The sequence below is a fragment of the Pseudofrankia coriaricola genome (assembly GCF_032027725.1).
Classification (GTDB): domain Bacteria; phylum Actinomycetota; class Actinomycetes; order Frankiales; family Frankiaceae; genus Pseudofrankia.
Window position 1 is genome coordinate 114433 of sequence record NZ_JASNFO010000027.1, and the last position, 85323, is coordinate 199755.

Consider the following 85323-nt stretch of genomic DNA (forward strand, 5'->3'; position numbering starts at 1 on the left):
GCGATGCGGGCCACATGTTTAGGTGGAATGCCAACGGCTTCCGTGAAGAGATTGCGCAGGTGTCGCTCGCTGACGTTTAGGCTCCGGGCTGTCGTCCGAACCCGCGATCCAGGGCTGGTCAGGGAGGTCAGGGCGATGGTCGCGCTGCGCACGAGTTCAGCACGAGCCAGGTCGTGGGGCGACCGAGTCCGCACCTGGTCTATCAGCGTGGCCGCGAGTAGTCCGACGACTTCGGTGGGATCTGACCCGACCTTGGACAGGTCATCGGCGAGCCGATCACCCGCCACACCCCACAGGTCGCTCAGCGGGACGACCCGGTCGACGAGTCCGCGCAGGGGAACGCCTAGCAACGACTGAGCCCGGCCGGCTGCATTCGCATCTTGACGCAGAACGGCACCCGGCTCACCTCGAAATATTCGGCGTGAGTACGAGGCCCCATGACCACGAGTTCAGTGCGATCGCTGGTCGTACGTACGACCAGCGCCGTCGCGGCGTCCGGAGCCTCGGCGCGGACGGGGTGCGCAGGTGCGCCGCTGGACGCGGCGGCACTCAGCTGCGAGATCCATGGCCGCAGCACGACAGGCAGCGGGGTGACGCGTTCGGAGTCGTCATTCACCACCGGCCCCACGATAGAAGCCTGTCCGTGGTGAGCGACCGCGGTGCCCGTGCCGACAGGGCGTGCCGAAACGTCCTATCCGCCGCGGTATGCCACTGGCACCGTTGCCCACATGATCCTTGTCACCGGTGCCACCGGCACCGTCGGTCGCGCGGTCGTCCGGCTTCTGGTCACCCGTGGCGCGGCGGTCCGCGTGATGACGCGCAACCCCGCGAGCGTTCCCGCCTCGCTGGGTGTGGACATCGCACAGGCCGACTTCGACAACACCGCGTCGCTTCGCGCGGCGGTCGCCGGCGTCGAAAGCGTGTTCCTGCTGACCGTGCCAGCATCACCCTCGCCCCACCACGACGTGGCCCTGCTCGAAGCCGCCGTCGCGGCCGGCGTAAGCAGAGTGGTGAAACTCTCAGCCATCGGGACCGGCGAGATTGACGACCACAACAGGACAGTGGGCGCCTGGCACCAGCAGGCGGAGCGGGCTGTGCACACCAGTGGCGCCGCCTGGACAGTGCTGCGGCCGTCCGCTTTCGCGTCGAACACCCTGTACTGGGCCCCAGCGATCAGATCTGGAAGCCCGGTGCGTAACCTGACGGAAAACGGCAGGCAGGGCGTCATCGACCCACGCGACGTGGCCGCGGTCGCCGTCGAAGCCCTGATCTCCTCCGCGCATGAGGGCCAGACCTACACCCTGACAGGCCCGGACCTGCTGGCCGTGCCCGACCAGGCCGCCCAGCTCGAAAGGCTGCTCGGCAGCCCAGTCACCACCATCGACGTGCCGCTCGACGCGGCACGCAACGAGATGATCGCCTCCGGACTGGACAGCTCCGTCGTCGACGTCATCGTCACCGGTTCCGGGTGGACGCGGGCGGGACACAACGCAGTCCTCACCGAGGACGTGCCCCGGCTCCTCGGACGCCCCGCCACCAGCTTCGAGGCCTGGGCACTCGACCACCTCGGCACCTTTACGCAAAGACGATCAAAATGATCCGGAAAATCGGAGTCATACCCGCGCGGTCGACCTTCACTGGGCGGCCATCAGACTGGCGGCGGCGATGGCCCCGAGTTCCCAACAGGCCTCGCGGGCCGCGGTGTCCGGGGTGCCGATCACGGTGACCGGGTCGCGCAGGCGCTTCCAACGAAGACCGGTCGCGATCGACTCGACCGAACGCACCGCGCCCGTCGTGTCGCTGCCACCATGGACGTACAGCGCGTACGGCCGCCCGACCGTCGCTTCCAAGATCGGGTAGTACACAGTGTCGAAGAAGTGCTTGAGCGCGCCGCTCATGTAGCCGATGTTGGCGGGAGTACCGAGCAGGTAGCCGTCGGCCGCGAGCACATCGACGACGGTCGCGGACAACGCCGGCTTGACGACGACGTCCACGCCCTCAATTGCATCGTCACCCGCGCCCGACAGCACTGCCTCCAGCATCGCCTGCATCGTCGGCGACGGCGTGTGATGGACGATCAGGAGGGTCGGCACCGCGACCATGCTATGACCCGGCCAGACGGCGCATTGGTCGCGCCCCTGGCGGGTCGGCGTCGGGGCTGCCGTCGCTCGCTAACGGTCAAGGACGCAGACAAAGGCGTAGGACGCCTTCGCGGAAGGCGGCGCCGGCCCGCGCAGAGGTCATTCTGCCCGCGACGACCTCCCCCGCGGCGGCGTGGCCGAGACTCAGGATGGCCGCGAGCAGCCAGGGTGTCGAGACGTCGGGATGCAGCCGGTTCTCGCGGCGGCCACGGTCCAGCAGCCCGCGCAGCGCCACGACGACAGGGCCATGTGCCTCGACGTCCGCGCCCGAGGTCTGGGTGAACAGGGCGGGGTTGAGCAGCGCCGGGTAACGGTCCAGCAGCACCCAGGCCGTGTCCACCCAGTTCGCGAGCGCGTCTCGAACGTCGCCCTCGGCGCTGGCCGAGGTCAGCGCCTCGGCCACACGCCCGGTCAGGGACGTTCGGACCGCCTGGTAGAGCATCTCGCGGCTGGCGAAGTGTGCGTAGAGAGTCTGGCGGCTGACATCCGCGACGTCGGCGATCTCCGCCATGGACGGGTCACCGGCTCGCCCGAGCAGGTCCACGGCGGCTTCCAGGATGCGCGAGGCGTTGACCTCCGCGTCGCCGCGGCGGCGACGCGGAGCCGGCTGCCCGTTCCTGGACACGGTTGTCAAGGGTAGCCGAAAGGCGTTATCCTTTTCCTTGACATGACTGTCAAGGAAAAGGAGGCGATCGAACGATGAGCGGCACCACCTTGCCCGGCGAAGACCTGCGGGCCTACCTGACGCGTTATCCCGAGGAGCTGACCTTCGGCGACGAGCCTCCCGGAGAGGTGTTCGACCGCTACCACACCCCGGACTTCGTCATGGTCAGCGACGGCGTCGCGCTGGACCGCCAGCGCCTCATAGACCACGTGACCCCCGCGCGCCGACGGGCCGTCGCCGTCGCCGTGGAGGTGGCCGACGCGCTGGTAGCGGGCGACCGGGTTGCCGCCCGCTACACGCTGTCCGCGACCATGCGCAAGGGCGCCCCGATCGTCACTGAGATCGTCATGCTCGGCCGCCTCGCCCCCGACGGCCGCCTCACCGACGCACATCAGCTCACCCGCACCCCCGCCACCGAGGACTGACCGCTCTCGGCCGAAGTACCCCGGCCCTGCCGGACCAGCCACGCTGGCCCGGCAGATGTGACACACGATCAGCCTCCTGTCTACTCACCGATTCCACAGCAGACAGAGACCAATCGATGCTCGCAATCTTCGTATACCGAAGATCTCGGCCACCCTGCTCGCGCTACTTCTGGTCGAAGAAATGCCGCGAACCCTGGTCACGGAATCCTCACTCGCCGTAACCGATCGTCCGACGAGCTACGGCATCAGATTCGCGGCCGTCGTCGCACCCAGCTCCCAGCACGCCGCTAGGTCTTTTGTGTCGAGCGTGCCTGTCACCGTTACCCTCTGTCGCCCAGCGAAGCCCATCCGAGACTAGTGACCTTTACTCAGCTACCCGCGGAAACATGTCTGTCGGGCGTCTGGAGCCTACCTTCGCTATTCTGGCAAAATGTCTTCAGGAGCCGGTTGTGGGCAGTGTTCCGACGCCGATCCGGCCGTCGCACGGGAACGGTCTGGCAGTCTCGGGTTCGTCGCGCGAATCGCCGATGAGTCCCACTTCTTCGTTACGCTGCGTCGATGTCGTTCATGCGGTCAGGACTACGCATCGATATTCTGCGAGACCATCGACTGGCAGGACAGCGATGATCCACAGTACACGCTGCTGATCCCCTTGACCGCGACTGAGGTGCGGTCGCTCTCCGAGGCGGGTGAGGATGGCGTCGAGGCGGCGCTTGAGAATCTTTCGCCCCGACGAAATCTCTTCAACGCACGGGGCAAAGGTGACAAAGACTGGTCGCGGTACTGGGCAAGAGGCCCGATCAGCGTGCCGCGTCATGACTGAGTTCCGCGCGCTCATCCCTCCCGGAAACCCGGAGGCCCGACGCGTGCCAGTCAGCTACGGCATCAGGCCTGCCGCGGCAGTCGCCCCCAGCTCCCAGCACGCCTCTCGGTCCTTCGCGTCGAGCGTGCCAGTTACCGTCACGGGGTCCTGCAGGCGCTTCCACTTCAGACCGGTGGCGATCGTCTCGACGCTGCGGACCGCACCCGTGGTGTCAGAGCCGCCGTGTACGTACAGGGCGTACGGCCGACCGATGGTTGCTTCCAGGCAGGGGTAATAGGCCTGGTCGCAGAACAATGCGAAACTCACGTGCGCAGACCGGTCACGTTACGTGTCCATCAGGCTTGCCGCCACCGTGGCCAGGCCACCGACGACCGTCAGCGGCTCTCGCAGGCGCTCCCAACGGAGGTCGGTCGTGATCGTCTCGACCGAGCGCACCCCGAAAGCCCAAGCCGGGTCCGGGAGCGCCAGCCGCCGCGACGTCCCGCGCCCGCCCCGCCCGGGCCGGCCTGGGAGCCACGCCGGCTGGGCGAGCCGATGACCGGCCACGCAACACGGTGTACTGCGTGGCGTTCTCGCCGGACGGCAGCCTGCTGGCCAGCGCCAGCGCCGACGACTCGATGCGGCTGGGACGTGACCGACCCCGCCGCGCCCCGCGTGGTCGGCCGCAGGCTGGAGTGGCACCTGGGCGCGGTCTGGTCCGTCGCCTTCTCGCCGGTGGAGAGGATCCTCGCCAGCGCCGGCTTCGACGGGAAGATCCAGCTCTGGAGATGAGCCGGGGATCGGGCCCGGCGTTGCGACGCCGTCAACGGATGCCGGGGAAGGGCGGCGCGCTGGTCGGGCGGCCGCGGCGGCCCAGCAGCGATGCCTCGACCTCGCTGACCAGCCGGCCTCTGGCCGCGTCGTCGGTGAGGCCGACGAGGTCGATGTACTTGATCCCACGCAGCAGGCCCTCGGGCTCGATCTCCTCGACCCGCACCGGGATGAGCGACCGGCGCAGGCCCTGCGGATCCGCCTCCCAGGTCGCCTGCCACTGGGCCTGCACCCGGGCTGCGCCCAGGTAGCTGGCCGACAGCACGACCACGGTGCGCACCGAGCGCTTGATCGCCTCGCTGAGCAGCTCCACCGAGTGCGATCCCGCCATAGCGTCCCACGCCTCGACGTGGACCCGGTAGCCCGCCGCCTCCAGCGTCCAGGCGATCCAGATGGCCCAGTCCTCGTCGGCCGCCGAGTAGGAGACGTGAAAGTCCCAGCCGCGCGCACCGGTCGCCGCGGTGTCGTCGCCGCCCTCATGCGCGCGGGCCGGCTCGTCCGCGCCGTGCACGACAGGCCGGTCCAGCGCCTGGCCGGTCTCCTGGCCGCCGCCGGTGACCGCGGTGGCGCCTTCGCGGTCGGACGGCAGGAACGACGCAGGCTCATCCACGGCGGAGCCGCCGATCTGGGGCGGACGCCCGATACCCGGCAGCGCGAGCCAGCCGACGAGTGTGCCCGGGGCGGCGGCGCCGACCGCCAGCGGCATCGTCACCTGCGCGAACAGCCGCGGGTCAAGCCCGGTCAGCCCCTCCTGGATGGTCGCCCGGAACAGCTCGTCCGCGATGATCAAGCCCAGGTTTGCGCGCAGGTCGCGTTCGAGGGCAGCCCGCAGGGGAGGCGCGTCGATCAGCCGGGTGGCCGCGGTGACCGGGCTGCCGGTCACGCCGCCGCCGTCGAGGAGCACCTCGCCGCGGTGCACCGCCATCCGCACCCGGATCTGTGCCGACTCGGCCCGGTAGCGGTTGCGTTTGCGGATCGCGCGCTCGAAGGCTCCGACCAAGTCGTCGACGACGAGCGTCGCGGGAAAAGCCCCGGCGATGGCCAGCACGAACCCGTCGCCGCGGTCTTGCAGGCTAAGAACATCCGCCGGGCTGATGGGCGCCGAGCCGAGCGCCTCATCCAGGATGGCGCGAAACGCGTCCCGCACTTCTAGCTGGACCATTGTTCCGAGCCGGCCGAACCCGACAGTGTCGCCGGCCACCAGCGTCACCAGGGTCGGTTCCGGCAGGGTTTCGCGCTTGGTAGGTGCCGGCGGCCGCACCGGCGAGGGCTCGCCAGTAGAGAAGCCCAGGGATTTCGTCCCCGATGCCTCGCCGGCCGGGCCGGTGAAAGACGAGGCCTGCGGCGCCTCGAGGCGCCGTAGCCACGGCGAGGATTCCTCCTCGGCCTCGTTCTCGGCGGCGGCGCGGCGGAACACGGGATTGGCCGGATAGTCGCTGGCCGCGACGCTCATCAGGGCCGCGCGCCCGTTCGCGATGACGCCGCTGGCCAGCAGGGCGCTCACGTCGTACCAGAACTGGCTGGAGGTCGAGGCCGACCAGCTCGGCTGCCGCGACGGCGAAAGGCCGGCACGAGACAGGGCCTGCCCAGCGGAGAGCGGGGTGTGGTACAGGCGGGCCAGCATGTCGATCTCGTCGACCGATAGTCCGCCGCCGCCCGCCATCATGATCCCCCTCCCGGCTCCGCACCGATCCTAGTTGCCGCGGCCTGCACCGAACCGCGTTGCGCCGCCGTCCGCAGCGCCCGCTAGGGACCCGATGCCGGGATCGACGGCGGCCCGTCGTCCCCAAGCCGCCCGCGCGCCCAGCCGAGCTCGGCAGCCGCAGCGAGAAGCTCGTGCAGCCGGATGGAGTCGACGGCGGCTACCTTGCGGCCGGCCGCCGAGATCGGCGTATCACCCTCTTCGCTCCGTAGTACCTGAGCTATCACGTCGACCGCGTCGCTTGCCACCGGGACCTCGGCGGCCAGCTGCGCCTCCGCCTGTTCCGCCCGGGCCTCGATCGCCGCCTCGACTGGTCCCGCCGTGACGGAGACCTTCGTCGACCGGCTGAGCAGTTTCCCGAGAGCACCGAGGAGGCCAGCGATCGGCCCGCGGAACCAGAGGAGCGCGAAGACCAGAATGAGGGGCCACGTCAGCGTTCTGACATAGTCGAGTACCAGGTCGGCGACGTCCACCGCGTCAGTGTTGTCCAGACGCGGAAACGCGGCGCGAGCGGGTCCTGGAAATGCCGGCCGGGCCGGATGACGAGTCGCGCACGGGGGTGGCAGCGCAGATGCAGGCGGACTGGCTCCAAGCGCCACCATGGCTGGTCAGGATCCTCGGTCCGGACGGTGCCGTCGGCGGTGGGGTCTACGTCGGCGACGGTTTCGTGCTCACGGCCGCGCACGTTTACCGCGACGCCGGCGACGAGGTGCACCAACTAAAGGTGGCCTTGTATTCGGGCCAAGGAGGCAGCCCACCAGGCGATTGGCCGACGATACAGGTGCGTTTCGAGCACGCACAGGACAACGAGGCGAAGCCGGCCGAGCTGCGATATGTCAGCTGGCCGGGCCGGGTAGCGACGGAGTCGGCCGACTGCGCGGTGCTGCACGTGACCGACGTTCCCCCGGCGGCTGTGCCCGCGCCGCTGCGGCGGCCCGAGTCGTTCGACGGGCACACGTTCCGCATCTTCGGCTATCCGGCCGACACCCAGGGGGTCTGGTCATTCGGTCAGCGGATAGGCGGTAGCCGGGGTCGGCTCGTCCAGCTGCAGAGCGGCGACAGCACGGGCGAGGCCGTGACCCAGGGCTTCTCGGGCTGCCCGGTCTGGGACGAGACGGCCTCCGCCGTCGTCGGCACCGCGGTCACCGAGTACGACGCGGCCAAGAAGGTCGCGTCGATGACACCCATGAAGGAATGGGCCCAGGTCTGGCCGGAACTCGAGTCCCGCTTCCGCTGGCGGCTGGACATGGCCGAGGACTTCGAGGACTGGCTGCGGCTGGCCCGCGGCCCGGGCGTCGGCTCGGCGGCCGGCCTGGCACAGAGCGCGCCCTTCACCGGCCGCGCCCGCGTCCTGGGGGCGCTCGCCGACTGGCTCACAGCGCCGCCCGGTCCGGACCGGCAGTTGGTGCGCATCGTCACCGGGCGGCCCGGCGCTGGGAAGTCCGCCGTGCTCGCGCGCCTGGTGTGGCTGGCCGACCCGGTCGTCGGCCCGTCGTCAGGCCGCGTCCACGACCCCGTGCCGGCGCCGGACGAGCTCGCACTGGCCGGCAGGCTGCGCGGGCTCATCGACGTGGCGGTCCGCGCGGACGGGAAGAGCACCGGCGACCTCATCGAGGCGATGGCCGCCGCGCTCGAGCTCACCACGACGTCGAAGACGCGGCTCATCCGGGCGCTGGAGCAGCGGACCCAGCCGTTCACGGTCGTCGTGGATGACCTCGAGCACGCGCAGGACGTCAACGGGATCGCGCGCCTGCTGCGCGAGTTGGCCCAGCTCCCGCAGGGCGGCGGGGTCCGGGTCATCACCGCCATCCGGACGGACGCGCAGGATGTCGCGGGAGCGCTGCCGCTCGCGGGACCCGCCCGCGATCCGCAGGCCCCGGGTGCGCCCGCGGACGCGGCCGACGCCGCGCCGAAGCCCGGCCTGCTGGGCGAGGTGATCTCCTACCGGCTGGACGATAGGTACCTTGACCGGGCCGACCTGGAGAACTATGCCGCCGCCCGGCTGCGGACGGCGCTCGACCAGGCGGGCGAGGCGTATCTCGGCGACGACGGGTACACGGCCGTGGTGGCGGCCGCGATCGCGGATAAGGCGGACGGGCTGTTCCTGCTCGCGCAGCTGACCTGCGACCGGCTGCGGATCGACGACCCGGTCGACGTCAGCGCGCCCGGGTGGCGCGCCAGGCTTCCCGGCACCCTGCAAGGGGCGGTCGAGGACTACCTGTACTCCTATGCGCAGCGGTGGGGCGAGGCCAAGGGTGCCGCCCTGCGCGACGTGCTCACGACGTTCGCCTACGGCCGAGGGGACGGCTTCGCCGCGGACGAGCTGTGTGCCGCGGTCGCGAGCACCCTCGGCAGCCGAAGCTATGACCTTCCCACGGTCAAGGAGGCGGCACGGGCGGCGGCGGCGTATCTCGTCGGCCGCCGGTCCGGCGACGCTGGCCAGATCCACTACCGGCTGTTTCACCGCCTCGTCGTCGGCTACCTGCGCGACGCCAGCGGCAGCGAGACCGAGCGAGTCATCGTCAAGACCATGGCGGACCGGGTGCCGGCGACCGACGCCGGCCCGGACTGGCTGCGTGCCGACGACTACACCCGGCGTCATCTCGCGGGCCACGCCGAGGACGCGGGCCTGCTGGGCAACTACCTGACCGACCCGCGGTTCCTCGCCGCCGCGGACCCGGAGGGCTTGGTCACCCGGGTGTTCCGGCGGGAGCGACTCGAACCGCTCGAGCAGATCTACCTGTCGGCCGTCCACCGGTCGCGCGACCTGCCCGACCCGGACAAGGCGTCGGCGTCCCGGCGCCCGGGCCGCATCCACCGGTGGCTGCGCGGCGCATCCGGGAGCGACCGGGCCGGCTATCTGGCCCTGCACGCGCTCGCCTACGACAGACGCGCCGAGGCGGCCGCGTTCGACGCCCTCCAGGCCACGCCGGCCTTCGTGACGCGTTGGGCCGGCCTGCAGCTGCAGTCACCGCACCTCGTGCTGGCCGAGCACAGCGCCAGCATCACCACGGCTGCGACTCTCTCGATCGCCGACCGGCCCGCCGTCGCGACCGCGTCGCAGGACGCCACGGCCAGGATCTGGGACCTGGCCACCGGTGACCTGCACGCCACCATGGCCGGTCCGGACACCGGTATGACCGCCCTTGCCACGGCCCCCTCCGGGGCGCACGGCGGACCGCGGCTCATCACGGGATCCGCCGACGGAACGATCCAGATCTGGGATCCGGAAGCCGGCCGGCTGATGGCCACGTTCGCCGGCCACTTGGACTCCGTCGGCAAGACCCCCGTCGCGGTGGATCAGATTGCCGTCACGGCCAGCGAAACCGGCCCCCTCGCGGTGTCCGTCGCGCGCTATGACGCCCTTATCCGCGTGTGGGATCTCGCCACGGGCAAGCCTCGAACCAGTCTCGACAATGACGCCCGATCGGCGTCCCGGGTCACGACCGCGCTGATCGGCGGTGTGCCCCTCGCCATCAGCACAGGTGACGACGACGGCGCCCTGCACGTCTGGGACCTGGTGGCCGGCACGCATCTGCAGGCGCTTACCGGCCACGACGGACCGGTGGGCGCGGTCGAGATCACGACGTGGCCCGGCGGCGCCGGTGCCCGCGCGGGACAACCGGTGGCCGTGTCGGCCGGGCTGGACGGCACGGTTCGGGTTTGGACGGTGCCGGACGGTAGCGCCGACGGAGCGCAGATCCGGATGCTGTCCGGCGGCGCCGACACCGGGGGATGGGCAGAGTACGGCGTCGCGCTCACGGTCGGTGCCGTCGACGGCGCGACATGGGCGGTCGCCGGCGGTTACGGCGGCCGGATCCTCGGCTGGGACCTCGCCTCCGGCGAGCCGGTCCCCGTCCCCGTTGCCTTCGGCTCCCACGGCGTCTGGGCACTTTCCCTCGTAGAGCCACGCGCGGACGCGGGCAGCCCGCAGACGGACGTCATCCCGGACCAGCCCTTGCTCCTCGTCGCGGGTCAGGACCCTGCGGTACGGATGTGGTCGCTCGGGCCGCTGGACGCCACGCCCCGCCCGGCGCTGACCCAGCACGGCGGGGACGTGTTCGTGGCCAGGGTCGCAGACGTCGACGGGCGCCGAGTCGCCGTGACCGCGGGTGAGGACAGCCAAGTGCGCCTCTGGCATCTTGCGACCGTGCCCACGATGGCCGAGCGGGCCGGCCCCGGCGAGACGCGGGCGCTGGCCGTGGCCGTAAGCGCGGACGAGTCGCTCACACCCTCGGTCGTGGTGACCGGTGGCCGGGATGGGCACGTGCGCGCGTGGAACCTGGACGACGGGTCCGTGCTGCACGATCTTGGTTCGCACACCGGTCCCGTGCACGGCGTCACCATCGCTCGACACCACGACCGGCGGTGGGTCCTGTCGGCGGCCGCCGCGTACTCCATGCCTGTCTGGGATGCGGACTCCGGCGCCCAGGTGGGCACGCTCGACACCCCAACCGAGGACGGATGGCCGACGAGCCTGCTCGTGTGCCAGCAAGGCGCGGCCCTGGTAGCGGTCGTGACGGGCAGCTCTGGGATCACTCGGGTATGGGACATCGCCACCACCACGTCCGTGGGCACGTTCACCGCCGGCGGCGCGCAGGCGACCCGAGTGTTCCCCGTGGCCGACGTTCCTGACCACCGCGTCGTCCTGGCCGACGCCGACGGCGCGGTGTGGCTGTGGGACCTGGACGCTGTCGGCGCGGCCGGCGGATGCGGAGCCGGGAGGAGGCTGCTCGACCACCAAGGCAAGGCCACAGTCCTTACGTCGCTCGCGGCGACGTCCACGGGTGACGGGGTGACCGTCCTCGCCGGCTACGAGGACGGCACCGTCGGGCTGTTCCTGCCGGCGGCCCCACCGGCCCAGCGTGCGCTGCGGCTGCGCAGGCACGCGGTCAGCGTGCGGGCGACCGCGATCGTTCCCGGCCAGGCACTCGCCGTGACGGCTGACGACGACGGTCGCGTCATCTTCTGGAACCTCGACCAGGCACAGCCGGTCGCTGATTTCCCGCCGCGGGGCGCGGCCGTCCGCGCCGTCGTCACGACGACCGTCGGCGCGCGGCCACGGGTGGTCACAGCCGACGACGACGGCGTCGTGCGCGCCTGGGATCTCCTCCCCCCGCGCCAGGTGGCCGCGGCTGTGCTGACGGAGGCGGTGACCTGCCTGGTCGCGGTCGACAACGGCGTCGTCGCCGGGACGAGATCCGGCCACGCCCGGTTGGACCTGCGCCTCTGAGCCGGCAGGTCCGGAGGTCAGGAGCGGGTGGGTGGCTGCGGTCCGGCCGCGTCTATGATCACCGCCAGGCCGTCGAGCACCCGGGCGAGGCCGCCGGGGTAATCCACACCATCGAAGAAATGCACCAAACCCTGGTCGCGGCTATTTCACCCACCGTGACCAACGGTCCAGCTACGGCATCAGGCTCGCCGCCATCGTCGCGCCCAACTCCCAGCAGGCCTCTCGGTCCTTCGCATCGGGCGTACCCGTCACCGTGACGGGGTTTTGGAGGCGCTTCCACTTCATGCCGGTAGCGATCGTCTCGACGCTGCGGACCGCGCCAGTGTTGTCGGAGCCGCCGTGGACGTACAGGGCATACGACCGCCCGATCGTCGCTTCCAAGCAGGGATAATGGACGCAATCGCAGAAATGTGCCGAACCCTGGCCACCGCCGTATCACGTTCCGCGACGATTCGGGAAACGGCGCACGGCCACCACGCGACCCGCCTCTACAACATCAGGCTCGCGGCGGTAGCGGCACCCAGTTCCCAGCAGGCTTCACGGTCCTTCACGGTCCTTCGCGTCCGGCGTGCCGATTACTGTCACGGGCTCATACGGCCCTACCTGGGCGGCCACGGTCACCGCGTCCTGGCGATGGTCGGGCCGACATCGTGGCCCGGGAGCTGGGACGGACGCTGCCGCAAGAGCTCCAACAGGCTTGCGAAGCTCTCGTCGCCGTGGCCCCGCGCGACACCACGCTCAAGCAGGGCTCGGAGCGGACCGAGTACCTCGGCGTCGATGCCGAGATGCTCGCTGACGCGGGTCAGGCTCTCGACCGCGACCTGGTTCATGCCGACCGGCGACACGCCGGCCGAGTAGTCTCCGGACTCGATTTCGCGTGCCAGCTCGGACATGTACTCGGTCATCCCGTGCAGCCACTGGGCGACCAGGGGCACGAAACGAGACGGCGGAACGCCCTCGGTGTCGAGCAGAGCGAGGCTGTGGAGGAAGCCGGTGAGGGCGGCGTACCCGCTACCGAGCAGGGCGAAGTCCCACAGTTCCGCCGCCGCGGGATCGTTGCCGAGATAGTGGCTGGTCGCCAGGGCGTCCAGTGTGTGCCGGTGACGGTCGAACGCATCCGGGGAGCCGCTGTAGAGAAAGAATGCGCTGGGGGTGGCAACGGACTGAGGGACGGCCATCATCGCCCCGTCAAGGTAGGCCGCGCCGCGTCCGGCAACCCGGGTGGCCATGGCCCGGGCGTCCTGCGGTGTGCCGGTAGTGAGGTTGACCAGGGTACGTTCCCGAAGCGCGGCACGTCCCGCGTCCAGCACCTCCTGAACCCCGTCGTAGTCCGCGACACAGATGATGGTCATCGGGCTCGCCGCGATCGCGGCGCCGGGGGTTTCCGCACGTTCCGCGCCCAGCCCCACCAGGCCGCCGGCCTTCGACGGAGTCCGGCTCCACACCGTAGTCCGGTAGCGAGCGGTGAGAAGCGCCCTGCTCAGCGCGGTGCCCATCCGGCCCAGACCGAGAATGGTCACGCGGGGCTGATCGTCGTGGGCCGAGTTCCGAGTTGTCATAATGATCAATGTAAACTCTGACATCGATGTGAGAGTCAAGGAAGGGTGGTGCGGGACACATGCGGATTGGAGAACTCGCCCGGCGAACCGGTGCCAGCGAGCGGATGCTTCGCTACTACGAGGAGCAGGATCTTCTTCGACCGGCGCGACGGCCGAGCGGATATCGCGAGTACCAGGAGACCGACGTTCGTACGGTCCGCGGGATCCGGACACTGCTCGCCACCGGTCTCAACACCGTCACGATCGCCGAAGTGCTCCCCTGCATGATCGAGGACGGGGAGATGCTGATGCCCGTCTGCGGGGAACTGGCACCAGTCCTCGTCGAAGACCGCGACCGCATCAGCGCCGCCATCGATGACCTGCTGGCCGCTCGGCACGCACTCGATGCCATGATCTCCGCCGCGCGCCGAACGGGCGAACAGGGCGACAACTGCGAAGCCGTCGCGACCGAAACGGCGGGCAGGAGGACTCACGACCCGGCGCGTAGCGCACCCACTTGACCGCGGCGATCTCGTCATTCGCCAGAGCGCACGGCCGCCTGGTACGGGTGCGGACTCCCGGATGAGCGTGGGGGGCACGGTCCGCGGCCGGTCTACGGCATGAGGCTCGCGGCCACGGTCGCGCCAAGATCCCAGCAGGCCTCACGCGCGGCGGAGTCCAGTTCGCCGAGCACGGTGAGCGGGTCACGCAGGCGCTTCCACTTCAGACCAGTGGTGATCGTCTCAACGCCGCGGATCGCGCCAGTGGTGTCGGAGTTGCCGTGGACGTACAGGGCGTACGGCCGACCGATGGTTGCTCCCAAACAGGGGTAATAGGCTTGATCAAAAAAATGTTTCAAAGCCCCTGACATGTAGCCGATGTTGGCCGGCGTCCCGAGCAAGTAGCCATCGGCGGCAAGCACATCAACCGCAGTCGCCGCCAGAGCCGGGCGGACGACGACCTCCACCCCCTCGATCGCCTCATCCCTGGCACCTGCGAGCACCGCCTCCAACATCGCCTGCATGGACGGCGACGGGGTGTGGTGGACGATCAGCAACATCGGCATCGGGCAACGTTATTACCCTCGGTCTGGTGCCGAGGCGCTCTCGGCCCGCCGGGACGGGAACCGCGACCACGGCCTTCGGCACGAAGAGCGCCGAGTCGCACGTCGCCTGCCGTGTTCACAGCATCCGCGCACTCCAGTGCGCTTGACTTCCCAGGACGCAGACTCTTTCCCGGGTTGCCTCCACGGACAGCCGACTTACCGACGTCCGGGCGGACGGACCCTCGCAGCGTAGGAACCCAAGGCGGTCAGGCCGACCAACCACCCGCGGCAGCAGTCGCATTGGCGAATTCGACGAAGGTCCGAGGCGGGCGGCCAAGGGCACGCCGCACGCCGTCGGATACATACTCGTCCTTACCGTCCCTGAGTGGTTCGATGACATCCGCGAAGGTTTCGGCGTCCGCGGGCGGAAATCCCCGCCGAACGAGTTCCGCGACGTAGTCCTCGACCGAGAGCGGCACGTAGCGGATTTCCCGGCCGGCGGCCTCGGAGATCGTGGCGACTGCCTCGGTCAGGGTCACCGCCCGGGGTCCGGACAACTCGTAGATCTGGCCCGCGTGCCCGTCCTCCGTGAGCGCGGCGACCACCACCGCGGCGATGTCCTCGGCATCGACGAAACTGGCAGCCCCATCGCCAGCGGGCAGCCGCAACTCACCGGCGCGGACGGCATCGGCGAAAAAGCCCTCGCTGAAGTTCTGCGCGAACCAGCCCGGCCTGCTGATCGTCCACTCCAGACCGCTCTCCCGCACAGCGGCCTCGCTGTCGATGGCACCCTCCAATGTCCCGCTGCTGTCCTTCGCGTAGTCCGGATCGTCGATTCCGCGCCCCGATGCCAGCACAACCCGTCGCACCCCATGCCGCACCGCCCGCTCGATGAACGGGCGAACGTGCTTCGCGCCGTCCAGCGGGACGATGTAGAGGGACCGCGCGCCCTCCAGAGCAGCGTCCCAGGTGCCGCCGTCGGTCCAGTCGAAGACGTGCTCGCCGTTGCGGGCCGCCGCGCGAACCCGCAGCCCCTGTGCCCGTAGTTGGCTGACGACGCGCCGGCCGGACTTACCGGTCGCCCCGGTGACCAGGATTGGATGTTCAGACATGACGCCAGTCAACCGGCCGGCGCTGAGACGATCCATGGCCACGAAGCTCCACTTGATGCCTAGGCGTCTACGATGGGGACGTGGACGCCGTGTCGGAGTCGTTGGCCGAGGTACGGGCGCGCACCGCCATCTTCCGCCAGACAATCATGCGACCCCCTTGGGCCCTGCGGATGGCCAGCGGTGCCCCGCTAACGCTGGCCACAATGCTGCGCGGCCATGCCTGGATCGTTTCCGACCAGCAAGCACCGGTGCTCATCGAGGCCGGCGACATCGCCGTCATCCGTGGCGACGTGCCCTACACGGTGGCCGATGACCCCGCGACCACACCCTCACTGGTGGTGACAAGCGCCGACTACTGCTCGGCGACCGAGGGCGTCGAGCGCGCCTCCAGGCCCGCCCGGACCTGCGGAACACCCGTCGGCGAAGCCGCCGTGCTGCTGAGCGGGGCCTTCGAGCGCCGGGGAGAGCTCAGCGAACGGCTGCTGCGGGCACTGCCCGCCGTGCTGGTGGTGCCGGCCGGGGACAGCCCCGCTCTGTCGATGGAGATGGTGGCCGAGGAGATCGCCAGAGACCGGCCGGGACAGCAGATGGTGCTGGACCGGCTGCTGGACCTGATGCTGGTCTCCGCGCTGCGCAGCTGGTTCGCCGACCCGGACGCCGATGCCCCGGCCTGGTGCCGCGCGCTGGACGACCCGGTCGTCGGTGCCGCGTTGCGGCTGCTGCACGATGCACCCGCCTACCCGTGGACGGTGGCCGACCTGGCGGCCAAGGTCGGGGTATCGCGGGCGGCGCTCGCCCGTCGGTTCACCGCACTGGTCGGCGAACCGCCGATGGCCTACCTGGCGAGCTGGCGGATCACCCTGGCCGCGGACCTGCTGCAGGAAACCGACCATATGGTTGGCACGATCGCGAGGAAGGTTGGCTACGCCAACGCCTTCGCGCTGAGTGCGGCGTTCAAACGGCTACGCGGCACACGGCCCAGTGATCATCGGAATCCGGTACCAGGGCGGCGGGCCGGATGAGGCAGGCGACGTCACGTCGCGGCATCCGATCCTCCCGCCCGGTAATGATCAGCCGGGCATAAGGCTCGCGGCGGTGGTCCCGCCGAGCTCCCAACACGCCTCAAGAGCGGCGGCATCCACCTCACCCACGACCGTGAGCGGGTCGCGCAGCCGCTTCCACCTCAGGTCGCTAGTGATCGTCTCGACGCCACGGACAGCGCCGGTCGTGTCACTGTTGCTGTGGACGTAGAGCGCGTGAGGTCGACCGACGCTCGCCGCCAGCACCGAGTAGTAGATCCGGTCGAAGAAGTGCTTCAACGCGCCTGACATGTAGCCGATGTTGGCCGGCGTCCCGAGCAGGTAGCCGTCGGCGGCCAGCACATCCACCGCGGTGGCCGCCAGGGCCGGACGGACGACCAGCTCCACGCCCTCGATCGCCTCGTCCCGGGCGCCGGCGAGCACCGCCGCCAGCATCGCCTGCATCGAGGGCGACGGGGTGTGGTAGACGATCAGCAGGGTCGGCATCGCAGGCCATGCTATGACCTCGGTCCGACCCGGAGCCGAGGCCCGGCCCACGATCGCCGCTGGGTCGTGCTGCACGGCTCGCCGATGCCCGGCGGCGACCCGTCGACGATCGCCGTCATCATCGAGGGCGCCCGCCCGATCGTCGTCAGCGAGGTGATCGCCGGCGCCTACGGCCTCACGCCGCGCGAACGCGAGGTCATCGGGCTCGCCGCCCAGGGCAGGTCCACCCGGCAGATGGCCACCGCGCTGGGCATCTCCCCCTTCACCGCGCAGGATCGCCTCAAGGCGGTGTTCGCCAAGACCGGCGTGCGCACCCGTGCCGAACTGGTCGCCACGCTCTACGTCCAGCAGTACGAGCCCCGCCGCGCCAGCGCTAGCCAGCCCAGCCCCTACGGCTGGTGCCTCGACGACCAGATCCCCGCCTGAACCAAGCCGACCGACGTGGGCTGGCGGAGTCGGGCTCTGGCCGCCGCGTGCCCAGCCCTCGCGCGGCGCCAAGCCTCAAACAGGCAGCGACTCAGGCCGGCGCATTCACCCCTTCACGCTGTGGCTCGGTGGCGCTAACTTCGCTGCCAGGGCTACTGCGCCCAGAGGCGCGGTTCAAGACGGGGGCAGAGTGAACGAGCCGCTGACGCACGAAGAGATCGACGAGCTCGCGGACCTCCGCCACCAAGAGGAGCCCGCGAAGCAGTTGCTCGGCCGCGCCGGATTCGGTCGCAGGATTCAGCCTGTCTGGGGCGGCAGCTCCATGGTCTTCTGGCGGTCGGTCAGCGCGCTGGCGGAAGACGGCGCGGTAAAGGACGGCCGCCGGCGCATCATCGCCGAGGCCGCCGCGCTCTTCCCGGCGAATCCTGTGTTCGCGTGGGCCGCGCTGCCCGAACCCCCTGATGGCACCACCGGCGAGGGACAGGCAGCGGTGTGGAACCGACTGCCGGTCCGCGAGCTCGTCGACCGATTCGCGGCGGAGCATCCGGACGACATCGCGAGCAATATCCGTGCTGCGCGGCTGGAACGAGCGGTCGCGTTGCTAGCGCACAAGGATGTCGAGTCCGCTAAGGCGGCCGCCGTGCTCGACGCGGTCATCAGCGAGGAGCTGGAGGAGCCCGCATCAGGCGGCGCGGCTGAGTCCTGGGTCGCGACCGTCATCGCGCGGATGGACCCGAACGTGGCGGGCAAAATCGTCGAGGCCGCCCCGTCCGAACTGGGCGACTTCCTCCAGCAGGCACTGACGGCCACCGCCGCGATCAAGAAGCTTCGGCTGCGCAGGCAAGCGCCCACAACGCCCTGGCTGACCGCCCTTCGCCCGCGACGGCACCCCGGGTGGGTGTTCTTCCGGAACTACCCGGACGGCGTGGTCTTCTGGAGCGAGGCCGCGGGCAACATGCCGGTGGACGGCGAGATCGGCCAGGTGTGGGTGAACAACGGCGGCCTCGAGGGCGGTCTGCGGCTCCCGACCAGCCCGGAGCTCGATGCGGCCGGGTCGTCGGGAACTCCCGAAGGCGGTCACTACCAGCGGTTCGAGTGGTGGCAAGACTATACAGAGCCGGTAGCTCCCCAGCTACCCGAGCACGGCGGTCCATGCGGCGCGGCCATCTACTATTCAAAGCAACACGGGGCGCACGCGATCTGGGGAGCGATCGGCCAGCTGTACGAGCATCTCCAGGGCACCTCCGGCCCGCTTGGCTTTCCCGTGTCAGGCGAGATCGACGGAAGGCCAGGCGGAAAAGGTCCCTGGCGCTGTTACCAGCGGTTCGAGGGCGGCGCCATCTTCTATCTCGGCGAGAACCTGGAGCACAGGTCGGTGCCGATGTTCGGCGCGGCGGCGCGGCTGGTGACCGGGAACGCGGACGTTCTGAAGAAACTAGGCTTTCCCGTCGCCGAGCGGGTCGAGGTCACGTCTCCCCGTAAGACGGCTGGCTACGGTCAGAAGTTCGAGCGCGGCGCTGTCTACTGGACGGAGTCCGGTGGCGCCTTCCCGGTGCGGGGAGCCTTCGCGGAATCACTGGACGCGGCGGGTGGTGTCGCGGACCGGCTGGGGTTCCCGTTGTCAGAGATCCTGCCAGCGGCCGAATCTCGGGGCGCCTGGGGCACTACGGACGGGTATCTCCAGCGCTATGAAGGCCGCTTTCGCTACAACCTCGCGGTTCAACGGCGCGTGTCCGCCGGCGCGCGGTGCGGGGCGACGATCTACCATTCAGGACATGGCACGTTCTGGGTTCGCGGCAATATCGGCAGCTGCTATGAGCTCCTGGGTGGCACCACCAGCGAACTCGGTTTCCCGACGGCCCGCGAGGAGTGGCCCGGTGACCGATGCTGGCAACGGTTCGAGGGCGGCGCCATCTTCTGGAGCCGGGAGTACGGCGGGATACCGCTGACCGGGGCCGTATGGCACCTGCTTGACCCGTTGGGGAGCGCGATGAGCGCAGAGATCTTCAACAGGTGCGGCTTCCCGCTTGCCGGCCCGCAACGGCTGCGCACATCCTCGGCCGACGTCATCCAGCAGTTCGAGGGCGCCGTCGTGACCGTCACGGACGACCAAGCCGAACTGTGGCCACGGCCGACCGCGATCCAGGCAAAGCATCGTCTCGAATCTGGCGAGGAGCTTCATGTTGACGAGTCGCTGTTCGTCGCCGGCCACCGTCTGACCCTGCAGGGGGACCGGAACCTGGCGCTTTACCACTTCGACGGCATCATCGACAAGAATGCTGCCTGGGCCTCGGACACCCAGGGCAAACCCGTCGTCAAGCTTCTCCTTGAAAGCAGCGGCAACCTGGCCCTCTACGACGCCGAGGGCAACCAGCACTGGGAAAGCGGTACTGTCGGCAACCCCGGCGCCGTGTTGATACTCCAGGACGACGGCCTCCTGACGCTCCGCGGTGTCGACGACACCGTCCTCAAGTCCTGGCCCTGAACGGCGCGCATGAGCGGAGGCGGCCGATATCCGGTACGCGAACAACTCGCCCAAACCTGATCGCTTGAGCGCGCCGCTCATGTAACGGGGGGAATGCTATGGGTATACCCGGGGCCGGCCGGCCGCTTCGCTCGCTTTCCAGGCCGGATCGTCGGGTGATGTAGGCCGCAAAAGGACTTAAGAAAGGATTTGGAAAAGGCTGATATCCGCACCGGTCGCGACGCTCTCCAGCTCTGACCGCCCCGCACCGGATGCCACCCGTCATGGGATGGACGATGGTCGTGGCCGCGCGAGAAGCCGGTGGGTGAGCGCGTCGAGGCGGGACGCGGCGGCCCGGTCGAACGATCCGTCGTCCAGGCTGATCCGGCGTCCCTCGACGAAGGCGCTCAGTGGCTCGGGCGGCGGGGCATCGAGAGGCGGGAGGATCTGCCGCACGCTCTCGTCGACCGGCTTCCCGACCTTCTTCAGGGCCTCGACCTGGGACGCGGTCGCCTCGTCGTACGCGCCCGAGAAGCTGGTCGACACGACGCCCGGATGGACGAGGACATACCTGGTCCTGCCGTCAGGGTAGGCGCCCGCGAAGGCGACGCCGAGCAGGTCGTTCAGTTTGCCTCCCTGCCCCAGCGCGGCGCCGCCGTGGTAGCCGCGTCTCAGCTCCAGGTCATCCCAGCGAACGACCGAGAGGTCCGCGCCCGGGCCCGCAATGTTCACGATGGCGGGGTTCGCGCCCTTCTCCAGCAGGTCGACCAGCCCATGGCTGAGGAGGAATCTGCTCAGGTAGAACAGCGCGAAGTTCCCCTCGAACCCCTCCGTGGTCTCCCGGCGAACCGAGCGGTAGTGCCGCGCGCCGAGCACGAGCACGTCCAGCGCGTCGAACCGCTCCCGCAGGCGCGCCAGGACCATCTCGTTCTCACTGACGAGGCTCAGCTCCGCCTGGATGAACGAGGCCCGTCCGCCGGCCCCGTCCCGCCGGGCGGCGTCGAGGTATGCCCGGCCCTTGTCCGCGTTGCGGCCCACGACCACGACCCGGTCGCCACGGCGAAGCAGGGTGGCGGCGAGGGCACGGCCGATCCCGTCGGTGCCACCCGTGATCACGATGGTTCTCATCTGCCTTCTCCCGTCTTTCCCAGGCTCTCGGCATGGTCGGTCGGCGCCGGGCGCCCGGCGCTTCCCACCGCGGTGGACGCCTGGTCGCCGCTCCCCCCGTGGGCGGTCGTGCTCGGGAGCGGCGGCGACCCCCGCTCGACCGTCGTGGGCCTGGCGACCGGCTGGGCCGGCACGGCCGCACCGGCGGGTTGAGGCTCGGCGGCGGGCGGGGTCGCGACGGCCGGACTCGCCTCACGCCGGGGAAGGAACACGCTGGCGGCCAGGATGATCGCGAGCGCGACGATGGCGAACCAGTACACCCCGTGGTAGCCCGCCATCGGGTCCTCGCCGCCGTTCCCGACGGTCGTAAGGATCAGGGTGACGACGGCGATGCCGATCGCCGCGCCGAGCTGGTTGAGAATGTAGAGGACCGAGCTGCCCTGGGGCACCGCCGCCGGCGGCAGCGTCCGGTACAGCGATCCCATGGTCGGTGCCCCGACGAAGCTGAGCCCGGCACCGACGCCGAACGCGGCGAGCGCTGGCCATACCTCACTGGTCTGCCCGCCGATCCGGGTGAACCCGAGCTCGGCGAGCACGGCGACGAGCGCGCCGCACCGGACGAGGGAACGGGCACCGAACCGGTCCGAGAGCCGTCCGGACAACGGCATGGCGATGACCGCGGCCACGGCGAACGGAGCCACCAGCAGCCCCGCCGCGAGCGTGCCCCGCCCATGCTGCTGCTGGTAGTACAGGGGCAGCACGAACAGGGTCGCGAACATCGTCAGACCTACCAAGGTCATGATGGTGACGCTCGCCGCGAACCCGGCGTTGCGGAACAGCCGCAGGTCGATCAGCGGTGGCGTGCCCCGCCGGGTCGTGGTCCCGCGCCGGGCGTGCAGCCCGTAGCCGGCCAGCAGCACGACGGCCGCCGCGACGGAGACGAGCACCTGCCAGGCCGCGACGGCGGTCCGGTCGGCCGCCTGTGTCAGGGCCAGCACGACGGCCGCGAATCCCGGGCCGAGCAGGGCGACACCGACGATGTCGAGGCGAGTACCGCCGCTCTCCCCGGCGCGCGGAGGGTCGGCCGGCAGCACCCGCGCGGCTCCGAGCAACGCAACCAGCCCGATGGGCAGGTTGATCAGGAACATCCACCGCCAGGAGAGGTGCTCCAGGACGATCCCGCCGACGATCAGACCGAGCACCGGGCCGGCCGAGAGCACCATGCCCATCAGGCCCATGGCCCGCCCCGCCCGGCGAGGCCCGGCGGCGCGGGCCAGCAGGGTCAGCACCAGGGGGTCGAGAACCCCGGCGGCGAGCCCCTGGCACACTCGGAAGACGATCAGGCTGCCGACGTTCCAGGCGAGCCCGGAGGCGACGGACGCGGCGAGGAAGGCGACGAGAGCGGCCAGCCACAGCCGACGCGCGCCGAACCGGTCCACGGCCCAGGTGGTCACCGGAATGGCGACGGTGAGCGCCAGCAGGTAGCCGGTCGAGACCCACCCGATCATGCTCAGCGAGGTGTGCAGCCGGGTGGCGAGGGTGTCGACGCCGACCGCGACCACCGACCCGTCGAGGATTCCCATGATCCCACCGAGCAGGACCACGGCGATCAGCCGCCGCAGCGAAGGATCAAGCCGATCCGCGTCCGAAGACCCAGCCATCACATGGCTCCCATCGGGGCATAATTTTGCACTGACCAGTGCACTATAACGCCCGGAGTCGTTCCCATAAGAGGCTCGCCTGATCGCTGTCCGCAGGGGTGCGACGAGAGGTTGGCAGTACCGTGAGGCCATGAGCGGGACGGCGAGCGAACGACTGGCCGCCGGCCGGTCGGCGGCGACTGGCGGAGCGCGGACGGCCGCCGCCCAGACGGCGCCCGACCCCGACCGGCCCGCCAGCCCGACCACCCCGGCCGCGGCAACCGCGCTCGGCCGCGCCGGAACCCGCCGACGCGCCGACAAACGGGAGAGCATCCTCCCGACCGCGTTCATGGTGTTCGCCCGTGAGGGGTACGCCCAGGCGACCCTGGACGTCATCGCGGCCGAGGCACAGGTCGCCAAGCACACGATCTACAACCACTTCGGCGACAAGCAGGCCCTGCTGCGCGCCGTGCTCGCCGCCGAGGCCGACAAGGCGCTGGCGAAGAACCTCGCCGCGGTCGACGGGCTGCGCGACCTCGACGGCGACATCCGCGGCGCGCTGGAGGACGTCGGCTACCGCCTCGTCAGCTGCTTCTGCGACGAGCGGAGCTGGGCGCTGCGCCGGCTGCTCTACGCCGAGATCAGCCAGTTCCCCGACCTGCTCGACATCATCCAGGGACGGGCGGCGAACCCGGTCACCGAGGCGCTGGCCGACCGGCTGGCCCGCCTGGCTCTCGCCGGCCGGCTGCGGACGGCGGACCCGGCCGCGGCGGCCGAGCAGCTCGCCGCCCTGCTGACCGGCTCGCTGGAGGCGCGGGGCCGGTTCGGTACCCGCGTCATCCCCGACGACGAGAAGCGTGCCGTGGCGCGGGCCGCCGTCGACACCTTCCTGCACGCCTTCGGCCCGCCGACGCCGGCGGGCGCGACAACCAGCTAGATCGGGCCGTGGTTCGGGGGCAGCACGCCGTTGACAATGTGGTTGCCGTTGTGGACGTACTTCCAGCGCGCCGGGTCGTGGAGCGTGTGCGTGCGGGCGTTGCGCCAGTGGCGGTCCAGGTCGTGCGCGGGCTAGTCAAGGTATGAACCCATGATGCCGGACGGACGGATCGGCCGCCCGGCCGACCGAGCTATCGACAGAGAGCGCTGGCTGTACACCGAAAGTCGACGTGGAGTCGCTTGCTGGCAAGCGGCTGGGGCGGCATGGCTACGTACATTGCCGGGCTCGGGGGGCGCCATGTCAACAGTTCATCATGTGATGATGTGGCCCGACTTCCAGCCCGACAGGGCACTCCTCAAGGCGTACGGCGTGATCCGATCTGGCCATTTTTCCTGCCGCCATTGGGTTCCTGAGCCGCCGCGACTCCATTGAGGCCCGGCCACCCAGCCCACGGCGTCAGGGGACGTAATACTGACGGAACGCCTACGTCAAGTGAGGAGCAGCTAACGTGCGCGCGATCGAGCGCCGGTCGGGACGACCGGCGGAGCGGGTGGAGCAGCCGGAGTCGGCGGCGCTGTCCGCGGTCACGGACCATCCGGCGCCCGAGTCGTCGGGACCGCTGGACGAGACGCTCGGCGCCGGCAGCCTCTGCCTCGACTTCGTCGCCACGATGCTCGACGCGGACGGCGGGCCGGTCGATCTGATCACGGAGCCGGGCGGCCTGGCGACCTGGTTCACCCTCGCTGACCTGCCCCAGCCGGCCGGCGGGTTCACCTCGGCCGACCTGAGCGCCGCCCGCGAACTGCGCGCCGCCGCCGACGCGCTCGCCCGCGTGGCCCTTCGTGGCGAGGCTCCGTCGCCGGACGACATCCGATGTATCAACGCAGCCGCCCGCCACCCGACCCCGGTCTTCCTGCTGCGCCCGAGTGGCCGGGAGAAGACCGCGGTCGAGGAGTACGAGCCCAGCTCGTCGCTGGCCGTCATCGCCCGCGATCTGATCAACCTGCTCGCCGGGCCCGAGCTCGACCGGCTGAGGGAGTGCGCCGGCTGCGGCTCGCTCTTCTTCGATCGTTCACCATCGGGCCGTCGCAAGTGGTGCTCGATGCGCCGGTGCGGCGAACGGGTCGCCTCGGCGCGCTACCGCCGCCGCCGCGCGGCCGCCGCCGCGACGGCGCCCCTCGGCTCCGCCGATCTGATCACCGGATCCGCGTCGCCGAACCTGGCTCCCGAACCACCGCATCAGGAGGCGCACCATGCCTGACCGAACAGCGGCCTCGCCCAACACGGCAGCCGGGGCCGGCGCGGCCGACGAGGCCAGCGCGGCCGACGAGGCGCTGCCCGAGCCGGAGAAGCCGACCGGGCACGAGTTCGACGCCTTCCACCGCCGGCTCCACCAGATCCGCCCGACCGGCCTGTCCGCCCACACCGCTCAGACGGCGGGGATGCGCCGCGTCGAGGCGCTGTCCGGCACTACCGTCGGCACCGCGCGGCTGTGGATGGGCCAGACCCACGTCGCTCCCGCCACCCGCTCGGCCAACCATCACCACGGCCTGTCCGAGACCGGGATCTACGTCGTCACCGGCCATCCCGCGTTCGTGTTCCTGCGGGACGACGAGGAGATCCGGCTGGAGACCTCGCCCGGCGACTACATCTACGTGCCGCCGTGGGTGCCCCACCGGGAGGAGAACCCCGACCCCGACGCCGAGGCGGTCGTCGTCATCGCCCGCACCACCCAGGAGGCGATCGTCGTCAACCTCCCCGACCTGCGCTGGCGAGGCCCGGCCAAGACCTCCAACCGAGGCCGCTCCTGGCACACCTACTAGCCCGAGTTTCCAAAGATCTTGGTCCCTCGTAAGCGTCCTCGCAGGTCAGAGTGATTTTTGATCTTGTTTTCGGCGTAGTACCTAACTCACCGCCGCGGCGCGTACCGCCCGAGATCGAACAGGTCGTAGAGCCGCTGCTGACGTGGACTCATCCGGGTGATCATGTGGCGGGCGCGGGGCCGGCCGCGGTCGCCCTGGTAGAGCAGCACGGTCTCGCCGATGCCCTCCAGTTCGCCGAGCAGCGCCGGCACCGACAGGGCCAGGCCGGCCTGCTCGGTCTCGCGGCGCATCAGGTGCGCGACCGCGAGGGCGAGCACGCAGGTGAACAGGTGAACCCGGATCTTGTGGTCGGTGAAGTGGCGGATCGGGGCGAAGGAGACGACGCGCGGGTCCTTGGCCTGCCGGAACCCGGCTTTCGAGGTCCTCCTAAGAGCGGTAGGCGTCGATCACCGTGTCGACTGGCCAGTCGTCGTGGTCGGTGACCAGGATCCGCTTGCCGAAGATCTCCTCTTCGAGGGTGTCGTGCGCGACCTCGTGGTGGACCCAGGTCAGCCGCAGGCTGTCGGGGGTGTCGCCGGTCAGCTCGGTGCGCAGCACGCGGGCGACCCACCGCGGCGCGAGGATCGTGTCGATGTCGGCCTGCACCGCGGGCCTCTGCCGGCGGGTCCGGCCGCGGGCGAGCCGGGCGGCCAGCTCGTCAAGCTTGCCCGTGGCCTTGGCCAGCGTCTGGCGAAGCCGACCTGTTGGGCTGCGTGCAGACTCGGCGAGTGAGTGAGGACCACCCGCCGGTCGGTGCCGAGGACCTGGGCGCGGGCGTCGAGGGCGGTCAGGCCCTCGTCGGCGTAGCGGTCGACGATCGCGCGGTCGGTGGCGGGGCGAGTGAGCAGTTCGGGGTGGCTGCTCGGGGGGACCGAGCCGACGAAGTGCAGGCCGAGCTCGGCGAGCCGGGCGAAGTTCGGTGTCGAGTTCTGCCCGGCGTCGAACGTGAGCGTCATCCCGACCGGCCGCTCGACTGCGGCCGTGTAGCGCCGCGCCAGCTCCTCGATCATCGGGGTGAACTGGGTGATGTCGGGCTGGCCGCCCGGGTAGACCCGGGACAGCAGCGGGATTCCGCCGTCCCTCGTGGCGACCAGGCCCAGGCCGACGAGGCGCAGGTCGTAGCGCTTCCGCTTCGCCTTGCCGCGCGCGGCGACCGATGCCCGGGTGTTCGTGGAGTCGATGAACGTCGCGAAGTTGGTCATGTCGAGGATCAGCGCGTGGGTGTCGAGGCCGAACACCCCGATCATCCGCCGGGTCAGGGCCGCCTCTACCTCGTCGATCGCCGCGATCTCGACCCGGTCCATCGCGTCCCAGAACCGGCGGTGGTCCAGCATCCCGGCCGACAGCTTCGTGATCCGCCCCAGCGAGGTCGACGCGGACCAGTCAGCGAAGCCCGCCTTCGACCGCGGGTCGCAGACCCGGTTGAGCGCTGCCAGCGCCAGGTACGTCCCGACCGTCGCGCCGCCGCTGACCTTCGCGTCCCCGACCACGCCGTCGATCACGGCGATGGCCTCGAGCTGGGCGAGCATGCCCCAGACCGCGGCGACGTCGCCGAACCGGCGGTGCACCGTGGCGTCCGGCAGCCCCGGCTCGCCGCCGCCCTGCCCCGTCAGCCGGGCGATCACCTCGTCCTCGGCGCCCAGGTAGACCTGGTCTACGATCCGGGGCTGCCCGTCGACCCGGGCGGACGTCGTGGCGTAGAGGTACGTCCTCCCCGCGATCCGCTTCTTGACGATCGACGTTCAGGTACGACAAGGGCCCGCGCCACCGGCCGCCCGGTTCGCGCGGCCGCCTCGGTGAGGGTCGGGGCGATGTAGTCCCCGATCAGCTCCGAGCCGGAGACTCCTCGACCGTGACGACGAGCTTGCCGACTGTGCCGGCCGTGAAGTCGGTGATGGCTCTGGTGGCTTCGGCGAGCGGGTAGATCCTGGCCACCGGTACCCGCAGCCGCCCGGAGACAACCTGCGTGGCAAGGCTGGTAAGGGTGGCCGCGGAGGGGTCAGCCATCACGGTGGTTACTTTGAGATCCCGTGCGGCGTGGTCCTCCGGTGTGAAGTGCGTCGTGGAGGCGAACCGCCCGCCCACGGCGGTCAAGCCCGCCACCAGGGCGCCGTCGCCAGCCAGGTGCAGGGCGGCCTGCACGCCCCGCGACGCGAGCGCGCGGGTCTGGGCGACGAGATCGGCATGGTCGACAGCCCAGGCGGCGCCCAGTCCGGTGACGAACGCGGCTTCGGGTCCCGGCCTGCCCGTGGCGATGACCGTGGCCCCGCGCGCCGCGGCGAGCTGCACCGCGAATGCGCCCACGCCGCCGGTCGCGCCCGAGACGAGAACGGTGTCCCCAGGCCCCGGGGCGACCGCGTCGACCGCGTTCAGCGCGGCGGTGCCGGCCAGGGCGAGCGCGGCCGCCCGGACACCGTCGAGACCCTCGGGAATCGGCGCCAGGCCGTACTGCTCACCTACCGTCAGGTATTCGGCGAGGCCGCCCTGCCCGAGGGTCGGCCGCATCACCACGCCGAACACCTCGTCGCCCGCCTGCACGGTGGTCACCTCGGTGCCGACGGCGGCCACCACGCCGGCGAAATCCTTACCGAGCACCACCGGGAAGTCGTAGTCGTACACACCCTTGGGAAAGCCACCGAGCACGCCGAGGTCGAAGCCGTTGATCGACGATGCCCGCACCCGGACGAGCACCTCGCCGGGCGCCGGCTCGGGTATCGGCAGGTCGACGACGGCCGGCGCCGCGCCGAAGTGCGCAAAGGCCACAGCACGCATGGAGATCTCCCTACCGAGGCTGGTAGGTTGCCGAGGTGGCCAACGGGGTGGCCGCATGGCGCCATGACGCCCGCAGAGCGGCGACGGACACCTGACTCGGCCCGGTGAACACGCCGGGCAGCGCCCGCGCCACCTCGATCAGGCGGGCCCGGATCTCCGGCGGCGAGAACTGGTCGAGCTGGTCGTGCGGGATCTCCAGCCCCGTGGTCACCGGCCGGTCGCCGGCGCGCACGGGCGGCGCGGTCAGATCGACATCCACGGATCCCCTACCTTCTGTGCGTTGGTTACTTCTTGTTCGCGGGCACAGTCTGTTCGAGGATCCGGGTATGGCGGAAGACGGCACTTTCAGCTACGTACCGCACATTCAGGTGCGCGAGCCGGTCGACGAAGGGCACCCCACGTGCCAGCTACGCGACGTCCTCGACCGGGTCGGCGACAAGTGGAGCGTCCTGGTCATGAACCTGCTCGGCAGCGGGCCGAAGCGGTACTCCGCACTGCACCACGCCATCGACGGCATCTCGCAGCGGATGCTCACGGTGACCCTGCGGAGCCTGGAACGCGACGGCCTGGTGCACCGCGCCGTCACTCCGAGCTCGCCGCCCCGGGTCGACTACATGCTCACCCCGGTCGGCGAGACCCTCCGCGCCCCGGTACACGCCCTCATCTACTGGGCCCACCAGCACCGGGACTACATCGCGACGTCCCGGCTCCAGTACGACACGGCGCAACCGGCCGAGTAGGAACGGAACAGGCGCCGATTCATCGGACGCGGCGCGGCAGGGGCTCAGGAACCGGGAAGCCGACACTCCTTTCGGAGTGCATCGGCGGCCGGCCGACGACGTGAGATCGCATTCTCCTGCTCGCTCGACATTTCCGCGAAGGCAAGGCAGCTGCTGCTGGGCAACCGACGCGAACTGGGTGAAGGTCGAGATCCAGGTCATCGCCGCCGCCGGAACGCTCGCCGGCCTCCACGACATCCCGGCGAACTCGTCGGGTACGGCCCGGTCCCCGCCGACGTCGGCCGCATCGCGCTCGACAACCGCGGCCTGCTCTGTCACCACCACCATGCCGCCAAACACCGCGGTGGTTGGACGCTGAATCAGCCCGAACCGGGCGTCTTCATCTGGACGAGTCCCGCCGGCCGAACATATCAGGTCGACACCAATACGAACGAGGAAGAGGGCGTACTTCCCGCCGAAGACAGGAAGAACAAGGCCGCCGCCCGTGCGGCCACACCCGCGACCGCCGACAGGGCCAACGGCGAAAGGCAACCGTCCGAAGAAAACCCGCGGCAGGTCCGCGGCTGGCTCTGCCCTGGGCACGTCTGCGGCTGTACTGGCACCGCTGGTCGACCACCCCACCCCCACCAGAACTGGCAGCGCTACTTGACCACGTGAGCCACTCCCACCCACTAGCCGCCCCAACCTGACCAACCAGCGACTAGCTACGTTCCGGCGCGCTGCTGTGGAACTGCCGGTGCTTTACGAGCCGGCGTTCCGTGGGCCGAGCCCGCCGCACGGCGGCCAACGATCCCTTGAAGATCAGGCAACTTGCTCGCGCAGCCACGAAAGAGGGCGTCCTTCGAGTTTCGACAGGCCCTCCTCGGCTGTCATCGCGGTCGAGGCGGCGACCGGAAATCGCTGTAGCATCCGGGATGCGGGATAGTAGACGAAGCGCTCGCCGAATTCCGCGCAGAGCCGGAACGAGCCGACCCAGGAGGCAACCCTTTCGTCCGCACCTCGCGCGGCGAGCAACGCCTCGGCGCTGGAGAAGCGTTCGACAAGCTCCTGTGGATCCTTGCGGTCGATCGAGTAGTAGGCGTAGACGTTCTCGATCGGGTCGAAGAAGTAGCCGACCTCGTGCCACTGATCGGCTTCAACGGTCAAGCACGGATAGGCCTTCGAGGTAGCGGCGACGAACTCGCGCACAGAGAGCTGGGCGTCAGACATGTCCACACACCCTACAACTCGAGGCGGGCAGCGGCGACCTGCGCTATCCGCTCTCGCAACTCGCTTTCGAAGGCCGGCGTGGTCCAGTCGTCGCCGGCGAACTCGGTCCCCACCTCGGCTCTGACTTCGCCCACCGGCCGGTCACCGTCGAATATCTTGACCAGGTAATAGCAGAGTTCGCGGTACTGGTCGTAGCTGTCGAATGCCGCCGTCCACGAGCGCTCCCCATTGATGGTTTCGTTCCTCGCGAATTCAGGCCAGGAGAATTCCACCGCTCGCTCCTTCCCAGCGGCCCTGGGTATCGGCACCGAGGGGTCCGCCGAGCCAGGTTCCGGGCTACCCGCCGTCGCCCTGCCTGCCCACTGCCAGCAGGTCCTCCGTGTGGGCCTCCGGGAGGAACAGGGCCGCGATCGCCGCCGCGGCGGCCAGGACGGTGATCGCGATGGCGACGGTGTGCAGGGCGGGCACCTGCCCGGCGTGGGCGCTGCGATGGGTGAACAGGGTCGCGACGACCCCGATCCCGAACGAGCCGAGAACCCGCTGGACGACGTTGAAGGCGGTGTTCGCATCCGCCTGCTGCTCGGGCCGCAGCGGTTCGGTCGCCACCAGGACCAGCGGTGTGATGACCAGCCCGACCGCCGCCGCGCGGAGGGTGAGGATCAGCCCGGTGAGCCACAGCGGGGTTTCCGCGCCGATCGCGAACAGGCCCGCGCTGGAGGCGACCAGCAGGGCGAACCCGCCGAGGACCGTGGGGCGTACCCCGATCCGGGCGGCGGCGCCCGCACCGGCGAGCGTGCCGACGCCGGTCACGATCCCCTGCGGCAGCAGGGCCACACCGGTTATGAACGCCGAATGGCCCTGGCCCGACTCCAGGAAGATCGGGACCACGAACACGATCGACCAGGCCGCGACCGACGCCGCCCCGCACAGCGTGAAGGCCAGCGCCACCGACCCCTGGCGCAGGATCGACAGGTCTAGCGCCGGGTACGGGACCCGGCCGGACCGGACCGCGTATACGGCGAGCACGGCCACGCCGACGACGATCGGCCCCCAGGTCGCGGGCGGCGTCAACGCGCCTCGGGTGATCCGGTCGACGCCGTAGAACACAGCGACGAGCCCGACCGCGAGCAGGCCGAGGCCGGCGAGGTCGGGCCGGGCCGTTGGCTGGGCCGGCGGCCCGAGGTTCGCGGGCAGCCGCCGGGCCGCGGCGACGGCCAGCAGCCCGATAGGCACGTTGATCAGGAAGATGGCCCGCCAGCCCTCGCCGCCGCCGATCGCGCCGAGCAGCATGCCGCCGACGCTCGGGCCGAGCGCCGGGCCGAGGAAGAGCAGAACGCCGGCGGCCGGCGACATGCGCCTCGACCCGCCGGACCCGCCGAGCAGCATCGACATCGCCAGCGGCACGAGCGGCGCGCCCGCGAGGCCCTGCAGCACCCGCGCGGCGATGAGCACGCCCACGCCCGGCGCCGCCCCGCACAGCGCCGACGCGCCGGTGAAGGCGGCGAGGAACGCGGTGTAGGTGGGGATGGTGCCGAAGCGCCGCGACAGGTAGGAGGTGAGCACGAGCCCTGTGCCGAGGGCCAGCAGGTAGCCGCTGACGATCCACTGCACCGTCGGCAGCGACGTGTCCGTCTGCCGGGCGATCGGTTCGACCGCGACGTTGACGATGCTGGAGTCGAGCATCGTCAACAGCGGGCCGGCGAGCAGCGCGTACTGCGCGCCCGCGCGGAACCTGACTACCTGGGTTGTCTCGGCGGCCGTGTGCGGCATGGCCTCGATCACCACGTCCGTGTCTCCTCCCTGGCCTGCGGCATCGTGTGCTCAGCCCTGCTGTCCGGCCAGGCGCCATCGTGACATGCGTCGTTTGCCTGCCTCAGGTCGGGACGCGCGAGGACAGGCATTTGGGCCGAGAGGACACGCCCGGCCCACCCCCTGGGATCAGCGCGGCGCGGGACCCGCGGCCAGCGTGACCACGGCCTCGTCCATCACCGGGACGATCCCGGCCGCGCGTTCCAGGCCCTCGATCTCGGCCAGCCACAGCTCGGCCAGCTCCTCGCCGCCCGGCGCCGGCACGGTGAAGCCGGCCGTGACCGTCCGCCCGAGGCCACCGAGCGTGATGACCACCTGCCGGCGCCCTTCCCGTACGGCCGGCACCGGCAACGCCGTGATGACCGGAGCTCCCGCCACCGCCAGCGGCCCGGGGATCGGCCCCAGGTTCGTCGTGTTCACCGCGGCCGTGCGGAGCTCCTGGCCGCCCCCGATGGTCCGGCGCCCGAGCCGGCTGGGTACCCGGTCGGACCAGAAGCGCTCGCCGAGGCTCGCGCTCGAGCCCCCCTTGTAGGGAGCAGTCTGGCGGCGCACCTGCTCGAAGCGCTCGGCCGGAGAAGCGAGCTCCAGGGGCAGCGCCACCCGGGTCGCCACGAAGGCATTGCCGAGTATCGAGCGCTCGGCTGTGCGCCGGGCACTGACCGAGAGCACCGCCCGCACCGGCGACTGGCCAACCGGCGACGACCAGGCCGCGAGCGCCCCACCCACCGTGACCAGGTAGACGTCGTTGACCGAAGCCCCGTAGGCCTGGCCGACCGCGCGCAGCCGGTCGACCCCGATGGACGCCCAGCCCACACTGGGGCGACCGCCGCCCGGGCCGGTGAGCGCCGCGAGCCCACCGGACGGCCCGGCCCAGCTGGCGGCCTGGCGTCGCGCGGCCGACACAAGCATGCCGGGCGTGAGCTTCCCGGGCCGTATCCAGGCCGGGCCGGCCATCGCGGTGGCCTCGTCGCCGAACAGGTACGTCAACACCCGGTTCTGCGAGAGCCCGTCCACCCAGACGTGGCTGGCTCGGAAGATGATGTGGACGTCGCCCGTGCCGGGGCTGGTGAGCAGGCCGACCTCCCAGGCCGGCCCGTCCAGCGGCGTCACCACCCCCGACAGCCGCACGGCCTCCGCCCGCGCGTCGTTCTCGGTCGCACCCGCCGGCAGCGGGTACTCCCGCACGTGACGGGTGACGTCGATCACCCCGCCGGGCTCCCAGCGCGGCGCGCGGCCACGGCGCTCCACCAGCCGCTCCGTGAGCGCGGGGAACGCCCGGACGCGGTCGAGAACCGCGGCCCGCACCTGGTCGAGATCCGGCGACCCGGCCAGCCGCAGCAGGTAACTGCTGACGCTGACCGGACGGGTGGGATAGGCCCGTTGGAAGTCGAGCATGTACCGGTCCATCCGGCTCAGCGGCCGGCCACCCCCGTGCGCGCCTTCAAGAGATTCCGCGCCACCATCGGATTCAGAGCCACCCATGGACTCAGAGCCAGCCGTGGATTCAGAGCGCATCCCGACCCCCGTCTCGCGACGCAGGCCCTACGCCGGCGCCAGGCCTGCCCCGCGTGGGAGGGTTCTCCACCTCGGCCGGCCGAGGCCGGTAACCACGCGTGACCGTAACGCCCTGTATGGGCTGTACTGCGCCAGCAGCCTACTGACGCACCAACAGGCAGCCGCGAGGTGGTGCGGATCCGGTAAACCCGCGGGGCCCAGAAGATCCCTTCGGGCTGTGCCGACAGTGGGCCTGCCCCCGGAACGGGACGACCACCGGCGCGCCCTCGCGGTACTCGCCTGCCTCGACGCCTGACCGGTGCGGGCCGCGGTGGCGGGCGGCCCCGGACTGGGCAAGCCTTCCAGCGGATTGACGGCGCGTCTGGAAGCATTCCCGCGGCCTCCCGGGAATAGCTCTCGGCCGGCCCGCCGGGCGCCCGTTTCCATGCACCATTCACGATCATCGGCACTCGGCCGACAAGGCTCGGCCCGTGACCGCGGACCGGTGGCCGGTCCGGAACCCTTACCCTCGCCAATCTCCGGCGGAGTCCGCGCTCACGGCGCTATTACACCTCGGCCTCCCGCCATAGGTAGTCGTAAAACAGTACCCGTGCTGTCGCGTCGCCGACATCACCCTCCCCGCCCGCCTGCACGCGCTGTCCAGTATCTGTCTTCAACCCAGGGTTGCCAACACCTGGGCGCCAGCCTTCCCAGCTCCGTCGCGGGCCGCCGGCAATGACATTTCCGCAGGTCAGGCCGCCAGTCGCGCCGAACCTCTCCCAGGCAGCCTGGGAGCCCGCCCCTAGGCGAGCCCGGGAAACCCCGGGGCCCGCGTACCAGGGCTTTCCCGGGTGCTCGGGCCGCGACGCACCTATATTCATCCTCGTCGTTCGGTTTACGGCCGGCATCGCCGCACGGGTCTGCACCCCGCCCCAGCATGCCGGATGCAAACCGTTTCCAGCCCAGCCAAGGGAGCCAGTCGTGAAAATCGCGCGGCGAACCGTCGGCGTTATCCGGAGCGGTCCGCGATGACAAGGGCGAGCGGCGAGACGGAAACGCGCGGGCGGGCCGCGGCAAGCGCCGACGGCCACGCGGACGGGCGAGCACTCACCGCCGTCGACAAGATCACACTTGGATACCAGCGGGCGTATCCACGGACGCGGCTCGCGGTCGGGAACCTGCTGGTCGGTCACGGCCCGGCGCCGGACATCCAGGAGCTACGAGACCTCGTCGCGGACCGGGCCCGCGCCTTTCCGCCACTGACGCACCGGGTCGCCCCGGCGGGGTGGGGCCGCCTGGTCTGGACAGCCGACACCGCCTTCGACCCGGCGCGGCACGTCCAGGAATGCAGGGTGCCGGCCGGCTCGGGACTCGCCGGGCTGCGCGAGGCGATCGAGCGGCTGTCCACCATCGAGATCTCGATGGACGCCCCGCCGTGGCAGCTCTGGCTGCTCCACGGCGACCGCCCCGACGGCTTCGCCGTGCTCTTCCGCGGCAGCCATGCCCGGATGGACGGCGCCGCGCTGGACCTGGTGCTGGGGAAACTGTTCGGCCCGCCCGGCCAGGAGGCGCGGCGGGAACCTCCCCGCCCGTTGCCGGACAGGCGCCGTCACAGCCTCCTGGCGGTCGGCAGGGCGGCCGCGCACTCGCTCGGCTGGCTCGCCAGCACGACCGCGATCGGCCCGCTCGCCGCGGCTCCGACCGGGCGGACCCGCCACGCGTGGCTGGAGATCGACCTCGCCAGGCTGCGGGCGATCGGCCGGGCGTACGGAGCGACCGTGAACGACATCTTCCTCGCCGCACTCGCCGGCGCCCTGCGGGCCTGGTGTCCCCCGGAAACCGGCCGGCCGCGCCGGGCGGCGGGCGGCCGCGGCGCGATACACGCCGCGATGCCGGTCAGCACCCGCCTGGCGCCCCAGCGGGACGTGGTGAGCAACTATCTGACCACCGTGCGGATCGCGCTGCCCTACGGCGAGGCGTCGATGCGCGGGCGGGTCGACGCGATCCGTCGGCAGACCATCCGGCTCAAGCGGCACGGGGCCCCGGGCGTCGCGGAGCGCCTCTTCCTCTGGACGGTCCCGGCGCCCTTGCGGACCGCGGCGCTGTCCACCGGGATCGCCACCCGTGGCTTCGCGCTGACCGCGTCCAACCCGGCCGGCCTGACCGGCCCGTTCGAGATCCTCGGCCGGCCGGTCGTCGACGCCGTCCCCGTGCCGCCGGTCCCCGCCGGCCAACGCCTCGCGGTCCTGCTCAGCGGGCTGGACAGGCAGGTGCGCGTCGGCTTCTCGACGGACGCCTCGGTGCCCGGCCACACACGCCTGGCCGACCTGTTCGCGGCCGAGCTCGACGCCCTCGAGGCCGCGGGCGGCATCCGCCCCAACCCTTCGGACGGGGCGGTGGCCGGCCCGGTGAGCAGCCTCGCCGGGCCGACCCGCCCGGCCACCCCCCACTCCTTCGACCCACCCGCCATGGACTCCGGCCCGCGGCCGGCGGATCCGTCGACCGCCGGTCCGGGACCGTCAGGCAGACCAGACAGCGACGAAAGAGCGGTTCAGCGATGACCATGCATGCGCGCCTGGTTGATCTCACTGTGGTGACGGCGCCAGGCCCGGACACCGCGTCCCCCGTCCCCACCGCCCCGGTCCCCACGGCTCCCGCCTCCGCGGCTCCCGCGTCCGCGGCCGACCTCGTGGACACCGCCGACCTCGCCGACCTCGCGGGCCTGCGGGTCCTGGTGGTCGGGACCGGCCTGATCGGCACGTCGGTCGGCATGGCGCTGAGCCGGCACGGGACCGACGTCCTGCTCTACGACCGGAACCCGGCCCAGACGGCCGTGGCGGCGCGCCGCGGCGCCGGCCGGGCCTGGCCGTTCCCGGACCCCCGCCAGGCCGGCGTCGTCGGGCCGCGCCAGGCAGGCGCAGCGGACGACCCGGCGGCGGACGAGCTGACGGCGAGAGCCGGCGACCTCGCGGCGAGCGCCGGACAGGCCGTCGACCATGTCGTGATCGCCGTCCCCCCGCGCGACGTCGGCCAGACGCTCGTCGCCTGGCAGCGCCTGCTCCCCGGGGCGACCTTCAGCGACACGGCGTCGGTGAAGGTCGAGCCGCTGACCGACGCCGAGCGGCTGGGCGCGGACATGTCCCGGATCTGCGGCGCCCACCCGGTGGCCGGCCGCGAGCGCGGCGGTCCTGAGTGGGCCGTGGCGGACCTGTTCACCAACCGGCCCTGGGTCATCACCCCGTCGGCGGTGACGTCCCGGCTCGCCCAGCGGCACGCGAGCCTCGTGGCCATCGGCTGCGGCGCCTGGGTCGCGCGGCTCGACCCGCGCACGCACGACTTCGCGCTCGGCCTGCTCAGCCACCTGCCGCACATCGTGGCCAGCGCCTTCGCGGCCCGGCTGGCGACGATGCCGGAGGACCTCGCCCGCCTCGCCGGTCCCGGCCTGATGGACTTCACCCGGATCGCCGGGGCGAACGCCGACCTGTGGACGGAGATCGTCGAGGCCAACGCCTCCCCGCTGGCCGACCTGCTCGCCGACGTCGTCGCCGACCTCGGCGCGGTACGGGACGCCCTCGGCGCGGGCGCGGCCCAGGGCAACGGGACCGCGCCGGTCGTCGAGTCGCTGTTCCGGCTGGGGAACACGGGCCGCTGCCGGCTGGAGGCGGCAAAGGCCCTGCCCGCCCCCCGGGCGGCCGTCGACGACCACCTCAGCGGCGTCGACCACCTCAGCGGCGTCAACGGGCGGCTGTCGGCATGACCACCGAGGCCACCGGCGGGCTCGGCCAACTCGTCGCCGGGCTGCTCCCCTCGCCGTCGCCGATTCGTTTCCTGGACCCCGCCGGCGAGCCGGTCGACGAGCACGGCGGCTACCGGCCGCCGTCGGACGAGCTGACGGTCCGGGCGTACGAGGCCATGGCGCTGGTCCGCCGTTTCGACACCCAGGCCACGGCGCTGGCCAGGCAGGGCCGGATCGCGGCGTTCCCGTCGTCCTCGGGCCAGGAGGCGTGCCAGGCCGGCGCGGCGCTGGCGCTGCGCCCGGGCGACTGGCTGTTCCCGACCTACCGGGACAGCGGCGCGCTGCTGTCCCGGGGCGTCGACCCGCTGGAGGTGCTGGCCCCGGTCCGTGGCCACCGGCACTGCGGCTACGACCCCCTCGCCCATCGGTGCGCGCCGATGAGCACACCGCTGGCGACGCAGGCACCGCACGGCACCGGCCTCGCCGTCGCGGCCCGCTGGAAGGGCACGGACGAGGTCGCGCTCGTCCTGCTCGGCGACGGTGCGACCAGCGAGGGAGACTTCCACGAGGCGCTGAACTTCGCCGCGGTGTTCCGCGCTCCGGTGGTCTTCCTGGTGCAGAACAACCGCTACGCGATCAGCGTCCCCCTCTCCCGGCAGAGCGCGGCGCCGTCGCTGGCCTACAAGGGCGTCGGCTACGGGGTACGCGCCGAGCAGGTCGACGGCAACGACGCCGTGGCCGTCCTGGCGGTGCTGACCGAGGCCGTGGGCCACGCCCGGGCCGGCCTCGGGCCGATGCTGGTCGAGGCGCACACCTACCGGATGGGACCGCACACCAGCTCGGACGACCCCGGCCGCTACCGGGACGACGACGAGGTGGCGATGTGGCGGGTGCGCGACCCGATCGAGCGCCTGCGGGCGTACCTGCGCGGGCGCGGCCTGCTCGGCGACGCGGCCGAGGCGGCCGTCGCGGCGCGGGCGGAGACGCTCGCCGCCCAGGTGCGGGCCGGCGTGGCCGACGACGCGCGGGTCGCCCCGACGGAGATGTTCGACCATGTCTACGCCGCCGCGCCGCCCGTCCTGGCGGAGCAGCGGGCGGCGTTGTTGTCCGAACTCGGCGCGGACGGCGAGGGCGCGCGATGACCACGGGCCGATCCACCGCGGTCCCGTCCAGGGCGCCCGCCGGCTCGGCGGAGCGGATCTGGCGGGTTCGCGGAGAGGCCGATGTTCCGCCGGCCCTGGCGGCTTTGGCCCCGGACACGGACACGGACGCGGACGGGGACGAGGCGGGTCCGGCGTCGACGGTGACCATGACCATGACGCAGGCGCTCAACCAGGCGCTGCGGGACGCGATGGCGGCGGACGAACGGGTGCTGGTCCTCGGCGAGGACGTGGGCCGCCTCGGCGGGGTCTTCCGCGTCACCGACGGGCTGCTTGCCGCCTTCGGCGAGCGGCGCTGCCTCGACACGCCGCTGGCGGAGGCCGGGATCGTCGGGTTCGCGGTCGGCCTGGCGATGTACGGCCTCCGGCCGGTCGTGGAGCTGCAGTTCGACGCGTTCGCCTATCCGGCGTTCGAGCAGGTGGTCAGCCATGTGGCGAAGCTGGGCGCACGGACCGCGGGCCGCCTCCGGCCCGCCATGGTGCTGCGCATCCCCTACGGGGGCGGGGTCGGCGCGGTGGAGCACCACTCGGACAGCTCGGAGGCGTACTACGCGCACACGGCGGGCCTGAAGGTCGTGACCCCGGCGACCGTCGCGGACGCCTACTCCCTGCTGCGGGACGCGATCGACGATCCCGACCCGGTGGTGTTCCTGGAGCCGAAACGGCTGTACTGGACCCGGTCGCCGGTGGACCTGCCCGCCCGCGCCGAGCCGCTGGGCCGGGCCGCGCTGCGCCGGGCCGGGCGGGACGTGACGGTCGTGACCTACGGGGCGACGGTCCCGGTCGCGCTGGAGGCCGCCGAGGCCGCCGCCGGGCGCGGCTGGGATGTCGAGGTCGTCGACCTGCGGTCGATCGTGCCGTTCGACGACGGCACGGTCGTCGCCAGCGTGCGGCGCACCGGCCGCTGCGTCGTCCTGCACGAGGCCCAGGGATTCGCCGGGGTCGGCGCGGAGATCGCGGCGCGCGTCCAGGAGCGCTGCTTCCACTCGCTCGCGGCGCCGGTCCTGCGGGTGACCGGGTGGGACGTCCCGTACCCCGCCCCGAAGCTGGAGCACCACCACCAGCCGGGCGTCGCGCGCATCCTGGCCGCGTTCGAGCGCCTGCAGTGGGACGACGAGCCGGACACCCGCTGGCTCGACCCGCCGGGGGGCCGGACGTCATGACCGGTTCGCGTGAGGCAGCCCCCGCGGCCCCGACAGGTACCGCCGCCCGCGCGGGCGGCGCCGGCGGCATGGGCGGAGTCGCCGAGTTCGCCGTCCCCGACCTCGGCGAGGGGCTGACGGAGGCCGTCGTGGTGCGGTGGCTCGTCGAGGTCGGGGACCAGGTCGAGATCGACCAGCCCCTCGTGGAGGTGGAGTCGGCGAAGGCGCTCGTCGAGGTCCCCTGTCCCTACGCCGGGATCATCGAGGCCCGCCACGGGCGTGCCGGCGACGTCCTTCCCGTCGGCTCTCCTCTCGTGCGGGTCCGGGAGCGGACCGCCACGGGCACCGACCAGCCGGCCCGGCCGGCACGCCCGCGGGTCCCGGACTCGTCGCACCCGCCGGTCACAGGCCCGCCGGGGGCGGTGGGCGAGACTCCGCGCCAGGCTCCGGCGATGGCCGCGCCGGCGCTCGTCGGCTTCGGCCCCGCCGCGATGGAACCCGTCCCGGCCAGGCGACCGAGGCCTCCGAAGACGACCACCGCGACCACCGCGACCACCGCGACCACCGCGCCGAGGGTCATCTCGCCGGTGGTTCGGCGGCTCGCCCAGGCCGCGGGCCTCGATCTGGCCGCGGTGCCCACCACCGGCGCCGACGGCATCGTCCGCCGAGCCGACGTCGAACGGCTGCTGGCCGCGGCCGGCCGCGCCGAGGGCCATCCCCCGGCATCCCCCGAGCCGCCCGCCGCACCGGCGGTCCGTCGGATCCCCCTGGCGGCCAGGCGCGTGGTCGTCGAGCGGATGGTGCGCAGCCGCCAGGAGATCCCGGAGGCGACGGCCTGGCGCGACGTGGACTTCACCGACCTGCTCGCGGCCCGCGACGCGATCAACGCCCGGAGTCCGGACCGGCCGGTGAGCGTGCTGGGCCTGCTGGCCAGGATCTGCGTCGCGGGGCTCGCGCGCCATCCCGAGCTCAACGCCACCGTGGACACCGCGCGGGGCGAGATCGTCCGGTATCCGTCGGTCAACCTGGGATTCGCGGTCAACGGCGCCGGGGGCCTCGTCGTCCCCGTCGTCAGGAACGCCGACACGATGACGGCGCCGCGGCTGTCCGAACGGTTCCGGGAGCTGACCTCCCGGGCCCGCGACCGTTCGCTGGTGCCCACCGAGCTCACCGGCGGCACGTTCACCCTCAACAACCACGGCGCCCTCGGCACGGACGGCGCCGTCCCGATCATCAACCATCCGGAGGTCGCGCAGCTCGCGGTGGGCCGCATCGCCGAGCGGCCGTGGGTCGTCGACGGCGAGATCCGCCCGCGGCGCGTGGCTCAGCTCACCGTCGCCTTCGACCACCGCGCCTGCGACGGCGCGCCGGTCGCCGGCTTCATCACCTTCCTGGCCCACTGCGTCGAGCAGCCACTCCTCATGATCACCGAGCTGTAGGAAAGAAGGACGAGGTACCGAAAATGGGCGCGCGAACCGGTAAGGAGTTCCTGGAGGGACTGCTGGACGACCGCGAGGTCTGGCTGGACGGCGAACGAGTGGCCGACGTGACCACGCATCCGCGGACGGCCGGCGCCGCCAGGACCCTCGCCGGCCTGTTCGACCTGCAGCACGAGCGGCCCGACCAGTACCTGGCCGTGGAGCCGGAGAGCGGGGAGACGGTCGCGGTCACGCACCTGATCCCCCGTTCGGCCGCGGACCTGGCCCGCCGGCACGACGCGATCGCCGGCATCGCGCGGCGCACCCTGGGGCTCATGGGCCGCAGCCCGGACTATCTCAACGTCACGCTCGCCGGCTTCGCCGGGCGCCCAGACGTGTTCAGGCGCGGCGGCAACGACGAGGGCACGGCCAACCTGCTCGCCTATCAACGCCACGTCATGTCCCGTGACCTGGCGCTGACCCACGCGATCGTCAACCCGACCGTCGACCGGTCGCTGCCGGAGACCGCCGCCGGCGGCGGCGAGGTCGTCGTGCACAAGGTGGCCGACACCTCGGAAGGGATCGTGGTGCGCGGCGCCCGGGCGCTGGCGACCCTCGCGCCGTTCGCCGACGAGATCTTCGTCTACCCCGGCTATCCGCTGGCCGAGGGCGACGAGCGCTACGCCGTGATCTTCGCGATCCCGATGGCCACCCCGGGCCTGAGGGTGCTCTGCCGGGACAGCTACTCCTCGCCGGCGCCGGCGGCCGACGCGCCCCTGTCGAGCCGGTTCGACGAGCAGGACGCCGTCATCGTGTTCGACGACGTCGAGGTGCCGCGCCACCGCGTGTTCCTCGACGGCGACGTGGATCTGTACAACCGTGTGATGCAACGGTCCGGCTGGACCGCGAACGTCATGCAGCAGACGACGATCCGGGCCATCTCGAAACTCCAGTTCGCCTGGGAGCTCGCGACCAGGATGGCCGAGGCGGTCAACAACACCAGCCCCGCGGCCGTCGAGATGCTCGGCGAGATCTGGAGCTATCTGGAGCTGACCCGGTCGACGCTGATCGCCGCGGAGGCCGGCGCCCACGAGTGGGGGTCGGGCACCTGGTTCTGCGCCGAGCCCCCATTCGCGGCCCTGCGCCCCACCCTGCCCCGCTGGTTCCCCCGGGTGACCGAGATCATCAAGCTGCTGGGCAGCCACAGCCTGCTGGCCACCCCGACCCGGGCCGAGCTGGCGAACCCACTGCTGCGCCCGCTGGTGGAGCGCTACTACCAGGGCGCGAACGGCCTGCCCGCCGACGAGCGGACGGCGCTGTTCCGGCTGGCCTGGGATTTCGTCGGCACCAGCCTCGCCGGCCGCTCCGACCTGTACGAGCGGTTCTACCTCGGCTCGCCGGGCCGTTTCCTGCAGCTCGCCCAGCGCCAGGCGGCCCGCGACGCCGACTTCGCCCTGGTCGCCTCGGTCCTGCCCTGACCCGCCCGGCGAGCACCGCCTCTCGCCTCACCCGCGTCACCCGCGACGGCGGACCGCGGACCGCGGACAACCAGTGGCGCGGGCACAGCACTTGCCCACAACGCGGCATTCGGCCGACGGCCGGGACTCGCTCGACGGCCGGCGCGACCAAGCCGGATGACGCTCTTGGTATCAACTCGGTATCGTATCGGCCATGGCTCTGACCGTGCGAACGGATGACGAACTGGAGCGCGCGCTCACCGTGCTGGCCGCCGCCGAGGGAACGTCCCGCCAGGAGATCATCCGACGGGCGGTACTGGAGCGCTACGAACGTGCCGGCCACGCCGCTCGGGTTGAGGACAGCGCAGACCGGATGATCGAACGCTGGGGCGACGTCCTGCACCGTCTCGGCACAGTGTGACGATGCCGGCGAACCCGGTCATCTACCTTGATCTCGACGATCTGCTCGCGCTCATCCGCGCTCTCGGCGTCGGCCCGGTACGCGATGTGGGTTTGCTCGACGCGGCCGCGTCCCGCCCCCGATCGAGCGCGTTCGGACGGGACGCCTATCCAACGGTCACACTCAAGGCTGCCGCGCTGCTGCAATCACTCGTCCGCAACCACGCACTCGTCGACGGGAACAAACGGCTCGCCTGGCTCGCCGTAGCCGTCTTCCTCGATCTCAATGGACTAGCCGTGGAGATGACCGACGACGCGACCTTCGACCTGGTGATGGACGCAGCACAAGGCAAGGCCGACCTGGAAGAGATTGCCGATCGACTGGTTGTGCTCGCGGTGCCTCACGCGTCCCGGAGGGCCGGCCCGCGGTCCACGACCGGCCCGCACACCACGAGCAGATGAGCACCGCAGCGCTCCGATTCCACACAGAGAGATTCCACACAGAGAGATCGCAGATGAGCCCCTCCGTCCTGCTGCCGGTCGTCGGCGGTGTCGTCGTCCTGGTCGTGGTCGGGCTGGCCTGGTGGGCGGTGCGCGCCCACAACCGGCTGGTCCGGCTGCGCACGCAGGTCCAGTCGTCATGGGCGCAGATCGACGTCCAGCTCCGGCGGCGCCAGTCGCTGGTTCCCAACCTGGTCGAGACCGTGAAGGCGTACGCCGCGCACGAGCGCGCCGCCCTCGACGCGGTCGTCTCCGCGCGGTCAGGCGCCATGGCGGCGGCGCAAGGCCCCGGGCAGCGCGGCGCCGCCGAAGGAATGCTCACCCAGGCGATCGGCCGGCTTTTCGCGGTCGCCGAGGCATATCCCGATCTGAAAGCCAGCCGGAACTTCCTCCCGCTGCAGGGCGAGCTCGGCGAGACCGAGAACAAGATTGCCTATGCGCGCCAGTTCTACAACAGCGCCGTCCAGTCACTGAACGCGGCCGTCCAGTCCATCCCGACGAACATCGTCGCGGCCTTCGGCGGTTTCCACCAGGAGCCCTTCTTCGAGGCGGCGGAGGCCGAGCGCGCGGACATCCGCGTCCAGTTCTAATGGGCCTCGGCTGATGGGCTTCGAGCTGGGCCTCGCGATCGCCGCGATCGTCGGCTGGTTCGCACTGTTCGGAGCCTTCGTGCTGCTGACCAGGCCACGCCGCGTCTCACCCACCGCGCCGACGCAGGACTTCGGCGGCGACGAGCCGCCGGCCGTCGTCAGCCTGCTCGCGCACGGCTGGGAGCACACCGGCGACGCCGCCCGCTCGACCCTGCTCGACCTGGCCGCCCGCCGCCGCCTCGAGCTGCGCCAGCCCGGTGGCGACCCGCGCCAGACGACGATCCACCTGCCCAGGCAGGCAGGCGACGACAGCGACGCCGGCCTCACGAACTATGAGCGACGCGTCCTCGACCGGGTAAAGGGCCTCGCCACCGGCGGGGTGGTCCCGATGACCGCGCTCACCTTCCGCGACCCCGGACAGGCGAAGGCCTGGTCCCGGCGGCTGAAGGCCGAGGTGATCGCCGACGCCCGCCGGCGCGGGCTGACGCGCCGCCGGTTCTCCCGCCAGATCAAGACCGTGCTGATGGTGGCCGCGGCGGCGGCGACGCTCGCGGTGCTCGTCGCGACGCTGCACTACGACCACCGCGCGCATCCCCATGACAACCCGGCCGCCCCGGTGACGATCGTGACCTTGCTGGTGCTGGCCGGGATCGCCAACGTGTCCCTGGGCGAGCGGGACACCCCGGCGGGCCGGGCGGTGGCCGCGCGCTGGCTGGGGCTGCGGGAGTTCCTGCGCGGCGACGAGGCGTTCGCCGAGCTCCCGCCTGCCGCGGTCGCCGTCTGGGACCGCTACCTGTCCTACGGCAGCGCCCTCGGCGTGACCCGCGTCTGCGACGAGGCCGTCGACCTCGGGATGGGCGACCGCACCCTGGTGTGGTCGTCGTTCGGTGGCGGCTGGCACCAGGTCCGGGTGCGTTATCCGAGCCTGTGGGGCCGGTACGGCATGAAGCCGCTCCCACTGGCCGTCTGGGCCTCCTTCTGCCTCGTCGCGGGCATCGCCGTGCTGAACTACCGCGGCCGGGTCGTCGACGGCCTGGCGGGCCAGATCCACGACCTGCTCTGGCTCGTCAGCCTGCTGCTCGGCCTCTACCTGGTGATGCGGGGGGTGTATCGGCTGTTCCGCGTCGCCGCGGACGTGTCCTCGCCGGTGACCCTGACCGGCGAGGTGCTGTGGGACGCGCCCTGGCGGTCGAACTCCAGCGGAGACGACGGCGACAGCGTGCCCTGGCTGTACTACCTGGCCGTCGACGACGGCGGTACGGACGGCTCCGGGTATCCCGGCACGACCGCCTGGGGCGCCCCGCGGGAGCTGTGGGACCGCTACCACGTGGGTGACGTCGTGCGGCTGACCGCCCGGCCGTGGACCCGCCGGGTCCTCGAGATCACCGTTGTCGAGCCGGGCCGGGCCCGCCAGCTGCTCGAGCCGACGTCCGGCGACGCCACCGAGCAGCTCGTCGCCGAGGCGATGGGGGTCGCCCGGCCCGGTCCGCGGCGGACCAGGACCGGCGTGGGCGTGCCGTCGGCCGGCGCGCTGCTGACCGCCGACGAGGTCAGCCGCGGTGTGGCCAGGCAGGTGACGCCGCTCGCGTCGCCGATCGCCACACCGATGCCGGCGTCGATCCAGCTCTTCGAGGCGGACGGCCGCCAGGCGGCGGCCGTCCTCGTCAGCACGGGGCTGGCCGCCCGGCTCGCGCTGCGCTCCCGCCGGGGCGGCACACCGCTCGCGGGCATCGGCGACGAGGCCTATCTGGGTGACCGGTGGGCCATCGCCCGCAGCGGGGACCGCGTGGTAAGCGTGCGGGTCGAGAACAGGGCAGGCCCGCTCCACCCCGACAGCCTGCCCTGGCTGCTGTCGACCGCGGTCAGCCGCCTGCCCGACGACCAGCCGCGCCGCGACCGGCCCAGCGTCTGGGCGTCGTAGGGGGCTGTTGGCACCGCCGCTCCCGAGCCGCGGCGGTGCCAACAGCGGCGTGCTTCCCGTCTGCGGCCTGCGCGGGAAGCACGCTGCCAGGTTGGACGCCGCGCACGGCGGGCGGGTTGCTCCGTCTCCGGCCGAACCGGCGACGAGTTCCCGGCCGACCGGGCGCGCGTGGCACGGCCGCACTCGGGGCCGGCCGCGGGCGAGCCGCTCAGCGGTGGCTGCCGCCGAGCTGGAGGCCGATGACGCCGACAATGATGAGCCCGAGGCAGCTGGCCTTGAGGACGGACATCTCCTCCTTGAAGGCCAGCACGCCGATCATGGCGACGATCGCGGTGCCGACGCCGGACCAGATCGCGTACGCGACCGCGAGCGAGATCGTCCGCAGCGCCCGGGAGAGCAGGTAGAACGACACCGGGTAGCAGGTCGCGACCAGCAGTGTGGGCCAGAGCTTGGTGAAGCCGTTGGACTGCCGCAGCGCGGTCGTCGCCACGATCTCCAGCACGATGGCCAGGGCGAGCTGCACAGCCGCGGTCACTATCCGACCCTAGTCCGCGAATCCGCTGGCCGCGGGGCTGATCCGGCCATGTCACGCGGCGTTCAGCCGACGTCCTCGCGACCACGGGGACGCGGTCGCGAGGGTCGCCCGGACGGCTACCAGGGGCGACCGCCGGGCCCTCCGGGCTGGCCGAACAGGCCGCCGAGGGCGCCGCCGAGGCCCCCCTGCGGGTGGCCGGGCTGGCCGGAGCCGTGCGGGTTGCCCTGCCCGCCGAGCCGGTTGCCGGCGAAGCCGCCCTGGCCCATGCCGAACAGCCCGGCCGGCCCGTTGCCGGACAGCGCCTGGTACGGCGGCAGCAGCTCACTCGGCTGAATGATCGCGTAGCCGTCGCCGGCGAACGACATCTGCCAGCTCTCGCCCGTGTTGCCGCGCGGCTTCCACGCCGACGAGGACGTCACGGCGGCCTCCATCGAGACCTGCAGTCCGCTCGACCAGCCGACGACCGCGTCCGCGTCCGCGAAGTAGTAGTTCTGCGGGGTCACCCGCATGACCAGCGGCGCGCCGGTGGTGCACAGCGCGACCTTGCCGGAACCGGTCAGCTCGACCTGGTAGCTGCCGACGCCCGCGATGCCGACGTCGCTCTGGATTCGGACGATGTTCCAGTTCAGGCTCATGTCGAACGCGAGCACGTTGCGCCCGTCGATGGTCAGGCCGTCGCGGCCGTCCAGGTCGAGCAGGAAGATGTCCTGCGCCTGGTAGGCGAGGAAGACACTGCCGGCGCCGGACACCTTCATCAGGTGCAGGCCCTCGCCGTCGCCGAAGAGGTGGCTGAAGTGCCCAGCCCACCCCTCCCACTGCCCGTCGAACTGGGCGGCGCCCTGGTAGGCGACCATCGAGCCGGCGCGGGCGAAGAACTCCCGCATGCCCTGGGCGCCGAGCGTGGCCTTGAGCATCTTGCCGTTCTGCAGCGTGAACCGCTCGGCGCTGGCCACCTCGGGGTTGTCCAGCAGCGAGCTGCGAATCCCGGCGCTCGGGTTGCCGCCCATCCCGCCCATCCCGCCGGGCGGGGGTGGCATACCGGGGGGCATCCCGCCGGGCGGGGGCGGCATGCCCGGCGGCATCCCGCCGGGCGGCGGCGGGAACCCGCCGGGGCCGCCGGGCGGCGGCGGGAACCCACCGCCCGGGGGTGGTGGGTAGCCGCCACCGGGAGGCGGCGGGTATCCGCCGGGCTGGGGCGGATAGCCCCCTCCGGGGGGAGGCGGGTAGCCGTGGCCGGGCGGCGGCGGTGGGTAGCTCATGACGTCGTCCTTCCAGCCACGACGGGGCCAGCGGCGGGCCTGTTGACGGTGGGCTGCATGGTCATCCCCGGACCGAGAAGTGCGGGCGCTCGTCCTCGCTCGGCTGCACGACGACGAAGCCCTGGCCATGGAAGCCAAGCTGGAACGACTCGCCCGAGCCGCGGCCGAACATGCTGCCGAAACCGGCGGTGCGCCGCTTCTCGATGCTCAGGCCCTCGGTGAATGCGACCAGCGCGTCGGTGTCGACGAAGGTCGGCGCCTCGCGGGTGTCAAGCATGATCGGGTTGCCCTTGGAGACCATCGCGACCCAGCCGGCGCCCTGGGTGTTGTTGCGGATGACCACGTTGAACATGCCCATCCCCGACAGCATGGTCACACCCTTCACCCGCTCGATCCCCCACTGCAGGCTGGCGTCGAAGGCGAGGATGTTCTTGCCGTTCACCGACACGGCCTCACCCGGGGTGAGCTGCATGACGATGACGTCCTTGCCGTAGTCGGCGAGGTAGAGCAGGCCCTGGCCGCGCGCGGTCATCAGCGGGACACCCTCGCCGGTGGCCCAGCTGGACGCCAGCCGGCGCACCTCCGGCGGCTGCGGGTCGAACTCGATCAGGCCCTCATAGCCGATCATCGACCCGGACCGGGCGAACAGGTCGAAACCCGGCCACATGACCACCTTGGCGATCTTCGACCCGTGCTTGCTCATCCGGTCCATGACCGGCGTCGGGCCGTAGTGCTGAATCAGCTGTCCCTGCACCGCGGGCTCCTCGTCTGCGTCTGCGCCGCCAGAGTCACCTCTGGCCAAGTACGGGCCGTGGTCATCCGCGGGCTCACACCTCGTACGGCTGGACGACGATGAAGTGGCCGCCGCCCATCCCCTGGAACTGCAGGTTGTGTGACTCGCCGCTGGCCGTGTGGTAGACCTGCCGCGAGATCCGGACCTGCGACGAGACGCTGACGCGCATCCCGACGGTCCAGGCGACCAGCGCGTTGATGTCCCCGAACGTCGGCCCCTGCACGGGCAGCGTCATCGGCGTGCCCTTCGTCATCACGACGATCGTCCCCGGCCCGGTCATCTCGAAGTGGAAGATGCCGCCGCCCGGGATGCCGGCGCTCTCGATCCGCTTGACCTCGTTGGTGATGGTCGCGTCGAACGCCAGCACGTTCTTGGTGTTGACGCACAGCTTCTGGCCGGGGCCGAGCTCGACGATGTGCAGGTCGGCCGCGTCCTGGGCGAGGAACACCTCGCCCTGGCCCTTGCAGGTCATGAGCTTCAGGCCCTGCCCGGTGAGCTTCTCCTCGAGCATCCCGCGCAGGCCGCGGCTCTTGTAGTCGAAGTCGATGTTGCCCTGGTAGGCGACCATCGAGCCGCGCAGCGCCAGCGCGTCCTCGCCGAGGCGGACCTTGACCAGCTTGCTGTTCTGCTGCACCCAGCGGCCCTGTGCCTGGTTCTCGGCATACGGGGTGAGGCTCGCCATCGCGCCCGGCGGCACCGGCTGCGCCTGCGACGGCGGCGGCTCCTTGTACAGGTTCACCAGCGGCGACGCGGCGCCGGCCGCCGCGGCCGGCGGCTGGCCGTAGCCCGGCCGCGGCGCGGGCGGCTGGCCATAGCCCGGCGCCTGGGACGCGGCGGGCGCCGGCGGACGCGCAGCCGGTCCACCGGGGGGCGGCGCGAAGCCACCAGCCGGAGGGGGTGGCGGCGCGAAGCCACCAGCCGGAGGGGGTGGCGGGGCGAAGCCGCCCGCCGCGGGCGCGGGCGGCGGCGCGGGCGCCGGATCCTCGACCTCGCCGCCGAAGGAGCGGATGAGCTCCGCGAGCCCGCCGGCGAAGCCCTGCCCGTTCGCGGTGACCCGCCAGACGCCCTTGCGGTACACGTCGCCGATCATGACGGCGCGCTCGGAGGTGAAATCGGCCCCGGTGAACGGGTACCGCATCACCTCCTGGCCGCCGACGACGATCCGGAAGTAGCCGGAGGTGATCTGGCTCCCGCTGCCGGCACCATCGAGCGCCGCGCAGAACGACAGCTTGTGGATCGAGGGCGGCACGGCGTCGAGGGTGATCCGGAACGACTCGGTGTCGCCCGACTGGGCGCCAAGCTGCTGGATCGAGCCCTCTGGCGACTTCGGCTGGTTGAAGAAGATGAAGTACCGGTCGTCGGAGAGCCGGTCGTTCGCGTCCAGGCCGAAGCAGGAGATGTCCCAGCTGGTGCCCGGAGCGTTGACCTGGATGCCGATGTACAGGTCAGTGCCCTGCGTGATCGCGGACAGCTGGCTCTTCTGTCCTCGACCGAACTGCGTGACCACGCTGTTCCTCCCGCCCCGCCCTACGATCCCCGACCGCGATCCCGGCCGGCCCGGCCCCGGCGCTGATCCCGCGCCGCGGCCACCGGGCGCCGACACCACCGATGTGACCAATCCCATGGTCGCACCACCGGCGGGCACCCGATGTGGACCGGACTGACCGGAACCTAACAGTCCACGGCCAAGGTCATCTCATCACCTGGCGCCACCGAGGTGTCAACCGGCGGACAGCGCGGGACAGGACGCGCGCCGCGCAGGACGGCACGCGCACAGCGACGACTCCGGCAGCACTGTGCTGGCAGCCATGCACACCGGCCGGATGCCCGGCTGGTCGCGCGACGACCATTGTCGGGCAGATGTGGGACCTGTCACGACGGTCGTTCCAGGTCGCCTAACGGCATCCAGGGGCGCGAGGCTTCGCCATCGTCGCGCCCCTTTTGGCTAGCATCACCCAAAGGCCTCCAGGAGCGCGAGGCTTCGCCATCGTCGCGCCCCTTTTGGCTGGCATCACCCAAAGGCCTCCAGGAGCGCGAGGCTTCGCCATCGTCGCGCCCCTTTTGGCTGGCATCACCCAAAGGCCCCCAGGAGCGCGAGGCTTCGCCATCGTCGCGCCCCTTTTGGCTGGCATCTTCCGAGCCGCCGGCGCCGCCACGATCAGCCACGCCGTTCGAGCTCGCGCCATCCGGGGTCCCGGCTCCGGCCACGGGCGCGGGTGGCTCGTCGTCCGCGAACGGCAGCGGACCGAGCTGGAAGGCGGACGCGGCGGCGAACACCGCGTCCGGCTCAGCTGGCTCGGCCACCGGCTCGACACCCCGGCGCCGCCTGCGCGGCCATGGCGCCGGCAGCCACAGTGACAGCGCCAGCACCAGCAGCGCCGCCATCGGCAGCACCAGGTACAGCCCGGTCGCGCGCACCCGCATGTCGACCAGGCTTATGACGTAGCTGCCCGCGTTCGGCGGCAGCTGGTCCAGCACGCCCGGCGAGCGGACCAGGTGGCCTATCCAGCCGGCGAGCAGGGAGCCCGCGAACCCACCGGCCGTGAGTCCCGCGGGGACCGGCCAGCCAGCGTCGGCGGCCCGGAGACGGGCGAGCACGCCGGCGGCGATGCCGGCACCCAGGCAGATGAACCCGAATGTCGCGTCGATGTCGGCCTGCGTGGTGAACGCGTTCTCGCTGCCGCTGATGCTGGCCGCGACGTCCAGGTGCGGCGCGGTGGCCGCCCACAGCAGGCCCAGCAGCGGCCCGGCGGCGGTGAGCGCGAGCAGGCAGACGATCCCCGCGCCCACCCCGGGAAGCCAGTACAGCCGGGCGAACCATCCGGCGAGGCCGACGAGGAAGGACCAGACCCGCTGCTTCACGCGGTCCCCGCCCGGCGCAGCGCCCCGGCGGCGGCCGCCAGGGTGACGACGGCGACTAGGGCGCACACTCCCAGGTCGAGGGCGACGATGCCCCAGCGGACCGACGGCAGGAACGTCTCGGTGAGGGCGTCGACGGCGTAGCTGCTCGGCAGCACGTCGCGCACCAGCCAGCCGACGCCGGGCAGGCGGTCGGACGGGATGATCCCGAGGAAGAGCACGATGCTCATGCCGAGCTGGCCGGCGATGGTGGCGAGCTCGGGACGGGGCGCGAGCAGCCCCGCCGCGGCGCCGATGCCCGCTAGGCTCCCGCCGGCGAGCAGCGCCACCGGGGCGAGGACCCACAGGCCGGACAGCGGAAGATCGAACAGCAGGGCGCCCGTGACGGCGGTGACGACGACGCCGGGGACGGCGAACGTCGCGTAGGAGGCGGCCGTGCCGAGCACCACGGCGGTACCGGGCACCGGCAGCGTCAGGTAGTAGTCGAGCGCCCCGGCGGCGCGCAGCGCGCCGAACCGCTGCGCGAGCAAGTTCAGCGCGACGAACGCGACGACGAGCACGGTGCACCCGGCGACGACCTGGGCACAGGTGGTCACGTCGGAGACGCTCACGACGCCGCGCAGCAGCAGCAGGATCCCCACCGACTGCAGGGTGGCGACGAACATCAGCGGCATGCGGGCGACCTTGCCGCGCGAGAGCTGCCCCCGGTAGACGGCGGCGAAGGCCGCCAGGAACGGCGTGCGCCCCGGCATCACGGGGACGACCGGCACGGTGCCGCCGCCTACGGCGCCCGCGGCGGTGGCTGCTCCCGGGGTTCCCACCCGGTCGGCGGGGCCGAGCGGGGAGGCCTGGGGGCCGCCAGCCGCGGGGATGCCGCCGGGGACGACGGGGGCGACGGTCACCGGGGCACCAGCCCTGGCCGGGGGTCGCGCGCGCGGGTGGGAGTCATGTGCGCTCCAGGTCGCGGGAGGTGCCGCCGAGCGACAGGTAGACGTCTTCCAGGGACGGCGTCGCCAGGCTGAAGTCGTCGAGGGCGGCGAACGCCGGGCCGGTGGTGAGTAGCGCGAGCGCCTCGCGGGCTTGCTCCGGAGACATCCGGACCGTCCAGCGCCGGCCCGCGCGGGTCGCCTCGGCGCCGAGCCAGCGCACGGTCGGGTCGTCGTCCGGCGGATCCTCGCGCCAGGCCAGCTCGAGACGCACGTCCGAGTCGACGAGGGCCTTGAGGCGGCCGGGCGTGTCGCAGGCGATCACCCGGCCGGCGTCGAGCACCGCCACCCGGTCGAGCACCGTCTCCGCCTCCAGCACGTTGTGGGTGATGAGGACCACCGTCACACCGGCCTCGTCGCGCCGCCGCCGCAGCGCGGCCCAGACAGCCCGTCGGCTGCGCGGGTCGAGCCCGGTTGTCGGCTCATCCAACACCAGCATCGGCCGGGAGCCGACCAGTGCCGTCGCGACGCAGGCCAGCCGGCGCTGGCCGCCAGAGATCTTCCCGAGCGGCCGCTCGGCGACGCCGGTGAGCCCGAGCTCGTCGAGCACGGCGTCCCGCTCGGCCCTGGCCGCGGCCTTCGTCAGACCGCGCATCCGGCCGGTGGTCTCGACCGCGGTGGCGACCGGCAGGTCGGCCAGCGCCAGATCGCTCTGGCCGAGATAGGCGGCGAGCCGCGCCGGCAGGTCCGGCCGGGCGACGACATCGTGCCCGAACAGCTCAATGCTGCCCTCGTCCGGCCGTAGCAGCCCCATCATCAGCCGCACCAGCGTCGTCTTCCCCGCCCCGTTCGGCCCGAGAATCCCGAACACCTCGCCAGCGGGGACGTCGAGGTCAATGCGGTCGTTGGCGACCACAACGGTGTCCCCTGCCCGGTGCCGACGGGTCAGGCCCCGGACGGCGAAGCTACGCACCCAACCATTCTCCCGTACGCCAGGCGTTGTACGTACGGCCGCACTGTCCGGAACGTCACTCGCCCGGCCGCGCGCGGTGTGCGCTCGAGGCCGCGCGACCGCGGGCGGGGCGAACGTCACACTGTTCAAACGTCACGAGACGCTCATCCGTGCCCGGCCACCGCCACCGCCCGCGGCCGTGAGGCGCGCGGGCGGGCACCGCCGTTTCAGACGGCGCTGCTCATCCAGACGACGATGTCGAGCATCCGCAGCGAGGAGACGGGCGGGCCGCCGGCGGGGACGAGGGTGGCCAGGCGCTGGAACTCCTCGGCGTTCTCGCGCAGGTCGTACTGCATGGCGCGGACCAGCAGCTGCATGTACTGGCGCCAGGAACGGCCGTCCTTCGGCGCCGCCGGGACGCAGTTCTCGTGCTGGTAGAAGATCCGAACCTTGGAGTCGAACAGCGGGATGAGGGTGGGGCGCTTGCGGTGCAGCACCTTGGCGATCAGTGAGCCCTTGACGTCGCGGTCGGAGACGTCCGGGTCGTCGAGCGGGTCGTAGAGCGCGGCGACCAGGTCGAGGGTGACGTCGTCGGCCTCGATCAGCTCGATCCCGGGCGGCAGCTTGTCCAGCGCGCGCTGGAGCAGTGGCATCAGCGCGGTCAGGGTGTGCAGCCGGTCGATGTCCACGCCGACGCCCAGCAGGCAGGGAGCGAGCAGGTCCCCGGTGCAGAGCAGGTCCGAGTCACCGTTCGTGACCAGGCCGTCGTAGTACGGGTAGGCGTAGCGCAGCCCGCGCCTGCGTGGTCCCAGATACTCCTCGAGCAGGCTCTCCGCGTCGAAGACCTCCCGGGTGCCCATCGCCAGCTTCACCGAAAGCTCCTCATCCTTCACGTCTGGTGCCGTCTCTGGCCATGCGAGCGCCGTCGGCCGTCCGCCCGTGAGGGTGTTTCCCCCGGTACCAGGTCACGCGGGGCCAGTGCCCCAAACAGTACGGCCGAGCGTGGCGCTCCGTGACCATCCGTCGGAATCGTCACTGATCGCCCCGAGCACCCAGCGGCGATCCCCGCGCGCCACTTCGGTCGGTACGGGCATCTCATCATCTCCCGACCCGCCATCCCCGGGAAGCACTGGTTACCGCCCAGCAGGCGCGCTGCCAGCCTGTCCCCGGCTGTCCTTTTTGGACCAGCCCGCCCGGTGGAACAGGACGGTGTCACCCGAGCCGGCGGCAACCCGGAGACACCCGCCACGATGCGGTGACGTCGCGGTCACGATGTGGTGACGTAGCGATATGGACGAGTTCCCAGCCGACGTCATCACGGTCGCCGCGTGCCTCCGGGGCGGCGACGGGGGCAGCCCCACCGCGGTCGTCACGGACAGCGGAGGGTTCGGCGACGCGGAGCTGGCGCGCATTCCCGCGAGGATGGGCACCTCGCACGTGGCCGCCATCGCCCCGGGCGTCGGCGCGCGGGGCGAGCGGGAGGTCCGGTTCTTCACGGCGACGGGCGAGCTACCCGGATGCGGCCACGGAACGGTCGCCGCGATCGCCGTTCTCACGCTCCAGGCGGCGGGGGCGGCCTTCCAGGGCCCACTGCGGGTGGCCGGGAAGGACGTCGAAGCCACCGGCGGGCTCGCGGCCGGATCCGGCGAGGGCGACGTCATCGAGGCCTGGTTCAGCCAGGGGCTGGTGGAGCATCGCGCCGCCACGGACGCGGAGCGCTGTGCGTTCCTGGCCGCTCTCGGCCTGGCGCCGGACGCGCTGCACCCCAAGGACGACGTGTCCATCGCCTCGCCCGGCAGCGAGCGCCTGCTGATCCCCGTCACCGACCGCGCCGTCCTGGCCGGGATCCGTCCCGACCAGGAGCGGCTGGCCGTCGCGAGCCGCCGGCACGGGCAGCTCGGCTGCTTCGTCTACGTCCCGCCGTCGCTCACCGAGCCCGCGGCGGCCCGCATGTTCGCCCCCGCCATCGGCGTGCCCGAAGACGTCGCCAACGCCAACAGCACCGGCTGCCTCGCCGCGCACCTCCTGCTCAGCGGCCACCTCGGCGACAGCGACCCGACGGTCGCCGTCGACCAGGGCGACGCCCTCGGGCACCCGTCCACCGTCCACGCCACCGCCACCCGCACCCCCCGCGGCATCACCACCCAGGTCGGCGGCACCGCCCGCGTCCTCCCCCAGCCCTCATAGCCAGCCGCGGCCGCACCCATACCGTCCACCATGTGGGCGCGGTAGTTGCTGGGCATTGACGGTGAAGATGACGACCTCCGCAAGCTCGATCCCGGCCTCGAGCTGATCACGGTCTGGAGTCTCGCCGGCGTCGCCGGACCCCTTCCACGGAACGGGCCCGGCGACGTCCGCGAGGCCGCCGGGGCTAGCTGGCCGCCGGTTCGGCGACGCCGAGGGCGAAGGTGAGGCCCAGGTCGTCGGCGGTGTGGTGGGTGCCGGCGGGGAGGCCGCCCTCGACGAAGCGGACGGCCAGGATCTCGTCGGCGACGGTGGCGGCGTGCTCGCGCAGGGCTCTGGCGGTGTCCTCCTTCGAGGCAGCCCACCAGACGTCGATGCGGTCGGTGATCTCCAGGCCGGAGCTCTTGCGGGCGTCCTGAAGGGCACGAACGACGTCACGGGCGAGGCCCGCGCGGGCGAGCTCGGGGGTGATCTCCAGGTCGAGGGCGACCGACAGGCCCGACTCGGAGGTGACCGCCCAGCCCTGCCGCGGCGTCTCGGTGACGATCAGCTCGTCGCCGGAGAGCTCGATCCGCTCGCCGTCGACCTCGACGGCGAGCACCCCGTCGACGGGGAGGCCCGACGTGGCGACGGCGGCGGCGACGGCGGGCGTGCGCTTGCCGAAGCGGCGGCCCAGCGCCCGGAAGTTCGGCTTGACGGTGATGTCGACAAGGTCGGCGGTCGCGCCCTCGACGATGGTCACGTTCAGCTCGTCGGCGATCTGCGCGCGCAGGTCGGCGGGCAGCGCCTCGAACGCGGCACCGCCGACCACGGCGCGCGGCAGCGGCTGGCGGGTGCGCACCGCGCTCGCCGCCCGGGCCGCGCGGCCGAGCTCGACGATCCGGCGAACAAGGTCCATCTGCTCGGACAGCGTCTCGTCCACCCACTCGGCGGGCAGCTCCGGCCAGCTCGCCAGGTGCACCGAGTCCGGCGCGCCCGGGGCCGCGGCGAACAGCCGTGCCCACAGCCAGTCGGTGAGGAAGGGGGCAAGCGGGGCCATCGCCCTCGTCACGCCGTCCAGGCAGCGGTAGAGCGTGTCCAGCGCGTCCGGGTCGCCGTCCCAGAACCGGCGCCGCGAGCGGCGGACGTACCAGTTGGACAGGTCGTCGATGAACCGGGTCAGCCGCCGGCCGGCGCGCAGCGAGTCGAAGCCCTCCAACGCCTCGTCGACCTCGCGGACCGTCGCCGCCAGCTCCGAGAGCGCCCAGCGGTCGAGCACCGACCGGTCGGCCGGTGCCCTGCCGGGCGCGGCCGTGGGGTCCCAGTGCGCGGCGGAGGCGTAGAGGGCAAAGAACGAGGCCGTGTTCCAGTAGGTCAGCAGGACCTTGCGGACGATGTCATCGATCGCCTCGTGACCGACGCGGCGGTCCGACCACGGCGAGCCACCGGCGAGCATGAGCCAGCGGACCGCGTCCGCGCCGTGCCGCTCGAACAGGGCGAACGGGTCGAGGACGTTGCCCAGGTGCTTCGACATCTTGCGGCCCTCGGCGTCGAGCAGCAGGCCGAGGCACAGGACGGTCTCGTAGCTCGACTGGTCGAAGACGAGCGTCCCGATGGCCATCAGCGTGTAGAACCAGCCGCGGGTCTGGTCGATGGCCTCGCAGATGTACCGAGCCGGGTAGTGCTTCTCGAACTCGGCCTGGTTGCGGTGCGGGGCGCCCCACTGGGCGAACGGCATCGCGCCACTGTCGTACCAGACGTCGATCACCTCGGGCACGCGCCGGGCGGTGCCGCCGCAGCCGGCCCGCTGGCAGGTCAGCGTCACCTCGTCGACGAACGGGCGGTGCGGGTCCAGGCCGGACAGGTCCCGGCCGGTGAGCGTCGACAGCTCGGCGAGCGAGCTGACGCAGGTCAGGTGGGCCGAGTCGTTCTCGCAGCGCCAGATGGGTAGCGGGGTACCCCAGTAGCGGTTGCGGGACAGCGCCCAGTCGACGTTGTTACGCAGCCACTCGCCGTAGCGGCCATGTTTGATCCGGTCCGGGTGCCAGTCGGTCTTCTCGTTCTCCTCGACGAGCCGGTCGCGGACCACGGTGGTGCGGATGTACCAGCTGGGCAGCGGGTAATAGATCAGCGGCGTGTGGCAGCGCCAGCAGTGTGGATAACTGTGCACATAGCTGGTGCCGCGCCAGAGCAGCCCGCGGGCCTGAAGGTCCGCGGACAGCGGCGCGTCGGCGTCCTTGAAGAACATCCCGCCGACGAGCGGGACCTCGGGCAGGAAACGGCCGTTCGAGCCGATCGGGTTGACGACCGGCAGGCCGTTCGCCCGGCAGACCGCGAGGTCCTCGGCGCCGAACGCCGGTGACTGGTGGACCAGGCCGGTGCCGTCGGTGGTGGTGACGTAGTCGGCGAGCACGACCGAGTGCGGGGCGGCGGGCGCCGCGCCGGTGGCGTGCCGGCCGGCGACGCCGTCAGCGCCCGGCTCGAAGCGGGCGGCGTCGAGCAGCTCGAACGGGCGGCGGTAGCGGGTGCCGGCGAGCTGGGCGCCGGTCAGCCGGTCGACGACCTCGGCGTCCTCGGCGGCGTCGCCCAGGGCGGCCGCCAGCAGCGGCTCGGCGACGACGAGGTGCTCACCGGCGGCGGTGCGGGCGAGGACGTAGGTGACGTCAGGGTGGGCGGCGACGGCGGTGTTGGAGACCAGCGTCCAGGGCGTGGTCGTCCAGACGAGCAGCTTGGCGTCGCGTTCCGGGGTGAAGTAGCCCTCGGGACCGGTGCCGGCCACGACCGGGAAGCGGACGTAGACGGACGGGTCGGCGACGTCCTTGTAGCCCTGGGAGACCTCGTGGTCGGAGAGCGGCGTCTCGTCGCGGGGGCAGTACGGCGTGACGCGGAAGTCCTCGACCAGCAGGCCCTTGTCGAAGATCTGCCGCAGCGACCACCACACCGACTCGATGTAGGGGGTGTCCATCGTGCGGTACGCGCCGTCGAGGTCGACCCAGTAACCCATCCGCTCGGTCATCGCGGAGAAGTCGGCGACGTGGCGCAGCACCGACTCCCGGCAGCGGGCGTTGAACTCGGCGATCCCGAACGTCTCGATGTCGCTCTTGCTGGTGAAGCCGAGCTCCTTCTCCACCGCGAGCTCGACGGGAAGGCCGTGGCAGTCCCAGCCGGCCTTGCGAGGAACGTGGTAGCCCTTCATCGTCCGGTAGCGCGGGAAGACGTCCTTGAAGACCCGTGCCTCGACGTGGTGGGCGCCCGGCTTGCCGTTGGCGGTCGGCGGGCCCTCGTAGAACATCCACAGCGGCGCGTCGGCGCTCGCCCGCAGGGAGCGTTCGAAGATCTTGCTGTCGCGCCAGCGGTCGAGGGTCTCCTGCTCGAACGCCGGCAGGTCGACCTTCGCCGGCAGCGGCGCGAACGCCGCCGAGCGGGCGGCGCTGGGCGCGGCGGGCGCGGCGGCTGGCGCGGCTGGGGTGCTGGTGGGTGTGGGGGTGCTCATCGCTGTGGGGTCCCGGTCTCCGTCGGACGTGGCAGTTCCGGCGGAGGGACGACGCCACGCCACTTCCCCAGGGCCGCTATCGGCCTCGGGACGGGCGGGGCACCGCGGTACCACCCTCCTTGCGCGCCGCCAGGTCACCGACCCCGCGACGGCCACTCATTCGCGCCACGGCTGCCGGATCTACTGACGCCCCAGCTCTCTCGAACTTCCTGGGGCCGCGTTCTCCCGACGACTCAGGGGTGATCTTCACGACGCGCTAACCACCGGGCTTCCACCGTCCCCGGCTCGCTCAGGCTGCGCCCGCCGCTACTCGTCCCCATCGACGCCTTGCCGCTGGCTTGCTGCGCCCAGCGTAGCTGACCGCTCGACGGGCTGGCACCGGGTTTCCGCGCAAGATCACGTCGGACAACGCCTACGCCGACGACATGAAGCGACCGAGGCGACGAGCGGACGGAGGGCGGGGCGAAGGCAGCGGAGCGGGCGAACGTCCGCACCGGGCACCCGCGGGCTCACGATGGCCGGACACTGGCCTTGCGTAGCGGCACAGTTGGCGGGCCGGACGCCCTTGCGTCACACCGAACCAACCGGTCCCGATGGAATCGGGCACGCACGTGGCGTAGGTCCGTCTCCTGGGGTTTCTGCGGTGGTCATGTCGACGTTTCCCCCAGTGGCGCCCACGCGGTCATACTCGACATGACGCAGAAAGTCGGCCCTTTCCGGGGCAGCCCGGACGGACGCTGAGGACGGGTGAAGGATGAGCGCGTCGACCTGGGACCGGTTCGCGGAGAAGCTGCGGCAGGCGAGCCGGAAGAAATCGGTGCGAACACCGTTCGGAGTCCGGATGTCCGACGGCGCGTCGTTCCTGGTTGGTGACGGCGAGCCACGGTTCTGGCTCGAAAGCCGGGGCAGCGCCGGGGACCGGGCACTGTCGTCGATGGACCTGTTCCAGGTGGGTGACGCGTTCATTGCCGGCGCGTTCGACATTAACGGCGACGTGGTGGCGGCCTTTGCCGCCCGCAGGGTCTTCTCCGACTTCCATCCGATCGTCTGGACCAAGCGGTTCGCGCCGCTGGCGCTCGGCGCGCGCGGCCAGCGCAAGAAGGACGACGAGGCGATCGCCGCGCACTACGACGAGGACGCCGACTTCTTCCGCACGTTCCTCGACAGCGAGTTCCGCTGCTACACCCACGGGGTCTTCACCGCGGACACGGAGCCGCTGGAGGCCGCGATGGCAAACAAGATGCGCTACGCCTACGACGCATTGGAGCTCGGGCCGGGGGCGCGGGTGATCGAGGTCGGCGGCGGCTGGGGGGCGTTCCTGCAGTTCGGCTCCGAGCAGGGCGCGCGGGTGACCTCCCTCACGCTGTCGCGGGCGTCCGAGGCCTTCATGAACGACCTCGCCAAGGAGCGCGGCTACGACGGGGCCACCGTCGTGCGCCAGCACCTGTTCGCCTACGAGGGCGGAGGCGAAACGTACGACGCGCTGGTGAACATGGGCGTCACCGAGCACCTGCCCGACTACGAGACGACGCTGCGCAAGTACGCCGCGCTGGTCCGCCCGGGCGGGCGGGTCTACCTGGACGCGGTCGCGATGCGCCGCAAGCACCATCTGTCCAGCTTCATGAGCCGCCACATCTACCCCGGCCGGTCGACCCCGATGGTGCTGCACGACTATCTGGCCTGCGTGGCGAGGTCAGGCCAGTTCCGGGTACGGACCGTGATAGAGGACACCCACAACTACATGCTGACCTGCCGGGCATGGGCGCTGAGGCTCGACGCCGCGCGCGAGCAGGTCGTCGATCGCTGGGGCCAGGAGATGTACCTGAAGTTCCGCGCGTTCCTCTGGGGCTCGACGGCCGGTTTCGTCACCGGCCAGCTCGAGGCCTACCGCATCGTCCTGGAGCGCCTGGGCACCCCCGACCCCGCCCCGCTGACCCCCTGAGCCGCCCCGTCAGGGCGGGATTCCCGACTGGACAATCTGGCCCGCCAGCCGCGACACGTCGCCCACCGCCCTGCCCGCCTGAGCCTTCTCCGAGCTGACCACCGCCGTCGCGGCGCCCCCGAACATCCCTTGGCCAGGTGTCGAACCGCGCGGCAAGGTGTGGCGTCGTTCGGGTGAGCCGGTCACACAGCCCCATCGGTGTCGGGGCGATGGACGATCCCACTCCGGCAAGTAATGCGCGCGGCCTGGCCACAAATGGTGACGGCGCATCAGCGCAGCGCCAACTCAGCCACCTCGCCAGCCCGGGACCGGCCCTACCACCGCCATATGCCAGGAGCCGGATCCACGCGGGGAGGGCGCTCAGCGCCCGACGGCGGCGCCCGGGTGCGGGCGCGGAGCGTCCGGCACCGGGACCGCCGTACAGTTGACGACGTGGGAGAGGCGCCGACCAGCGAGGGCGACGTACCTGGGCCGGGGGCGCGGGGCGATGATGAGGAGACCTCCATCGCGCGCGCATACCTGGACTGGGGCAAGGGCCCCGATCTGGCGGCCGGGAAGGCCACCGGCGCGCACGCCGGTCAGTCCGCGCAGCCGCGGGCCGACGGTGCGCCCGGCGGGGTCACCCGGCCCGGCGATGACGGGCAGGATGGAGGGGGCGGAGGGTCCGCCCCACACACCACCCCGCCCCGCCGGTCCGACGGACGGGTGGTGGGCGTGCGGCGGCCGATCATGGTGCTGCTCGCCACCAGCCTCGGCGTTGTCCTGCTGGACGCCATCACGAAGATCATCGTGGTGGCGAAGCTGACCGGGCACGACTCCGTCACGCTGGTCCCGGGTGTGCTCGAGCTGCGACTGACCCGTAACTCGGGCGCCGCGTTCAGCATCGCCGGCGGCGCGACGGCCCTGTTCAGCCTCATCGCGGTGGCCGTGATCGTCGTGGTCGCGTTCACCGCGCGCAAGCTCGGCTCCCGAGGCTGGGCCGTGGTGCTCGGCGCGATCGTCGGCGGCGCGGTCGGCAACCTCATCGACCGGCTGGTGCGCTCCCCCGGCCCGCTGCGCGGCCACGTCGTCGACTGGATCTACCTGCACCACTGGCCGATCTTCAACATCGCCGACTCCTCGATCGTCGTTGGCGCCGTCCTCGCCGTCGTGCTCTCCGCGCTCGGCATCGGCCTCGACGGCACGCGCCTGGCCCGGCAGGACCCGGCCGGTCCGGCCGAGGCGGCCAAGCCGGCCGAGACGGGTGACGCGTCGGGCACGCCCGAGACGGACAGGCCGTCCGAGCCGGCGGGACGGGAGTGACGGCGGTGCGGGCCGGCGAGCAGCGGTCCTTGCCGGTTCCGGACGGGCTCGACGGCCTGCGCCTGGACGCCGCGCTCGCGCGGATGTTCGGCCTGTCCCGGACGGTGGCCGCGGCGATGGTCGACGACGGGCAGGTCAGCGTCGACGGCCAGGTGCCCAGCCGGTCCGACCGGGTCCGCGGCGGCGCCTGGCTGGACGTCGAGCTGCCGCCCCCGCCGGGCCCGGTCGTCGAGGCGGCGCCGACACCGGTCGAGGGCCTGACCATCCTGCACGACGACGACGACATCATCGTGGTCGACAAGCCGGTCGGTGTCGCCGCGCACCCGGCGCCCGGGTACACCGGCCCGACCGTGATCGGCGCGTTGGCCGCCGCCGGCTACCGGGTCTCCACGTCCGGCCCGGCCGAGCGCCAGGGGGTCGTGCACCGCCTCGACGTCGGCACGACCGGAGTCATGGTCGTCGCGAAGAGCGAGTCGGCCTATACGGCGCTCAAGCGGGCCTTCCGGGAGCGGACGGTCGACAAGCGCTACCGCGCGGTGGCTCAGGGCCATCCCGACCCGCTGCGCGGCACGATCGACGCCCCGATCGACCGGCACCCCCGCAAGCCCGGGCTGTTCGCCGTCGTCGCGGACGGCAAGCCCAGCATCACCCACTACGACACCGATGAGGCGTTCCGGGCGGCGTCGCTGCTGATCATTCGGCTGGAGACCGGGCGGACCCACCAGATCCGGGTCCATCTCGCCGCGCTGCGCCACCCCTGCGTCGGTGACCTGGCCTACGGCGCCGACCCGACGCTCGCGGAGAAGCTCGGCTTGCGCCGGCAGTGGCTGCACGCCTTCGAGCTTTCGTTCGAACATCCGGCGGACGGGCGGCCGGTGACGTTCACGAGCCCCGACCCACCCGACCTCGCCGAGGCGTTGGAGCGGCTCCGGGCGATGTCGTGAGCCGGCTTCCGTCGCCGGTGCGCGCCAGCGACCCGGGGGACGATCGGACCTCCCAGCAGACCTCCCAGATCACGACCTCCCAGATCGGCTTCGCCGATCCGGCAGGGACCCCGTCCGGCGATCCGGCAGGGACCCCGGCTTCGCGATCCGGCAGGAACCCCGGCCGGGTGCGCGAAAGAAGAGCATTTTCGCGCACCCTTTGGTCCTCCAGGGCCGGTTCGGCACGCTACACGGCGGACGCGGTCACGCACCGGGCTACCGCGGCGGTGGTGGAGGCCGCGACGGCCAGCGGCGCCGGGATAGCGAAAGCGGCGGACCGGGCCGGGCCGGTGCTCGACCGGCTCGACGACGCGCTCGTCCCCAGGACCGGCCGGGCGCTGGAGGCGGTGGTCGGCGCCGCCGCGGCCACCAGCAGGACGGTCACGGCGGGGCTGCTGCGCCTCGCGCTGCGCACCCGGCTGCTGCCCGGACCGCCCGAACCGCCCGCGCCCGCGCCCAGGCCCCGGACCGCGGACGGCGGGTCCGGCCCAGACGCCGGGTCCAGCCCGTCCCCCGCCGCCGCGAGGGACGCCTCCGCGTCGGCCGTGGCGGAGGGGCCCTCGGTCGGCCGGGCATTACTGGAGCGCGGCGCGCGGATCGCCGTCCTCGGCCTCGTCGCGATGATCGTGTTAAGCGCCGCCGCGGCCCTGCTGCCCGGGATGGACGGCCAGCCCCGCACCGAGCCGGCGAGCCCGCCGCCGGGCGGCGCACCGGCTGGGCAGGCGGACGCGGCCGTCGTGCCCAGCGTGACGATCGGACCGACCGCGGGAGAGTCGACGGCGGACTACGTGGGCGGCGCGGATCAGTCGCTCGTAGCGCTCGCCGAGGCCGCGCCGGAGGCGGACCTGCTGGCGGTGGTGAGCTTGAACGACTACCGGACCCCCGACGGCCTGCAGGCGCTCCTCGCCACCTACCGGGTGACGCAGGTCTTCTTCACCGTGCCGGGGTCGGGCACGGTACACCAGGCGGAGGTGCGCACCCCGGTGGACGACGTGCTGGCCGCGCTCGCCGCGCAGGCGGCCGAGTCGTCGAGGCGAGCGGCGACGGCCACCGACCCCGCGGCCCGGGAGCGCGCGTCGGCGCAGGCGCAGACGATGCGCGGCGGCCGGAGCTGTTCCTGCCTGTTCGCCGCCGTCGTGCGGGCGTCCGCCGCCCGGCTCCTCGCGCTGCGCCAGGACTCTTCGGTCCGCGTCATCGACGCCGCCCCACCGGCCACACTGGAGAACGCCGTCCGCTTCATCCCGGTGACCCCCGAATCCCGGTGACCCCCGACCACCCGTAACAAGCGCCCCGCGACCGACCTGGCGGGCTCGCGGGCAGGCCGCCGACGTCGGCTCAGGAGCTGACGGAACCTCGGGCGGCGGCGCGGCGGACCCGCCGGGCGGCGCCCAGCGGGAGCACGCCAGCGGCGAGGAGGGTCAAGGCCAAAGAGGCATAGACACAGGCCGTCGGGCCCACCGCGCCGACGACCAACAGTACCGCGGCGACCACCAGCGCCGCGCCGCTCAGAACGATCACCTCGACCACCTCCGTCGTTTCACCACTATCCCCGCCGGCGACGTCCCGGTGGGTGAGGCGCTGACGGAGGCGGCCGGACGCGAGAGCGCCCGCCCCTGCGCGCACCCCGAGATCGCCGGGGACGAGACGCCAGGAACTCGCCTCGGCGACCCCTCTAAGCCCGTGGCCGCCCGCGAAGCCGGCCCGGTGCGGGGACCCCGCACCGTCGACCACGTGCCGAGCACAGCGCCGCGTGGCGACCGGAGCGCCGCCAGCGGCACCACGTGTTGAAGAGCGCCGGCAACGACGAGGCTCCGCGCGCGCCGGGGCACCGCCGGCCGGAAGACACGGTCATCGTCGGCCAGCCCGGCGAACCCTGGCTGGGTCAGTGAGCCAGTGGGTCAGAATTCCTGCATGCCACCGGCGCGCGGGTCGCGCTCCGCGTGGTTGACGCCGTTCTGGCCGCCCATGGCGGGCGGGCCGGGCTGGTAGGCGGCTGCCGGCACCCCGACGCCCGCGGGCTGGGGCTGGCCGCCGCCCTGAGTGCCCGGGTTCAGGCCCGGACGGGCTGGGCCACCAGGGCCGACGGCCGGCTGGGTCGGCATGCCGTCGAGGTCACGCAGCTGCATCTCCAGGTAGGCCCGCAGCCGGGTGCGGTACTCACGCTCGAACGCGCGCAGCTGCTCGACCTGGCCCTCGAGGCGGCGCTTGTCCTCCTCGAGGCCGCCGAGCTGCTCGGCCACGTGCGCCCGCGCCTCCGCGAGGATGCGGTCGGCGTCCGAGCGTGCCTCGCGGCGGGCCCGTTCGGACTCGGTGCGCGCCTCGCGCAGCGCCTCGTCCGCGGTCCGCTGGGCGAGCACCAGGGTACGGGCAACCCGCTGCTCGATCTCGGCGTCGAGCTGGGAGCCGGCCGTGGCGGGCACGCCGCCGCCGCGCTGGCCGACGGCGGGCATGACCTGGGTGGCTCCGCCGGGGATCGGCACCGGCGAGGTGGACGGGCCTCGGGCGGCAGCCGCCTGCGCCTGTGCCTGCGCCTGCTGGGCGGCGGCCTGGGCCTGGGCCGCCGCCCTGCGGGCGTCATCGAGCTGCCGGCGCAGCTGCTGGTTCTCTTCCAGGATCTGGGGGGGCACACCGGGGCCGCCGCCACCGGTGCGGCGCGCCTCGTCGAGCTGGCGGCGCAGGTCGGAGTTCTCGTCCAGCATTCGCGTCAGCTCGGCCTCGACCTCGTCGAGGAAGGTGTCGACTTCGTCCTCGTTGTACCCGGTCCGGAACCTCGTCGGGCTGAAGACCTTGTTCTGCACATCCTGTGGTGTCAGCGCCACGTCGCCTCCTCTTGCGGCATCGCCGCTCCCCGAAGAGAGGGCGGTCTACGGGCAGTCTCCCGCGCTCGTGTCAGCGGCGTGCACACGACCCCGTCACAACCTCGTCGCATAGTTCTGCAACACCACGATCACGATGAACAACAGCAGGAAACCGAGGTCGAAGGCCACAGCCCCCACGCGCAGCGGCGGGATGAAGCGCCGCAGCAATCGTAGCGGCGGGTCCGTGGCCGTATACACGACCTCGCAGAGCACCACCCACGGGCCGGTGGGTCGGAAGGAGCGACTCAACGACTGCAGCAGGTCGATGACCATCCGCGCTATCAGGAGCAGGAGGTACGCGGTCAGCACCCAATAGATCACGGTGCCGAAGATGCTTATGGCTGCCTCTCCCTGCCTTGCGGACGCCGGCGGCCACGCACCGCGGCGTCAGGACTGGTTGTAGAAGCCACCTTCGGCGATACGAAGCTTGTCGCTCTCGGTGACCTCGACGTTCGAGGGGGTCAGGAGGAAGACCTTGTTAGTCACCCTCTCAAGCCTCCCGTGCAGGCCGAAGATCAGCCCAGCGGCGAAGTCGATCAGCCGCTTGGCCTCGACGTCGTCCATCTCGGTGAGGTTCATGATGACGGGCGTGCCGTCCCTGAACTCCTCACCGATCTGACGGGCGTCATTGTAGCTCCGCGGCTGGAGCGTTGTGATCCGGTAGGGGGATGCTTCCTCGACGGCCGCTACCCTCCGCATCGGAACGGGTCCGGAGGGGCGCAGCGGTTCGACGGAGGAGGAACGTCTGGCCATTGTCGGCGGCTCCTCGCGTGCGTCGATACGCCTCACCGTCCGGTCGAACGGAACGGGCTCGCGCACGTCCCGCCGGTCATCCTGGCGGTCGTCCTGACCGTCGTCATCGTCGTAGTCGTCGAGATATTCGTCGTCCTCCTCGGCCAGACCGAGGTAGACCATCGCCCTGCGCCCGAGCCCCATGGCGCGACTCTAAGGGACAGGGCGCCGCTCACCGAACAAAGCGGTGCCGATCCGTAGGTGTGTCGCGCCTTCGGCCACCGCGGCCTCAAGATCGCCCGACATTCCAGCGCTGACGACCCGCGCCTCGGGGTGGTTCCGCCGCACCTCTTCGGCGACTTCACGTAACCGGGCGAATGCCGGCCGTGGAGGTACCCCCCGAGGAGCCACCGCCATCACACCCGCGAGCCGCAGCCCCGCGGCCTCGGCGACGAGATCTGTCATCCGGGCGACATCGCCCGGCGCCGCGCCGCCCCGGCCGGTGGCGCCGGGTGTGTCCAGGCACACCTGGACGCAGACCGCGATCATACGGCCCTGGCTCGCCGCCGCTCTGGACAGGCTCGCGACCAGTTCCGGCCGGTCGACGGACTGTACCCAGTCGGCCCAGCGGGCGACCGCGTTCGCCTTGTTCCGCTGCAACTGACCGACGAAGTGCCACACCGGCGCGCCCACGGGCACCCGGGCCGCCGCCCCCGGACCGTCCGCGCCCCCGGCCGGTCCCAGTCTCCCAGGTACGCCCAGTCCCCCACCTGCGCCCGGAGCCCCGGCCGGCCTCGCGGCTTGCGAGGAGGCCGCCGTGCCCAGCCGGGACAGCACCTCGGCGACCTTGGGGGCCGCCTCCTGCTCGCGGTTCTCGGCGAAGTGGGTGACGCCCAGGGCGCGCAGCGCCAGCACATCGGCGGCGGGCCAGGTCTTGCTCACGGCGATGAGCGTGAGCTCGGCCGGCTCACGGCCGGCGGCGCGCGCCGCCACGGCGATCCGCTCCCGGACCTCGCCCAGGTTGGCCCGCAGCCGCGCCAGGTCAGCGCCCGACGTCACCGCCACACCCGCGGGTCCCTCCGCATTCGCTGTACGGGCCGGTCGAGACACCGCCGGCCCGGTCGGCGAACGGCGGAGGCTCGGTTACTTGAGGAAGTCGGGGACGTCCAGCTCGTCATCCTCGTCGGCGATCGGCCGGACCGGCCGCCGAGGCGGAGGATAGCTCGGCCGCGCTCCCGGGCGGACGCCCGCCGGGTCGGCCCCGTAGCCACCCCCTTGCCCCTGGCCTTCGCCGGGCGCGTGCTGGGCGGCATAGCGGGCCGGCGGCTCGTCCAGGTCCGGCTGTGGGTCCAGCGGCTCGGGGATGTACTGCGGCGGCGCGGGCTGCGGCGCGGCCGGCGGCGGGCCCATCGGTGGGGCGTAGCTCGGGGTCGGCCGCGGAGCGGGCGGCGGCGTCGGGGCCACCGCGGGGATCGCCGGCAGCGCGCCCACGGGAGCCGGGGCGGCGGCGACCGGCGGCGGCGTGGGGCGCGCGCGCTGCGGGGCGATGCCCTTCGCGCGGCGGTCGGGCACCGTGTCGAAACCGGCCGCGATGACAGTGACCCGCACCTCGTCGCCGAGCGCGTCGTCGATCACGGCACCGAAGATGATGTTCGCCTCGGGGTGGGCGGCGTCGGCGACCAGCTCGGCGGCGGCGTTGATCTCGAACAGGCCGAGGTCGGACCCCCCGGAGATGTTCAGCAGCACGCCCTGCGCGCCGTCCATGCTGGCCTCGAGCAGCGGCGAGGCGATCGCCTGCTCGGCGGCGACCGTGGCCCGGTCGTCACCACGGGCGCGGCCGATACCCATGAGCGCGCTGCCGGCATGCGACATGACCGTCTTGACGTCGGCGAAGTCGAGGTTGATCAGTCCAGGCGTGGTGATCAGGTCGGTGATGCCCTGGACACCGGAGAGCAGCACCTGGTCGGCGCTGCGGAACGCGTCGAGCACGCTGATGTCGCGGTCGGTCATCGCCAGCAGCCGGTCGTTCGGGATGACGATGAGGGTGTCGACCTCGTTGCGCAGCGTGTCGATGCCGGCATCGGCCTGGTTCGCCCGGCGGCGGCCCTCGAAGGTGAACGGTCGGGTGACCACGCCGATCGTGAGCGCGCCCAGCGAGCGCGCGACGTTCGCCACGACCGGAGCCCCGCCGGTGCCGGTCCCGCCGCCCTCACCCGCCGTGACGAAGACCATGTCGGCCCCCTTGAGGACCTCCTCGATCTCCTCGCGATGGTCCTCCGCCGCCTGCCGGCCGACCTCGGGGTCGGCGCCGGCGCCGAGGCCGCGGGTGAGCTCGCGGCCGACGTCCAGCTTCACGTCGGCGTCGCTCATCAGCAGCGCCTGCGCGTCGGTGTTGATGGCGATGAACTCGACGCCCTTGAGACCGACCTCGATCATGCGGTTCACGGCGTTGACGCCGCCACCACCAATGCCGACAACCTTGATGACCGCTAGGTAGTTCTGCGGGGCAGCCATTACGGGGTCGGTCCTCCAGCGGCGTCGGTGGGGCGGACATACGCCCGGCTCGCGCGGCAGGACCGTCGGGACGGCTCCACCGGGACGAGACGGGAGAAGTAGCCGCCTAGCTCCAACCTTCACCGTCCACTAGACGGTTAGAGTTATGTCAACTTGCGACTGTGGATGGACAGTAGGCATGGCGTCCGCATGGGTCAAGGAACCTCCCGGCGCGTCAACCGATGGAATTCGCCGTCCTGTTCGTCACAGCCTCCGCCCGCATAGCCCCCTCCCGACGGGCCTCCCCACCCGTCCCTTTCTTCCTCCCCCCGCCCCTGGTAGCGGACTCGGGCGAGATGTCCTCCCCAGCCCCGGGTGAGCGGCCGTCCGGACCAGTCGCGAGCCGAGCCTCTACCTGGCCAGCCGGTGGGAGAGGATGGTGTCCGTGAGCGCGCGCGTGCACTTCCTCGGCATCGGCGGCTCGGGCCTCGCCCCACTGGCCCGGATCGCGCTGGCCCGTGGCCACCTCGTCTCCGGCAGCGACCAGGAGCCCTCGGCGCGGGTCGAGGCGCTGCGGGCGCTGGGAGCCCGGGTGCGCACCGGTGCCGTGCCCGGCCCGGCGGAGCTGGCCGCCGAGCTCGCCGGCGTGGACGTCGTCGTGGCCTCCAGCGCCCTGGGCGACGACCATCCGGAGGTCGCGGCCGCGCGGGCCGCCGGCCTGCCGGTGCGCCGCCGCTCCGACTGGCTGCCCGAGCTGACCTCCGGCTACCAGCTCGTCGCCGTCGCCGGCTCGCACGGCAAGACGACGACCTCGGCGATGCTCACCCTCGCGCTGCGCGCCGCGGGCGCCGACCCCACGGCGGTGATCGGCGGCGAGGTGCCGCAGCTCGGCGGCGGGGCGCTGGTCGGCTCCGGCGAGCTGTTCGTGCTGGAGGCCGACGAGTACGGCGGCGCGTTCGACGCTCTGGACCCGGCGCTCGCCGTGGTCACGAACGTCGAGTGGGAGCACCCGGACCTCTTTCCCGACGAGGCGGCCGTGCGGGCGGCGTTCACCGCCTTCACCGCCCGGGTCCGCCCAGGCGGCGTCCTGGTGGCCTGTGGCGACGACCCCGGGGTGGCCTCCGTGCTCGGCGCCCTGGCCGAGCAGCCGGGCGGCGGCCCGCGGGTCGTGCGCTACGGCCTGGGCGACGGCCTCACCTGGCGCGCGACAAACATCACGGCCGTCGATGGCACCACCGGTGGGTCCGCGGGCAGCCAGGATGTGAGCGGGAACGCCGGGGACCCGCCGGCCGTCGTGACACGGGCCACCGTGCTGCGCGACGGGGAGCCGGTCGGCACGCTGCGCCTGGCGCTGCCGGGCCGGCACACGGTCCTCAACGCGCTCGCGGTGCTGGCCGCCACGGGCGAGCTCGGGGTGCCCGTCGAGGCGGCGCTCTCGGCGCTGGCCGGCTACACCGGCGCCGCCCGGCGCTTCCAGCACGTCGGCTCCGCCGACCTGGCAGGCACCAGGGGCGCGGCGGACCTGCCGGGCGACGGCGGCACGGTCGAGGTGATCGACGACTACGCCCACCATCCGACCGAGATCCGCGCCACGCTCGCCGCCGCCCGGCAGAAGGCCGCCGGCCGGGAGGTCTGGGCGGTCATCGAGCCGCACACCTACAGCCGGCTCGCGGCGCTGCTGGACGACTTCGCCGCCTCCTTCGGTGACGCCGACCGGCTCTACGTCACGGACATCTACGCCGCCAGGGAGCACGACGACCTCGGCCTGCACGCCGCGGACCTCGCCAAGCGGGTTCGCACCCCCGCCGACACGAGCTACGTCGGCTGGGCCGAGCTGCCCGGGCGTCTGGCCGCCGACCTGCCCGGCCACGACGTCCTGCTGCTGACGCTCGGCGCCGGCACGATCACCGAACTCGGCCCCCGCCTGCTCGCCGGGCTGGCCCCCGCCCGCTGACCCGCGCGGGCGACGTCCGGGCACCGCGGCCCGGGCGTCGACTCCCCGGTGGGCCAGTGGGCCGCGTGTTCCCCGCGCGTCAGTGGGCGGCGTGCCGGCCCCCGGCGCGGCGCCGGGACGCGGCGGCCTCGCGGATCATCGCGACGATCGTCTGGGCCGCCTGGGGGTGGCCCATGCCGGCGCAGGCGGCGCCCATCTTCGCCAGCCGCTCCGGCATAGTGAGCACCGGCAGCACCTCACGCGCGATCCAGTCGGCGGACAGCTCCGCGTCGTCGACGAGCAGCCCGCCGCCGGCCTCGACCGTCGGCAGCGCGTTGCGCCGCTGTTCCCCGTTGCCGTGCGGCAGCGGGACGTAGACGGCCGGCAGGCCCACGGCGGCGAGCTCGGCGCAGGTCATCGCCCCGGAGCGGCAGAGCACCAGATCCACGGCGGCATAGGCCGACGGGATGTGGTCGAGGTAGGGCACCAACACGTACGGCGCGGGCAGGCCGGACGGCAGCGCCGCCGCCACCTCGTCGAAGTTCTTCGGACCGGTGGCGTGCAGCACCTGCACCCCGGACTGGGTGAGCGCCCGGGCCGCCCCCGCCATCGCCTGGTTGAGCGAGCGAGCGCCCTGAGAGCCGCCGAACACGAGCAGCGTGGGGCGGTGCGGGTCGAGGCGGTAGCGGGCCCTGGCGGCGCGCATGGCGGCCGGCGACCGGTCGAGGGTGAGGATCTCCTCGCGCAGCGGGATGCCGGTGAGCCTCCCGTGGCGCAGCGGTGTCCCCGGATAGGAGACGGCGACGTGCGAGGTGAGCCGGGCGCCGAGCCGGTTGGCCACCCCGGGCAGCGGGTTGGCCTCGTGGACGACGATCGGCACCCCACGGCGGCGGGCGGCCAGATAGGCGGGCACGGAGACATAGCCTCCGAAACCGACGACGACGTCCGCGCGGGTCTCGGTGATCACCTCGCCGGCCCGGGAGATGGCGCCCGCGAGCCGGCCGGGGACGGTGAGCACCTGCCTGGATGGACGCCGGGGAAGCGGCACCTTCGGAACGGTCGCCAGCTCGTAGCCGCGCGCGGGCACGACGCGCGCCTCCATGCCCGTCTCGGTCCCGAGCAGGGTCAGCCGGATCCGCGGGTCAGCCGCGCGCAGCGCGTCCGCGACCGCGAGCGCGGGTTCGACATGGCCGGCCGTACCGCCGCCGGCGAGCAGCACACTCTTCAGCATCGGCTCTCACGATGGCACACCGACCGCGGCGGGCGCGGGCCGGCTCGCGGGCTCAGCCGGCGGCGGGTGGCCCGTTGGGATCCGGGCGCGGGGGGCGCTGGTAGGGCCCCGGCTCGGCGGGCGGCCGGGATGTGGGTTCCCCCGCGGAAGGGGCGCCGCCGGTGCTGTCCTCGCCCGACCGCACGCGCGGCGGGCGGCGCGCGGTGGGGCTGGCCGCGCGGGCGGGGCCGGATCCGGGGCGCGGGCGCCCCGGCACCCGGGCCGGGCGAGCCGGCCGGGCGTCTCTCACACCGTCGCCGCCGGCGTCGGCGCGAGCGCGAGCGGGCGCGGACGGGTCTCGTTCCCTGGCACGCCGGCCATCCTGGCCCGCGCCGCGCCCGCGGCTCTCGTCGCCGTCGCGGGCATTCCCGCCACGGCCGCCCGTGCTTCGGGCATCCGCACGGCGAACGTCTCCACGGCGGCCGCCCTTGCGGTCGGCGCCCCGGGTGGGAGTGTCCACCTGGCCGGCGCGGCCGGGACGACGGGCGACGCGCTTACCGCCGGGCGCCTCGCGGTCCCCGGGGCGCGGGCGGCCGGAGCCGCGGCGGCCCTGGCGGGCGCTGCGTGCCTCCCGGCGCTCGCGGGCGCGCTCGGCCAGCAGCCGGGCCGCCGCCGGCTCCGAGCGGGCGAACGCCAGCAGCATGCCGATCGAGAGCATGGTCGGCACGAGGGACGAGCCGCCGAACGACACCAGCGGCAGCGGGATGCCGGTGATCGGCAGCAGCCCGACGACCGCGCCCATGTTCACGACCGCCTGGGTGAGGATCCAACCCGTCGACCCGGCGGCGGCGAGGCGCACGAAGTGGTTGTCACTGCGGTGCGCCACCCGCAGCCCCGCGTAGCCAAAGACGCCGAACAGGAGCACCACGAGCAGGCAGCCGAGCAGGCCCAGCTCCTCGCCGATGATCGCGAGGATGAAGTCGGTGTACGAGGCGGGCAGCAGGTCAGGCCACTTCTCCCGGGACGCCCCCAGGCCCTCGCCCCACCAGCCGCCCGACGACAGGGCGTAGATCCCGTGGACGGCCTGCCAGCCGCTGTCCTGGGCCTTGTCGAACGGGTCTCGGTAGGACAGCAGCCGTTCCAGCCGGTACGGCTCGATCACGGCGAGGATGGTGCCGACGACCGCGATCACGCCGAGCAGGCCGCCGTAGACCCGGCCGGGCGTGCCTACCACCCACAGGACGACGAACAGCACCGAGAACACCACGATTGTCGTGCCCATGTCGGGCTGCAGCATGATCAGGCCGCCGACCAGCGCCGTCATCGGCACGATCGGGATGATCAGGTGCTTCCAGTCGCCGAGCAGCCGGCGCTTCCTGGTCAGCAGGTCGGCCGACCAGAGCACCAGCGCGAGCTTGGCCAGTTCGCTCGGCTGCAGGGTGAGCGAACCGACGCCGAGCCAGCGCTGGGCGCCGTTGGACGACACCCCCAGCGGCGAGAGCACCGCTAGGAGAAGCAGCAGGGTGAGTGCCATCAACGGGTAGGAGACCCGGCGGAAGACGCGCGCCGGCATGCGGCTCGCGGCGAGCAGCACCGGCAGGCCGATGCCCATCCAGGTGGCCTGCCGGACGAAGATCGTATAGGACGAGCCGAAGGCCTCGTACGAGCGCACGTTCGACGCCGAGAGCACCATGACCAGGCCGAGCAGCAGCAACAGCCCGGCCGACGAGCCGAGCAGGTAGTAGGAGGCCAACGGCCGCTCCAGCAGCGGCAGCTTCGCCAGCGCCGAGCTCTGGGCGTCGAGGTCCGGCACCGGGCGCAGCAGGGCCCGCCGTTGTCCGGGCCGGAGCGTGCCGGCCCTGGCCGCGCCGCTCCTGGCCGCTCCGGCCCGGCCGGCCGGGTTGCCGGCCGGTGGGCGCCGCCGCGGCACCCGACCGGTCTCCTCGCCGGCCGGGCGCGGCGGGGCTGGTGTCTCACGGACCCGGGGACCCGATCCGGATGGAGCCCCGGGACGGCGCACGGCCGGCGCCATCGCGTCGCGCAGGTTGGTCGCCCGCCCCCCCGACGCGGCCGGCGGGCCGGCCGCCCCGGGCGGCTTGTCCCGCGTACCGGCGCGCACGTCCCGGGACTGCCCCTGCCCGTCACGCCGCGCCGGGCGCGCCTGGCCGCCGGCGGGGCCCTCGTCGCCGGCGGAGGCGCGGGGACGCGTGGACGACCCGGCCCGCGGCCCGGCGGCGCGGGTGGCCGCGGTGAGTCTGGCACGGGCGCGCTGGCCGGACGCCGAACCGGTGCCGGAGCCGGCACCGCCGGACCCGGCACCCGACCTGGAGCTCGGCGCCTCGCGCACGCTGCCGCCAGCCTCCTCGACTCCGTCGCTCCGGGGGTCGGCCCCGCGGCCCCCGGCCCTATCTGTCCGGGGTAACGGTCCCCCGGGTCCTCCGGCGACTGTCCGCCGCGGCGGACAGGTCGCCACGTTCGGCGCAGTCACGGAACATGTCCATCGAGGCGGCGGCGGGCGCGAGCAGGACCGTGTCGCCCGTCCCCGCCAGACGCGCCGCGGCCTCCACCGCATCGTCCATGCCCGTGGCCCTTTCCACGGGGACATCGGGGGCGTGTCGGGCGAGAGCCGTCACGATCTCGGCCGCACAGCGCCCGATCAGGACCACGGCGCGCGGCCGGTCCCGGCCCGGCGGCTGCTCACCGGGCTCGGGGCCCCCGTGCTCACAGGCTGCCGCCGTGGGAGAGGAACTCGGCGTAGAACAGGCCCAGCCCGAACGCGACCGCGAGCCCGGAGACGATCCAGAACCGGATGATCACGGTCGTCTCCGGCCAGTCGGCGAGCTCGAAGTGGTGATGAATCGGCGCCATGTTGAACACGCGTTTCCTGGTCAGCTTGAAGCCCGCGACCTGGACGATGACCGACACCGTCTCGATGACGAAGAGCCCGCCGAGGACGAACAGCAGCAGCTCGGTGCGGCTGACGATCGCGATGCTGGCGAACGCACCGCCGAGCGCGAGCGAGCCGGTGTCCCCCATGAAGATCTTCGCCGGGCTGGCGTTCCACCACAGGAAGCCGAAGCAGGCGCCCATCGCCGACGCCGCGACCAGTGCCACGTCGAGCGGGTCCCGCACGAGATAGCAGCCGGCCTCCAGGTGGCCCGGCTCACACAGGTTGCCGAACTGCCAGAACGAGATCACCACATAGGCGCCGAAGACCATCGCCGACGTGCCCGCGGCGAGCCCGTCGAGGCCGTCGGTCAGGTTCACCGCGTTCGACGTCGCGGCGATGATCATCCAGGCGAGCAGCGGGAAGCCGATGATGCCGATGGAGATGTCGGTGTCCCGGATGACGGAGATGAACGTGGAGCCGGGCAGCAGCCCGTTCGCGTTCTTGAACCGCACGGCCAGCAGGCCGAACGCGAGCGCGACGGCCGCCTGGCCGGCGAACTTCGTCCGCGCGGTCAGGCCAAGGCTGCGCTGCTTGCGGATCTTGATGTAGTCGTCGAGGAAGCCAACCCCGCCGAGACCCGTCATCACCATCAGCACCAGCAGGCCGGACGCGGTGAACCCGGCGCCGGTGACCAGGTGCGTGACGAAATAGCCGATCAGCGTAGCGGTGACGATGACGGTGCCGCCCATGGTCGGCGTCCCGCGCTTCTTCAGGTGGGTCGACGGCCCGTCCTCGCGGATCTCCTGGCCGTAGCCCTGGCGGCGGAAGAACCGGATCACCCACGGCGTGCCGAGCAGCGACACCACCAACGCGACCGAGGCCGCGACAAGAACACCCCTCACCCGTGGCCGCCCCGGTCGGCGGCCCTCGGGGCTGCCGGCGCGTCCTGTGGCCCGCGGGCCCTGCTAAACACCCTTTCCCACGTCCCCTCGATCACGGCGTCTCTTCCGCCGTCTGTGCCTTCCTGTCGCCCCCGTGGGCCCGGCCGGATCGCCGACCTCCCAGACCGCCGCCCTCCCAGACCGCTAACCTCCCAGTCCGGCTCCCAGACCTCCCCGATCGCCGACCTCACAGCAGATCTCTCAGATCGCTGACCTCCCAGATCGCTGACCTCCCAGATCGGCTTCGCCGATCCGGCAGGAACCCTGTCGCCGATCCGGCAGGAACCCCGGGCTCCACCGACCCGGCAGGGACCCTGTCGCCAATCGGCAGGGACCCCGGATCCGGCAGGGATCCTGTCGCCGATCCGGCAGGAACCCCGGGCTTCGCCGGAACCCTGTCGCCGATCTGGCAGGAGCCCTGTCTCCCCTCCGACCGGTCCGCGGCGCCGGTTCACCGGCCGTCGTCCCGGTCGTCCCGGTCGCCGCGAGGCTCGGCGAGCGCCCGCGCGAGACGCTCCAGGCCGTATGACCGGCTGGCCTTGACCAGCACGACGTCACCGGCACGCAGGCCGGCGGCGGCGAGCTGCTCAGCCGCCTCGTCGATGCCGCTGACCCAGGTGGCCCGCGCGCCGGCCGCCGCGGCGGCCTCGGCGAGCGGGCGGGCCGCCTCGTCGACGGCCAGCACCCGGTCGATCCCGAGCTCGGCGGCGAACCGGCCGAGCTCGGCGTGCGCGCCGTCCGCCGCGGCGCCGAGCTCCCCCATGGGGCCGAGCACGGCCCACGTCCAACGGCGCCGGGCTTCGCCGGGCGCGGCGTCCGGGTCCGCGGCCGGGTCGGCCTGGTCTGGCGAGACGCGGCCGAGGTCGACGAGTGCACGCAGGGCGGCACGCATCGACTCCGGGTTGGCGTTGTAGGCGTCGTTGACGATGACCAGCCCCGACGAGGTGGTGGTCACCTCCATGCGCCAGCGGCTGCGCGGCCGGGCGGCGGCGAGCGCCTCGGCCGCGGCGGCGGGCGTCATCCCGACGGCGCCCGCGGCGGCGGCGGCGGCCAGCGCGTTGCTCACCTGGTGGGCGCCGACCAGCGCGAGCGCCACCCGATGGCGCTCGCCGCCGGCAAGCAGGTCGAACGACGCCCGGCCGGCGCGATCGATCTCGACCCGCTCGGCGCGCACGTCGGCGTCCGGCGCGAGGCCGAACGTCACCACCCGGCCGGTCGCCCGAGGCCGCATGGCGGCGACCAGCGGGTCGTCGGCGTTGAGCACGACCGTGTCGGTCGCGGCCTCGGCGAGTTCGCCCTTGGCCTGGGCGATGCCGGCGCGCCCGTCGGCGTACTCGCCGACATGCGCCGAGCCGACGTTCAGCACCAGGCCGACGTGCGGCCGGGCGATCGCGCACAGCGCCGCGATGTGGCCGATCCCGCGGGCGCCCATCTCCAGGGCGGCGTACTCGGTGCTCTCCTCGAGGCGCAGCAGCGTCAGCGGCAGCCCGATCTCGTTGTTGAACGAGCCTGGCGGGGCGATCGTCGGGCCGAGCGCGCCGAGCAGGTCGGCGAGCAGGTCCTTGGTGGTCGTCTTGCCGGACGAGCCGGTGACCGCCAGCACCGCGGCCTTCGTGAGGTCCCGGACATGTCCGGCGAGCGCCGCCAGCCCGGCCGCCGGGTCGGCCACCAGCACCGCCGGGACACCCACCGGGCGAGCCGCGAGCACCGCCACCGCCCCGGCGGTCACCGCGGTCGCGGCGAAATCGTGCCCGTCTGCCCTCTCGCCCGGCAGCGCGACGAACAGCGCTCCCGGTTGCGCCAGCCGCGAGTCGACGACCACCGAGGTGACGAGCGCGGACGGGTCGGCGCCACCGTCGAGGCGGCCGCTGACGGCCGCCGCCACCTCGGCGAGCGTCACCGGGATCACCGGCGCACCCCCGGTGATCCCATGCCCGCGGCGCCCGCGGTCCCGCCAGCGCCGGCCGGGCCGCCGAGCGCCGCGGCGAGCGCGGCGGCAAGCGACTCGCGGTCGTCGAACGGGGTCACCACACCGTCCTGTTCCTGCCCGCGTTCGTGGCCCTTGCCGGCGACGACGACCGCGTCGCCGGGGCCGGCCTCGGCGACGGCGGCGGCGATCGCCTCGGCCCGGTCGGGGATGACGGTGACCTTCGACGCCGCCGTGCCGGCCTGGGAGGCGCCCGCGCTCATCTGGACGAGGATCTCCGCCGGGTCCTCGGAGCGCGGGTTGTCGTTGGTGAAGAACGCGAGGTCGGCCAGCCGCGCGGCCGCGGCGCCCATCAGCGGGCGTTTGGCCCGGTCCCGGTCACCGCCGCAGCCGAGGACGACGATCAACCGGCCGGCGACCAGGCCGCGCACCGACCTGAGCACGGTCTCCACCGCGTCCGGGGTGTGCGCGTAGTCGACCAGCGCGAGGTAGGGCTGCCCGGCCTCCACCCGTTCCATCCGGCCGGGGACGCCGGGGAGCTCGCCGATCCCGGCGGCGGCGGCCTCGGCCGGCACCCCGGCGGCCACCAGCAGCGCGAGCGCGCCGAGGGCGTTGGCGACGTTGAACCGCCCGGGCAGCCGGACCTGGACCGGAACCGCAAGCCCTCCGGGGCCCCGGGCGGTGAACGTGCTGCCCCGCTCGCCGATGGCCAGATCGTCCGGCCACCAGTCGGCGGGCGGCTCGGGCGCGAAGGTGACGGCCCCGGGAATCCGGGCAGCGAGCTCGGCCCCCCAGGAGCCGGCCGCCACGTCGGTGCCGATGACGGAGACGGCGGACCGCTCCGGCTCGAACAGCTTCGCCTTCGCCTCGAAGTAGTCCCGCATCGTCGGGTGGTAGTCGAGGTGGTCCTGGCTGAGGTTGGTGAACAGCGCGCCCGCGAAGCGCAGCCCGTCGACGCGGTGCTGGGCCAGCGCGTGGCTGGAGACCTCCATCGTCGCCGCCGTGACCCGCCGCTCGACCATCACCGCGAACAGCGCCTGCAGGTCGGCGGACTCCGGGGTGGTGCGCACCGAGTCGAGCCGCTCGTCGCCGACGCGGGTCTCGACGGTGCCGAGCAGCCCGGTGCGGTGGCCGGCGGCCCGAAGGCCCGCGTCGACGAGGAACGCCGACGTGGTCTTGCCGTTGGTCCCGGTGACGCCGAGCAGGGTGAGCTGGCGCGACGGCTGGCCGTAGAGCCAGTCGGCGACCTGGGCGAGGTCGCGGCGCGGGCTCGCGGTCACGACCACCGGCACGGCGGTGGCGCCGCCGAGCATCGCCTCGCCCGCCGGGTCGGTGAGGACCGCGGCGGCGCCCGCGGCGACGGCCGCCGCGGCGAACGCGGCCCCGTGCGCGTGGGCGCCGGGCAGCGCGGCGTACAGGTCGCCGCGGCGCACGGCGCGGGAGTCGTGGGTGACACCGCGCAGCATGACGTCGCCGGTGGCGGGGTCCGTGGCACCGGGCGCGCTGGCGGACGCGAGACTGCCGAGGCCGGCGAGCAGGCCGTGCAGCTCGGTGAGCGTCCGCGCCGACGGGTGGGCCGGGCGCAGGGCCGGAGGGGTCACGCTGTCGACCTTAGTAGGGCACCTGGCGAGGCCTCACGCCTGCCGTGGGTGTCACCGCGTGGCCGTGTCGGTAGCCCTGAGAAGGCGGACCGCCGGGCACGCGAAGGAAGAGCATTTTCGCGCACCCTTTGGCCCTCCAGCGTCGGCTCATCGCCTCGGCCGCCCGCTCATCCGGATGGCGGTGAGCCGCCCGCCGCCGGGCTCGTCCCCTGGCCGGCGGCATCCGTCGGGGACCCGCCCGGTGGGGACGCCGCGTCGCCGCCGGCCCCGCCGGCGGTTGTCTGGCCGGTGGCCTCCGCGTCGTCGGCGGCGCCGGGCTGGGTGAGCGGCAGGTGGGGCGCCGCGGAGCCGGCCGGCGGCACGCCCAGCGTCGCGAGGGTGAAGGTCATCACCTTCTGGAACGCCGGCGCCGCGGCGAGACCGCCGTAGTGCTCCCCCTTCGGGTTGTCCAGGACGACCGCGATCACGGCCCGTGGGTTGTCGGCCGGGGCGTATCCGAAGAACGAGGAGACGTAGCTAAACCCGTCCTTGCCGTAGTAGCAGCCGCAGGACGGGACGATCTGGTAGGCGGTGCCGGTCTTGCCTGCGACCCGGTAGCCGGGCACGGCGGCGGCGGGCGCGGTGCCGTTCGTCGTGATGACCTGCTCGAGCATGTCGGACAGCGTGCGCGCGGTCTGCTCGCTCACCACACGCACGCCCGGCGCCCGCGGCATCGGGACCATCGCGCCGCCGCTCGGACCGATCGCGTCGACCAGCCGCGGCGTCATCCGCACCCCGCCGTTGGCGATCGTCGCGTAGACCGTCGCCATCTGCAGGGCGGTCACGCTCATCCCCTGGCCGTAGGCGATGGTGGCCGCCTGGGATGTCGACCACTTCGTCGACGGGGCCAGCTGGCCGCCGCTCTCGCCGGGGAAGCCGAGCCCGGTGGGCTGGCCGAGGCCGAAGTCGCGCATTGTCGCCTCCAGTCCCGCAGCGCCGACCTTCTCCGAGATCAGCACGGTGCCGATGTTGCTGGAGTGGGCGAGGACCCCGGCGGCGGTGAGTTGCAGCGTCCCGTGCGTCTCCGAGTCGCCGATCGGCGAGCCGCCGCGGCGGATGCTCGGAGGGACCGTGACCGGGGTCGTCGCGGTGATCAGGCCGCGGTCGAGCGCGGCGGCCATCGGGATGACCTTTTCCACGCTGCCGGGCTCGAACGCGAACGCGGTGATTCGGTTGCCGAGCGCGGCGGTATTGGCCGCACCGACGTTGTTCGGGTCGAAGCCCGGGGAGTCCGCCATCGCCAGGATGTCCCCGGTGCGCGGGTTCATGATCACGATTGTGCCGGCAGAGGCCTGGTTCTCGCGCACCGCGTCGGCGATCGCGGTCTGCGCCTCCCACTGGATGTCGGTGTCCAGGGTGAGCCGTAGGTTGGAGCCCTCGACGGGGGCCTTCTCGCTGTTGTGCGCCGACGGGATCTCCCGGCCGGCCGGGTCGGTCTCCAGCCGGCTGATGCCGTCCTTGCCGCGCAGCACGCCGTCATAGGCGAGCTCGATCCCGCCGTTGCCCACCAGCAGGTCGTTGTCGCCGAAGCGGGTGTAGCCGATGACGCCCGCCCCCACCGTGTCGTTCGGATAAACCCGGCGGCGCTCGTCGAGCACACCGACGCCCTTGAGCTCGAGCTTCTTGACCTTCGCCCCGACGGCAGGGTCCAGGCCTCTGGCGATGTAGACGAACAACAGCTTGGGGTCGCGGGTGATGCGCTTCTCGATCGTGTCCTTCGGCTGCCCGACCAGGGGGGAGAGCTTCTCGGCCACGGCGGCGGGGTCGCCGATGAGGCTGGGGTTGGCGTAGATGGAGCGGGCATCGACGTCCTGGGCGAGCGTCGCCCCGTGCCGGTCGGTGATCTCACCGCGGACCGCCGGCAGCGTGACCTCCTGCATTCGCTGGTTCTCCGCCTGGCGGGCGTAGGTGGCGGCGTTGAAGCCCTGCAGCTGGGTCAGCCGGCCGGCGAGCACCAGCAGCAGCAGCGCCATCACGAGGACACCCATGCGCAGCCTGCGCCGCGAGCTGGCCAGCGCGCGGCGGCGCGGCCCGCGGGGCGGCCGGCGCCGCGGCCGCTGGCTACCGGGGACCCGGCGCCCGGTGGCTGCCCGCGCCGCCGCCGCTCGGGCCGCGGCCGAGCGCGCGTGGTCGCTCCTGGTCGGCCGGCCGGCCCGCGCGGAGCCGGTCCGCGTCCCCTCCGTCACCAGCCGCAGGCGCGTGCGGCCCCCGGGCGGGAGGAGCGTGGAGCTCACCGCCCGGAGGTCCCCGCGTCGGTGGGCTGTCCGGCCGCCCCGTCGGCGGCCGGCTGGCCCTGTCCCTGGCTGGCCGGGGTGGCGTCCGCGGCCGGCTGGCCGGGCGCCGGGACGACATAGAGGATGACGCCGCCGTTCGCGTCCCCGCCGCCGGCGACCACGCGGGCGCCGGGCGGCAGCGGGGCGCCCGCCGGCAGGTACTCGGGCAGGTCGCCGGGTGCCATCCCGAGGGCCTGCGCCCGCGCGGCGAGCGCGCCCGGCGCGGACAGCCGGTCGGACTGGACCGCGAGTGCCTCCTCCTCGTCGGCGAGCGCGGAGGAGGTGGTCTGCAGCGAGTGTTCCTGGAACGCGTTCTCGCTGAGCGAGGTGTTCAGCAGCAGCAGGCAGACGAGCCCGCTGCCCATGAGCACGAGCAGCAGGATCACGAACGGGGCCCGCGGCGCCCGCTGCGACCGGGCGGCCTTGGCTCTGGCCCGCGCCAGCGCCGTCGGCCCCGACACCGGGGTGGCCCGCGGCCCGGGCCTGGCGGCTGGCCGCGCCGCCGGCCTGGTGGGGACGGGTGCGGCCGACCGCGCGGTCGCCGGCCGAGCCGCCCGCCGGGTGGGGGCGGACCGCTCGGCCGGCTGGGCGGAGGCGGGCGACTGGCCCGCGCGGCGGGGCCGCGGCTGGCGGGCCGGTGGCTGACGTGCCGGGCGCGGCGCCGGAGCCGGGGCAGGAGCCTGCTGCGGTGCCAGCGCGGTCGCGCCGTCCGACATCGGCAGGTGCTCGTCGCTCGGCTCGGCGGTCATGATTTTCCTCCCCTGGGTTCTTCTGGGGACGGGGGCCGCCGGAGGCGCGAAGGAGGAGCATTGTCGCGCCTCCTTTGGCCCTCTGGGCTTCCCGTCCTGTTGGTGGCGGCGGGCGGGCGGACCCGCTCGGCGGCGCGCAGCCGGGCGGACGCGGCCCGCGGGTTCGCCGTCACCTCCGCCTCCGACGCGGCCTGCGACCCACGGGTGAGCAGCCGGAAGGTCGGCTCGGCGCCGACGGGCACCACGGGCAGGTCCGGTGGCACCTGAGTGGTGGTCACCTCGACCAGCGCCCGCTTGACCATCCGGTCCTCCAGTGAGTGGTAGGCGAGCACGGCGATCCGGCCACCTACCGCGAGCCGGCCAAGCGAGGCGGGCAGGGCCCGGTCCAGCACCTCCAGCTCGCCGTTGACCTCGATGCGCAGCGCCTGGAACGTGCGCTTGGCCGGGTTCCCGCCGGTGCGCCGCGCCGCCGCCGGTATCGCCGCGCGGACCAGCTCGACGAGCCGGGCCGAGGTGGTGAACGGCTGCCTGGCCCGCTCGGCCGCCACCGCGGCGGCGATCCGCCGGGCGAACGGCTCCTCGCCGTAGCGGCGCAGCACCCGGGAGAGCGACGCCTCGTCGTAGGTGTTGAGGATGTCGGCGGCCGTGCGCGGGCTCGTCGGGTCCATCCGCATGTCCAGCGGCGCGTCCCGCGAGTAGGCGAAGCCGCGGTCGTCGGTGTCCAGCTGCAGTGAGGAGACGCCGAGGTCGAACAGCACCGCCTGCACGGCCCGGATGCCCAGGCCGTCCAGCACGCCCGGCAGCTCGTCGTAGACGGCGTGCGCGAACTGGACCCGCCCGGCGGCGAAGTCGAGCCGGTCGCGACTGGCGGCCAGCGCCTGCGGGTCACGGTCCAGGCCCACCAGCCGCAGCTCGGGCAGCTCGCGCAGCAACGCCTCGGCGTGCCCGCCGAGGCCGAGTGTGGCGTCGACGGCGACGGCGCCCGGCTGGCGTAACGCCGGGGTGAGCAGCGCGCGGACCCGGTCCAGCAGGACCGGGATGTGGCTGGCCTGCACCGCTCGCCGCCCTTCTCGACTGGGCCCTTCCTGACCGGTCCCTCTCGGCCGAAGCGCCCAGCGGACGGGTACGTACGCACGCGTCTGCCCGCGCCGACGCCCATCCGGTGGGAAGCCGAGGGCCGCTGGGCACGTACCGAAGGCGGCGCGCCCGCGGGAGGAACGAGCGGGCTCGGCGTGCGCCCAGGTCCCGCCCCGCCTGGCCGCCGGGCGCCGGGGAAGTGGCGCCCGGAGGCAGGCGGGGGAGAACCCGACACGCGATGTCCGTCTGTTCCACTTGCTGAGGGTCCGCTGGCTGAGGGCCACCGGGGGCGAGGTAACCCGTCGGGTCACCTGGTCGCGTCCTCGTCGGCCAGCCAGGCCCGCCGCGGGTCGGGGCCGCGGGCCGCGGAGAGCGCCCAGAGGGTACGGGTGCTCCTGGAGCTTGGTTGGAAGCTTGGTGTTGCGGGCGTCCCCGGGCATCGCGCGCCCTGGAGCGCTAGATGACGCCGGGCAGCACCTCCTCGGACAGCTCCGCGAAGCTCTCCTCCTGCTCGGTCAGGTAGGCCGTCCACCGCTGCGCGTCCCAGATCTCGACCCGGGTGTTCGCGCCGTTGACGACGCAGTCGCGGGTCAGCCCGGCGTACTCGCGCAACGCCTGCGGGATGTTGATCCGCCCCTGCTTGTCGGGGACGTCGTCGCTGGCCGAGGAGAAGAAGACCCGGCTGTAGTCGCGCAACGACTTCGTCGTAACCGGCGCAGTACGCAGCGACTCGCTGATTCTGGAGAACTCGGCCAGGGGGAACACATAAAGACAGCGTTCCTGCCCTTTAGTAATCACGAGCCCTCCTTCCAGCTCCTCACGGAACTTCGCGGGCAGCGTGAGCCGGCCCTTGTCGTCCAGGCGCGGGGAGTGGCTACCGAGAAACACCGGCGCCCCTCCTCGCTCACCAGCGCGGGGTCATGCGCCGCGGCCGACGGTCTCCCCACAGATCCCGCTCATCGGTCCGCAAACAGGCCATCAGTCCGTCGTCGTTCCCCCACTGCGCGCCACTGTACCCCACTATCCCCCACCCAGCACCCCCGCGACACCCCGAAGAGGTGGCTTCCCCCACCGCCCCGCGGGGCTGGCACGACGTCGTTCCGTACGCCCGCCGGTTCGCCGGGCGAGCGGAGCCCACACAGCGAACGCACAGCGAAGAAGTGCACCAATTCGGTAGGCGTAAAGGCGGCACAATCCGGTCACGGGCCATCACCGCCGTTGATGGGCCGCACAGGTGGCGCACAGGTTGCGTGATGGGAGTCCACTTCCGGGTTGGGCGGGAAGGTTGTTGATGGTTCGCTCCGTCCGGGCGGCGCACTCCGGCCCCTTCCCTTGCTTCGCGGCGGGAAGGGACCTCCGCGCGCCGTCCTCCTGCGCTCACGGGCGCTCCGGCGACCTCGCTGCGGCCCGCCTACTTCGCTTCGCTCGTAGGCAGGCCTCCGCGAGGCGCGCCTCCGCGCCCAGCACGGTCACCCGCCGCTGGACCGCGCAGCACCCGGGCCAGGCTCGTGTTGTGGTCTAGCTCCGGGTCAGGGCCGGCCTTGGATTGGTGACGTTGCAGCGGGACGCCACCGGGCTGGCGCGGAGGCG

General features: G+C 72.6%; 74 protein-coding genes and 3 pseudogenes (1 of these 77 only partly in view). 29 read left to right on the forward strand and 48 right to left on the reverse strand.

What is annotated here, in order from left to right:
• A protein-coding gene (locus tag QOZ89_RS15645; protein ID WP_312624117.1) for a helix-turn-helix domain-containing protein crosses the window boundary here: on the reverse strand, window positions 1-287 show its 5' portion. 172 nt of this gene lie to the left of the window's left edge; only the first 287 of its 459 coding nucleotides appear in the window; it begins with the start codon at window positions 285-287; its stop codon lies off the left edge, out of view.
• A 56-nt stretch (window positions 288-343) separates the two neighbouring features.
• A complete protein-coding gene (locus tag QOZ89_RS15650; RefSeq protein ID WP_312624118.1) occupies window positions 344-619 on the reverse strand; it encodes a hypothetical protein in 276 nt (91 codons plus the stop codon).
• A gap of 109 nt (window positions 620-728) precedes the next feature.
• On the opposite strand from QOZ89_RS15650, the gene QOZ89_RS15655 reads away from it, so the two are divergent.
• Window positions 729-1598, forward strand: a complete 870-nt coding sequence (locus tag QOZ89_RS15655) for an NAD(P)H-binding protein (protein ID WP_071054834.1) — start codon at window positions 729-731, stop codon at window positions 1596-1598.
• Between the two features lie 36 nt (window positions 1599-1634).
• Here the strand turns inward: QOZ89_RS15655 and QOZ89_RS15660 are convergent, their stop codons facing one another.
• Together QOZ89_RS15660 and QOZ89_RS15665 are read right to left on the reverse strand one after the other, a co-directional pair.
• On the reverse strand, window positions 1635-2102 hold the full coding sequence (locus tag QOZ89_RS15660) for a flavodoxin family protein (protein WP_071054836.1): 468 nt from the start codon (window positions 2100-2102) through the stop codon (window positions 1635-1637).
• Window positions 2103-2178: 76 nt separating this feature from the next.
• Entirely contained in the window at window positions 2179-2766 is a 588-nt protein-coding gene (locus tag QOZ89_RS15665; protein WP_157910645.1) for a TetR/AcrR family transcriptional regulator, read from the reverse strand.
• A 74-nt stretch (window positions 2767-2840) separates the two neighbouring features.
• Between QOZ89_RS15665 and QOZ89_RS15670 the strand changes: the two genes are divergently transcribed.
• Window positions 2841-3230: a hypothetical protein gene (locus QOZ89_RS15670; RefSeq protein ID WP_071054840.1), complete on the forward strand. Its 390-nt coding sequence runs from the start codon at window positions 2841-2843 to the stop codon at window positions 3228-3230.
• An 877-nt stretch (window positions 3231-4107) separates the two neighbouring features.
• Here QOZ89_RS15670 and QOZ89_RS15675 read toward each other — a convergent pair.
• Window positions 4108-4359 carry a flavodoxin gene (locus QOZ89_RS15675; RefSeq protein WP_083420163.1) on the reverse strand — a complete coding sequence of 84 codons (252 nt, stop codon included), beginning with the start codon at window positions 4357-4359 and terminating at the stop codon, window positions 4108-4110.
• Window positions 4360-4607: 248 nt separating this feature from the next.
• Between QOZ89_RS15675 and QOZ89_RS47375 the strand changes: the two are divergent.
• Both QOZ89_RS47375 and QOZ89_RS15680 read left to right on the forward strand, forming a co-directional pair.
• Window positions 4608-4667, forward strand: a pseudogene (locus QOZ89_RS47375) (hypothetical protein); the annotation flags it as partial.
• Between the two features lie 16 nt (window positions 4668-4683).
• Entirely contained in the window at window positions 4684-4824 is a 141-nt protein-coding gene (locus QOZ89_RS15680; protein WP_157910646.1) for a WD40 repeat domain-containing protein, read from the forward strand.
• Window positions 4825-4855: 31 nt separating this feature from the next.
• Here QOZ89_RS15680 and QOZ89_RS15685 read toward each other — a convergent pair whose 3' ends face one another.
• Together QOZ89_RS15685 and QOZ89_RS15690 are read right to left on the reverse strand one after the other, a co-directional pair.
• The gene (locus QOZ89_RS15685) at window positions 4856-6529 is read right to left on the reverse strand and encodes a TIR domain-containing protein (RefSeq protein ID WP_241842467.1); all 1674 of its coding nucleotides are present in this window, start codon (window positions 6527-6529) and stop codon (window positions 4856-4858) included.
• 80 nt (window positions 6530-6609) lie between these two features.
• The gene (locus QOZ89_RS15690; RefSeq protein WP_071054844.1) at window positions 6610-7038 is read right to left on the reverse strand and encodes a hypothetical protein; all 429 of its coding nucleotides are present in this window, start codon (window positions 7036-7038) and stop codon (window positions 6610-6612) included.
• A gap of 86 nt (window positions 7039-7124) precedes the next feature.
• On the opposite strand from QOZ89_RS15690, the gene QOZ89_RS15695 reads away from it, so the two are divergent.
• Window positions 7125-11798 carry a trypsin-like peptidase domain-containing protein gene (locus QOZ89_RS15695; protein WP_312624119.1) on the forward strand — a complete coding sequence of 1558 codons (4674 nt, stop codon included), beginning with the start codon at window positions 7125-7127 and terminating at the stop codon, window positions 11796-11798.
• Between the two features lie 171 nt (window positions 11799-11969).
• Here the strand turns inward: QOZ89_RS15695 and QOZ89_RS15700 are convergent.
• Together QOZ89_RS15700 and QOZ89_RS15705 are read right to left on the reverse strand one after the other, a co-directional pair.
• Window positions 11970-12209: pseudogene (locus QOZ89_RS15700) on the reverse strand (flavodoxin); the annotation flags it as partial.
• Between the two features lie 206 nt (window positions 12210-12415).
• Entirely contained in the window at window positions 12416-13318 is a 903-nt protein-coding gene (locus QOZ89_RS15705) for an NAD(P)-dependent oxidoreductase (RefSeq protein WP_312624120.1), read from the reverse strand.
• Window positions 13319-13416: 98 nt separating this feature from the next.
• Between QOZ89_RS15705 and QOZ89_RS15710 the strand changes: the two genes are divergently transcribed.
• Window positions 13417-13857, forward strand: coding sequence for a MerR family transcriptional regulator (locus QOZ89_RS15710; RefSeq protein WP_071054852.1), 441 nt, complete (start codon window positions 13417-13419; stop codon window positions 13855-13857).
• A 92-nt stretch (window positions 13858-13949) separates the two neighbouring features.
• On the opposite strand, the gene QOZ89_RS15715 is transcribed toward QOZ89_RS15710, so the two are convergent.
• A complete protein-coding gene (locus QOZ89_RS15715) occupies window positions 13950-14402 on the reverse strand; it encodes a flavodoxin family protein (RefSeq protein ID WP_071054854.1) in 453 nt (150 codons plus the stop codon).
• A 245-nt stretch (window positions 14403-14647) separates the two neighbouring features.
• Window positions 14648-15493 carry an NAD(P)H-binding protein gene (locus QOZ89_RS15720; protein WP_071054951.1) on the reverse strand — a complete coding sequence of 282 codons (846 nt, stop codon included), beginning with the start codon at window positions 15491-15493 and terminating at the stop codon, window positions 14648-14650.
• An 80-nt stretch (window positions 15494-15573) separates the two neighbouring features.
• Here QOZ89_RS15720 and QOZ89_RS15725 point away from each other — a divergent pair, with 80 nt between their 5' ends.
• Window positions 15574-16515: an AraC family transcriptional regulator gene (locus tag QOZ89_RS15725; protein WP_071054856.1), complete on the forward strand. Its 942-nt coding sequence runs from the start codon at window positions 15574-15576 to the stop codon at window positions 16513-16515.
• A 48-nt stretch (window positions 16516-16563) separates the two neighbouring features.
• On the opposite strand, the gene QOZ89_RS15730 is transcribed toward QOZ89_RS15725, so the two are convergent.
• Window positions 16564-17019, reverse strand: coding sequence for a flavodoxin family protein (locus QOZ89_RS15730; protein WP_071054858.1), 456 nt, complete (start codon window positions 17017-17019; stop codon window positions 16564-16566).
• 66 nt (window positions 17020-17085) lie between these two features.
• Between QOZ89_RS15730 and QOZ89_RS15735 the strand changes: the two genes are divergently transcribed.
• Window positions 17086-17445 (forward strand): helix-turn-helix transcriptional regulator, encoded by a 360-nt coding sequence (locus QOZ89_RS15735; protein ID WP_071054860.1) that lies wholly within the window; start codon window positions 17086-17088, stop codon window positions 17443-17445.
• A 190-nt stretch (window positions 17446-17635) separates the two neighbouring features.
• Window positions 17636-19930 (forward strand): effector-associated domain EAD1-containing protein, encoded by a 2295-nt coding sequence (locus QOZ89_RS15740; RefSeq protein ID WP_312624121.1) that lies wholly within the window; start codon window positions 17636-17638, stop codon window positions 19928-19930.
• Between the two features lie 261 nt (window positions 19931-20191).
• On the opposite strand, the gene QOZ89_RS15745 is transcribed toward QOZ89_RS15740, so the two are convergent.
• On the reverse strand, window positions 20192-21037 hold the full coding sequence (locus QOZ89_RS15745) for an SDR family NAD(P)-dependent oxidoreductase (protein WP_071054866.1): 846 nt from the start codon (window positions 21035-21037) through the stop codon (window positions 20192-20194).
• Complete coding sequence (locus QOZ89_RS15750) at window positions 21034-22677, reverse strand: DHA2 family efflux MFS transporter permease subunit (protein WP_312624122.1); 1644 nt, start codon at window positions 22675-22677, stop codon at window positions 21034-21036. Before QOZ89_RS15750 ends, QOZ89_RS15745 begins: the two co-directional genes overlap by 4 nt.
• A 130-nt stretch (window positions 22678-22807) precedes the next feature.
• Here QOZ89_RS15750 and QOZ89_RS15755 point away from each other — a divergent pair, with 130 nt between their 5' ends.
• From QOZ89_RS15755 to QOZ89_RS15765, 3 genes are all read left to right on the forward strand, one after another.
• Window positions 22808-23593, forward strand: a complete 786-nt coding sequence (locus QOZ89_RS15755) for a TetR/AcrR family transcriptional regulator (RefSeq protein WP_083420166.1) — start codon at window positions 22808-22810, stop codon at window positions 23591-23593.
• 508 nt (window positions 23594-24101) lie between these two features.
• Entirely contained in the window at window positions 24102-24854 is a 753-nt protein-coding gene (locus QOZ89_RS15760; RefSeq protein ID WP_071054868.1) for a CGNR zinc finger domain-containing protein, read from the forward strand.
• Window positions 24847-25416, forward strand: a complete 570-nt coding sequence (locus tag QOZ89_RS15765) for a cupin domain-containing protein (RefSeq protein WP_241842468.1) — start codon at window positions 24847-24849, stop codon at window positions 25414-25416. Before QOZ89_RS15760 ends, QOZ89_RS15765 begins: the two co-directional genes overlap by 8 nt.
• A gap of 86 nt (window positions 25417-25502) precedes the next feature.
• On the opposite strand, the gene QOZ89_RS15770 is transcribed toward QOZ89_RS15765, so the two are convergent.
• From QOZ89_RS15770 to QOZ89_RS15790, 5 genes are all read right to left on the reverse strand, one after another.
• Window positions 25503-25733: a hypothetical protein gene (locus tag QOZ89_RS15770; protein ID WP_198543662.1), complete on the reverse strand. Its 231-nt coding sequence runs from the start codon at window positions 25731-25733 to the stop codon at window positions 25503-25505.
• 109 nt (window positions 25734-25842) lie between these two features.
• Window positions 25843-26013: a hypothetical protein gene (locus tag QOZ89_RS15775; protein WP_198543663.1), complete on the reverse strand. Its 171-nt coding sequence runs from the start codon at window positions 26011-26013 to the stop codon at window positions 25843-25845.
• Window positions 25995-27080, reverse strand: a complete 1086-nt coding sequence (locus QOZ89_RS15780; protein WP_312624123.1) for an IS1634 family transposase — start codon at window positions 27078-27080, stop codon at window positions 25995-25997. Before QOZ89_RS15780 ends, QOZ89_RS15775 begins: the two co-directional genes overlap by 19 nt.
• A gap of 199 nt (window positions 27081-27279) precedes the next feature.
• Complete coding sequence (locus tag QOZ89_RS15785; protein WP_312624124.1) at window positions 27280-28227, reverse strand: NADP-dependent oxidoreductase; 948 nt, start codon at window positions 28225-28227, stop codon at window positions 27280-27282.
• A 10-nt stretch (window positions 28228-28237) separates the two neighbouring features.
• Entirely contained in the window at window positions 28238-28486 is a 249-nt protein-coding gene (locus QOZ89_RS15790; protein ID WP_071054872.1) for a hypothetical protein, read from the reverse strand.
• A gap of 67 nt (window positions 28487-28553) precedes the next feature.
• Between QOZ89_RS15790 and QOZ89_RS15795 the strand changes: the two genes are divergently transcribed.
• Window positions 28554-28967, forward strand: a complete 414-nt coding sequence (locus QOZ89_RS15795) for a winged helix-turn-helix transcriptional regulator (RefSeq protein ID WP_071054874.1) — start codon at window positions 28554-28556, stop codon at window positions 28965-28967.
• 801 nt (window positions 28968-29768) lie between these two features.
• Here QOZ89_RS15795 and QOZ89_RS15800 read toward each other — a convergent pair.
• The 4 genes from QOZ89_RS15800 to QOZ89_RS15815 form a co-directional block, all read right to left on the reverse strand.
• Window positions 29769-30176 (reverse strand): hypothetical protein, encoded by a 408-nt coding sequence (locus QOZ89_RS15800; RefSeq protein ID WP_071054957.1) that lies wholly within the window; start codon window positions 30174-30176, stop codon window positions 29769-29771.
• Window positions 30177-30187: 11 nt separating this feature from the next.
• Entirely contained in the window at window positions 30188-30448 is a 261-nt protein-coding gene (locus QOZ89_RS15805; RefSeq protein ID WP_071054878.1) for a hypothetical protein, read from the reverse strand.
• A 64-nt stretch (window positions 30449-30512) separates the two neighbouring features.
• On the reverse strand, window positions 30513-31961 hold the full coding sequence (locus tag QOZ89_RS15810; protein WP_083420167.1) for an MFS transporter: 1449 nt from the start codon (window positions 31959-31961) through the stop codon (window positions 30513-30515).
• Window positions 31962-32114: 153 nt separating this feature from the next.
• On the reverse strand, window positions 32115-33380 hold the full coding sequence (locus QOZ89_RS15815; RefSeq protein ID WP_241842469.1) for a wax ester/triacylglycerol synthase family O-acyltransferase: 1266 nt from the start codon (window positions 33378-33380) through the stop codon (window positions 32115-32117).
• Between the two features lie 1127 nt (window positions 33381-34507).
• Between QOZ89_RS15815 and QOZ89_RS15820 the strand changes: the two genes are divergently transcribed.
• The 10 genes from QOZ89_RS15820 (at window position 34508) to QOZ89_RS15865 (ending at window position 45803) form a co-directional block, all read left to right on the forward strand.
• The gene (locus QOZ89_RS15820; protein WP_312624125.1) at window positions 34508-36040 is read left to right on the forward strand and encodes a wax ester/triacylglycerol synthase domain-containing protein; all 1533 of its coding nucleotides are present in this window, start codon (window positions 34508-34510) and stop codon (window positions 36038-36040) included.
• On the forward strand, window positions 36037-37236 hold the full coding sequence (locus QOZ89_RS15825; protein WP_131804245.1) for a prephenate dehydrogenase/arogenate dehydrogenase family protein: 1200 nt from the start codon (window positions 36037-36039) through the stop codon (window positions 37234-37236). The genes QOZ89_RS15820 and QOZ89_RS15825 overlap by 4 nt, the downstream gene beginning before the upstream one ends.
• Window positions 37233-38357, forward strand: a complete 1125-nt coding sequence (pdhA, locus tag QOZ89_RS15830) for a pyruvate dehydrogenase (acetyl-transferring) E1 component subunit alpha (protein ID WP_071054888.1) — start codon at window positions 37233-37235, stop codon at window positions 38355-38357. The genes QOZ89_RS15825 and pdhA overlap by 4 nt, the downstream gene beginning before the upstream one ends.
• Window positions 38358-38530: 173 nt before the next feature.
• A complete protein-coding gene (locus QOZ89_RS15835; protein ID WP_198543665.1) occupies window positions 38531-39538 on the forward strand; it encodes an alpha-ketoacid dehydrogenase subunit beta in 1008 nt (335 codons plus the stop codon).
• Entirely contained in the window at window positions 39535-40956 is a 1422-nt protein-coding gene (locus tag QOZ89_RS15840) for a dihydrolipoamide acetyltransferase family protein (RefSeq protein WP_241842470.1), read from the forward strand. The genes QOZ89_RS15835 and QOZ89_RS15840 overlap by 4 nt, the downstream gene beginning before the upstream one ends.
• Window positions 40957-40979: 23 nt before the next feature.
• Entirely contained in the window at window positions 40980-42413 is a 1434-nt protein-coding gene (locus QOZ89_RS15845; protein ID WP_071054891.1) for a 4-hydroxyphenylacetate 3-hydroxylase family protein, read from the forward strand.
• Window positions 42414-42618: 205 nt separating this feature from the next.
• A complete protein-coding gene (locus tag QOZ89_RS15850) occupies window positions 42619-42813 on the forward strand; it encodes a ribbon-helix-helix domain-containing protein (RefSeq protein WP_241842471.1) in 195 nt (64 codons plus the stop codon).
• Between the two features lie 2 nt (window positions 42814-42815).
• A complete protein-coding gene (locus tag QOZ89_RS15855) occupies window positions 42816-43253 on the forward strand; it encodes a type II toxin-antitoxin system death-on-curing family toxin (RefSeq protein ID WP_071054895.1) in 438 nt (145 codons plus the stop codon).
• A gap of 53 nt (window positions 43254-43306) precedes the next feature.
• Window positions 43307-43882: a LemA family protein gene (locus tag QOZ89_RS15860; RefSeq protein ID WP_071054897.1), complete on the forward strand. Its 576-nt coding sequence runs from the start codon at window positions 43307-43309 to the stop codon at window positions 43880-43882.
• 13 nt (window positions 43883-43895) lie between these two features.
• Window positions 43896-45803, forward strand: coding sequence for a DUF2207 family protein (locus QOZ89_RS15865; protein WP_071054899.1), 1908 nt, complete (start codon window positions 43896-43898; stop codon window positions 45801-45803).
• A gap of 208 nt (window positions 45804-46011) precedes the next feature.
• Here the strand turns inward: QOZ89_RS15865 and QOZ89_RS15870 are convergent, their stop codons facing one another.
• The 8 genes from QOZ89_RS15870 to QOZ89_RS15905 all read right to left on the reverse strand — a co-directional run bounded on the left by QOZ89_RS15870 (window position 46012) and on the right by QOZ89_RS15905 (window position 53999).
• Window positions 46012-46338, reverse strand: coding sequence for a DMT family transporter (locus QOZ89_RS15870; RefSeq protein ID WP_071054901.1), 327 nt, complete (start codon window positions 46336-46338; stop codon window positions 46012-46014).
• 116 nt (window positions 46339-46454) lie between these two features.
• Complete coding sequence (locus QOZ89_RS15875) at window positions 46455-47597, reverse strand: AIM24 family protein (RefSeq protein ID WP_071054903.1); 1143 nt, start codon at window positions 47595-47597, stop codon at window positions 46455-46457.
• Window positions 47598-47658: 61 nt separating this feature from the next.
• Window positions 47659-48351: an AIM24 family protein gene (locus QOZ89_RS15880; RefSeq protein WP_071054904.1), complete on the reverse strand. Its 693-nt coding sequence runs from the start codon at window positions 48349-48351 to the stop codon at window positions 47659-47661.
• Window positions 48352-48424: 73 nt separating this feature from the next.
• Window positions 48425-49897, reverse strand: a complete 1473-nt coding sequence (locus QOZ89_RS15885) for a TerD family protein (RefSeq protein ID WP_312624126.1) — start codon at window positions 49895-49897, stop codon at window positions 48425-48427.
• A gap of 365 nt (window positions 49898-50262) precedes the next feature.
• Window positions 50263-51252 carry a hypothetical protein gene (locus QOZ89_RS15890; protein ID WP_071054912.1) on the reverse strand — a complete coding sequence of 330 codons (990 nt, stop codon included), beginning with the start codon at window positions 51250-51252 and terminating at the stop codon, window positions 50263-50265.
• Window positions 51249-52151, reverse strand: coding sequence for an ABC transporter permease (locus tag QOZ89_RS15895; protein ID WP_083420168.1), 903 nt, complete (start codon window positions 52149-52151; stop codon window positions 51249-51251). Before QOZ89_RS15895 ends, QOZ89_RS15890 begins: the two co-directional genes overlap by 4 nt.
• A gap of 43 nt (window positions 52152-52194) precedes the next feature.
• The gene (locus tag QOZ89_RS15900) at window positions 52195-53148 is read right to left on the reverse strand and encodes an ABC transporter ATP-binding protein (RefSeq protein WP_071054913.1); all 954 of its coding nucleotides are present in this window, start codon (window positions 53146-53148) and stop codon (window positions 52195-52197) included.
• 206 nt (window positions 53149-53354) lie between these two features.
• Window positions 53355-53999, reverse strand: coding sequence for a DUF6308 family protein (locus tag QOZ89_RS15905; RefSeq protein ID WP_071054915.1), 645 nt, complete (start codon window positions 53997-53999; stop codon window positions 53355-53357).
• A gap of 418 nt (window positions 54000-54417) precedes the next feature.
• Here QOZ89_RS15905 and QOZ89_RS15910 point away from each other — a divergent pair, with 418 nt between their 5' ends.
• Window positions 54418-55314, forward strand: a complete 897-nt coding sequence (locus QOZ89_RS15910; protein ID WP_071054917.1) for a PhzF family phenazine biosynthesis protein — start codon at window positions 54418-54420, stop codon at window positions 55312-55314.
• A 184-nt stretch (window positions 55315-55498) separates the two neighbouring features.
• Here QOZ89_RS15910 and ileS read toward each other — a convergent pair whose 3' ends face one another.
• On the reverse strand, window positions 55499-58783 hold the full coding sequence (gene ileS / locus QOZ89_RS15915) for an isoleucine--tRNA ligase (protein WP_071054919.1): 3285 nt from the start codon (window positions 58781-58783) through the stop codon (window positions 55499-55501).
• A 754-nt stretch (window positions 58784-59537) separates the two neighbouring features.
• Between ileS and QOZ89_RS15920 the strand changes: the two genes are divergently transcribed.
• The 4 genes from QOZ89_RS15920 to QOZ89_RS15935 all read left to right on the forward strand — a co-directional run bounded on the left by QOZ89_RS15920 (window position 59538) and on the right by QOZ89_RS15935 (window position 64275).
• Window positions 59538-60725 carry a class I SAM-dependent methyltransferase gene (locus QOZ89_RS15920; RefSeq protein WP_312624127.1) on the forward strand — a complete coding sequence of 396 codons (1188 nt, stop codon included), beginning with the start codon at window positions 59538-59540 and terminating at the stop codon, window positions 60723-60725.
• 432 nt (window positions 60726-61157) lie between these two features.
• On the forward strand, window positions 61158-62027 hold the full coding sequence (lspA, locus tag QOZ89_RS15925) for a signal peptidase II (RefSeq protein ID WP_241842473.1): 870 nt from the start codon (window positions 61158-61160) through the stop codon (window positions 62025-62027).
• Window positions 62024-62971, forward strand: coding sequence for an RluA family pseudouridine synthase (locus QOZ89_RS15930; RefSeq protein WP_083420170.1), 948 nt, complete (start codon window positions 62024-62026; stop codon window positions 62969-62971). The genes lspA and QOZ89_RS15930 overlap by 4 nt, the downstream gene beginning before the upstream one ends.
• Before the next feature lie 269 nt (window positions 62972-63240).
• Window positions 63241-64275: a hypothetical protein gene (locus tag QOZ89_RS15935; RefSeq protein WP_312624128.1), complete on the forward strand. Its 1035-nt coding sequence runs from the start codon at window positions 63241-63243 to the stop codon at window positions 64273-64275.
• Window positions 64276-64345: 70 nt separating this feature from the next.
• On the opposite strand, the gene QOZ89_RS15940 is transcribed toward QOZ89_RS15935, so the two are convergent.
• The 6 genes from QOZ89_RS15940 to ftsZ all read right to left on the reverse strand — a co-directional run bounded on the left by QOZ89_RS15940 (window position 64346) and on the right by ftsZ (window position 69114).
• A complete protein-coding gene (locus QOZ89_RS15940; protein WP_071054972.1) occupies window positions 64346-64528 on the reverse strand; it encodes a hypothetical protein in 183 nt (60 codons plus the stop codon).
• Between the two features lie 380 nt (window positions 64529-64908).
• On the reverse strand, window positions 64909-65829 hold the full coding sequence (locus tag QOZ89_RS15945) for a DivIVA domain-containing protein (RefSeq protein ID WP_071054925.1): 921 nt from the start codon (window positions 65827-65829) through the stop codon (window positions 64909-64911).
• Between the two features lie 93 nt (window positions 65830-65922).
• On the reverse strand, window positions 65923-66201 hold the full coding sequence (locus tag QOZ89_RS15950; protein WP_491677211.1) for a YggT family protein: 279 nt from the start codon (window positions 66199-66201) through the stop codon (window positions 65923-65925).
• Window positions 66202-66255: 54 nt separating this feature from the next.
• A complete protein-coding gene (locus QOZ89_RS15955) occupies window positions 66256-66804 on the reverse strand; it encodes a cell division protein SepF (protein WP_071054927.1) in 549 nt (182 codons plus the stop codon).
• A gap of 9 nt (window positions 66805-66813) precedes the next feature.
• Window positions 66814-67665 (reverse strand): YggS family pyridoxal phosphate enzyme, encoded by an 852-nt coding sequence (locus tag QOZ89_RS15960; RefSeq protein ID WP_071054929.1) that lies wholly within the window; start codon window positions 67663-67665, stop codon window positions 66814-66816.
• A 78-nt stretch (window positions 67666-67743) separates the two neighbouring features.
• Complete coding sequence (ftsZ, locus tag QOZ89_RS15965; RefSeq protein ID WP_071054931.1) at window positions 67744-69114, reverse strand: cell division protein FtsZ; 1371 nt, start codon at window positions 69112-69114, stop codon at window positions 67744-67746.
• Window positions 69115-69538: 424 nt separating this feature from the next.
• Between ftsZ and murC the strand changes: the two genes are divergently transcribed.
• Entirely contained in the window at window positions 69539-71047 is a 1509-nt protein-coding gene (murC, locus tag QOZ89_RS15970) for a UDP-N-acetylmuramate--L-alanine ligase (RefSeq protein WP_397428780.1), read from the forward strand.
• A gap of 79 nt (window positions 71048-71126) precedes the next feature.
• On the opposite strand, the gene murG is transcribed toward murC, so the two are convergent.
• From murG to mraZ, 10 genes and pseudogenes are all read right to left on the reverse strand, one after another.
• A complete protein-coding gene (gene murG / locus QOZ89_RS15975; RefSeq protein WP_312624129.1) occupies window positions 71127-72257 on the reverse strand; it encodes an undecaprenyldiphospho-muramoylpentapeptide beta-N-acetylglucosaminyltransferase in 1131 nt (376 codons plus the stop codon).
• A gap of 52 nt (window positions 72258-72309) precedes the next feature.
• A complete protein-coding gene (gene ftsW / locus QOZ89_RS15980; RefSeq protein WP_312624130.1) occupies window positions 72310-74583 on the reverse strand; it encodes a putative lipid II flippase FtsW in 2274 nt (757 codons plus the stop codon).
• A 58-nt stretch (window positions 74584-74641) separates the two neighbouring features.
• Window positions 74642-74908, reverse strand: a pseudogene (locus tag QOZ89_RS15985) (UDP-N-acetylmuramoyl-L-alanine--D-glutamate ligase); the annotation flags it as partial.
• 49 nt (window positions 74909-74957) lie between these two features.
• The gene (gene mraY, locus QOZ89_RS15990; RefSeq protein ID WP_071048328.1) at window positions 74958-76028 is read right to left on the reverse strand and encodes a phospho-N-acetylmuramoyl-pentapeptide-transferase; all 1071 of its coding nucleotides are present in this window, start codon (window positions 76026-76028) and stop codon (window positions 74958-74960) included.
• Between the two features lie 490 nt (window positions 76029-76518).
• Window positions 76519-77976: a UDP-N-acetylmuramoyl-tripeptide--D-alanyl-D-alanine ligase gene (locus QOZ89_RS15995; RefSeq protein WP_071048327.1), complete on the reverse strand. Its 1458-nt coding sequence runs from the start codon at window positions 77974-77976 to the stop codon at window positions 76519-76521.
• A complete protein-coding gene (locus QOZ89_RS16000) occupies window positions 77973-79595 on the reverse strand; it encodes a UDP-N-acetylmuramoyl-L-alanyl-D-glutamate--2,6-diaminopimelate ligase (protein WP_071048326.1) in 1623 nt (540 codons plus the stop codon). The genes QOZ89_RS15995 and QOZ89_RS16000 overlap by 4 nt, the downstream gene beginning before the upstream one ends.
• 167 nt (window positions 79596-79762) lie before the next feature.
• Window positions 79763-81868 (reverse strand): peptidoglycan D,D-transpeptidase FtsI family protein, encoded by a 2106-nt coding sequence (locus QOZ89_RS16005; protein WP_312624131.1) that lies wholly within the window; start codon window positions 81866-81868, stop codon window positions 79763-79765.
• The gene (ftsL, locus tag QOZ89_RS16010; protein WP_312624132.1) at window positions 81865-82656 is read right to left on the reverse strand and encodes a cell division protein FtsL; all 792 of its coding nucleotides are present in this window, start codon (window positions 82654-82656) and stop codon (window positions 81865-81867) included. The genes QOZ89_RS16005 and ftsL overlap by 4 nt, the downstream gene beginning before the upstream one ends.
• Window positions 82653-83711 carry a 16S rRNA (cytosine(1402)-N(4))-methyltransferase RsmH gene (rsmH, locus tag QOZ89_RS16015; RefSeq protein ID WP_083418481.1) on the reverse strand — a complete coding sequence of 353 codons (1059 nt, stop codon included), beginning with the start codon at window positions 83709-83711 and terminating at the stop codon, window positions 82653-82655. Before rsmH ends, ftsL begins: the two co-directional genes overlap by 4 nt.
• Before the next feature lie 478 nt (window positions 83712-84189).
• Entirely contained in the window at window positions 84190-84621 is a 432-nt protein-coding gene (gene mraZ / locus QOZ89_RS16020) for a division/cell wall cluster transcriptional repressor MraZ (protein WP_071048324.1), read from the reverse strand.
• Between the last annotated feature and the right edge of the window lie 702 nt (window positions 84622-85323).

Bases quoted from the DNA above. Each gene is read 5' to 3' on its own strand.
- QOZ89_RS15655 (WP_071054834.1), top strand. From the start codon at position 729: ATGATCCTTGTCACCGGTGCCACCGGCACCGTCGGTCGCGCGGTCGTC.
- QOZ89_RS15660 (WP_071054836.1), bottom strand. From the start codon at position 2,102: ATGGTCGCGGTGCCGACCCTCCTGATCGTCCATCACACGCCGTCGCCG.
- QOZ89_RS15670 (WP_071054840.1), top strand. From the start codon at position 2,841: ATGAGCGGCACCACCTTGCCCGGCGAAGACCTGCGGGCCTACCTGACG.
- QOZ89_RS15685 (WP_241842467.1), bottom strand. From the start codon at position 6,529: ATGATGGCGGGCGGCGGCGGACTATCGGTCGACGAGATCGACATGCTG.
- QOZ89_RS15710 (WP_071054852.1), top strand. From the start codon at position 13,417: ATGCGGATTGGAGAACTCGCCCGGCGAACCGGTGCCAGCGAGCGGATG.
- QOZ89_RS15715 (WP_071054854.1), bottom strand. From the start codon at position 14,402: ATGCCGATGTTGCTGATCGTCCACCACACCCCGTCGCCGTCCATGCAG.
- QOZ89_RS15720 (WP_071054951.1), bottom strand. From the start codon at position 15,493: ATGTCTGAACATCCAATCCTGGTCACCGGGGCGACCGGTAAGTCCGGC.
- QOZ89_RS15730 (WP_071054858.1), bottom strand. From the start codon at position 17,019: ATGCCGACCCTGCTGATCGTCTACCACACCCCGTCGCCCTCGATGCAG.
- QOZ89_RS15745 (WP_071054866.1), bottom strand. From the start codon at position 21,037: ATGAGAACCATCGTGATCACGGGTGGCACCGACGGGATCGGCCGTGCC.
- QOZ89_RS15750 (WP_312624122.1), bottom strand. From the start codon at position 22,677: ATGGCTGGGTCTTCGGACGCGGATCGGCTTGATCCTTCGCTGCGGCGG.
- QOZ89_RS15755 (WP_083420166.1), top strand. From the start codon at position 22,808: ATGAGCGGGACGGCGAGCGAACGACTGGCCGCCGGCCGGTCGGCGGCG.
- QOZ89_RS15765 (WP_241842468.1), top strand. From the start codon at position 24,847: ATGCCTGACCGAACAGCGGCCTCGCCCAACACGGCAGCCGGGGCCGGC.
- QOZ89_RS15785 (WP_312624124.1), bottom strand. From the start codon at position 28,227: ATGCGTGCTGTGGCCTTTGCGCACTTCGGCGCGGCGCCGGCCGTCGTC.
- QOZ89_RS15795 (WP_071054874.1), top strand. From the start codon at position 28,554: ATGGCGGAAGACGGCACTTTCAGCTACGTACCGCACATTCAGGTGCGC.
- QOZ89_RS15800 (WP_071054957.1), bottom strand. From the start codon at position 30,176: ATGTCTGACGCCCAGCTCTCTGTGCGCGAGTTCGTCGCCGCTACCTCG.
- QOZ89_RS15815 (WP_241842469.1), bottom strand. From the start codon at position 33,380: ATGCTCGACTTCCAACGGGCCTATCCCACCCGTCCGGTCAGCGTCAGC.
- QOZ89_RS15820 (WP_312624125.1), top strand. From the start codon at position 34,508: ATGACAAGGGCGAGCGGCGAGACGGAAACGCGCGGGCGGGCCGCGGCA.
- QOZ89_RS15825 (WP_131804245.1), top strand. From the start codon at position 36,037: ATGACCATGCATGCGCGCCTGGTTGATCTCACTGTGGTGACGGCGCCA.
- pdhA (WP_071054888.1), top strand. From the start codon at position 37,233: ATGACCACCGAGGCCACCGGCGGGCTCGGCCAACTCGTCGCCGGGCTG.
- QOZ89_RS15835 (WP_198543665.1), top strand. From the start codon at position 38,531: ATGACGCAGGCGCTCAACCAGGCGCTGCGGGACGCGATGGCGGCGGAC.
- QOZ89_RS15840 (WP_241842470.1), top strand. From the start codon at position 39,535: ATGACCGGTTCGCGTGAGGCAGCCCCCGCGGCCCCGACAGGTACCGCC.
- QOZ89_RS15845 (WP_071054891.1), top strand. From the start codon at position 40,980: ATGGGCGCGCGAACCGGTAAGGAGTTCCTGGAGGGACTGCTGGACGAC.
- QOZ89_RS15855 (WP_071054895.1), top strand. From the start codon at position 42,816: ATGCCGGCGAACCCGGTCATCTACCTTGATCTCGACGATCTGCTCGCG.
- QOZ89_RS15860 (WP_071054897.1), top strand. From the start codon at position 43,307: ATGAGCCCCTCCGTCCTGCTGCCGGTCGTCGGCGGTGTCGTCGTCCTG.
- QOZ89_RS15865 (WP_071054899.1), top strand. From the start codon at position 43,896: ATGGGCTTCGAGCTGGGCCTCGCGATCGCCGCGATCGTCGGCTGGTTC.
- QOZ89_RS15875 (WP_071054903.1), bottom strand. From the start codon at position 47,597: ATGAGCTACCCACCGCCGCCGCCCGGCCACGGCTACCCGCCTCCCCCC.
- QOZ89_RS15910 (WP_071054917.1), top strand. From the start codon at position 54,418: ATGGACGAGTTCCCAGCCGACGTCATCACGGTCGCCGCGTGCCTCCGG.
- ileS (WP_071054919.1), bottom strand. From the start codon at position 58,783: ATGAGCACCCCCACACCCACCAGCACCCCAGCCGCGCCAGCCGCCGCG.
- QOZ89_RS15920 (WP_312624127.1), top strand. From the start codon at position 59,538: ATGAGCGCGTCGACCTGGGACCGGTTCGCGGAGAAGCTGCGGCAGGCG.
- QOZ89_RS15955 (WP_071054927.1), bottom strand. From the start codon at position 66,804: ATGGGGCTCGGGCGCAGGGCGATGGTCTACCTCGGTCTGGCCGAGGAG.
- ftsZ (WP_071054931.1), bottom strand. From the start codon at position 69,114: ATGGCTGCCCCGCAGAACTACCTAGCGGTCATCAAGGTTGTCGGCATT.
- murG (WP_312624129.1), bottom strand. From the start codon at position 72,257: ATGCTGAAGAGTGTGCTGCTCGCCGGCGGCGGTACGGCCGGCCATGTC.
- ftsL (WP_312624132.1), bottom strand. From the start codon at position 82,656: ATGACCGCCGAGCCGAGCGACGAGCACCTGCCGATGTCGGACGGCGCG.